The 112,492-nt window shown below is 56.3% G+C and carries 111 protein-coding genes, 1 pseudogene and 1 other annotated feature (1 of these 113 cut by a window edge); of the genes and pseudogenes, 45 read left to right on the top strand and 67 right to left on the bottom strand.

Features of this window, described 5'->3' with window-relative positions; all coding sequences use genetic code 11:
• The 3 genes from ACMWLG_RS10735 to ACMWLG_RS10725 all read right to left on the bottom strand — a co-directional run.
• Positions 1-258: the 5' end (the start) of a GlxA family transcriptional regulator gene (locus ACMWLG_RS10735; protein ID WP_045400383.1), read on the bottom strand. 681 nt of this gene lie to the left of the window's left edge; only the first 258 of its 939 coding nucleotides appear in the window; the start codon lies at positions 256-258; its stop codon lies beyond the left edge, outside the window.
• A 189-nt stretch (positions 259-447) separates the two neighbouring features.
• Positions 448-927 carry a hypothetical protein gene (locus ACMWLG_RS10730; protein ID WP_023309865.1) on the bottom strand — a complete coding sequence of 160 codons (480 nt, stop codon included), beginning with the start codon at positions 925-927 and terminating at the stop codon, positions 448-450.
• 1 nt (position 928) lies between these two features.
• Complete coding sequence (locus tag ACMWLG_RS10725) at positions 929-1,690, bottom strand: winged helix-turn-helix domain-containing protein (protein WP_045400386.1); 762 nt, start codon at positions 1,688-1,690, stop codon at positions 929-931.
• A 706-nt stretch (positions 1,691-2,396) separates the two neighbouring features.
• Between ACMWLG_RS10725 and ACMWLG_RS10720 the strand changes: the two genes are divergently transcribed.
• From ACMWLG_RS10720 to ACMWLG_RS10695, 6 genes are read left to right on the top strand one after another with little or no spacing between them, the layout of a single operon-like run.
• On the top strand, positions 2,397-2,999 hold the full coding sequence (locus ACMWLG_RS10720; RefSeq protein WP_023309863.1) for a helix-turn-helix transcriptional regulator: 603 nt from the start codon (positions 2,397-2,399) through the stop codon (positions 2,997-2,999).
• A 53-nt stretch (positions 3,000-3,052) separates the two neighbouring features.
• Entirely contained in the window at positions 3,053-3,637 is a 585-nt protein-coding gene (locus ACMWLG_RS10715; protein WP_023309862.1) for a fimbrial protein, read from the top strand.
• Positions 3,638-3,690: 53 nt separating this feature from the next.
• Positions 3,691-4,368: a molecular chaperone gene (locus tag ACMWLG_RS10710; protein WP_045400389.1), complete on the top strand. Its 678-nt coding sequence runs from the start codon at positions 3,691-3,693 to the stop codon at positions 4,366-4,368.
• Positions 4,369-4,391: 23 nt separating this feature from the next.
• Positions 4,392-6,917: a fimbria/pilus outer membrane usher protein gene (locus ACMWLG_RS10705; protein ID WP_045400392.1), complete on the top strand. Its 2,526-nt coding sequence runs from the start codon at positions 4,392-4,394 to the stop codon at positions 6,915-6,917.
• Entirely contained in the window at positions 6,908-7,426 is a 519-nt protein-coding gene (locus ACMWLG_RS10700; RefSeq protein WP_045400394.1) for a fimbrial protein, read from the top strand. Before ACMWLG_RS10705 ends, ACMWLG_RS10700 begins: the two co-directional genes overlap by 10 nt.
• Complete coding sequence (locus ACMWLG_RS10695) at positions 7,426-8,436, top strand: fimbrial protein (protein WP_045400485.1); 1,011 nt, start codon at positions 7,426-7,428, stop codon at positions 8,434-8,436. The genes ACMWLG_RS10700 and ACMWLG_RS10695 overlap by 1 nt, the downstream gene beginning before the upstream one ends.
• Positions 8,437-8,439: 3 nt before the next feature.
• On the opposite strand, the gene ACMWLG_RS10690 is transcribed toward ACMWLG_RS10695, so the two are convergent.
• The gene (locus ACMWLG_RS10690) at positions 8,440-8,964 is read right to left on the bottom strand and encodes a lipocalin family protein (RefSeq protein WP_045400397.1); all 525 of its coding nucleotides are present in this window, start codon (positions 8,962-8,964) and stop codon (positions 8,440-8,442) included.
• A gap of 117 nt (positions 8,965-9,081) precedes the next feature.
• Here ACMWLG_RS10690 and ACMWLG_RS10685 point away from each other — a divergent pair, with 117 nt between their 5' ends.
• The 5 genes from ACMWLG_RS10685 (at position 9,082) to ACMWLG_RS10665 (ending at position 13,604) form a co-directional block, all read left to right on the top strand.
• The gene (locus tag ACMWLG_RS10685) at positions 9,082-9,807 is read left to right on the top strand and encodes a MerR family transcriptional regulator (protein WP_029740778.1); all 726 of its coding nucleotides are present in this window, start codon (positions 9,082-9,084) and stop codon (positions 9,805-9,807) included.
• A gap of 99 nt (positions 9,808-9,906) precedes the next feature.
• The gene (uraH, locus tag ACMWLG_RS10680; RefSeq protein WP_045400400.1) at positions 9,907-10,317 is read left to right on the top strand and encodes a hydroxyisourate hydrolase; all 411 of its coding nucleotides are present in this window, start codon (positions 9,907-9,909) and stop codon (positions 10,315-10,317) included.
• 102 nt (positions 10,318-10,419) lie between these two features.
• On the top strand, positions 10,420-11,379 hold the full coding sequence (locus ACMWLG_RS10675; RefSeq protein WP_414762983.1) for a YbgA family protein: 960 nt from the start codon (positions 10,420-10,422) through the stop codon (positions 11,377-11,379).
• A 146-nt stretch (positions 11,380-11,525) separates the two neighbouring features.
• A complete protein-coding gene (locus ACMWLG_RS10670; RefSeq protein ID WP_045400404.1) occupies positions 11,526-12,614 on the top strand; it encodes an AAA family ATPase in 1,089 nt (362 codons plus the stop codon).
• Between the two features lie 186 nt (positions 12,615-12,800).
• The gene (locus ACMWLG_RS10665; RefSeq protein WP_023309853.1) at positions 12,801-13,604 is read left to right on the top strand and encodes a DUF4225 domain-containing protein; all 804 of its coding nucleotides are present in this window, start codon (positions 12,801-12,803) and stop codon (positions 13,602-13,604) included.
• Here the strand turns inward: ACMWLG_RS10665 and ACMWLG_RS10660 are convergent.
• From ACMWLG_RS10660 to ACMWLG_RS10640, 5 genes are all read right to left on the bottom strand, one after another.
• A complete protein-coding gene (locus ACMWLG_RS10660) occupies positions 13,582-13,911 on the bottom strand; it encodes a hypothetical protein (RefSeq protein ID WP_023309852.1) in 330 nt (109 codons plus the stop codon). The genes ACMWLG_RS10665 and ACMWLG_RS10660 overlap by 23 nt on opposite strands.
• A gap of 215 nt (positions 13,912-14,126) precedes the next feature.
• Positions 14,127-15,113 carry a GlxA family transcriptional regulator gene (locus ACMWLG_RS10655; RefSeq protein WP_045400407.1) on the bottom strand — a complete coding sequence of 329 codons (987 nt, stop codon included), beginning with the start codon at positions 15,111-15,113 and terminating at the stop codon, positions 14,127-14,129.
• A gap of 26 nt (positions 15,114-15,139) precedes the next feature.
• Complete coding sequence (locus ACMWLG_RS10650) at positions 15,140-15,919, bottom strand: MBL fold metallo-hydrolase (RefSeq protein WP_045400410.1); 780 nt, start codon at positions 15,917-15,919, stop codon at positions 15,140-15,142.
• A gap of 122 nt (positions 15,920-16,041) precedes the next feature.
• On the bottom strand, positions 16,042-16,842 hold the full coding sequence (nlpA, locus tag ACMWLG_RS10645) for a lipoprotein NlpA (RefSeq protein ID WP_023309849.1): 801 nt from the start codon (positions 16,840-16,842) through the stop codon (positions 16,042-16,044).
• Positions 16,843-16,989: 147 nt separating this feature from the next.
• The gene (locus tag ACMWLG_RS10640; protein ID WP_045400413.1) at positions 16,990-17,409 is read right to left on the bottom strand and encodes a GNAT family N-acetyltransferase; all 420 of its coding nucleotides are present in this window, start codon (positions 17,407-17,409) and stop codon (positions 16,990-16,992) included.
• A 142-nt stretch (positions 17,410-17,551) separates the two neighbouring features.
• Between ACMWLG_RS10640 and ACMWLG_RS10635 the strand changes: the two genes are divergently transcribed.
• Positions 17,552-17,848, top strand: a complete 297-nt coding sequence (locus tag ACMWLG_RS10635) for a YicS family protein (protein WP_023309843.1) — start codon at positions 17,552-17,554, stop codon at positions 17,846-17,848.
• 45 nt (positions 17,849-17,893) lie between these two features.
• Here the strand turns inward: ACMWLG_RS10635 and ACMWLG_RS10630 are convergent, their stop codons facing one another.
• Positions 17,894-18,844: a LacI family DNA-binding transcriptional regulator gene (locus ACMWLG_RS10630; protein ID WP_045354676.1), complete on the bottom strand. Its 951-nt coding sequence runs from the start codon at positions 18,842-18,844 to the stop codon at positions 17,894-17,896.
• 293 nt (positions 18,845-19,137) lie between these two features.
• Between ACMWLG_RS10630 and ACMWLG_RS10625 the strand changes: the two genes are divergently transcribed.
• The 6 genes and pseudogenes from ACMWLG_RS10625 (at position 19,138) to ACMWLG_RS10600 (ending at position 25,061) form a co-directional block, all read left to right on the top strand.
• Complete coding sequence (locus tag ACMWLG_RS10625; RefSeq protein ID WP_023309841.1) at positions 19,138-19,452, top strand: PTS sugar transporter subunit IIB; 315 nt, start codon at positions 19,138-19,140, stop codon at positions 19,450-19,452.
• Positions 19,453-19,463: 11 nt separating this feature from the next.
• Positions 19,464-20,789, top strand: coding sequence for a PTS sugar transporter subunit IIC (locus tag ACMWLG_RS10620; protein WP_023309840.1), 1,326 nt, complete (start codon positions 19,464-19,466; stop codon positions 20,787-20,789).
• A gap of 17 nt (positions 20,790-20,806) precedes the next feature.
• On the top strand, positions 20,807-22,183 hold the full coding sequence (locus ACMWLG_RS10615) for a glycoside hydrolase family 1 protein (protein ID WP_045400416.1): 1,377 nt from the start codon (positions 20,807-20,809) through the stop codon (positions 22,181-22,183).
• Between the two features lie 5 nt (positions 22,184-22,188).
• Positions 22,189-22,491: a PTS lactose/cellobiose transporter subunit IIA gene (locus tag ACMWLG_RS10610; protein WP_029741865.1), complete on the top strand. Its 303-nt coding sequence runs from the start codon at positions 22,189-22,191 to the stop codon at positions 22,489-22,491.
• Between the two features lie 136 nt (positions 22,492-22,627).
• A pseudogene (locus ACMWLG_RS10605) lies at positions 22,628-24,007 on the top strand (carbohydrate porin).
• 148 nt (positions 24,008-24,155) lie between these two features.
• On the top strand, positions 24,156-25,061 hold the full coding sequence (locus tag ACMWLG_RS10600; RefSeq protein WP_045400419.1) for a DMT family transporter: 906 nt from the start codon (positions 24,156-24,158) through the stop codon (positions 25,059-25,061).
• Positions 25,062-25,160: 99 nt separating this feature from the next.
• On the opposite strand, the gene nepI is transcribed toward ACMWLG_RS10600, so the two are convergent.
• The 9 genes from nepI to ivbL form a co-directional block, all read right to left on the bottom strand.
• The gene (gene nepI, locus ACMWLG_RS10595) at positions 25,161-26,351 is read right to left on the bottom strand and encodes a purine ribonucleoside efflux pump NepI (RefSeq protein WP_045620537.1); all 1,191 of its coding nucleotides are present in this window, start codon (positions 26,349-26,351) and stop codon (positions 25,161-25,163) included.
• Between the two features lie 102 nt (positions 26,352-26,453).
• Complete coding sequence (locus ACMWLG_RS10590) at positions 26,454-26,906, bottom strand: DUF1198 domain-containing protein (protein ID WP_023309835.1); 453 nt, start codon at positions 26,904-26,906, stop codon at positions 26,454-26,456.
• Positions 26,907-27,084: 178 nt separating this feature from the next.
• On the bottom strand, positions 27,085-28,476 hold the full coding sequence (gene uhpT / locus ACMWLG_RS10585) for a hexose-6-phosphate:phosphate antiporter (RefSeq protein WP_045400423.1): 1,392 nt from the start codon (positions 28,474-28,476) through the stop codon (positions 27,085-27,087).
• A 140-nt stretch (positions 28,477-28,616) separates the two neighbouring features.
• Positions 28,617-29,936: an MFS transporter gene (locus tag ACMWLG_RS10580; RefSeq protein WP_045400426.1), complete on the bottom strand. Its 1,320-nt coding sequence runs from the start codon at positions 29,934-29,936 to the stop codon at positions 28,617-28,619.
• Complete coding sequence (gene uhpB / locus ACMWLG_RS10575; RefSeq protein WP_045400429.1) at positions 29,929-31,434, bottom strand: signal transduction histidine-protein kinase/phosphatase UhpB; 1,506 nt, start codon at positions 31,432-31,434, stop codon at positions 29,929-29,931. Before uhpB ends, ACMWLG_RS10580 begins: the two co-directional genes overlap by 8 nt.
• On the bottom strand, positions 31,431-32,024 hold the full coding sequence (uhpA, locus tag ACMWLG_RS10570; protein ID WP_022646555.1) for a transcriptional regulator UhpA: 594 nt from the start codon (positions 32,022-32,024) through the stop codon (positions 31,431-31,433). Before uhpA ends, uhpB begins: the two co-directional genes overlap by 4 nt.
• 77 nt (positions 32,025-32,101) lie before the next feature.
• Positions 32,102-32,389 carry an acetolactate synthase small subunit gene (gene ilvN / locus ACMWLG_RS10565; protein ID WP_010426528.1) on the bottom strand — a complete coding sequence of 96 codons (288 nt, stop codon included), beginning with the start codon at positions 32,387-32,389 and terminating at the stop codon, positions 32,102-32,104.
• Positions 32,390-32,392: 3 nt separating this feature from the next.
• A complete protein-coding gene (ilvB, locus tag ACMWLG_RS10560) occupies positions 32,393-34,081 on the bottom strand; it encodes an acetolactate synthase large subunit (RefSeq protein WP_045354668.1) in 1,689 nt (562 codons plus the stop codon).
• A gap of 106 nt (positions 34,082-34,187) precedes the next feature.
• Entirely contained in the window at positions 34,188-34,286 is a 99-nt protein-coding gene (ivbL, locus tag ACMWLG_RS10555; protein ID WP_057979964.1) for an ilvB operon leader peptide IvbL, read from the bottom strand.
• A 521-nt stretch (positions 34,287-34,807) separates the two neighbouring features.
• Between ivbL and tisB the strand changes: the two genes are divergently transcribed.
• The 4 genes from tisB to emrD all read left to right on the top strand — a co-directional run bounded on the left by tisB (position 34,808) and on the right by emrD (position 37,664).
• Complete coding sequence (tisB, locus tag ACMWLG_RS10550) at positions 34,808-34,897, top strand: type I toxin-antitoxin system toxin TisB (RefSeq protein ID WP_023309830.1); 90 nt, start codon at positions 34,808-34,810, stop codon at positions 34,895-34,897.
• 64 nt (positions 34,898-34,961) lie between these two features.
• Positions 34,962-35,408: a GNAT family N-acetyltransferase gene (locus tag ACMWLG_RS10545; protein WP_045400431.1), complete on the top strand. Its 447-nt coding sequence runs from the start codon at positions 34,962-34,964 to the stop codon at positions 35,406-35,408.
• Positions 35,409-35,470: 62 nt separating this feature from the next.
• Entirely contained in the window at positions 35,471-36,304 is an 834-nt protein-coding gene (locus ACMWLG_RS10540; protein ID WP_023309828.1) for an EamA family transporter, read from the top strand.
• Positions 36,305-36,479: 175 nt separating this feature from the next.
• The gene (gene emrD, locus ACMWLG_RS10535) at positions 36,480-37,664 is read left to right on the top strand and encodes a multidrug efflux MFS transporter EmrD (RefSeq protein WP_045400435.1); all 1,185 of its coding nucleotides are present in this window, start codon (positions 36,480-36,482) and stop codon (positions 37,662-37,664) included.
• Here the strand turns inward: emrD and ACMWLG_RS10530 are convergent.
• Together ACMWLG_RS10530 and dsdC are read right to left on the bottom strand one after the other, a co-directional pair.
• Positions 37,567-38,655 (bottom strand): cellulase family glycosylhydrolase, encoded by a 1,089-nt coding sequence (locus ACMWLG_RS10530; RefSeq protein ID WP_023309826.1) that lies wholly within the window; start codon positions 38,653-38,655, stop codon positions 37,567-37,569. The genes emrD and ACMWLG_RS10530 overlap by 98 nt on opposite strands.
• Positions 38,656-38,739: 84 nt before the next feature.
• On the bottom strand, positions 38,740-39,666 hold the full coding sequence (gene dsdC, locus ACMWLG_RS10525; protein ID WP_045400437.1) for a DNA-binding transcriptional regulator DsdC: 927 nt from the start codon (positions 39,664-39,666) through the stop codon (positions 38,740-38,742).
• Positions 39,667-39,870: 204 nt separating this feature from the next.
• On the opposite strand from dsdC, the gene dsdX reads away from it, so the two are divergent.
• Positions 39,871-41,208: a D-serine transporter DsdX gene (dsdX, locus tag ACMWLG_RS10520; RefSeq protein WP_023309824.1), complete on the top strand. Its 1,338-nt coding sequence runs from the start codon at positions 39,871-39,873 to the stop codon at positions 41,206-41,208.
• A 17-nt stretch (positions 41,209-41,225) separates the two neighbouring features.
• Positions 41,226-42,512 (top strand): D-serine ammonia-lyase, encoded by a 1,287-nt coding sequence (dsdA, locus tag ACMWLG_RS10515; protein WP_045400438.1) that lies wholly within the window; start codon positions 41,226-41,228, stop codon positions 42,510-42,512.
• Positions 42,513-42,594: 82 nt separating this feature from the next.
• On the opposite strand, the gene ACMWLG_RS10510 is transcribed toward dsdA, so the two are convergent.
• The 4 genes from ACMWLG_RS10510 to ACMWLG_RS10495 all read right to left on the bottom strand — a co-directional run bounded on the left by ACMWLG_RS10510 (position 42,595) and on the right by ACMWLG_RS10495 (position 46,313).
• A complete protein-coding gene (locus ACMWLG_RS10510) occupies positions 42,595-42,942 on the bottom strand; it encodes a DUF202 domain-containing protein (protein ID WP_023309822.1) in 348 nt (115 codons plus the stop codon).
• A complete protein-coding gene (locus ACMWLG_RS10505) occupies positions 42,932-43,279 on the bottom strand; it encodes a YidH family protein (RefSeq protein WP_023309821.1) in 348 nt (115 codons plus the stop codon). Before ACMWLG_RS10505 ends, ACMWLG_RS10510 begins: the two co-directional genes overlap by 11 nt.
• A gap of 92 nt (positions 43,280-43,371) precedes the next feature.
• Entirely contained in the window at positions 43,372-44,694 is a 1,323-nt protein-coding gene (locus ACMWLG_RS10500) for a 6-phospho-alpha-glucosidase (RefSeq protein WP_045620539.1), read from the bottom strand.
• Positions 44,691-46,313, bottom strand: coding sequence for an alpha-glucoside-specific PTS transporter subunit IIBC (locus ACMWLG_RS10495; protein WP_045620540.1), 1,623 nt, complete (start codon positions 46,311-46,313; stop codon positions 44,691-44,693). The genes ACMWLG_RS10500 and ACMWLG_RS10495 overlap by 4 nt, the downstream gene beginning before the upstream one ends.
• Positions 46,314-46,534: 221 nt before the next feature.
• On the opposite strand from ACMWLG_RS10495, the gene ACMWLG_RS10490 reads away from it, so the two are divergent.
• A complete protein-coding gene (locus ACMWLG_RS10490; protein ID WP_045400444.1) occupies positions 46,535-47,281 on the top strand; it encodes a GntR family transcriptional regulator in 747 nt (248 codons plus the stop codon).
• Here the strand turns inward: ACMWLG_RS10490 and ACMWLG_RS10485 are convergent.
• The 3 genes from ACMWLG_RS10485 to ibpA form a co-directional block, all read right to left on the bottom strand.
• Positions 47,249-48,910, bottom strand: a complete 1,662-nt coding sequence (locus ACMWLG_RS10485) for a putative transporter (RefSeq protein WP_023309817.1) — start codon at positions 48,908-48,910, stop codon at positions 47,249-47,251. The genes ACMWLG_RS10490 and ACMWLG_RS10485 overlap by 33 nt on opposite strands.
• 165 nt (positions 48,911-49,075) lie before the next feature.
• On the bottom strand, positions 49,076-49,504 hold the full coding sequence (ibpB, locus tag ACMWLG_RS10480) for a small heat shock chaperone IbpB (RefSeq protein ID WP_023309816.1): 429 nt from the start codon (positions 49,502-49,504) through the stop codon (positions 49,076-49,078).
• Positions 49,505-49,640: 136 nt separating this feature from the next.
• Entirely contained in the window at positions 49,641-50,051 is a 411-nt protein-coding gene (gene ibpA / locus ACMWLG_RS10475) for a small heat shock chaperone IbpA (RefSeq protein ID WP_008500162.1), read from the bottom strand.
• Positions 50,045-50,116 (bottom strand) — a sequence feature (ROSE (Repression Of Heat Shock gene Expression) occurs in the 5'-region of heat shock genes and acts as an RNA thermometer to modulate expression.). (Overlaps the previous gene by 7 nt.)
• 248 nt (positions 50,117-50,364) lie before the next feature.
• Here ibpA and ACMWLG_RS10470 point away from each other — a divergent pair.
• The gene (locus tag ACMWLG_RS10470) at positions 50,365-50,697 is read left to right on the top strand and encodes a YceK/YidQ family lipoprotein (protein ID WP_024907391.1); all 333 of its coding nucleotides are present in this window, start codon (positions 50,365-50,367) and stop codon (positions 50,695-50,697) included.
• On the opposite strand, the gene ACMWLG_RS10465 is transcribed toward ACMWLG_RS10470, so the two are convergent.
• From ACMWLG_RS10465 to ACMWLG_RS10430, 8 genes are all read right to left on the bottom strand, one after another.
• Complete coding sequence (locus tag ACMWLG_RS10465; protein ID WP_047635108.1) at positions 50,694-51,923, bottom strand: DUF3748 domain-containing protein; 1,230 nt, start codon at positions 51,921-51,923, stop codon at positions 50,694-50,696. The genes ACMWLG_RS10470 and ACMWLG_RS10465 overlap by 4 nt on opposite strands.
• 51 nt (positions 51,924-51,974) lie before the next feature.
• On the bottom strand, positions 51,975-53,312 hold the full coding sequence (locus ACMWLG_RS10460) for an MFS transporter (RefSeq protein ID WP_080298643.1): 1,338 nt from the start codon (positions 53,310-53,312) through the stop codon (positions 51,975-51,977).
• A 78-nt stretch (positions 53,313-53,390) separates the two neighbouring features.
• Entirely contained in the window at positions 53,391-54,539 is a 1,149-nt protein-coding gene (dgoD, locus tag ACMWLG_RS10455; protein ID WP_045400449.1) for a galactonate dehydratase, read from the bottom strand.
• Entirely contained in the window at positions 54,536-55,153 is a 618-nt protein-coding gene (locus ACMWLG_RS10450) for a 2-dehydro-3-deoxy-6-phosphogalactonate aldolase (protein ID WP_045400451.1), read from the bottom strand. Before ACMWLG_RS10450 ends, dgoD begins: the two co-directional genes overlap by 4 nt.
• On the bottom strand, positions 55,137-56,015 hold the full coding sequence (locus ACMWLG_RS10445) for a 2-dehydro-3-deoxygalactonokinase (protein ID WP_045400453.1): 879 nt from the start codon (positions 56,013-56,015) through the stop codon (positions 55,137-55,139). The genes ACMWLG_RS10450 and ACMWLG_RS10445 overlap by 17 nt, the downstream gene beginning before the upstream one ends.
• Positions 56,012-56,701, bottom strand: coding sequence for a D-galactonate utilization transcriptional regulator DgoR (dgoR, locus tag ACMWLG_RS10440; RefSeq protein WP_003861109.1), 690 nt, complete (start codon positions 56,699-56,701; stop codon positions 56,012-56,014). Before dgoR ends, ACMWLG_RS10445 begins: the two co-directional genes overlap by 4 nt.
• Before the next feature lie 226 nt (positions 56,702-56,927).
• Positions 56,928-57,740, bottom strand: coding sequence for a sugar-phosphatase (gene yidA, locus ACMWLG_RS10435; RefSeq protein WP_023309809.1), 813 nt, complete (start codon positions 57,738-57,740; stop codon positions 56,928-56,930).
• A 115-nt stretch (positions 57,741-57,855) separates the two neighbouring features.
• A complete protein-coding gene (locus ACMWLG_RS10430) occupies positions 57,856-58,881 on the bottom strand; it encodes a zinc-dependent alcohol dehydrogenase family protein (RefSeq protein WP_045400455.1) in 1,026 nt (341 codons plus the stop codon).
• A 110-nt stretch (positions 58,882-58,991) separates the two neighbouring features.
• Here ACMWLG_RS10430 and ACMWLG_RS10425 point away from each other — a divergent pair, with 110 nt between their 5' ends.
• Entirely contained in the window at positions 58,992-59,927 is a 936-nt protein-coding gene (locus ACMWLG_RS10425) for a LysR family transcriptional regulator (RefSeq protein WP_045400457.1), read from the top strand.
• A gap of 9 nt (positions 59,928-59,936) precedes the next feature.
• Here ACMWLG_RS10425 and ACMWLG_RS10420 read toward each other — a convergent pair whose 3' ends face one another.
• The 6 genes from ACMWLG_RS10420 to dnaA all read right to left on the bottom strand — a co-directional run bounded on the left by ACMWLG_RS10420 (position 59,937) and on the right by dnaA (position 67,302).
• The gene (locus ACMWLG_RS10420) at positions 59,937-60,338 is read right to left on the bottom strand and encodes a hypothetical protein (protein ID WP_045400460.1); all 402 of its coding nucleotides are present in this window, start codon (positions 60,336-60,338) and stop codon (positions 59,937-59,939) included.
• Positions 60,339-60,340: 2 nt separating this feature from the next.
• The gene (locus tag ACMWLG_RS10415) at positions 60,341-61,045 is read right to left on the bottom strand and encodes a hypothetical protein (protein WP_045400462.1); all 705 of its coding nucleotides are present in this window, start codon (positions 61,043-61,045) and stop codon (positions 60,341-60,343) included.
• 244 nt (positions 61,046-61,289) lie between these two features.
• Positions 61,290-63,701 (bottom strand): DNA topoisomerase (ATP-hydrolyzing) subunit B, encoded by a 2,412-nt coding sequence (gyrB, locus tag ACMWLG_RS10410; RefSeq protein ID WP_045400464.1) that lies wholly within the window; start codon positions 63,699-63,701, stop codon positions 61,290-61,292.
• A 28-nt stretch (positions 63,702-63,729) separates the two neighbouring features.
• On the bottom strand, positions 63,730-64,803 hold the full coding sequence (gene recF, locus ACMWLG_RS10405) for a DNA replication/repair protein RecF (protein ID WP_023309805.1): 1,074 nt from the start codon (positions 64,801-64,803) through the stop codon (positions 63,730-63,732).
• Entirely contained in the window at positions 64,803-65,903 is a 1,101-nt protein-coding gene (gene dnaN / locus ACMWLG_RS10400; RefSeq protein WP_023309804.1) for a DNA polymerase III subunit beta, read from the bottom strand. Before dnaN ends, recF begins: the two co-directional genes overlap by 1 nt.
• Positions 65,904-65,907: 4 nt before the next feature.
• Positions 65,908-67,302, bottom strand: coding sequence for a chromosomal replication initiator protein DnaA (gene dnaA, locus ACMWLG_RS10395; RefSeq protein WP_010426558.1), 1,395 nt, complete (start codon positions 67,300-67,302; stop codon positions 65,908-65,910).
• Positions 67,303-67,901: 599 nt separating this feature from the next.
• Between dnaA and rpmH the strand changes: the two genes are divergently transcribed.
• From rpmH to ACMWLG_RS10350, 9 genes are all read left to right on the top strand, one after another.
• Entirely contained in the window at positions 67,902-68,042 is a 141-nt protein-coding gene (gene rpmH / locus ACMWLG_RS10390) for a 50S ribosomal protein L34 (protein ID WP_000831330.1), read from the top strand.
• A gap of 16 nt (positions 68,043-68,058) precedes the next feature.
• On the top strand, positions 68,059-68,418 hold the full coding sequence (rnpA, locus tag ACMWLG_RS10385) for a ribonuclease P protein component (RefSeq protein ID WP_032640303.1): 360 nt from the start codon (positions 68,059-68,061) through the stop codon (positions 68,416-68,418).
• Positions 68,382-68,639 (top strand): membrane protein insertion efficiency factor YidD, encoded by a 258-nt coding sequence (gene yidD / locus ACMWLG_RS10380; RefSeq protein ID WP_001307474.1) that lies wholly within the window; start codon positions 68,382-68,384, stop codon positions 68,637-68,639. The genes rnpA and yidD overlap by 37 nt, the downstream gene beginning before the upstream one ends.
• 2 nt (positions 68,640-68,641) lie before the next feature.
• Positions 68,642-70,285 carry a membrane protein insertase YidC gene (gene yidC, locus ACMWLG_RS10375; protein WP_045400466.1) on the top strand — a complete coding sequence of 548 codons (1,644 nt, stop codon included), beginning with the start codon at positions 68,642-68,644 and terminating at the stop codon, positions 70,283-70,285.
• Between the two features lie 72 nt (positions 70,286-70,357).
• Complete coding sequence (gene mnmE, locus ACMWLG_RS10370) at positions 70,358-71,722, top strand: tRNA uridine-5-carboxymethylaminomethyl(34) synthesis GTPase MnmE (RefSeq protein WP_021242672.1); 1,365 nt, start codon at positions 70,358-70,360, stop codon at positions 71,720-71,722.
• Between the two features lie 111 nt (positions 71,723-71,833).
• A complete protein-coding gene (locus ACMWLG_RS10365; RefSeq protein ID WP_414762982.1) occupies positions 71,834-72,979 on the top strand; it encodes an MFS transporter in 1,146 nt (381 codons plus the stop codon).
• Positions 72,975-73,949, top strand: coding sequence for an HTH-type transcriptional regulator YidZ (gene yidZ / locus ACMWLG_RS10360; RefSeq protein ID WP_414762986.1), 975 nt, complete (start codon positions 72,975-72,977; stop codon positions 73,947-73,949). The genes ACMWLG_RS10365 and yidZ overlap by 5 nt, the downstream gene beginning before the upstream one ends.
• A 122-nt stretch (positions 73,950-74,071) precedes the next feature.
• The gene (locus tag ACMWLG_RS10355) at positions 74,072-74,818 is read left to right on the top strand and encodes a 4'-phosphopantetheinyl transferase family protein (RefSeq protein ID WP_023309799.1); all 747 of its coding nucleotides are present in this window, start codon (positions 74,072-74,074) and stop codon (positions 74,816-74,818) included.
• 36 nt (positions 74,819-74,854) lie between these two features.
• Positions 74,855-75,421, top strand: a complete 567-nt coding sequence (locus ACMWLG_RS10350) for an NADPH-dependent FMN reductase (protein ID WP_023309798.1) — start codon at positions 74,855-74,857, stop codon at positions 75,419-75,421.
• A gap of 91 nt (positions 75,422-75,512) precedes the next feature.
• Here the strand turns inward: ACMWLG_RS10350 and adeP are convergent, their stop codons facing one another.
• Positions 75,513-76,850 (bottom strand): adenine permease AdeP, encoded by a 1,338-nt coding sequence (adeP, locus tag ACMWLG_RS10345; RefSeq protein WP_023309797.1) that lies wholly within the window; start codon positions 76,848-76,850, stop codon positions 75,513-75,515.
• A 164-nt stretch (positions 76,851-77,014) separates the two neighbouring features.
• On the opposite strand from adeP, the gene yieH reads away from it, so the two are divergent.
• Positions 77,015-77,680, top strand: coding sequence for a 6-phosphogluconate phosphatase (gene yieH / locus ACMWLG_RS10340; RefSeq protein ID WP_023309796.1), 666 nt, complete (start codon positions 77,015-77,017; stop codon positions 77,678-77,680).
• Positions 77,681-77,774: 94 nt separating this feature from the next.
• Here yieH and phoU read toward each other — a convergent pair whose 3' ends face one another.
• The 20 genes from phoU to asnC all read right to left on the bottom strand — a co-directional run bounded on the left by phoU (position 77,775) and on the right by asnC (position 97,758).
• Positions 77,775-78,500 carry a phosphate signaling complex protein PhoU gene (gene phoU / locus ACMWLG_RS10335; protein ID WP_008500182.1) on the bottom strand — a complete coding sequence of 242 codons (726 nt, stop codon included), beginning with the start codon at positions 78,498-78,500 and terminating at the stop codon, positions 77,775-77,777.
• Between the two features lie 26 nt (positions 78,501-78,526).
• The gene (pstB, locus tag ACMWLG_RS10330; RefSeq protein WP_010426574.1) at positions 78,527-79,300 is read right to left on the bottom strand and encodes a phosphate ABC transporter ATP-binding protein PstB; all 774 of its coding nucleotides are present in this window, start codon (positions 79,298-79,300) and stop codon (positions 78,527-78,529) included.
• Between the two features lie 47 nt (positions 79,301-79,347).
• Entirely contained in the window at positions 79,348-80,238 is an 891-nt protein-coding gene (gene pstA, locus ACMWLG_RS10325) for a phosphate ABC transporter permease PstA (protein ID WP_023309794.1), read from the bottom strand.
• Positions 80,238-81,197, bottom strand: coding sequence for a phosphate ABC transporter permease PstC (pstC, locus tag ACMWLG_RS10320; RefSeq protein ID WP_023309793.1), 960 nt, complete (start codon positions 81,195-81,197; stop codon positions 80,238-80,240). Before pstC ends, pstA begins: the two co-directional genes overlap by 1 nt.
• Before the next feature lie 128 nt (positions 81,198-81,325).
• Positions 81,326-82,366 (bottom strand): phosphate ABC transporter substrate-binding protein PstS, encoded by a 1,041-nt coding sequence (pstS, locus tag ACMWLG_RS10315; protein WP_008500186.1) that lies wholly within the window; start codon positions 82,364-82,366, stop codon positions 81,326-81,328.
• A 321-nt stretch (positions 82,367-82,687) separates the two neighbouring features.
• On the bottom strand, positions 82,688-84,517 hold the full coding sequence (glmS, locus tag ACMWLG_RS10310; RefSeq protein WP_023309792.1) for a glutamine--fructose-6-phosphate transaminase (isomerizing): 1,830 nt from the start codon (positions 84,515-84,517) through the stop codon (positions 82,688-82,690).
• Positions 84,518-84,755: 238 nt separating this feature from the next.
• Positions 84,756-86,126 (bottom strand): bifunctional UDP-N-acetylglucosamine diphosphorylase/glucosamine-1-phosphate N-acetyltransferase GlmU, encoded by a 1,371-nt coding sequence (gene glmU / locus ACMWLG_RS10305; RefSeq protein ID WP_045400470.1) that lies wholly within the window; start codon positions 86,124-86,126, stop codon positions 84,756-84,758.
• A gap of 138 nt (positions 86,127-86,264) precedes the next feature.
• Positions 86,265-86,684, bottom strand: a complete 420-nt coding sequence (locus ACMWLG_RS10300; protein WP_006177560.1) for a F0F1 ATP synthase subunit epsilon — start codon at positions 86,682-86,684, stop codon at positions 86,265-86,267.
• A 20-nt stretch (positions 86,685-86,704) separates the two neighbouring features.
• Entirely contained in the window at positions 86,705-88,087 is a 1,383-nt protein-coding gene (gene atpD / locus ACMWLG_RS10295; protein ID WP_003862362.1) for a F0F1 ATP synthase subunit beta, read from the bottom strand.
• Between the two features lie 31 nt (positions 88,088-88,118).
• Positions 88,119-88,982, bottom strand: a complete 864-nt coding sequence (atpG, locus tag ACMWLG_RS10290; protein WP_008500191.1) for a F0F1 ATP synthase subunit gamma — start codon at positions 88,980-88,982, stop codon at positions 88,119-88,121.
• 51 nt (positions 88,983-89,033) lie between these two features.
• Positions 89,034-90,575, bottom strand: a complete 1,542-nt coding sequence (atpA, locus tag ACMWLG_RS10285; protein WP_006808751.1) for a F0F1 ATP synthase subunit alpha — start codon at positions 90,573-90,575, stop codon at positions 89,034-89,036.
• A gap of 12 nt (positions 90,576-90,587) precedes the next feature.
• Positions 90,588-91,121, bottom strand: coding sequence for a F0F1 ATP synthase subunit delta (gene atpH, locus ACMWLG_RS10280; RefSeq protein WP_023309790.1), 534 nt, complete (start codon positions 91,119-91,121; stop codon positions 90,588-90,590).
• Positions 91,122-91,135: 14 nt separating this feature from the next.
• Positions 91,136-91,606, bottom strand: a complete 471-nt coding sequence (gene atpF / locus ACMWLG_RS10275; protein WP_014072436.1) for a F0F1 ATP synthase subunit B — start codon at positions 91,604-91,606, stop codon at positions 91,136-91,138.
• 48 nt (positions 91,607-91,654) lie between these two features.
• On the bottom strand, positions 91,655-91,894 hold the full coding sequence (gene atpE / locus ACMWLG_RS10270) for a F0F1 ATP synthase subunit C (protein WP_000429386.1): 240 nt from the start codon (positions 91,892-91,894) through the stop codon (positions 91,655-91,657).
• 49 nt (positions 91,895-91,943) lie between these two features.
• Positions 91,944-92,759 carry a F0F1 ATP synthase subunit A gene (gene atpB / locus ACMWLG_RS10265; RefSeq protein WP_023309789.1) on the bottom strand — a complete coding sequence of 272 codons (816 nt, stop codon included), beginning with the start codon at positions 92,757-92,759 and terminating at the stop codon, positions 91,944-91,946.
• Positions 92,760-92,767: 8 nt separating this feature from the next.
• The gene (gene atpI, locus ACMWLG_RS10260) at positions 92,768-93,148 is read right to left on the bottom strand and encodes a F0F1 ATP synthase subunit I (protein ID WP_008500194.1); all 381 of its coding nucleotides are present in this window, start codon (positions 93,146-93,148) and stop codon (positions 92,768-92,770) included.
• Positions 93,149-93,764: 616 nt separating this feature from the next.
• Positions 93,765-94,388 carry a 16S rRNA (guanine(527)-N(7))-methyltransferase RsmG gene (gene rsmG / locus ACMWLG_RS10255; RefSeq protein WP_023309787.1) on the bottom strand — a complete coding sequence of 208 codons (624 nt, stop codon included), beginning with the start codon at positions 94,386-94,388 and terminating at the stop codon, positions 93,765-93,767.
• 107 nt (positions 94,389-94,495) lie between these two features.
• The gene (gene mnmG / locus ACMWLG_RS10250) at positions 94,496-96,385 is read right to left on the bottom strand and encodes a tRNA uridine-5-carboxymethylaminomethyl(34) synthesis enzyme MnmG (protein WP_014072433.1); all 1,890 of its coding nucleotides are present in this window, start codon (positions 96,383-96,385) and stop codon (positions 94,496-94,498) included.
• A gap of 374 nt (positions 96,386-96,759) precedes the next feature.
• The gene (gene mioC / locus ACMWLG_RS10245; protein WP_023309786.1) at positions 96,760-97,209 is read right to left on the bottom strand and encodes an FMN-binding protein MioC; all 450 of its coding nucleotides are present in this window, start codon (positions 97,207-97,209) and stop codon (positions 96,760-96,762) included.
• A 90-nt stretch (positions 97,210-97,299) separates the two neighbouring features.
• On the bottom strand, positions 97,300-97,758 hold the full coding sequence (gene asnC / locus ACMWLG_RS10240) for a transcriptional regulator AsnC (RefSeq protein ID WP_023333916.1): 459 nt from the start codon (positions 97,756-97,758) through the stop codon (positions 97,300-97,302).
• 151 nt (positions 97,759-97,909) lie between these two features.
• Here asnC and asnA point away from each other — a divergent pair, with 151 nt between their 5' ends.
• The gene (gene asnA, locus ACMWLG_RS10235) at positions 97,910-98,902 is read left to right on the top strand and encodes an aspartate--ammonia ligase (RefSeq protein ID WP_045400471.1); all 993 of its coding nucleotides are present in this window, start codon (positions 97,910-97,912) and stop codon (positions 98,900-98,902) included.
• On the opposite strand, the gene viaA is transcribed toward asnA, so the two are convergent.
• Together viaA and ravA are read right to left on the bottom strand one after the other, a co-directional pair.
• A complete protein-coding gene (gene viaA, locus ACMWLG_RS10230) occupies positions 98,903-100,354 on the bottom strand; it encodes an ATPase RavA stimulator ViaA (RefSeq protein WP_045400472.1) in 1,452 nt (483 codons plus the stop codon).
• Positions 100,348-101,844, bottom strand: coding sequence for an ATPase RavA (gene ravA, locus ACMWLG_RS10225; RefSeq protein ID WP_029741900.1), 1,497 nt, complete (start codon positions 101,842-101,844; stop codon positions 100,348-100,350). The genes viaA and ravA overlap by 7 nt, the downstream gene beginning before the upstream one ends.
• A gap of 222 nt (positions 101,845-102,066) precedes the next feature.
• On the opposite strand from ravA, the gene kup reads away from it, so the two are divergent.
• From kup to rbsR, 7 genes are all read left to right on the top strand, one after another.
• Positions 102,067-103,935, top strand: coding sequence for a low affinity potassium transporter Kup (kup, locus tag ACMWLG_RS10220; RefSeq protein ID WP_023309781.1), 1,869 nt, complete (start codon positions 102,067-102,069; stop codon positions 103,933-103,935).
• A gap of 197 nt (positions 103,936-104,132) precedes the next feature.
• Entirely contained in the window at positions 104,133-104,552 is a 420-nt protein-coding gene (rbsD, locus tag ACMWLG_RS10215) for a D-ribose pyranase (protein ID WP_003862392.1), read from the top strand.
• Positions 104,553-104,559: 7 nt separating this feature from the next.
• Positions 104,560-106,065, top strand: a complete 1,506-nt coding sequence (rbsA, locus tag ACMWLG_RS10210; RefSeq protein ID WP_045400473.1) for a ribose ABC transporter ATP-binding protein RbsA — start codon at positions 104,560-104,562, stop codon at positions 106,063-106,065.
• A gap of 4 nt (positions 106,066-106,069) precedes the next feature.
• Positions 106,070-107,035 (top strand): ribose ABC transporter permease, encoded by a 966-nt coding sequence (gene rbsC / locus ACMWLG_RS10205; RefSeq protein ID WP_006808742.1) that lies wholly within the window; start codon positions 106,070-106,072, stop codon positions 107,033-107,035.
• A 27-nt stretch (positions 107,036-107,062) separates the two neighbouring features.
• Positions 107,063-107,953, top strand: coding sequence for a ribose ABC transporter substrate-binding protein RbsB (gene rbsB, locus ACMWLG_RS10200; protein WP_010426610.1), 891 nt, complete (start codon positions 107,063-107,065; stop codon positions 107,951-107,953).
• A 106-nt stretch (positions 107,954-108,059) separates the two neighbouring features.
• Positions 108,060-108,989, top strand: coding sequence for a ribokinase (gene rbsK, locus ACMWLG_RS10195; protein WP_032662107.1), 930 nt, complete (start codon positions 108,060-108,062; stop codon positions 108,987-108,989).
• 3 nt (positions 108,990-108,992) lie between these two features.
• Complete coding sequence (gene rbsR / locus ACMWLG_RS10190; protein ID WP_072162366.1) at positions 108,993-109,985, top strand: ribose operon transcriptional repressor RbsR; 993 nt, start codon at positions 108,993-108,995, stop codon at positions 109,983-109,985.
• Here rbsR and mdtD read toward each other — a convergent pair.
• Together mdtD and ACMWLG_RS10180 are read right to left on the bottom strand one after the other, a co-directional pair.
• Positions 109,951-111,384 carry a multidrug transporter subunit MdtD gene (gene mdtD / locus ACMWLG_RS10185; RefSeq protein ID WP_039263279.1) on the bottom strand — a complete coding sequence of 478 codons (1,434 nt, stop codon included), beginning with the start codon at positions 111,382-111,384 and terminating at the stop codon, positions 109,951-109,953. The two genes, rbsR and mdtD, sit on opposite strands and share 35 nt — an antisense overlap.
• Positions 111,381-112,088: a FadR/GntR family transcriptional regulator gene (locus ACMWLG_RS10180; RefSeq protein ID WP_045400474.1), complete on the bottom strand. Its 708-nt coding sequence runs from the start codon at positions 112,086-112,088 to the stop codon at positions 111,381-111,383. Before ACMWLG_RS10180 ends, mdtD begins: the two co-directional genes overlap by 4 nt.
• Positions 112,089-112,492: the final 404 nt, after the last annotated feature.

Here is a 112,492-nt window from a genome sequence, read left to right as displayed (position 1 = left end):
GTGCCCCTGGTGAATGTGCTCCAGGCCTCCACCAATTACCGCAATGTAGTCGAAGTCACCGGGCGGCGCATGGGCGGCCTCCGGCCGCAAGCTGAGCCCTGAGCTGCTCACTACCGGTAAGTCGGGATAAGTGCTTATCAGGCTGAGTTTAAAGCGTATTTTCTGGCTACGCTTCTGGACGCTGGATGCAATACGTAACGCCTCTATTAACCCTGAATATGCGAAAAGCGAGAAATGGGGCCACAGGAGTAAACCCATATGCAGGGATTTATTCCGTGCAGGCGTCATTCTGACGCTATCATCAATTATATTTTTCATTAACTTGCCGAAGAATAATTACATTATCGCAACATTATTGTTGCTGTTATATTTTCCTAAGATAGGTCCTGGCTGTTAAATCAAGCATAAATGATGCCCGCAAAAACTTAAAAACATTTCTCCCTGTCGCTATCCGTTTTTTGACGTGTGGCACACATAGGTCGGCAGCGTCCCCAGAATAAATAAATAATTCTCATTCTGCTGTTTCTTAATACGCATATAAATATTCTTATTCGGATAGATAAAAAATAAAGGCTCGTACTTCTCCAGCCAGCTGTCGCTGATGTTGTCGTCCGGAAATTTCATATTGCGTATGGACGTCAGATTATAGACGCTGTCTTTGCGCTCAATCTGAAAGAAAACTTTGCGATTCAGGGTCTTCGTGGGATCGCTTTTCAACCGGCCATTCATGCTGAGTATTCCGCTGTTACCCTCCACGGTGTAATTCAGCCACAGAGAGAGCGTCTCATCACGGTGATGCTGAATAAAGTTCGCCTGACAGGAAAAGGGCTGGATGTAATGGCGATGCCAGAGGTAATACGCCGCCACGACAGCCCCCATCAGCAGGCACAGGCAGAGCGCAACAAGCGTTTGACGGTAGCGAACCATACTAGCGATCCTCTATAAAATAATCGGACATACAGCGGTTGGGTTCCGTCATCGGCCTGTCACAGCGAATGACCGACGCGCGAGGCAGCAGGATGTATCCGCTGACGTACACCCAGGGATAGTTCGCGCACTGGTCCTTAAACGGGGCGGCATAGGCCAGGGCTTTATCCCGGTCGCGCTGCGTTTCAATATCGCGAGAAAAATAGAGCTGGCATTCGCCCATCTTCATCGCGAAGCGGTACCCGTCGACGAAATAGCTGTCATGCAGCAGGTTATGGCTGATAACGCTCACGCCAGCCAGCATCAGCAATAGCACCAGCGTGCCCGGCAGCCAGAAGCGGCGCATCGAGTCGGTCGGGGCGACGGTCTCTTCGCAGACATCCGGAGCAGCACGTTCTTCCTCATCAGCCTGCGGCTGCGTCTCTTTAACGGTGATTTGCGTATCGCTTGCGAGCGTCAGTCCAATCCGCGGGATAGTGACAATCGGATCGGTTTCAAACCCCACTTTCTTCAACCCCTTACGCAGAATAGAAATATTCTGGTAGTAGGTATTAGGCGAAACCAGCATCCCCCGGCGCTGCCAGACAATATCCATGCACTCCTGTTGAGTCACAATACTTCCGACTCTTTCTATTAATAACAACAAACAGCGCCCCGCCGGGGAATTTAATACCACCACCCGGTCAGGATTGTTGAGATCGCGTAATGTGCTGGCCGCTGGATGAAACTCTACCAGGCCATTAATAATGTAATGCTTATGCATAGAATGGGGTAAATACCTCCGGTCAACGCCTGTTGCTCCAGTAGATTCCCTTCACGGTTAACATGCGTATCCCTCGCCTGTGTAAGGATTAATGTGACGGATAAATGCGCAACTGTATATCCTGGCGCCTGGCGAAAATTCTTATTTTTCCTTTCTCTTTATCTGACGGGTCTAAAGTTTTCTTAACCGCTATTTAAAGCCGTCTTGACACTGACAAAACTCGACAAATCCGCCCGTTGAACGGTTTAGCCATCATTGTCTGAATTATTCAGCACCCTTAATTTGTTTTTTTAACAAAAAGGAGAGAGGACGGGCGTTCCCGGCGGGTTTCGAAATTATGCCCCATTCGAAACCTGTCGTCTTAATTAACAATTTCGGCACGGAACTGTTAGTCACCGTCAGTAACAACCCGCGTCGCATGACGTCCCCAGACTATTTCCTTACAAAACATTTATTAAAGCTAACTTTTCAATAAAAACTATCGGTATGATTATTTACAGGCAGATAAGCAAAAGCCGGTTCAGCGAGGAGAAATTGACGCTACACCTAAACCGTACTTAAAACAAATTAAGATTAATTCAGGTTACCTCTTTTACGCCCTGAGTATAGTGGGCTCACACCGTGCAATGCTTAATTGCTTCGAAAATACAGACATCGTTCTGCCAGACAGACGAGTCTCATTACAATTATAAATCGAGGGAATGACATGGCGAATAAGCTCAACAACACACGTCATTTAAATATCGCGCTATTGGGTGGAGATCACTTTGCGCGCCAGGGGATCGCCGCATTATTAAAAAATATTGTCCCGGCTATGCAGATTACGGCATCGATCGATAATTACGCGGAGATCGAAACGATACTCGCGGCCGCACCGGTAGACGTGATTTTTTTATCCGGCATGGAGAAATATCACGCCGGATATGACTGCCTGAAATATATCAGGAAGATGAAAGTCCTTTATCCCGACGTACTTATTTGCATGTATTCCGCACCGGCAAATTCCTGGCTGTGGATACGCGGTGAAATAGACGCCTATCTCTCGCTGCAGGACCCGCTTTATCACTGGCGAGCCAGCGTATTAAAAATGGTCGATAGCCGTTATCGCCCAATAAAAAAACCCACGGCGTTATCGCTGACGCCGGGTGAATGGAGGGTATTGAAGGAACTGCGAAAGGGTCTGGATATGCGTTACATCGCCGAAACAGAGCAGCTTTCTTACCGTCGTGTCAGCGCGTTAAAAAGCTCAGCGATAAGAAAACTCGGGCTCAGGAACAAGACAGATTTGCTGGTCTTTTTAACCAGTTAGACCTGCTGCTTTCAGAGCAAATCTCGACATAACACCATAATGGAATCAGGACAATGAAAGCTCAATTCAATAATAAAACGCTGCTCGCGATCGCTATCGCGGCATTACTGCCAGCGGGCACGGCCCTGGCTGCCGGCACCAGCGGCGGCACGGTGAACTTTAGCGGCAAAGTGGTGACTTCCGCCTGCGCCATCAGCGCAGGAAGCGCCAACATTGACGTGGATATGGGTGAAGTGCGTACCGCAACGCTGGCGACCGCCGGCAGCGAAGCCAGCACGGCAAAAGCGTTTGCCATCACCCTGGAAGATTGCGAAATCGCCGATACCTCAGCCTCTACGGATGAGAACCCGATTGCCGCCACAACCGTGGCCGTCACCTTCACCGGCACGCCGGACACTTCCGATGTTAATAGCTTGTCCGTCGGGGCAAACGGCAGCGCCAACTCTGCGCAAAACGTGGCTATTCGCCTTTATGACGAGCAGGGCAACGTGGTGAAGCTGGGTGAACCCGCTTCGGCCATCCCTCTGCGTAAGGGTGCCAACACCCTGAACTTCAGCGCGAAATATTACTCGCCGAAGGGCGGCGCCACCGCGGGTGATGCCAGCGCCGTCGCAACCTACACAGTGACCTATTCGTAATCTTCAGACCCGGTCTGCGAGCCGGGCCTGTCTTATCTTTCAGGAGTAACACTATGCGCGTAAACACATGGATTTGCCTGGCGGGCGCGTTATGTTCCTCCGCCGTCTATGCCGGCGGCGTGGGGCTGGGCGCAACGCGATTGGTCTACTCCAGCGCCACCAGCCAGGCCATGATGCAGGTGAGAAACACCCATCCCGACGCCACGTTCCTCATCCAGTCGTTGATGGAGAATGAGAAAGGCGAACGTACCAACGACTTCGCGATCACGCCGCCGCTGTACGTCATGAAACCGGCCAGCGAAAGCGCGGTGAAAATCATGTTTACCGGTAAGGCCCTGCCAGAGGATCGGGAGACGCTCTACTGGATGACGGTCAAAGCCATCCCCCAGCAGGCTAAAAGCGGCACCGGGAATACGCTGCAATTTGCATCGGCTAACCGCATCAAGGTCTTTTATCGCCCGGAGGGACTCAGTGAGACCCCGGGAGAGGCGTGGAAAAAACTGGCCGGTGCCTACCGTGCCGGAAAAGTGACACTCAGTAACCCAACGCCGTACTACCTCACCACCATCAACGTGAAAATTGACGGTATGCCGGTGCAGCCGGTGATGGTGCCCCCGAAAGGCAGCGTGACGCTGGCTGAACGCTTCAGCCACGCGAGCAGCATGAGCTATCAAACCATTAACGATTACGGGGCATGGACCCCCGCCACGCGCGCGTCGTTATCCCAATAATAAAAACAGTAAGGCGTGACCACGTGAAAATAAAAATCCTGTGCGCCACGGTGATCTCCCTGGTGATTCGGCAAGCCGTGGCTGCTGAAAGCGAGCTGCAATTTAATCCCGCGTTCCTCAACGGCGAGAGCGCAAACAGCGCCGATCTCGCCTGGGTCAACGCCGGGAGCGCGTTGCCGCCGGGTGATTACAATCTCAACGTGTATATCAATACGAATTATGCGTTCACGGGTAACGTCACGTTCCGCCTTGCTGAAGACAGCACGGGTGAAGCGCTGCCCTGCCTCACGCCTGAACAATTCGCCGCGCTGGGCATCGATAGCCATCAGGCGAAGGGCGGCGGCCTGCCGCTGGCGCAGCGCTGCATCTTCTTAACGAAGGCGTTTGCGGATACGCAGTTTGACCTGGACCAGAAGACGCTCACCCTGAGCTTCACCGTACCGCAGAGTGCGATGCGAAATTTGCCGCGCGGGTACGTCAGCCCGGAAAGCTGGGAGGCGGGCATTCCTGCCGCGTGGCTGAATTACGTGGTCAATGGCTCGAACAATGAGTATCGCGGCGAGACGCGCACGCGGGAGCAGCAGCTGTTTGCGAGCCTCAACAGCGGCGTCAACCTGGGCGCGTGGCGGCTACGTGATTTCACCACGTGGACCAAAGACAGCAATGAGCTTACCCACGTGCAGACCTGGCTGCAGCGCGATATTCACGCCCTGCGCGCGCAGGTGTATGCCGGGGAAACGTACACCTCGGCGCAGGTGTTCGACTCCGTGGGCCTGCGCGGTATCGCCCTGAAAACCGATGATAACATGCTGCCCGCAAGCCTCAGCGGCTATGCGCCTGAAGTCCGGGGCATCGCGCGCAGCAACGCCACGGTCACGGTTCGCCAGAACGGCAACATCATCTATCAAACCTCCGTCCCGCCGGGGGCGTTTGTACTGAAAGATCTCTACCCGACCTCCTCGGGCGGCGATCTGGCGGTCACCATTCAGGAGAACGACGGCAGCAAAACGCAATACACGCTTCCCTTTGCCAGCGTGCCGAACCTGGTGCGTAACGGACAGGTGAAATATGCCCTCGGCGCCGGGAAATACCGTCCGACGGGCAATCAGGATTCGCCCTCTTTCGCGCAGGGTGAACTGTTCTACGGCTGGCGATACGGCCTGACGTTTTACGGCGGGGCGCAGTTTGCCGATAGCTATAACGGCCTAGCCCTCGGGTTTGGGCAAAACCTCGGCCGCTTTGGCGCCTACTCCATCGACCTGACCCACGCCCGCAGCCAGCTGGCGGACGATCGGCACTATACCGGTGATTCGGTGCGCCTGCGCTACAGCAAGCTGCTGAACGACATTGGCACGCGGGTTAACTTCTTCTCGCTGCGCTACTCCACGAAAGGGTTTTATACCCTCAGCGACACCACGTACAAAGGCATGTCGGGCGGATCGCCAAAGCAGACGGTGGAAGACGATGGCACCATCACCACCCAATACGACACCGTGTACAACCTGCGCATGTCGCGTAAGGCAAAAAACCAGCTGCTGCTGTCGCAGCCGATGGGACAATACGGCTCGCTGTCACTGTCGTGGGATCAGCAGACCTACTGGAACACGTCAAATACCACGCAAAGCCTGCAGTTTGCGTGGAACGCCACGTTTCGCAACGTGTCGCTTGGCGTCAGCGTCCAGCGAAGCTCGAGCCTGTATGACGACAAGAAAGATAACATCCTGTCGATGTCGATTTCGGTCCCGCTGGGCAACCCGACGCTGTCGACCCGTGCGCGCTTTACCACATCCCATGCGGACTCCACCGGTACAACCGCCAGCACGGGCGTGAGCGGCTACCTGCCGGGCGAGGAGAATCTGTTCTATAGCGTCAACCAGCGCTACAGCGCGCAGCAGCACTACGGCGGCGATGCCACCCTGCAGTACGAAGGCGCGTGGGGAGACTACAACCTGGGCTACAGCTACGCCAGCGACTCCCGCAACCTCAGCTACGGCATCAGCGGCGGCGCGGTAGTGCATGAAGATGGCCTGACGCTGAGCCAGCCGCTCGGGAACACCAACATTCTGGTGAAAGCCCCGGGAGCCAGCAACGTCGCCGTGCTTAACCATAAGGGCATCAAAACGGACGGCCGTGGCTACGCGGTGATCCCGTACGCCACGCCGTACCGCGTTAACCAGGTCGCGCTGGACGTGACGACCGCTGGCAACGACGTGGAGCTGGAAAACGCCATCGCCAACAAAACGCCTACCGATGGCGCCCTGGTTCGCGCCACCTTCGCTACGCACCAGGGGGCAAAAGCGATGTTTATCGTGCGTCACGGCAACGACGTACTCCCCTTCGGCACGCTGGTCTCGCTCGATGATGACAAAGCCAGCGGCATCGTCGGCGATGGCGGCAGCCTGTATCTCTCCGGTTTGTCAGAGAAGGGCACGCTGAACGCCGTGTGGGGTCGCGGCAGCCGCCAGCGCTGCGCCATTACCTATGCCTTAAACAAGCAGAACTATAGCGCCCGCACCGGTCTTTATTCTCAGGAGGTGGTATGTCAGTAACGCTTCGGATCGGCTGCATTGCGCTGCTGCTGGTTTTCACGCTCCCCGTTCGCGGCTACGACGTGCTGGTCTCCGTCACCGGCAATTTGGTCGGCAACACCTGCGTGGTAGCGCAGGACTCGGGGGAGCAGAACGTGCCGCTGGGCACTATTGGTATTAAACAGTTCAGCCGTGCCGGGGCCGTCAGCAACATCAAAACGCCCTTCACGCTCAGGCTTGAAGCGTGCGGGCCAACCTTTGCTGGCGTAAAAATTCGCTTCAGCGGAACGCCGGATGATGCCAACCCGCAGCTGCTGAAAATTGCCGACGGTGGCGCTACCGGCGTGGCGGTGCAGATCCTCGATAAAGAAAGCGTACTCATTCCCCTGAATACAAAAACCACCGCGTACGGAACGGCGGGGGATGACAGCGTACAGATGACCTTCTACGCGCAGCTGGTTGCCACCGCTACGCCGGTGAGCGCCGGTGATGTGTCAGCCCTCGCCACCTGGACAACGGAGTATCTATGATGCGTTTAGCGTTTCTTCTCGGCGGATTACTTTTCTGCGCCAGCGTGCAGGCTCTGGACTGGAAATCGGACATTACGCTCTCCCCTCAGCCGATGACCTACAGCGGGCCAGCGGACTCCGTGGTGCCGGGCAGCATTATCGGCTCAACCTGGAGCGCCACCGCCAGCGTGCAGCAGGTGTTCTGGTGTGGGCTAATTTTTACCTGCAGCAAAGGCACGCTGCAGCCCAGCAGCAGCGCCATCTCAAGCGGAGCGACGATCACCGTCGACGGCGCGAACTACACCATTTTTGAGACCGGCGTACCGGGCGTGGGGTATATCATCGGGCTGAAGGATTTTAAGAGTACGCAATATATCCCCCTGCAAACCGGTATCACGCAAAGCTACCCGGCAGAGGGCACCAGTGGGTTTGCCCAGGATCTGGGATGGTCGGCAAAGGTCACCTTTATTAAAACCGGTGCCGCCCTTAAATCCGGCGTCTATAACATCCCGACCATCAACGCCGCGGTGCTCACCGCCTATAACAACGAGACGAAAACGGCGCAGGTGATTATCAGCCCGACCACCATCACTGTGACCGCCAGCGGGTGTACGGTCGGCAGCAAAAACGCCAGCGTGGCGCTGGGCACCATCGATATGCGTACCCTGCCCACGGTGGGAAGCACGTCGCCATCGGGAACGTTTACCGTCGGCCTGACCTGCGACGCGAACGTGGCGGTTCACGCGGTGATGACCGATCAGACCACGCCGTCGAACACCTCGTCGGTGGTGACCCTGACCGGAGACTCCACGGCGTCCGGCGTTGGGGTGCAGTTTTTCTACAACGGCAGCGGGCCGCTGACGATGGGGCCGGACAGCTCGGCCGCGGGCACGACCGGCCAGTTCTTTATCCAGAGCACCACGGCGGCGCAGACGCTCACGTTACCGTTCCAGGCGCAGTACATCAGAACCGGCGAACTGGTCCCCGGCTCGGCCAACGCGCTGGCCAGCATTACGTTTTCCTACCAGTAGGGGCTACTGCTTCACCCACACCAGCTGGTCAACCCGGAAGCCCAGACTGCGCGCGGTGTTCAGGTAATCCTGCTTCACCGCATCCGGAATGGTTGGCGTGCGCGACAGGATCCATAGGTAATCGCGGTTCGGGCCGCTGACCAGGGCGTACTGGTACTTATCGTCCAGCCTGATCACGTTATAGCCGCCGTAGAACGGGCCGAAGAAGGACACCTTAAGCGCGGCGGTGGTTGGCTCGCCGGTGAAGTACGCTTTGCCTTCGCTCTCGTTCCACTTGTTCTTCACCGGATCGTAGCCCCGGTTGAGCACGCTGATGCCGCCGTCGCTGCGCTTGCCATAGGTGGCGGTAACCTGCTCCAGCCCGCGTTCAAAGCGGCTTTCCAGACGGGCGACCTCGTACCATTTGCCAAGATAGCGGCTGGCGTCAAAACCGGAAATCGGCTGCACGCCCTTCGGCGGCGTGGGGGATTTACAGGCGACCAGCGTCAGCGCAATGGCAACACCGGTCACAACAGGCCATAGCTTCATGAGAATTCCTTTCATTTGCAAGGTTGGACGTTAAGTGTAGTGCACCGTTTCGGCGCTTCATCCCCTTCGGGAAAATTCGTAGTATATTGAGAGTATTCCTCCACTCTGGACACGGACATGGCTTACTCCATCGGCGAATTCGCCAGACTCAGCGGCATCACCGCCACCACCCTGCGGGCGTGGCAGCGTCGCTATGGTTTACTCAAGCCACAGCGCACGGAAGGCGGCCACCGCCAGTACAGCGACGAGGACGTCCAGCAGGCGCTAAAAATTCTCGACTGGGTCAAAAAAGGCGTCCCGATCGGCCAGGTCAAACCTCTGCTGGAGCGCCCGACGCCGGGTCGGACCAACAACTGGCAAACCCTGCAGCAGAACATGCTGCAACGCCTGCAGGACGGCAAGGTCGAGTCCCTGCGCCAGATGATTTACGACGCCGGACGCGAATACCCCAGGCCGGAGCTGGTCGCGAACGTGCTGCGCCCGCTGCGCAGCCAGGTCTCGGCCAACGTCGCCGCCGCCATGACCCTGCGTGCGATCCTCGACGGCATCATCATCGCCTACACCTCGTTTTGCCTCGAAGGCGATAAAAAAGCGCCGGGCGATAACATTCTGCTCAGCGGCTGGCACCTGAACGACCCGTGCGAGATCTGGCTCGAAGCCTTAACGCGCACGGGACAGGGCCACCGAATCGACATCCTGCCGGTTCCGCCTGACGCGCTGGCACCGGAAATTTTCCCGGAGCGCAAATGGCTTCTGGTCACCAGCGGCAAACTCACCGCCGGGCGGAAAAAACAGGTGGAGCAGTGGCAGCAGCAGGTATCGCTTGAAGTGATTATCCTCTGATAATTTTCTCCTGCGGGAATCTTCACGAAAAGTTGAATATTTTCCCACGTCGCAGATGCTAACGTTTTCCTGTAACGAATAACTCCACAGGAAAACACCATGAAAAAAACTGCCCCTCTGCTGATCCTGGCCTCGATGGCCTTTGCCCCTGCTGCCTTTAGCGCCCCTGCCGGCACGCTTAGCGTCCACATTCTCGACCAGCAAACCGGGATGCCGCCATCGGACGTGACCGTTACGCTGGAGAAACAGCAGCAGAACAAATGGACCCCGATTGCCAACGGCAAAACCGACCACGACGGCCGCATCAAATCGCTCTATCCGCAGGATCAGGACATGCAGCCTGGCGTGTATAAAGTGACCTTCAAAACCGCAGAGTACTTCCACGGCAAAAAGCTGGACTCCTTCTTCCCGGAGATCCCGGTGCTGTTTACCGTGACCCGCACCAACGAGAAGCTGCACATCCCGCTTCTGCTGAGCCAGTACGGTTACTCGACCTACAAGGGTAGTTAAGACGCGTTGATTTTAAAGGAATAAAAAAAATAGTTCCGCTAATACTTGGACAAATTAGTCATGCTGTGTAAGTTTTAATTATATGAACGGGAGGACTACACCATGACAACGAAACCTGTGCTCGGTATTAGCGGATGTTTGACCGGATCCGCCGTTCGCTTTGACGGCGGACACAAGCGTATGGGCTTCGTCATGGATGAGCTGGCCCATTGGGTGAATTTCAGGCCCGTCTGCCCGGAAATGGCTATCGGTCTGCCGACGCCTCGCCCGGCCATACGCCTGACGCTGACGGACAGCGGCGAAACGCAGCTCCGTTTCAGCAAGCCGCCTCATGATGACCTCACGCAGAAAATGGCCGAGTTTACGGCGGACTATCTGCCAAAAATCGGCGATCTGTCGGGATTTATCGTCTGTGCAAAATCCCCAAGCTGCGGCCTGGAACGCGTGCGGCTGTACGATGAAAACGGCAACCGGGGCCGCAAGGAGGGCGTCGGGCTGTTCACCGCCGCCCTTCTTGAAACCTACCCGTGGCTGCCCGTCGAGGAAGACGGTCGGCTGCACGACCCGGTGCTGCGGGAAAACTTTATCGAGCGGGTATTTGCCCTGCACGAGCTAAACACGCTGCGCGATAAAGGTCTCACGCGACGTGGGCTGCTGGATTTCCACAGCCGCTATAAATTGCAGCTGCTGGCGCACCATCAGGCGGGCTACCGCGAAATCGGCCCGTTCGTTGCCTCGCTGCACGAGTGGGAAGACCTGGACGCCTTCTTCGTGGCGTACCGGGAAAAGCTGATGACCATCCTGAAAAAACCCGCCTCGCGGAAGAATCACACCAACGTGCTGATGCATATCCAGGGGTATTTCCGTAACCAGCTGAACACCCGCCAGCGCGGCGAGCTGCGCGACGTGATCCTGCACTATCGCAACGGACAGTTGCCTATTCTCGCCCCGATCACGCTGCTGAAGCACTACCTGGCCGAATACCCCGACCGGTATCTGATGACGCAAAACTACTTTGATCCCTATCCTGATGATTTGGGTCTGCGTCTGGCAGTCAAGTGATCATAAAAATGCGAAGGCCCCATTGACCCATAGAGGCCCAAAGCAGTACCCCGTTTAGACGACATCCTCACTGTCGTCTCTTTTTTTGCATTTAACCTCAAAGACTGTGATTATATACAGGCTTATTCTGCGAAAGGGGCCTGCCTGTGATCAACACCCTGCACATTCAAAACTACCGCTCCATCCGCGACATGTCGCTGGAGCTGGAGCAGCTCAACATCGTCTTCGGGCCGAACGGCACCGGGAAATCCAATATTTACAAGGCGATACACCTGATGCACAGCGCCGCCCAGGGGCAGTTTTCCCAGGCGCTGGCGAACGAGGGCGGCATTCTGAAGGTGTTCTGGGCAGGCAAAACCCGCAGCGACCCGCTGCGGCGGATGAATCTGGCCGTGGAAACAGAGTCCTACGAATACGAGCTGCAGGTCGGGTTTGTGGAGAAGCTGCCCTATCCCTCGCAGTTTCAGCTCGATCCGGTGATCAAAGAGGAGTCCATCTGGCTGAGCGGCCAGCACCGTCGGCCTTCGTCACAGCTGATGAAGCGTAAGAACCAGGCGGTGTTTCTCAACAACGTGCATCACGAGAAAGTGACCCACAGCGGCACGCTGTACGAGAACGAATCGGTGTTCGGACAGCTCGGCGAACCGCATCTTTATCCGGAAGTGTCGCAGATGCGTGAGTCCCTGCGTAACTGGCGCTTTTATCATGAGTTTTCTGTATCAATTGGCTCGGCGATGCGCGCCCCGCAGGTCGGCTTCCGCTCCCCGGTGCTGGCCAGCGACGGCGCCAACCTGGCGGCCGCGTTTCAGACCATCGTCGAGATCGGCGACGAGCTGCTGCTGATGCGCATCCTTGACCAGGCCTTCCCCGGCTGCGTGTTTTACAGCGACAACACCGGCGGACGTTTTCGCATGATGATGCAGCGCGAGGGGCTGAGCAGGCCGCTGGAACCGGCGGAGTTCTCCGACGGCACTCTGCGCTTTCTGTGCCTGGCGGTAGCGCTGTTAAGCCCGCGCCCACCGGCGTTTATCGCGTTGAACGAACCGGAAAACAGCCTGCACCCGCAGATGCTGCCCGCCCTGGCGAGCTTAATCGCCGAGGCCAGCCGCTACTCGCAGATCTGGCTCACCAGCCACTCGCCGGAGCTGGCGCAGTTGATTGAGAAGCAGAGGTCGTTCTCGCTGTATCAGCTGTCGATGGTGGAGGGGGAGACAAGGGTGGAGAGGCTGGGGTAGTTCTTTATATCTCACTTTCCCTGCCTTCAATGACTATTCTTTCGGTAGCCACCAACGACGAAAATGATTTTCGCCGGGATATGCCTTTGGCGCTTGCTGGCTCGCGATACATGCCCCAATTTATTGTTGCCAGTTTCTGCTGGAAGGATAATCTGTAAATATTGGTTATCAGATGAGAAAATTTAAATGGATATTGCACTTTTCCCTGGTCAAAACGCCCGAGCATGGGCTGAAACAATGATAAATCTTGAAGCCCGGAAGCTTATCAATACTGCGAATATTGTCGGAGGGCAACATCTCAGCGACGGACTCGCACGGATTAAGTTTATGGATGATATTCGGCAGTTTGTGATGCAACAATTTAGCGCTACCCGGGCGGCCAGAAGTCATGAGGAGTGCATGGAATGCCTGAAAAACATCCGGACAGAGAACGAAAGTCTTCTTGATCAAAGCAGAATGCTTCGCTCACGTACAGCTCAGCTTTTTGCTCAAATTGAACTGGTTAAAGAAAATAACAAAGTCGTCGGTTATGTTATCTCGTCGATTAAGGTGGTGCTTTCAGGATTACAGATTGTTGCAGGTGTAGGTGCAATGATGACAATGAACCCAGTGGGTGCGCTTGCAGGAGCGATTCTGGTTATGGATGGTGCAAATGCCATTTCAAAAGAAATTAACAGAACGCTTCAACATCAACCAAATTCCGAAGGAATGCTGGCAGATGGCGTCATGGATATCGCTCAGTTTATGGGATTTAAACGTGAATCAGCACTGGGAGTATTTAACAGCGTAAGCCTGGCCGCAAGCGTCTATACGGTATTTGGCGCCATCCGAAAACCCGAATCATGGCGTCTGTTTCGCTATCTCCCGCTGGATTTCTACCGCAAGGTCGACGGAATGAATCGCGCAGCGCTCACTATGAAAATTGTCGGCTGGGGTGTGTCTGCAAAAGTCTCGTTTGATTTAATTTCTAATGCGTCTGGCCAGAACTAATGTATTTCTTTCTGTAGCGCCAGGCTTTGTAGGTAATGACCGGGGGTTGAAAAAACCAGACAATCACCAACACGATGAAAAGAGAAATGCCTCCGGAAACAATATTGTAATGCTCAGCGAAAAAAAGAAGCGCCAGAAAAATCAAAGCCACAACCGCAGTAAGAAACAGAACCATGATAAATCGCTTACCTAACTCAAGTACTACCTCGAGCAAGGATGAACCATAACGGCTAATGTTCCGGTTCAGATACGCTAATTCTTTTACGGTGAAACCTGATTCTAGTAACTGCGTTTCAATATTGTTCATGCCACTACCTTTTCTCTGGAAAGTAACGTGGAATATCTTAACCGGAAGAGAGGCGTCTTGTAACCATTCTGATGCATCAGCATTAAACAGCAAAAATCAGGATCACGCTAAAAAGACACTGGCGGCTAAAGTAAAAAAACAAAAGATTACGGGATTTAAGACGCGCTCGTCAGGGACGTTTGTAACCTCAACAAATAGATGCCGCCTACGGCTTTTCACTCCAGCGCAACAGAATTATCATTTTCTGAAGACGGCTGAATGCGAAACGTCTTTCGCCACTCCGCCGGGCTCACCCCAAAACGCGCCTTAAACTGCTGTCGCCAGGTGACGGCGGAATTAAATCCTACCAGCTCGGCCACGCGCTCAATCGGCATATTTCCGGCTTCAAGCAGGAGCTGGCTGCGCCGTAGGCGTTCGGCGGTAAGCCAGTCGGCAACGCTCATCCCCGTGGCTTTAATAAAATGGCGGGTCAGGGTGCGGCGGCTCATCGAAACCACCTCTGCCAGCGAGTCCAGGCTATGCGGTTCGGTGATGTGCTGCTGCAGGTAATCGATCAGGCAGTTAATGCGTGCGTCACGGGTATCATTCGGAACCGGCTGGGCGATGAACTGCGCCTGACCGCCCTCGCGGTGGGGCGGTACAATCATCCGGCGGGCAATCTGGTTGGCAACCACGCTGCCAAAGCGCTGGCGAATGATATACAGGCAGCAGTCCAGCGCAGCCGCCGTTCCAGCAGAGGTGATGATATTGCCGTCATCCACGTAAAGGGCATTAATATCCAGCTGAACGTACGGGAAAAGCGACTGGAACTGATGCTCGAACTCCCAGTGGGTGGCCGCACGTTTGCCGTCGAGGAGCCCCGCCCAGGCCAGCACAAACGACCCCAGACACAGCCCGACGATTTCCGCGCCGTTGTCTCTCGCCTGCACCAGGCTGTCGAGCAGCGTCTGGGGCGGTCGTTCAAGGACGTGCTGCCAGTAGGGAACGACAACAATATCGGCCTGGCCAATGGCAGTGTAATCCTGCGTGGCGTTGAGGGCAAATCCGTCTTTTGAGGTGAGAAAACCCGGCGTTTCGGCGCAGATCGTCACGTTAAAGCGCTTTTCGCCGGAGACCGAATCGCCAAACAGAATGCAGGGAACGGAGTAGTGGAACGGGCTGAACCCGTCTACCGCGACAATCGCGACGTTGATTAGCGACATCTGTCTCTCCTTTCCCTTTAACGCACTCAGAATATAACGGTTTCGCCATCCTTGGGAATGCTCACCGCGTCACTCACCTGATTGGCTTCAACGTACTCACGCAGCGCGCTGCGGGTCAACAGGCAGTGGTTAATCGCCTCCATATGGATCGCCACAATGTTTGCCTGCGGCAGCAGGAAATGAACGTTGAGCACATCCTCCTGCCCCATAATAATGGGCCCAAAACCAATGACGTGGGCATAGCCCGCGTTCAGCACCACCACGTCCGGCTGGTGCTTTTGCAGGTCGGCCGCCACTTCGTCACGCCAGATGGTATCCCCGGCAAGATAAAGCGTCTTCTCATCGGGATGACGCAGCACCACGCCGCAGGCCTCACCCAGCCGCTCCGCCAGCTCCGGCACGGCGTAAGCGCGATCGGTGCCGTGCTGCCCGCCGTGGGTTTTCGTAATCTGAATATCGCCGAAGAAGGTCGCGTCGGTCATGACCGTCAGGTTGCTGAATCCCTGGCTTCGCAGCAGCGCGGCGTCACGATCGTTTTGCACGTAGATCGGTTTGTCTTTGGCGATCAGCTCCGCCGCGGCGCGATCCCAGTGATCGTCATGGGTATGGGTGACGATCACCGCGTCAGCATCCAGCAGCGTGTTGACGTCAACGGGGAGTTCGACAGTCGGGTTACGGCGTTCGGCATACGCCGTACCGGGAAAGCCCGGATAAGCCCCCTTCGGGGCCAGCATCGGGTCGATTAAAAGACGTTTTCCGGCGTAGGTAATCAGCTGGGTGGCGTTGCGAATATGGGTAATGTTCATGGGCTATCCTCCGGTTGGTGTGATAAGGAGGATAGCCAGCCGTCACAATTGACGCTGTGGGTTAAAGGGCGATTACCGATGGAATCGGGCCAAGTTAAGCAACCCGTTTTCCGTCAGATCGTTTACCAGCCCGGCACCGCCCCGCCGTTAAAGATCGTCTCCGCCGCTTTCGCTACCTCAGGCGATTGATACGACTGGATAAATTCCTTCACGTTCTCCGCGTCTTTGTTGTCTTCGCGCGTCACCACAATGTTCACGTACGGCGAGTTTTTATCCTCAATAAAGACGCTGTCATGCACCGGCGACAGCCCTGTTTGCTGAATATAGGTAGTGCTGATGATGGCGACATCCACTTTCGGGTCGTCCAGCACGCGCGGCAGCTGTGCCCCTTCCAGCTCCATAATTTTCAGCTGTTTAGGGTTGGCGGTAATATCCAGCGCCGTCGGCAGCAGCCCGGTGTCCGGCTTCAGGGTAATGAGCTTCTCCTTTTGCAGCAGCAACAGCGCGCGGCCAAGGTTGGTCGGGTCGTTTGGAATGGCAATGGTCGCCCCGTCCTTCAGGTCAGAGACGGATTTGATTTTGCGGGAATAGCCGGCCATCGGAAAAACAAAGGTGTTCGCCACGGCCACCAGCTTGTAGTTATGCGCCTTGTTATCCTCAGCGAGGAACGGGCGATGCTGGAAGACGTTAGCATCCAGTTCCCCTTGGTTGGTGGCATCGTTAGGCAACAGCGAGCCGCTGAAGCCCACCAGCTCCACGTCCAGGCCATATTTCTCTTTTGCCACCTTTTTGGCAACTTCCGCTACGTCCTGTTCAGCGCCGTTGATGACGCCCACTTTAATGTGTTTGGCATCGCTGCCACTTTGATCGCACCCTGCCAGCAGCAGGCCAGCAAGTACCAGAGCACCCAATCGACGTTTCACAAGACAGTTCCTTTTGCTAAATGTTGTAGTGACTATATCGACAACGAGGCGGTGAAATAAAAACCGAAAAAGAATCAATAAGAAGGATAAGTTATATGCGGGTATTGCCGGGTGGCGCTGCGCTTACCCGGCCAACAGATTCCGAGCTTAAAGCGCTTTCGCCAGGTAATGTCGCTGCATGCCCGGGTACGGATAATCCTGCAAAGACATCTGCAACTGGTACCCCTGTTTTTCATAGAACGGACGCGCCTGGAAGCTGGCGGTATCGACCAGCGCGTGTTTGCAGCCTTTGCGTCTGGCTTCCTCTTCGGCCGCTTTGATAAGCTGACTGCCCACGCCGGATCCGCGCACGGCATCGCTCACCCAGAGAAAGTCGATATTCAGCCAGTCGCCTTTACGCACCCCAATTAGCCCGCCGAGCATGACGCCTTTATCATCCCGCACGTAAACGCCAATATCCCCGCTGAAGGTGGATAGATCCAGAAACTGCGCATTGTAGGCTCTCAGGCCCGTGAGTAACTCTTCTTTTTCCTGCGCCGTAACCGCACGAGTAATGCTCAGCTGCATATTTTTATCTCCTTGTTATCTGTGCCGCTTCACTATCTCACACAGATCTCCTGGAGAAAATTCATACTTTCGGCTGGCGTCGCTACACTGAATGTAACGATATATTTCATGGGAAGCATGTGACTTCTAAAAGGGGGTTGTGATGAAAGCTGCGCACCTGGTCTGCCTGCTGGTTTGTCTGCTCTTCGCCGCGTTTGTCCATGCTCAGGAAAAGGATGACCCCGCGAAAGAGGCGCAAATAAAGCAGCAGGTCCTTAAAGATATTAAGAAAACCTGTACGCCACAGAAAAAGCAGAGCGATAAAGCCTGGCAGGAGATGATTTTGTCGTCCGAGGCCAATCAGCTGCTGATCAAAAATGCCATCACCGCCGTTAAGCGCGACAACCTGGATGCCTACTGGGGGGCGATTGGCCAAGTGGATTGTATGGAAGATTATTGAGTTCCCGCCGGGTGGCGCTGCGCTTACCCGGCCTGGAAAACATTTTTAACGCTTCCGCATGTCCGGAATAATCAAATCCCCGCGCAGAACATAGGACCCGAGCATCTGCGTTTTCTCCGTCAGCCAGCTCACAATCCGCGCCGCCATCGCGTCCATGGAATATTCAATCGCCGGGATCACCGGAATACCCGGCAGGTGCAGCGATCCGGCCAGGCTGAAGACCATGATGTCGTCCGGCACCGATTTGTTAAACGCCTGCAGCTGCGGGATCACCCGCTGGGCTTCCTGCTCATCCGCCACCAGCAGCGCGTTGAAGTTCAGAGTACTGGCGTTATTAAGCAGCTCCTGTAGCGCAACGGACGAGGAGGTCGCGTCCATAAAGACCAGGCTGCGATTAAAGGGCAGGAAATTTTTCTCCAGCGCGTGCTTGTAGCCGAGCAGCACCTGATCGGCAAAACCGCTGCCGTGCGGATGGATCAGCGCAATCTGGCGACGCCCCTGGCTGGTGAGGTAGTTACAGGCGGTCTCGGCGGCAAAGGCATGATCGAACTGGATGCTGTTGGAATTATCAGTCTCCATACAGTCCACCAGAATGACGTTGTCCATATCCACGTCCAGCGGGAAACGGGCGCCAATCACCAGGATGTCATCGCAAAGCCCGCAGGAGAGTTCTTCAAGGGCGTGCATCACTTCCGCTTTGCTGTGCGCGAAGCGCAGCAGGAGATGTTTTTGATGCTGGCTGAGCTGTTTTTCCAGCGCGTAGAGATAACCGGTGGTCTGGTTAATGTTTTCCTGCGCGCAAATCACCCCGATACAGCCCGTCGACTGGCTCAGCAGCGACTGGGCAATCACGTTAGGCCGGTAATTCAGCTCATCCACCGCTTTTAATACGGCCTGACGGCTGGCTTCCTTAACGCCACGCGACCCGCTCAACACTCGCGATACCGTGGCTTTAGACACCCCGGCAAGACGTGATACATCATTGATTGTCGACATCTCTTTCCCCTGGCAGGCTTACCTCGCGCCTGCAAATTCCATGACCGCTTCGGCTCACATTATAGCCAGAACGGAGTATATCCGTTTCCGTTTTCCATGGAAACCGATTTTCCGTTTCCACTCAAAATGATGTCAAAACAGCCAAATTATGTGATGCACATCCGGTTAATTAGCCTCATAAGTAAGGGATATTGATGGGTATCACACTTCTGTCTTTTATGAATGGAAACCGGTTTCCGTATAATGTCCAATCATCCTCGCAATAACTTTTTACATTTAGAGGATGGTTGTCGATGTTCAAAATTATGCTGTGCTGCTCTGCCGGGATGTCCACCAGCCTGCTGGTCAGCAAAATGATCGATGTCGCGAAAGAACGTGGTTTGCCGGTGAAGATTGATGCGTACGGTGTTTCCGAATTTGATACGCAGTTTCCACAATACCAGGTTGTCCTTCTCGGACCGCAAGTGAAATACATGTTACAGACACTCTCAGACAAGGCGGCTACGAAAGGCATTCCGGTGCAGCCCATCGATATGATGGACTACGGTATGCAGCGTGGCGATAAAGTACTGGACTATGCTCTGTCGCTCATCGAAGCGGCACACTAAAAGGTGTTCACATGAGTTCGTTATATCAATCCATGGTCGCGGTGATTGAGCAGTCAATTACCCCGCTGGCCGCGAAGCTGGGTCAGCAAAAGTATGTGATTGCCATCCGCGACGGCTTTACCGCCGCGCTGCCGTTTATGATCATCGGCTCGTTTATGCTGGTGTTCATCTTCCCGCCGTTCTCGGCGGATACCACTAACAGCTTCGCCCGCGGCTGGCTGGATTTCTCCCAGACCTATCGCGAGCAGCTGATGCTGCCGTTTAACCTCAGCATGGGCGTGATGACCTTCTTCATCTCGGTGGGGATTGGCGCGAGCCTGGGGCGTCAGTTCAACCTCGACCCGGTGATGTCCGGCCTGCTGGCCTTTATGGCCTTCCTGCTGGTCGCCGCGCCGTATGCCGACGGCAAGATCTCGACCCAGTATCTCTCCGGCCAGGGCATCTTCACCGCGCTGATCACCGCCATTTACGCCACCCGCGTCTACGCGTGGCTGAAGCAGAACAACGTGACCATTCGCCTGCCGAAGGAAGTCCCAACCGGTGTGGCGCGCTCGTTTGAGATCCTGATCCCGGTGATGGTGGTGATCGGTACGCTGCACCCGCTGAACCTGTTCATCGAAGCGCAGACCGGAATGATCATCCCGCAGGCGATCATGCATCTGCTGGAGCCGCTGGTGTCCGCGTCTGACTCCCTGCCCGCGATTCTGCTCTCCGTACTGCTGTGCCAGATCTTCTGGTTCGCCGGTATTCACGGCTCGCTGATCGTCACCGGCATCATGAACCCGTTCTGGATGGCGAACCTCTCCGCAAACCAGGCGGCGCTGGCGGCCGGCGCGGCGCTGCCGCACGTTTATCTTCAGGGCTTCTGGGATCACTACCTGCTGATTGGCGGCGTAGGCTCCACCCTGCCGCTGGCGTTCCTGCTGCTGCGCAGCCGCGTTACCCACCTTCGCACCATCGGCAAAATGGGCGTGGTGCCGAGCTTCTTCAACATCAACGAACCGATCCTGTTCGGCGCGCCGATCATCATGAACCCGATGCTGTTTATCCCGTTCGTGTTCGTTCCGCTGGTTAACGCCTGCCTGGCGTACGCGGCCACCAAACTCGGCTGGCTGGCGCAGGTTGTGTCGTTAACCCCGTGGACCACCCCTGCACCGATTGGCGCCTCATGGGCGGCAAACTGGGCGCTGAGCCCGGTGGTGATGTGCCTGGTCTGTATGGTGATGTCCGCGCTGATGTACCTGCCGTTCCTGCGCGCCTATGAGCGTACGCTCATCAAAAATGAAGAGCAGAAGGCCCAGGCAACCGTCGGCGCCGCCGAGACCGCCAGCAATTAAGTCAAAGAGGAAGAGTCATGAAATACGCATTTCCCGATAACTTCTGGTGGGGCAGCGCAAGCTCCGCTCTCCAGACCGAAGGGGCAAGAGAGGGCGAAACCACATGGGATTACTGGTTTGCCCGCGAGCCGAACCGTTTTCACAACGGCGTGGGGCCGCAGCAGACCTCCACGTTCTATCAGCACTGGAAAACGGACATTCAGCTGTTAAAGCAGCTGAACCACAACAGCTTTCGCACCTCGATTAGCTGGGCGCGCCTGATCCCCGACGGTATCGGTGAAGTGAACCCGGAAGCGGTCGATTTTTACAATCAGGTCATTGATGAGCTGAATGAACAGGGCATCACGCCGTTTATGACCCTGTTCCATTTCGACATGCCGATGGCGATGCAGGAGATCGGCGGCTGGGAAAACCGCGACGTGGTGGACGCCTACGCCCGCTATGCGCAGATTTGCTTTGAGCTGTTCGGCGATCGCGTGCTGCACTGGTTTACCTTCAACGAGCCGATCGTGCCGGTGGAAGGCGGTTATCTGTACGACTTCCACTACCCCAACGTGGTGGATTTTCGTCGGGCGGCAACCGTGGCGTATCACACCGTGCTGGCCCATGCGAAAGCGGTGCAGGCCTACCGCGCCGGGCATTACGCGGGGGAGATTGGCATCGTGCTGAACCTGACGCCGTCGTACCCGCGCTCGCAGAACCCGGCGGACGTGAAGGCGGCGCACATCGCGGACCTGATGTTTAACCGCAGCTTCCTTGACCCGGTCCTGCGAGGGGAATACCCGGCGGACCTGGTCGCGCTGCTGAAATCCTGCGATCAATTACCCGCCTGTAAACCGGAAGACGGTTTCCTGATTGCGGAAGGGAAAATCGACCTGCTTGGCGTGAACTACTATCAGCCGCGTCGCGTGAAGTGTCGCGACAGCGCGGTGAACCCGCAGGCGCCGTTTATGCCGGAGTGGTTCTTTGATAGCTACGAGATGCCGGGCCGCAAGATGAACCCGTACCGCGGCTGGGAAATCTACGAGCCGGGTATTTACGATATTCTGGTCAACCTGCGCGACAATTACGGCAACCCTCGCTGCTTTATTTCTGAAAACGGCATGGGCGTCGAAAACGAGCAGCGCTTTATTGAAAACGGCCAGATTAACGATCAATACCGCATCGAGTTTATTTCCGAACATTTAGCCTGGCTGCATAAGGGTATTAGCGAAGGGTGCAATTGTCTTGGCTATCATATGTGGACGTTTATTGATAACTGGTCGTGGTGCAACGCGTATAAAAATCGCTACGGATTTATCCAGCTCGATTTAGAGACGCAGAAACGCACCATTAAGAAAAGCGGAGAGTGGTTTGCCGCCACCGCGTTAAATAATAGTTTTGATAAAGAGTAATGATGATGATCGCATTAGAAGAAGCCGTAATGGAAATTATCGTCAATGCCGGACAGTCCCGCAGCCTGTGCTTTGAAGCACTGCACGCGGCGCGCCAGGGCAACATTGACGAGGCCAAAAGCCTGCTGCGCGAAGCCGACGGCTACGCGCGCCAGGCGCACAAGATGCAGACCAAACTGATCGAGCAGGATGCGGGCGAAGGCCGCCAGCCGATGACGTTAATTATGGTGCACGCGCAGGATCATTTAATGAATTCCTTATTAGCGCGTGAATTATCCGAAGAAATTATTCATTTATATCAGAGATAGTCTATGGCGAAATAATTACTGTAATACCTCTGTACCCTAAATAGAGATCCACTTGTTCTGATGATAGCGACATACTCTGTCAGATCGGAGCGGGATGGTTATTGTCTGAATAAAATTAAACTATATTGAGATAACCATGAATACGATTAAAAAACTTCCATTAACCATGGCGGTTATCGCCGCGCTTTGCCCAATTTCCGTGCTCGCGCAGGAATTCACCTAGGAGCAAATCGACGCCATTGTGGCAAAAGCGGTGGATAAAGCCCTCGCCGAACGTCAGGCTAAAATGGATGCGGCGGTCGCGAAAAAAGCGGACGTGGTGACCGAGCCGCAAAGCGCGGCGCAATCTCCGGATATGGCGATCCCGTTCGGGATTAAATTTACCGGCTATGCTCGCTACGGCGCGCACTTCCAGGCCGCCGATCAGAAATACGTCGCGGTGGACGGCTCGTACAACGGCGCGTCGGCCATTGGTCGTCTGGGCAACGAAGGCAACGGCGGGGAATTCCAGCTCTCCAAGGCCTTTAAGGGTGAAAACGGCGCCATCTGGGACGTTAACGTGATGATCGACCACTGGGGCGACGAAGTTAACCTGAAAAAAGCCTACGCGGGGGTGACCAACATTATGGCCTCCAACCCGAACGCCTATTTCTGGGCCGGTCGTGACTTCCACCAGCGTCCACAGCAGGGCATCAACGATTACTTCTGGATGAACCACGACGGCCAGGGCGCCGGGGTGAAGAACTTCGACATCGGCGGCGTGCAGTTCGACGTGGCCGCCGTCGCGGCGGTGGAATCCTGTAGCCCGGAAGTGATGGAAGATGAAGCCAACCCGTCGCGCATCACCTGTACCGGCGGTTCCGGCACGGGTGACAAAGGCAACTACGCCGCGACCTCAAAAATCCACGGCATGAAGCTCGGCCCGATCGACATGGAGCTGTACGCTAACTACGGCTTTGACTCCAAAGCGGTGGAGAGCGACGAGCGTCTGAACGCGTGGCAGGGCGGCGTGGTGCTTAGCCACACCAACGACAGCGGCGTGAATAAGGTGATCGCCCGCTACTCCGATAACGCGGACAACAGCGTGTTCAACAAAACCGAGGATCTGACCACGGTCTACGCCAGCTTCGAAGGGCTGTACAAATTCACCCAGGCCACGCAGGTGGAGTACATCCTCGCCTTCCACGACTACGACAACAGCCGCGATAAGACCGACAACCGCAAGAACTACAACGCCATCGTGCGTCCGATGCACTGGTGGAACGACGTTCACTCCACCTGGCTGGAAGCAGGCTGGCAGCACGTTGACTACGACAACGGCGGCGACAACAAGGGCTGGAAGCTGACCCTGTCGCAGAATATGTCTATCGCCATGGGGCCGGAGTTCCGCCCGATGCTGCGCTTCTATGTGACCGGCGGCAAAGTGGATAACGAACGCACCGCGCGCGTGAACAACACCAAAGACGAAACGCTCGACGACTTCAACGTCGGCGCGATGTGGGAGGCGTGGTTCTAAGCAAGGTAGAAGCAAAACGGCAACGAGAGTTGCCGTTTTTAGTGTTTGCTCCCTCTCTCCCTGGAAGAGGGCCGGGGTGAGGGCATCAGGCCACACACAACCATGCTATGCTGTTGACCGAATTAACGACAACATCGCAGGGGAGAACATGGGTTCCACACGTAAAGGGATGCTAAACGTCCTGATCGCCGCCGTTTTATGGGGCAGTTCCGGCGTTTGCGCGCAGTACATCATGGAGAAAAGCCACATTTCTTCGCCATACCTGACCATGGTTCGCCTGCTGTTTACCGGCGTGATCCTCCTGACGCTTTCTTTCGTTCACGGCGACAAGATTTTCTCGGTGATCAAACATCGCAAAGACGCCCTCAGCCTGCTGTTTTTCTCGCTGGTCGGCGCGCTCACCGTGCAGCTCACCTTCCTGCTGACGATTGAAAAATCCAACGCCGCGACCGCTACCGTTCTGCAGTTTCTGTCACCAACCATTATCGTGGCGTGGTTCGCGCTGGCGCGGAAAAAGCGCCCTGGCGTGTTTGTTTTATCCGCGATTGTGACCTCGCTTGTCGGGACGTTCCTGCTGGTCACCCACGGCGACCCGACCTCGCTCTCCATCTCGCCTGCCGCGTTGTTCTTCGGTATCGCCTCGGCGTTTGCCGCGGCGTTTTACACCACCTATCCGTCAACGCTGATCGCCCGCTACGGCACATTGCCAATTGTCGGCTGGAGTATGTTGATTGCCGGATTGATATTGACGCCGTTCTACGCCGGGCGCGGGACGACCTTTGTGATTGACGGCAGCCTGCTGCTGGCGTTTTTCTATCTGGTGGTGATTGGTACGGCGCTGACGTTCAGCCTGTATCTGAAAGGCGCACAGACGATCGGCGGGCCGAAGGCAAGCATTCTGAGCTGTGCCGAGCCGCTGAGCAGCGCGTTGCTGTCGGTGATTTTACTGGGCGTGGCGTTCACCCTGCCGGACTGGCTGGGGACGCTATTGATCGTGTCGTCGGTGGTGTTGATTTCAATGGATTCGAGAAGACGGGTTCAGACATCGGCGTAGCCTGATGTCCCCTCACCCCAGCCCTCTCCCCAAAGGGGCGAGGGTGAAAAGACAGCACCGAGCAGTCCCCTCTCCCTGATGGGGAGAGGGAGAAAAGCACTACTTCGCCTTAACCTTCCCCGCCACCAGCAGCGCGGTCAGCAGCATCAGCGTACCGGAAATCACCAGCGGTGAGGTCAGCCCCAGATGGTCGAGCGCCACGCCGCCAATGGCCGCGCCGCAGGTGTTCGCCAGCTGGATCACCGCCACCTGAATCGACCCGGCTTTTTCAGCCTGATCGGCAAGCGAGCGGGTGATCCACGTCGACCAGCCCACCGGCACCAGCGCAAAGGCAAAGCCCCAAATAATCGCGATGGCAGACGCCACCCACTTATCGCTGCCCCACAGCACCAGCACCGCCGCACTCGCCGCCAGCACCAGCGGCGCGCCCGCCAGCGCCACCTTCAGGGAGCGTTTCAGGAACTGAGACGACAGCGAGGTGCCGACAAAGCTGGCGATACCGAAGCTCAGCAGCACCAGCGTCAGGCCGTCCACGTCAAAGCCCGCCATGGTCATAAACACCGGGCGGATGTAGGTAAAGAAGGCAAACTGCCCGGCAAAGGACATAAAGATGGCGGTCATCCCCGCCAGCACGCCGGGGCGCTTCAGCAGCGCGAACATGTTCTGTTTGTGGTGCGCCGCTTCGCCCAGCAGGGACGGTAGCGCTTTCCACACCCAAATGATGCAGAGCAGGCCCATCACCGCCGCCGCGTTGAAGACGTTACGCCAGCCGATAATCCCGCCGAGGAAGCTGCCGAGCGGCGCGGCAATCACCAGCGCGATAGAGACCGCACCGAAGATAACGGAAAGTGCTTTTGGCACCGTCCGCGCGGGCACCAGGCGCATGGTGAGCGAGGCCGACATCGCCCAGAAGCCGCCTAACCCCAGCCCCAAACAGGCGCGCCCCAGCAGCAGCAGGGTGAAGCTTTCAGCAAAGGAGACCAGCAGGCAAGAGAGCGTCAGCAGCACGCTGAACAGAATGACCACCTTGCGGCGGTCGATGGTGCCAATCACCTGGGTGATAAACAGGCTGGCGAACATCGCCACAAACGCGGTGACGGTAACGGACTGCCCCGCCACGCCTTCGGAAATGCCCAGATCCTGCGCCATCGGCGTCAGCAGGCTCACCGGCAGAAACTCAACGGTAATCAGGCAGGCGACGCAGAATGCCACGGCGAAAACGGCCGACCAGTTGGGGCGTGAAACCTCGTTGGTCTGCGGTCTGGTCGTGGGCTGGATATGTTCTGTCATGGCGTCACCTGAAGATAAAAACGTGCGGAAAAGTCGCGCAGTTTATCATCAAAAGTGTGACGAATTTAACGTTTAGACAACTTTTGTGATTTTTAGAGGGGATCAGTGCAGGTAAAACACGCCCTCTTCCGGCAGGAAGAGCTGGTTATAGCGCAGCTGGAAGGCGTTAAGCTCCTGCGGATCGGGCTCCATCTCGCGCATAAAGCCAAGCGCCAGACGAATTTGCGCATCGGTAATCGGCGCGGCCAGGCGGGCTTTACGCAGCAGGCGGTGCCACGTGTGCAGATTCTCTTCACTGCCGTCGACAATGCAGACCTGCCATATCAGTAGCACCTGCGCGGCGTTTTGCAGATGCGCTTCGTCCGGGCGCTCAAGGTAGCGGATAAACTCATTGCCCGGCATTTTGCCGAACTGATCGATCATCGACTCAACCGGCATCGGGGTGATCCCCAGACGCTCGCTTAAACGTTTGATGGCGCGGCGGGAATCTGAGGTCAGGACGCGAAATCCCACCACAAAAACCACGGCAAGCGTTGCCAGCATTATCCAGACCATGCGTTCTCCTATGAATAGCCGCTCATCATAGCGGGAAACGCAGCGCCTCGACAGCGGGTGGCACCATAATAGTGAACGGAAAAGATGTTGAAGAATTGGGAGAGGAGGAGTTAACGCCGTCGGGGTCAATATAAAAAAGCCCGGCATCACACACCGGGCAAAGAAGTTACCTGCACACTCAGGCTGTTTTTAATTTCTGCGCGCGATTTTCACGGCGAATTTTACGTTCTTCCAGCACCGCCACCATCGCCATCAGGATGATACAGCCGATGGCCGCCGCATCCAGCGCCGCGAAGGTGCCCGCCCAGCCGGTGAGGCCGAAAATCGGCGTGCCGTCGGCGATCATCCCCAGGCCCAGCTTGGCGAAGCTGTCGCCGATCAGGTAGGCGAAGGTGCCTTTAATCCCATCGGCGGCGCCGATCGCTTTTTTCGGGACGAAGCCGACTGCCGCCACGCCGATCAGCAGCTGTGGACCAAACACCAGGAAGCCGAGCGCGAACAGGGACGCCAGGTAAACGTACTGGTTGCTGGCGTGCTGGTAGACGCCGAGCGTGGCGATAATCAGCGCCAGCGCGACGCAGGCCACCAGCGCGCGACGGCCGTTGGCAAGATCCGAAAGCCAGCCCCACAGCAGCGTGCCGACCAGGGCGCCCACTTCGAACAGAGTGAAGCCCTGAATCGCCACTTCTTTAGAGAGCTTCAGCTCCTGGAAGGCATACACGGTCGACCACTGGTCGATGCCGATACGCACCACGTACAGGAAGATGTTCGAGAAGCACAGCAGCCAGATCACTTTGTTTTTCAGCACGTACTCAACAAAGATCTGCCATTTGGACATCTCGTTTTCTTCGGTCTCTTTGTCCTCTTCGCTGATCTCCTCACCGAACAGCTCTTCGGCTTTGCCGAGGCCGTAAGATTCCGGGGAGTCGCTGCCGTAGCGCAGGCCGATAAAGCCGACAATCAGGGCGATAATCGACGGGAAGATAAACATGCCGATCACGTGGCCGTCGAACAGATAGTTTGCGCCGAACAGCGCCACGCCAGCCGCACCCGCCCCGCCGAGGTTGTGGGAGATGTTCCACATGCCGAGGTAGGAACCACGCTTGCGGCGCGGGGTCCATTTGGTGATGGTGGAGTAGCTACACGACCCGCCGGTGCTCTGGAAGAAACCGCTCAGGGCGTAGAAGGCGATCATCATGAACAGGCTGACGGAGCCCGCGCCCATGCTGGCGCTGAAGCCGAGCATACAGATGGCGGAGAGGATCAGCATAAACGGCAGGAACTGCTTGGTGTTTTTGCCGTCCGCGTAGTAGGAAACGACGGTTTTACCCACGCCGTAGGTGATGGAGAAACCCAGGCCAATCATCCCCAGCTGCGTCATGCTCAGCCCGTAGGTTGAGATCATGTCGTTCTGCGCGATGTTAAAGTTTTTGCGGATCAGGTACATGGTCAGGTAGCCGATGAAGACCACCAGATAGGATTGCATGAACGGTTTGAACCACATCTTGCGCCGCACGTCGAGCGGCAGATCCAGGGTCGGCTTGCGCACCTGGTTGAGGAAGGCCAGCATGGTTTGCTCCTGAGCTGATTTTTACCTGCGAATGGCAGGCATTGTAAAAATCAGCCAGGAGAGATGCCTGAGACAGCGTCCAGGTAAAACCGGGAAAATTTCTTAGTTTTACGCCACTCAGGCCAGAAAGGTGAGGCACATCACGCTTCGCCCATCTCGCGCGGGGCCTGCGCGTGCAGGAAGGGCAGCAGCAGCAGCGCGGAGATCCCCGCCGCGATGGCGATCACCGCGAAGAAACCGCTCCAGTGCCAGACGTCGATCACCCGCGCCAGCGGCCAGCCGGAGAGCGATGCGCCGAGGTAGGCAAACAGACCGACAAAGCCCGTCGCCGCGCCTGCCGCCTCTTTGTGGGAACACTCCGCTGCCGCCATGCCGATCAGCATCTGCGGGCCAAAGACGAAGAAGCCGGTGGTGAAGAAGCACGCCGCCTGCATCACGTAGCTGGCGAACGGCATCAGCCACAGCGAACCGACGGAGAGCAAAATCCCGGCGGCGAAAATCAGGTTCATCGGGCCACGGTTGCCGTTGAACAGCTTGTCCGAGCCCCAGCCCGCCACCAGCGCGCCGATAAACCCGCCCAGCTCGAACATCGTCACCGCCGAGTTGGCGGTCACCAGATCCACGCCGAGCATCTCGGACATGTACAGGTTGCCCCAGTCGTTGATCGCCGCGCGCACCACGTAGACCAGCACGTAACAGAGCGACAGCAGCCAGATGTACGGGTTTTTCAGCACGTATTTGGTGAGGATCTCCCTGCGGGTCAGCCCCGCGCCCTCCTGCTGCTGGGCAATCTCCATCTCGTCGTGCCGCCAGTCGCCCACCGCAGGCAGGCCGACGGTTTGCGGCCGGTCGCGCAGGCGCCAGCAGAGAAACAGTCCGGCGACAATCGCGAGGCCACCGGCAATCATCATCCCCGCGCGCCAGCCGTAGTGCAGCGCCGCCGCACCTACCACCATCGGGATCAGCGCCCCGCCGACGTTATGCGCGGTGTTCCAGATTGCCCACCAGCCGCCGCGCTCGTTGCGCGAATACCAGGCGGTGAGCAGGCGGGCGCAGACCGGCGCGCCCCAGCCCTGGAAAAAGGCGTTCAGCGCCCACAGCAGGGCGAAGGCCCACAGCGAGGTGGAGAAGCCAAACAGAATGTTGACCACGCCGGTGGCGATCAGCCCAATGCCCATAAAATAGCGCGCGTTGGAGCGGTCGCTGACGATGCCGGAGAAGAACTTCGACAGGCCGTAGGTGATGTAAAACAGCGTCGCCAGCAGGCCGATATCGGTGCGCGTCATCACGCCGCTGGCGAGGATTTCCGGCGCGGCGGCGTTGAAGCTTTTGCGGGTGAAGTAGAACAGCGCGTAGCCGAGCCAGATGGCCATCAGGATATGGCGACGCCAGTAGCGGTAGCGGGCGTCGATTTCCGCTTTATTGCCAATCGGCGCGGCGCTGGCAGGGGTTTTAAACATGGTAACTCCGTAGCGGCAGGCTGACGCTGACGCGCGTCCCGTGGGTGCAGGAGAGGTTCAGCGTGCCGCCCAGCGCCTTGACGCGCTCCCGCATGCCCGCCAGGCCAAAACCCTGCTGGCCGGAGCCCGGCGGCAGGCCGCAGCCGTCGTCTTCAATTATCAGCTTCAGGCTGTCGTCCTGCTGCCAGCCCTGAATCGTGACCGCGCTGGCGCTGGCGTGCTTGACGATGTTGTTCAGCCCTTCCTGACAGACGCGGAACAGCGTCACGCGCTGGCCTTCGCTGAGCGTAGATTCGTTAATGCGCCAGTCGAGATGGCTCACTATTCCGCGGCTTTCCAGCTCCATCTCGCGCATCAGGGAGCGTACCGCCTGCTCCAGCGTCAGGTCATCAAGCTGGCGCGGACGCAGCCGTCCCAGCAGGCGGCGAACGGAGTCATAGACCCCCAGCGAAAGCTGTTCGATATGGGCCCCGCCCTGCTTCACCCCGGCGTTTTCCGCTGCCAGACGCTGGACGATGCCCGCCTGAGTGCGAATGGCGGTGATGGTCTGGCCGATATCGTCGTGCAGCTCGCGGGCGACCTCCTGCCGCACGCTCTCTTCGGTTTCCAGCAGACGCTCCGCCAGACGGCGGTTGCGCGCCAGCTCGGTTTGCAGGGACTGGTTCAGCTCGCGCAGGCGCTGAATGCCCGCTCCCAGCAGCAGCCCGGTCAGGCTTTGAGCCAGCAGGGAAAGCAGTAAATCAACAGGATGATCGTGCCAGGTCTGGCTGGCGATCAGTGCGATGGCGTTCATCAGCGTGGCGATCAGCGCCCCCTGCCAGCCGTAGTGCCAGGCCAGGGCGATAATCGGCAGCGCCAGGCAGAACGGCGTGAAGCGTGAAAGCTCGGCGGGCAGGCCAAGCTGGAGCCACAGGCTCACCACAAACAGCAGCAGATACCAGATGAGGTGCCGGGCGCGCCAGTTCACCGGCTGGGAAACCAGCGCCGGGCCGAGCGGCTGCCAGACGGTGCTGGTGAGATAGTGCCAGATCACGAGGCAGGTTGGCGCCAGCGTCAGGCCGCCGGTGAGGGTCAGCAGCAAGGCATTGAGCATCTCCTTCTCGCCGACCCACGGAAGCGACTGCAGCAGCGCGGCGGCAATCAGCGCCGCCCCCTGACGCAGCAGCGTGCGCCAGTCGCGCTGGTGGCGGTAGCGGGAGATGAGGGCAACCGGGAGAAGCGTGAGCAGGCTTCCGGTCATCAATAAGGGCAGGTGCGCGAGGGCAACTTCCTGCGCCAGCCAGACCAGCATCAGCCACTCAGCGCCGAGCAAAACCGGCCAGTAGGCGCGCGGACACTGGAGCATTAAGCCCAGACGCAGGCCGAAGGGGAACAGCAGCACCGCCAGCTCGGGGCGTTCCACCAGGTGCAGGCTGATGCTCCACAGGCAAAACCAGGCGGCGGAGAAGATAAAAAAGCTGGCGACGACGGCGATCAGCCGTGAAAAAGCGGAACTCATTGCCAGCTGTCAAACATGCGGCGCGCCAGCTCGACGTCGTTGCTGACGTTGAGTTTTTCCATCAGGTTGGCGCGGTGAACGTGTACGGTTTTCGGGGACAGATCCAGCTCGGCGGCAATCTCTTTTACCGACATGCCCTGCGCGAGTTTTTCCGCAACCTGGCGCTCGCGTCTGGTGAGCGGATCCTGGCGTCCGGCCGCCAGCTTGATGGCGATATCCGGCGTCAGGTAGCAGCCGCCGGTGGAGACGGTGCGCACGGCGGCAATCAGCTCGTCCGGGCTGCAGCGCTTGGAGAGAAAGCCGCGCGCGCCCGCGTTGAGCGCCTGCTCGACCAGCGCCGGGCTGTCGTGTACCGACAGCATGATCGTCGCCATCCCTTTCGGCAGCTGGCTTAACAGCTCCAGCCCGGAGAGATCCGGCATCGAGATGTCGCAAATACAGACCTGCACCCCGCGCCCCGGCAGGCCCGCCAGCGCTTCACGACCGGAGCCAAACTCGGCCACGACCTGAAAATCCGGTTCGAGGTTCAGAAGCTGGGCAAATCCGGAGCGGACGATAAGGTGATCGTCGATGAGAGCGATGGTGGTCATGGCGCATTCCTGGCGGGCGGATAAAAAAACGCGCCTACCTTAACGATAAGCGCGCGGGTGTTCAAGCAATGAGCTATTTATTCGAAGAACACCGCAATTTTGTTAAACATGGTGGGATCGGACTGGTTGCGAGCCACTTTGGTGACGTCTTCCAGCTTGTCGATCTGCGCCATCATCTGCTCAAGACGCTGGTCGTCGTTGACCAGTAGCCAGATGCGGCTGTGCTCGCTGCCCTGAATCGGCAGACAGAGAATGCCTTCCACGTTAAACGCACGGCGGGCAAAAAGCCCGCAGACGTGGGTCATGACGCCAGGGTGGTTGCGGACGGTGAGTTCCAGAATGACGTTATCATGTTGTTTCTGCATGGCTTATTCTCCCACCATCTCAGTATTTGCCGCTCCCGGCGGCACCATCGGATACACTTTTTGTTCAGGGTCGATACGCACGTGGATCAGCGCCGGGCCGGGGCGAGAAATCGCGTCCTGCAGCGCCGCGTGGGCATCCTCTTCGGCGTTCAGATCGCAGGTGTGCAGGCCGAAACCGGCGGCAATCTGCATAAAGTTAATCATCCCCGGATAGGTCGCGGCAAACACGCCCTGCTTGTAGAACAGGCTCTGCTGCTGGTGCACCAGCCCCAGCGCCTCGTTGTTCATCAGGATGATTTTTACGTCTAACTGGTTTTCGGCTGCGGTCGCCATCTCCTGAATGTTCATCATCAGGCTGCCGTCGCCGGAGAAGCAGATGACCTTGCGGTCCGGATTCGCCAGCGCCGCACCCACTGCTGCAGGCAGACCGAAGCCCATGGTTCCCAGACCGCCGGAGGTCAGCCACTGGCGAGGACGGTTCAGCGGATAGGCCTGCGCGGTCCACATCTGGTGCTGTCCCACGTCGGTGGTGATAATCGCGCTGTCGTCCACGCAGGCGGCAACGGCGTTGATAAGACCGTAGTGGCTCAGCGGATCGCCTTCGGTTGGGATGGCGCCCGGGAACTCGCGCTGCAGATCGGCCACCAGCTTACGCCAGTCGGCGCGCTCGGCTGCGTCCGTCTGCGGGATCAGCTGCGCCAGCACCTCGGCCACGTCGCCCTGAATCGCCACGTGCGGCTGCTTGATTTTACCCAGCTCGGCGCGGTCGATATCCACGTGAATGATTTTGGCGTTCGGACAGAACTGCTCGGTTTTGCCAATCGCCCGGTCATCAAAACGTGCGCCCATAACAATCAGCAAATCCGCCTCTTGCAGGATGTAGTTGGTGCTGCGCGCGCCGTGCATGCCCAGCATGCCGAGAGAGAGCGGGTGCGCTTTAGGCAGCATGCCCAGCGCCATCAGGGTCATGGTGGTCGGCAGGTTGGCTTTTTCCGCAAACTGGCGGATTTCATCCGCAGCGTTGATGGCCCCACCGCCCAGATAGAGCACCGGGCGTTTGGCGGCGTTAATCATAGCGGCGGCGTCGCGCACGCTCTCAGCGCTGAATTCCGGCGCGGGGGCACGCTCGCCCGGCTCCGGCAGGACGTCTATCTCGATCTCTGCGGTCTGGACATCCTTAGGAATGTCTATCCACACCGGGCCCGGGCGGCCGGACTGCGCAATGCGGAACGCATCGCTAATAACCTGAGGAAGCTCGCTGATGTCGCGAACTAAATAGTTATGTTTGGTGATGGGGATAGAGATGCCGTAGGTGTCCACTTCCTGGAACGCATCGGTGCCGATCATTGAGGACGGTACCTGGCCGGTAATGCAGATCAGCGGAATGGAGTCGAGACGCGCGTCGGCGATGGCGGTGACCAGGTTGGTTGCGCCCGGGCCGCTGCAGGCCATACAGACCGCCGGTTTGCCCTGCGTACGCGCCATGCCCTGAGCAATAAAGCCTGCCCCCTGCTCGTGGCGCGCCAGCACGTGGCGGATCTGCGTGCTTTGGCTTAACGCATCGTACAGCGGCAGCACCGTGCCACCCGGGATGCCCGCAACCGTGGTGATGCCCTGCCGTTCCAGCAGATGAACGATCAGCTGCGCGCCAGTAAAACGCGTCTTGGTGGATGTTGTGCCCGAACTTGCCATGCTCCAGTCCTTTTCTTCTGGGCCGACGTTCCGGGGAGGGTCCTAAACGAAAAACCCCGCCCGGTTTGCGCCGGCGGGGTTTTGGATTCGTGTGTTGATCCAGTCCCTACGGCGCATTGCCGACGACCACCACCACACGCACGACGACCACTGCGGCTGGTTGCGCAGTTTTTAGTAGGGTCGAAGTGAAGATGGATGAAGTCATTGGGGACCTATGTTTGGAATCATTGATGGAATTTATACAAACACAGGTTTTCGGGCGTGACAATGGAAATATTTTCATCTGCGCAAAAATGCGTCAGGGATCACGTTTCGTTTGTTGAGGGTTGAAAACAAAAAACCCCGCCGGAGCGAGGTTTTTATCAGGGTTTTGCGGTTGGTCGCCGCAGAACACACTGTGTTACGTCAACGCAAAAAGTATACGCGATCGAAGACGAACGCGCAATTCCGGCACGGATTTTGACGCTTTTGAGTATGGATCGCCTTCCTGATTTTGTCCAAAAAACACTGTTCATGCATACAGTATTTATCTATACTGAGGGTGTTCGCAGTGAGCGAGGGGGCCGCAGTTTTACCGGCGCAAAGAAGTCCTGGCTGAAACGGGTGGTGCCGTCAGTGCCTTAACCCCTGAAGTGAGCACACTGTGTTACGTCAATCCAGGTGCTGGCAACAGGCGGCGGAAAGGTACGCCAGCATCGTGCTCCTTTTAACCAAAAGGAGACGCGTATGAGCGTAGTGGATATGGTGATACTTATCCTCAAACTCATTGTTGCTGTACTGCAACTACTTGATGCTGTCCTGAAATTCCTTCGGTAATTCAGGTTCAAGTCGCACCTGAGAGGGGCGGGCAACCGCCCCTCTTTAATAACGAGGGAATGCTATGTCGCGTCTGTTAATTGAGCCCGTCACGCCAGATGAGCCGGGGTATATCGCCCTGAAGGCTGAAAGTATCGCACTGAATTTCAACATGCTGCGCAGGCTGGAAGATAACTGGCAGCGTGGTGAGAACCGCTTTAACGCGCCGGGTGAAAAGCTGCTGGGCGCGTTTCTCAACGGCAGGCTGGTCGGCGTGTGCGGCCTCAACCGCGATCCGTTCAGTCAGCAGCCGCGCGCCGGACGTATTCGCCATCTTTACGTCAGCGATAAGTGCCGCGGGCTGGGCATTGGCAAACAGCTTTTAACCGTGGTGATGGCCGATGCCAGCATCTGGTTTGATTTCCTGAATACCCATGCGCCGGAGAGCGCGTACGGCTTCTATCGCCAGGCGGGTTTTACGCTGGTCTCGGACGAGCCGCGGGTGACGCACCGCCTTTTTTGTGCCGTGTAGCCGGCTGGCAGCATCAGGGTGTGAATGTTACAGTTGAGTGACAATTCACCACCCGATACGCTATGACCATCACCGTTTTTTGCATTTTGCTCTTCGCCGCGCTGCTGCATGCCAGCTGGAACGCCATCGTTAAGGCCGGAACGGACAAGCTCTATTCCGCCATAAGCGTCAGCGGATCCGCCACGGTTATCGCTCTGGTCTTACTGCCGTTTTCCCCACAGCCATCTGCTGCAAGCTGGCCGTTTTTGATCGTCTCCTGCGCCTTACAGGTTGTGTACACCGTGCTGGTAGCGAAAACCTATCAGGTCTCCGATATGAGCCAGACCTATCCGCTGATGCGCGGCACCGCCCCGCTGCTGGTGGCGCTGATCGGCGTGCTGGCGCTCGGCGATCGTCTCTCGTGGCTAGCCTGGTCCGGTATCGGAGTAATTTGCCTGTCGATTCTGGCGATGGCGATGCATGGCCGCATACGGTCACGCAAAGGGATCGGGCTGGCGCTGCTGAACGCCTGCTTTATTGCCGGGTATACGCTGGTGGATGGCACCGGCGTGCGTCTGTCGAACACCGCGCTGGGCTATACGCTGTGGACCTTCTTTATGAACGGCTTCTGCCTGTTGAGTTGGGCAATGGTGGCGCGTCGGCGCGAGGCGTCCAGCTACCTGCGCCTGCACTGGAAAAAGGGGCTGCTCGGCGGGGTGGGAACCATGGGATCTTACGGTCTGGCGCTTTGGGCAATGACGCAGGCGCCGCTGGCGGTGGTCGCGGCGCTGCGTGAAACCTCCATACTCTTTGGGGCACTGATCGCGTTTGTCCTTTTAAAAGAGAAGGTTGCGGGCCTGCGCATCGCGGCGGCGCTGGGTATTGCCGGCGGCGCCATTCTGCTGCGCATGGCGTAAATCACTGGCAACATTAGTTGCCGATCTTGTTTACAAATCCTGCCTTTCCCGGTTTTTTCATTCACCACGACAATGCTTAAATTGTCATCTCTCTGTGGTAGATTCCTCGCGCATTTATGGGAATGTGCAGTCACTTATTCTTCATTTTTCTCTTTTAGCAAAAGTATTCAGCGACATGAAAAAACAAAGGAACGTTAACTTATTGTTGATGCTGGTGTTACTGGTGGCCGTCGGTCAGATGGCGCAAACCATCTACATTCCGGCGATTGCCGACATGGCAAAGGAATTGAACGTCCGCGAGGGCGCGGTGCAGAGCGTGATGGCAGCCTACCTGCTGACCTATGGCGTTTCGCAGCTCTTTTACGGCCCGCTGTCTGACCGCGTCGGGCGTCGCCCGGTGATCCTGGTGGGCATGAGCATTTTCATGGTGGCGACGGTGATTGCCATTACCACGCACAGCCTGACCGTATTGATTGCAGCCAGCGCCCTGCAGGGCGTCGGGACCGGCGTCGGTGGGGTGATGGCGCGAACCTTACCGCGCGATATGTATCAGGGCACCCAGCTCCGTCATGCCAACAGCTTGTTGAATATGGGAATTCTGGTCAGCCCGCTTCTCGCCCCGCTGATTGGCGGCCTGCTGGACACAATGTGGTCCTGGCGCGCCTGCTACGCCTTCCTGCTGGTGCTGTGCGTCATTGTCACCTTCAGCATGGCGCGCTGGATGCCGGAAACGCGCCCGCAGGATGCGCCGCGCACGAAGCTCATCACCAGCTATAAAACGCTGTTCGGCAACGGGTCGTTTACCTGCTACCTGCTGATGCTGATCGGTGGCCTGGCGGGCATTGCGGTGTTTGAAGCCTGTTCCGGCGTGCTGCTGGGCGCGGGTCTGGGCCTGAGCAGCATGGTGGTGAGCATTCTGTTTATTCTGCCAATCCCGGCGGCGTTCTTCGGCGCGTGGTTTGCCGGACGCCCGAACAAACGCTTCTCCACCCTGATGTGGCAGTCGGTGATCAGCTGCCTGCTGGCGGGTCTGATGATGTGGATACCGGGGCTATTTAGCGTGATGACGGTCTGGACGCTGCTCATCCCGGCAGCGCTGTTCTTCTTCGGCGCGGGGATGCTGTTCCCGCTGGCGACCAGCGGCGCGATGGAGCCGTTCCCGTTCCTCGCAGGCACGGCTGGCGCGCTGGTGGGCGGTTTGCAGAATATCGGCTCCGGCGCGCTGGCCTGGCTCTCGGCGATGATGCCGCAGACCGGGCAGGCTAGTTTGGGCCTGCTGATGACGCTGATGGGGCTGCTGATTTTACTGTGCTGGCTGCCGCTGGCGTCGCGTGTTCCGCATCACGAGCAGCCGGTTTAACCGCATGATGGCCCGGCTTCTCGCCGGGCTTTTCACAGACGGGCGCAATCATCGCCTGCAACAACGGCTCCGGCGCGGGCCGCCAGGCCCCCTCTTCCCCATCGTAAAACTGGAAATCCGCGTTCAGCGCATACGGGATTTTCGCCTTTTGCAGCTCGCAGGCCATAAAGGTGGAGAACGCCATTTGCGAAGCGGTTGGCGTGAGGTGGTTTGACTCTCCCACGCCCCAGCCCCCGACCCAGCTAACGTGCCCGGTTTTTTGCTGCCAGCGCAGCGCGGTATTGATGCGATTATGGATAGCCGCTTTCTCCGCCGCCGTGCCGGACGTCCACGGGTATTTACCGCTATTTTTCAGCGGCCCCCACGGGAAAATATGCCACTCCGCCAGCAGGTAGTTTTGACTGTGCGCGGGCAGCTTCAGGCTGGATAAATCCTCCGGCGCGGCGCGCAGGCGTGGCGCAACAAAGATCATGCGCTGCGGGTCCATGTCGTGGATCGCTTTAATGGTTTTTTCATACACGCGGTTTAGCGACGCGAGGTTGTGGTTAAGCTTGTCGGCCGGCTCATAGATGAGATCAAAACCCAGCAGCGGATAGCTCTGACCGAAATAGTGCGCCACGGCAATCCACCAGTTGATCGTCTCTTTCTCGTTATCGGCTTTCGGGTCGTTTTTATATTCATCAGCCTGATAAGCGATAATCGGGATCACGCCATACTGCTCGCAGGCTTCTACCAGCTTGCGCAGGTGAATTAGCCGCGCTTCCGTCGGCTCATCGGCGACGCGAATGCGCACGTGGGTAATGCCTTTTGCACGAAAATCGCGTACCACCAGCGGGTCGAATTCGCGTATGCCGCGCTCGGTGCGCGCCCAGTCCACATCCATCCCGACGCCCAGCTGCTGCGCATAACGGGCAGCCGTCAGCGGCGGCTCAGCGGCAATCGCCCAGCCGGAAGAGATCAGTAATGCACAGGCAATAAAAGGCTTTAACACGGTTTACCCTGGATAAATCGAAAGCATTACCTGTATTTAGCACGCTTTTTCACATTTCGTGTAGAGCGAAAGCGTAATAATTCTTCAACCTGCCAGTTCTCTCAGCCAGCCGATAAAGGCGTCTATTTTCGGCCACTGACGACCGGAAAGCGTCGAGACATAGTAGTGCTGATGGCATTTCAGGGTCTTGTCACCAAACGGGGCGATCAGCTCGCCCCGTTCGAGCCTCTTCTGCACCAGCCGCTTTCTGCCCATCGCGACGCCGACGTGGTTGATGGCCGCAATAATCGCCAAATCCGAACGATCGAAACCGATAACCGACGATAGCGGCATATTCACCGCAAAGTGCTGCGCCCAGCTCAGCCACTCATCCGTCCCGGAATCATTACTCCAGGCCTGACGGTCGTGCAGCAGCGTGCAGTGGCTGAGGTTATCGGGGTTTTTCAGCAGTTCATGCTCGCGGGCATACTGCGGTGAGCAGACGGGCAAAATCTCCTCGTCCATCAGGAAGTGATGAGAGAGATGGTTTGGCGGCGTATCGTCGAAATAGAGCGCAAGATCGACGCCCGTTCGCTGCATATTGACGTAATCATTGCCGGTCAGGATGGTGAGTGAAATCGACGGATAGCGGCGGGTAAAGTCCCCCAGCATGGGCACCAGCCAGCACTGGGCGATCGACGGCCGGGAGTAGACCGTCAGCGTGCCGGACAGCGCCTGGTTTTTGATATCCAGGATCTCCTGATTCAGGGTATCGAGGGATGATTTCAGCGTCCAGTAAACGCGCTTTCCCTCCTGCGTCAGCTCAACTTTACGGTGCGAGCGGACAAACAGCTGAATGCCCAGCTCCTCTTCCAGCAGGTTGATGCGGTGGCTCACCGCGCTGGGGCTGAGCGACAGCTCCTCCGCCGCCAAGGCGAAGGACTCATGCCGGGCGGCCACTTCAAAGGTATACATTTTCGACAGCTGCCAGCCGTTTAACAGGCGGTTTCTGGCTTCATTCGCATCGGTCATCACAATTCTCACGTGGGTTTTCTGCGCTCAGCATACCGCTCAAGGGTGAATTTATGTGAACCTAATACGAATTAAGTGCGCTTTTTAGAGCGCAGTCACTCAGTTGATCCAATCTGGCTCACCTGAACGCCAATTTATATCGTTTGTCAGCCCACGCCGTTTTTTCGTCCAATACCCACAGATGACATAAGGGTGAGGTGAGATATGGGATCTCAGGTCTGGGTTGTGGCAACGCTGCTGGTCAGCATTGTGTTGATTGTTTTAACCATCGTAAAACTGAAGTTTCACCCGTTCCTCGCGCTGCTGCTGGCGAGCTTTTTCGTCGGCGCGATGATGGGGATGAGCCCGCTGGATATGGTGAACGCCATCGAGAGCGGAATTGGCGGTACGCTGGGCTTCCTGGCGGCGGTGATTGGTCTGGGCACCATTCTCGGCAAGATGATGGAAGTCTCCGGCGCGGCAGAGCGCATCGGGATCGCACTGCAGCGCTGCCGCTGGCTGTCGGCGGACGTGATTATGGTGCTGGTAGGCCTTATCTGCGGCATTACGCTGTTTGTGGAAGTGGGCGTTGTACTGCTGATCCCGCTGGCGTTTTCCATCGCCAAAAAGACCAACACGTCGCTGCTCAAGCTGGCCATTCCGCTCTGTACCGCGCTGATGGCGGTGCATTGCGTAGTGCCGCCGCATCCGGCCGCGCTGTTTGTGACCAATAAATTAGGCGCGGACGTCGGAACGGTCATTGTCTACGGTTTGATGGTGGGCCTGATGGCCTCGCTGGTCGGCGGCCCGCTGTTCCTGAAACTGCTCGGCAATCGTCTGCCGTTTAAACCGGTTCCGGCGGAATTTTCAGACCTGAAGGTGCGGGAAGAGCACACCCTGCCGTCGCTGGGCGCCACGCTGTTCACGGTGCTGCTGCCGATTGCCCTGATGCTGGTGAAAACCATCGCCGAGCTGAATATGGCGAAAGAAGGCACGCTGTATACGCTGCTGGAGTTTATCGGCAACCCGATCACCGCGATGTTTATCGCCGTGTTTGTCGCCTACTACCTGCTGGGGATACGCCAGCATATGGGCATGGGCACGATGCTGACGCATACCGAGCACGGCTTCGGCTCTATCGCCAACATTTTGCTGATTATCGGCGCGGGCGGCGCGTTTAACGCCATCCTGAAAACCAGCGGACTGGCGGACTCGCTGGCGCATATTCTCTCGAACCTGCACATGCACCCTATCCTGCTCGCCTGGCTGGTGGCGCTGGTGCTGCATGCCGCCGTCGGCTCCGCGACGGTGGCGATGATGGGCGCCACGGCGATAGTCGCGCCGATGCTGCCGCTCTACCCGAACGTGAGCCCGGAGATCATCACCATTGCCATCGGTTCCGGTGCCATTGGCTGCACGATCGTGACCGATTCCCTCTTCTGGCTGGTGAAGCAATACTGCGGCGCGACCCTGAATGAGACCTTCAAATACTATACGACGGCGACGTTTATCGCCTCGGTGCTTGCACTTGGCGGCACATTCCTGCTTTCCTTCATTATCTGAGCGCGAAGAGACGTATTATGGAAAACGCAACTATCACTACTTTAACCGCACAGTTTCCTCTGGTTGAGGATCTGATTGCTCTGAAAGAAACCACCTGGCTTAACCCGCGCACCACGACGCTTGCAGAAGGGTTGCCGTACGTCGGGCTGACCAAAGCCTACGTGGACGACGCGCACGCGCGCCTCAACCGCTTCGCGCCGTACCTGGCGAAAGCCTTCCCGGAAACGGCGGCAACGGGCGGGATTATCGAATCCGAACTGGTTGCCATCCCGGCGATGCAAAAGCGGCTGGAGAAAGAATCTGCGAAGTCTATTCCCGGCACGCTGCTGCTGAAAAAAGACAGCCATCTGCCGATCTCCGGCTCGATCAAAGCGCGCGGCGGCATCTATGAGGTGCTGACCCATGCGGAAAAACTGGCGCTGGAAGCCGGGTTGCTGAGCGTTGAAAACGACTACAGCGTTCTGCTGGAACCGCGCTTTAAGGACTTCTTCAGCCAGTACAGCATTGCGGTAGGCTCAACCGGCAACCTTGGGATGTCCATCGGCATTATGAGCGCCCGCATCGGCTTTAAGGTGACGGTGCATATGTCTGCCGACGCCCGCGAATGGAAGAAAGCCAAACTGCGCAGCCACGGCGTCATCGTCGTGGAATATGAGCAGGATTACGGCGTGGCGGTGGAGCAGGGACGAAAAGCGGCGGAAAGCGATCCGAACTGTTTCTTCATTGACGATGAAAACTCCCGCACCCTTTTCCTGGGCTACGCCGTTGCAGGCGAGCGGCTAAAGGCGCAGTTTGCCGAACAGGGCCGCGTGGTGGATGCCGATCATCCCCTGTACGTCTACCTGCCGTGCGGCGTTGGCGGCGGCCCTGGCGGCGTGGCGTTTGGCCTGAAGCTGGCCTTTGGCGATAACGTCCACTGCTTCTTCGCGGAGCCAACGCACTCCCCGTGCATGCTGCTCGGCGTCTACACCGGCCTGCACGATGAGATCGCGGTGCAGGATCTGGGCATTGATAACGTGACGGCGGCGGACGGTCTGGCGGTAGGGCGCGCCTCCGGCTTCGTGGGCCGCGCGATGGAGCGCCTGCTCGACGGGTTCTATACGCTCTCCGATCAGAGCATGTACGACATGCTCGGCTGGCTGGCGCAGGAGGAGGGCATTCGCCTGGAGCCGTCGGCGCTGGCGGGGATGGCCGGTCCAGTGCGCGTTCATTCGCATACCAACGTTACCCACCTGGTGTGGGCGACCGGCGGCGGGATGGTGCCGGAAGACGAGATGGCGAAGTATCTGGCGAAAGGGAAGTAATTATGCCGGGTGGCGGCTGCGCCTTACCCGGCCTACGGTTCGCGGCAGTTGCAGGCCCGGTAAAGCGTAGCCGCCACCGGGCTTACAGGCTCAAAATTTGCTGAATATGAGTTACCGCAAACAGCAGCGACAGCGAGAGAACAGCGAGCGCGATCAGGAACTTATCCCGCACCGCCTTCGGCTGTACAAAATCGTTCTGCGCCACGTCCATCAGGTTACGGCTGCGGGTATAGCGCCATAAAATAATGGCCACCAGCGCCAGCACAATAATGGAAATCCAGAATGGCACCCCTGTGCGGTGCCAGTTGTGCTTGATCGCCAGGGCAATCAGCGCGCCATACCCCAGCAGCGTGCGCAGCCAGGCGAGCGACGTCCGCTCCGGCTGCAGGCCGGGGTCCGCTTCGCGCCGCGCTTTGCGGCTATCCGCCATAGAACACCAGCACCATCACCACGCCCGCCACCGTCAGCAGAATCGTGCTGATAATCAGCAGCCCGCGCGTATAGGGCAGATCCTGCTTCAGACGCATCGCCTTCTCATTGCGCAGCCAGCGCAGGTAGCCGTAAATCGCCAGCACGCCCGCAAACAGGCACAGCAGCAGCGCCAGCACTTCGCGAATCAGCGGCGTGGCGAAATCGGGCGCGAGCTGATCGAGACCCACCCCTGCGGCAAGAAAGCCCAGCGCGGTGCGGATCCACGCTAAAAAAGTGCGTTCATTAGCCAGAGAGAAGCGGTAGTCCGGCGCTTCGCCGAGGCGGGAAATTTTCATGAGGGTTCCTTGTCGTGCTCCAGGCAGGCTTCAGCATAGCGTAAATCGACAAGGACAAGGAGACCGGCATCGGGCGATGCCGGTCAGGACGATTAGTGCAGCTCTGGCCAGTAGTCCTTATTGGCCGCGATCAGGTCATCCAGAATCGCTTTCGCGACGGACGCGCTCGGCACGGTTTTCGACAGGGTGATCGCCTGCCAGAGTTTCTGGTACGAGCGCTGCTCCCAGGCATCCACCACCAGTTTTTCCACCGCCACCTGCTGGCTCATCAGCCCTTTCTGGAAGTGCGGAATATCGCCCACCGTGAGCGGCTCCGGCCCGTTATGGCCTACCAGGCACGGGATCTCCACCATCGCGTCGGCATCAAAGTTATGGATGGCCCCGTTGTTAGGCACAATCAGTAGCATCCGCTCCTGGGTGTTGAAGGCAATCGCCGTCGCCAGATCGACGATGTACGACGCATGTTCGTCGATTTCCAGCTCACCGGCGGCGGAGTGACCGGCTTCAATAATTGCCCGACAGGCGCTGAACACGTGCTTTTCACGGTGATCCATGACCTCATTGGCGCGGGTGCGTTCCGGATTGGAGTGCGCGACCACGTAGTCCGGGAACAGATAATACTTCAGGTAGGTGTTCGGCATGGTATCCGGGTCAAGCGCCTGTACGTCTCTGGCTTTGGCAAAGGTATCGTTCCAGCTCGCTTCGGTATGCGCATCTTCCGAAGGCGGCACATAGCCGTTTTTCGCCACGTATTCGCGCAGTTTCGGCATCAGATCGTTGCCGTTGAGATCTTCAATCGACGTCCACCAGCCGAAGTGGTTCAGACCGTAGTAGCGCACGCGCATCTCTTTGCGGTTTTTCAGGCCGACAATCTGCGCCATGCGCCCTTCAATGCCGATCGGCATATCGCAGATGTTGAGGATTTTGGCGTTCGGACGCAGGCGACGCGTGGCTTCCGCGACAATCGCCGCCGGGTTGGAGTAGTTCAGCATCCACGCGTTCGGGGAGTACTGCTGCATATAATCCACCAGCTCCAGCACGCCGCCGATCGAGCGCATGCCGTAGGAGATGCCGCCCGGTCCGCAGGTTTCCTGGCCCAGCACGCCGTGGCGCAGCGGGATTTTTTCATCTTTTTCGCGCATCGGGTATTTGCCCACGCGGATATGCGCCATCACGAAATCCACATCGCTAAACGCCGCTTTAGGGTCGGTGGTGTAGCTGAATTCGATCTCCGGCGCCTGCTCCCTGAGGATGATTTTGCACGCTTCGGCGATGGTTTCCTGACGTGCGCCGTCGTTGTCATAGAACTTCAGCGCGCGCAGCGGGAAACGGTCACGGTTGGCTAACAGCATCAGGACGATACCAGGCGTAAAGGTGCTGCCGCCGCCTGCAATGACAACTGAGAATTTTTTCATGATATAGCCTCTGTCAGGGTGGTTTGTTCATTTGTTAAAGGAGTTTTCATCAACGATTCCAGCTGGTCGCGCACCTGAGGAACGTGCAGGCCGACAATCACCTGAATGCCGTTGCCGCGTCGCACCACGCCGTGGGCGCCGAGGGCTTTGAAGACGTCATCGTTTTGGGTTTTCGCCATATCCACCAGCGCAATGCGCAAGCGGGTGGCGCAGTTGTTGATGCTTTCGATGTTGGCCGCGCCGCCGAGCGCCTGCAGGAATCCGGCGGCCTGCCCGACCTGCTGGCTGGCCGCGGCCGGGACGGTGGTTTGCCCGCTCGCCGCCTTATAGTCGGCCTTGCTGTAGAGTTTGATTTCGCTCTCTTCCCGGCCCGGCGTTTTCAGGTTCAGACGTTCGATCAGCGTTTTGAAGACCGCGAAGTAGATGCCGGTGAAGCAGACGCCGATGCCGATCTGGGTGAATACCGTCGAGGCGTGGTTATGAAACATTGGGATCCAGTTTTGCGGCAGGAACTGGTCCAGCAGGCCGCCGCCCATGTTCCCGACCACGCCAAAGGCGTACATCACCGTTGCCATAGTCGCCGCCAGCACCGCATGGACGGCAAACAGCAGCGGCGAGATAAACAGGAAGGTGAACTCGAGCGGTTCCGTGATGCCCACCAGCACGGCGGTGAGCGTGGCCGGCACCAGCAGCCCCGCCACCTTGACGCGGTTTTCCGGCGACGCGGTGTACCAGATCGCCAGCGCAATCCCGACCGAGCCAAACACTTTAGAGTTGCCGTGCAGCGCGAACCCGCCTTCCGGGAAGAGGGTTTTCAGCGGCAGGGTGCTCTGACTGAACTCCTGCAGGTGCTGTGCCCAGTAGACCTGAATCCCGCCTTCCACCGCCGCCGGGCCGAAGATGAACGGACCGTAGACGAAGTGGTGCAATCCGGTTGGGATCAGAATGCGTTCCAGGAAGGTATACACCCACACGCCCAGCGCACCGGCGGAGCGCAGAAACGCCTGCAGGGACTCAATGCCCATCTGTACTTTTGGCCAGCCCAGCAGCGTCAGCCAGGCGCAGGGGATCATGACGAAGAACGCGAGGATAACGACAAACGAGCTGCCCTGGAAAATCCCCAGAAAGACCGGCAGCGGCTTGTCGAAGTAGCGGTTGTGGATGGCGGTGACGATACCTGAGATCACAATGGCGCCGATGATGCTGGTATCGAGCGTTTTGATGCCGGCAATCATCGCCAGCCCGCTACCCGCCGTCGGCTCGGCGGAGAAGTCGACGCCGAAGAAGTGGCCCCAGGTCATCCCCATCGCGTTAATGAAGTAGTTCCAGGTCAGAAAGCTAATCAGCACCGCCAGACAGGCTCGGCCCTGCGCCTGCTTCGCTAGGCCAATCGGTAAGCCAACGGCAAAAATCAGCGGCATATTGCGAAACACCGCCCAGCCGCCCTCTTCAATGATGTGAACAATCTGCGCGAAAAGATGATCGGGGGCCGTTAAGGCTTCGCCGACAAACAGCGGGTTGCGAAGCATGATGGCGATTCCCACCACGATCCCGGCGAACGGAAACAGCAACACCGGGGTAAACATGGCACCGCCAAAACGTTGTATTTGACTGAGCATTTTTAAATCCTCATGAAACAACCTGTAGGGGTAGAGGCCTTTATGATTTTTTGCTGGCCTGAGGTGAGCATAAGAACTTACTGATGCGCGAACATGGCGTGCCGCTGCGATTCGTGATCGCATTCATGGTTTTATTTTGACCAATCAGGTCTACTTTTTGGCGTAAATATGGACATGTCAGGACACAATCCACGCCCTGATAAGGGCAGAGAGGTCTACTGGTGATCTACAAATCTATCGCCGACAGATTGCGGCTGCGGCTGAATTCGTCGGACTACAACATCGGCAGCCCGCTGCCCGGCGAAAAGGCGCTGGCGCAGGAGTTCGGCGTGGCGCGAATGACCATCCGCAAGGCGCTCGATCTGCTGGTGAGCTGGGGGCTGGTTGAGCGGCGGCACGGCAGCGGAACCTTTGTCTCGCGCAAAGACGTTCACCACGAAACCACCAACCTGACCGGGCTGGTGGAGGTGCTGCGGCAGCAGGGAAAAGATGTGCAGAGTAAGGTCTTACAGTTTGAAGTGATGCCCGCCCCGCCCGCTATCGCCAGCCAGCTGCGGATTCAGGTGGATGAGCGGATCTACTTTTCCCGGCGGGTGCGCTACGTGGACGGGAAGCCGCTGATGCTGGAGGACAGCTTTATGCCGGTGAAGCTGTTCCGCAATCTGTCGCTGGCACATCTTGAGGGGTCTAAGTTTGATTATATCGAGAAGGAGTGCGGGATCACCATCAGCGGCAACTACGAGAGCCTGACGCCGGTGCTGGCAGATAAAACGCTGGCCGGTTATATGAACCTGCCGGAACAGACGCCGCTGCTGCGAATTACGTCTCTCTCCTACAGCGACAGCGGCGAGTTCCTTAATTATTCCGTGATGTTCAGAAATACCAGTGATTACCAGGTGGACTACCATCTGCGGCGCATCCACCCGGACGACCTACTAGCCCATTCCCCAGAACAGCACCGCCAGTAGCTGCGGGGTGATGATGCGCAGGAACATCACCAGCGGATAGACGGTGGCATAGGAGAGCGCAGCCGCACCGCTGGTGGCGTGCAGGTTGTTGGCAAAAGCCAGCGCGGGTGGATCGGTCATGGAGCCCGCCAGCATCCCGCACAGCGTCAGGTAGTTCATTTTGGCGAACATCCGCGCCAGTATTCCCACCGTCAGCAGCGGGATCGCCGTGATAAAGATACCGTAGCCTACCCAGCTCATCCCTTCGCCCTTGACCAGGGTATCGACAAAATCCCCGCCGGACTTCAGCCCGACCACCGCCAGGAACAGCACGATGCCCAGCTCGCGCAGCGCCAGGTTGGCGCTCGGTGGCATAAACCAGTAGAGCTTCCCGATACAGCCGATACGCCCGAGGATCAGCGCCATAATCAGCGGTCCACCCGCCAGGCCCAGCTTGAGCGCCACCGGGAAGCCCGGCACGTACACAGGAATAGAACCGAGCAGCACGCCGAGCCCGATACCGATAAACACCGGCAGCATCTGCACCTGCTGCAGCTTTTGCTGGGCGTTACCCACCATATCCGCCACGGCGTCGATGGACGACGGGCGCCCGACCAGGTTGAGGATATCCCCGAACTGCAGGCTGGCCTCCGGGCTGGCGACCAGTTCAACACCCGCACGGTTAAGGCGAGAGATCACCACGTCATAGCGCTCTTTTACCTGCAGATCGCGTATTTTCTTGCCAAGAACGTGTTCGTTAGTCACCACAACGCGTTCCACGCGCATATCGGTGCCGCGGGTTGAGAGCGAGGTATCCACTTCCTGGCCAATCACCAGCCGCGCGTTGTTTAAATCTCCGGGCTGGCCGACCAGGTGCAGCAGATCGCCCTGCTGAATGACGGTGCCGGGGGCAGGCACCATCAGCATATCGTCACGCTTGAGGCGGGAGCAGATGATATTGGCGCTGTTCAGAATCGGCACGTCCTGAATCGCCATATTGTTCAGGTTGGGGTTATCGACCCGAATGTTGATGGTTTTAATTGGCATATGGCCGTTGGTGAGCGTGGTTTCATGGTCCTTCGCCTCTTTGTCGACGTTAATGCGAAACAGGACGCGCACCAGCCACATGGAAAGCAGAATGCCGCAAATCCCAAACGGATAGGCCATGGCGTAGCTCATCCCCATCTGGTCGACAATGCCGGGTTCAATACCCAAATCGCGCAGGATTTGCTGCCCGGCACCGAGCGCAGGCGTGTTGGTAACCGCCCCGGAGAAAATGCCCAGCACCACGGGGAGCGGGATATCGAAGATTTTGTGCAGAATTGCGGTGACCAGCCCGCCCATCACCACAATGCCGAGGGCAAACAGGTTGAGCCGTAAACCGGAAACCCGAAGTGAGGCGAAAAAGCCCGGTCCCACCTGAATACCGATGGTATAAACGAAGAGGATCAGGCCGAACTCCTGGGTAAAGTGGAGCATTTCGGCGCTGAGGACCAGCCCGAGCTTGTCGGCGAAGTGCCCGACAAAAATGCCGCCAAACAGTACCCCGCCTATCCCAAACCCGACGCCGCGGATTTTGATATTACCTATCCACAGGCCAACAACAGCGACCAGGGCCAACACGCTGACGGTTAACGCGATATCACTCATGACCCACTCCCTTAGCATAACCTTAGTTATGCTAAGGATTCTCTCAGAGCCGGGGGCGGTTGTATGGGTGATGGCGCACAAAAAAGCCCTGCCGGGGCAGGGCTTTATCTTTTCACCCTCTCCCACAGGGAGAGGGCCAGGGTGAGGGCATCAGCCCGCACAGTGCTAACTGTTCAACGCCGGCCGCTCGCTAATGGCGATACGCTGCGGCGCGATGGCTTCCGGCACGTTGCGGATCAGGTCGATATGCAGCAGACCGTTGGTAAACGTTGCGCCGGACACTTCCATATGGTCTGCCAGGGTAAAGCTCAGGCTAAACGGCTGATTAACCAACCCCTGATGCAGCCATTTGGTCTCGGTCTCTTGTTTTTCCGGCGACCCCTTCACGGTCAGGCGAGTGCCTTCAAGCTGGATGTCCAGATCGTCCTGGCGGAAACCGGCCAGCGCAAGGGTAATGCGATAGTGGTTATCGTCGCTTTTTTCGATGTTGTACGGCGGAAACGTCTGTTGCTCGGTGGTGCTTTGCAGGGCGTTAGCAAGTTTGTCAAAACCAATCCACTGACGCAGCAGGGGGGATAAATCATAGTTACGCATACTAAATCTCCTTCTGAGAAGCGAGTTCGGCACAGTGTAATTTTGTGCACAGTTATTCCTGCAAATCCTGATGGATTCGCATATGCTCCCGTTACGGCAAGCAAGTTCGGGTGGGCCGCTCACGCGACCCGCGTAATTAGTTAATTTCGATACGGCGCGGTTTTTTCTCTTCCGGAATCACACGTTCCAGTTCGATAAACAGCAGACCGTTAACCAGGTTCGCGCCTTTAACGTGAATGTTCTCGGCTAACTGGAATTTGCGTTCAAAGTTGCGCTCGGCGATGCCCTGATAGAGGTAGGTACGTTCTTTCTGCTCGGCCGTATGGGAACCTTTCACCACCAGCAGGTTGTCCTGCGCGGTGATCTCCAGTTCGTTTTCTGCAAAACCGGCGACGGCAATGGCGATGCGGTAGTGGTTTTCGTCAACCAGCTCAACATTGTATGGAGGGTAGCCGTTGCTCTGGCTTTGGTTATTTTCTAAATGGTTAAACAGGCGGTCAAAACCAATTGCAGAACGGTATAGCGGAGAAAGATCGAAGTTACGCATAAATAAAACTCCTGAAATCAGCGAGAAATTGTAGCCTTCCACCATGGACAGGCCTTTGCGCCCCCGAACACCCATCAGGCGAGTTCGTTATCGGGCCACATTCTTAAAATGGGTCTGCAATCGGGCTTTTCAAGAACGACAGCTGCACTTTTTTTTGCACTTTCCTGCATCTCGCTTAGACTGGGACAACAGCACAAAGGGTTAAATTGCGATGGCTGCCACAGTGCGGGGTTATAGGGCTATCCATTTTGGATAAGGCTCGCTATAACCCTGAGTTGCAGGTCTATGCAGTGCCATTAACGATGACTGAGTGATGATGAAAAATGTTCTGATAAAGCTGACGACGTTCAGCGGGGTAGTTTTACTTTGCGGGTGTTCGAGCGTGATGTCTCACACCGGCGGTAAAGAAGGAACATATCCGGGGACGCGCGCCAGCGCGGCGATGATCTCCGATGACGATACAAACTGGGGCACCAAATCCCTGGTTATCCTGGATATGCCGTTTACGGCCGTGGCGGATACGCTTCTGCTGCCGTGGGATATGTTTCGTAAGGACAACTCCGTACGCTCGCGTGTAGAGAAAAGCGAGCAGGAAAATCTGGCGACAAACGCCGTCATCCCGCCCGCTGAAATGCCTCCACGCTAGTACTGCGCGGTTTCCGTCACCCAAAGCTGACGGAAACCGGCTGTCTCCTCCATCCACGCAATAACGCGCCCGTCAGGGGAAAACACGACCGCATCAGCAGACGGCGGGTTGCCGTGATCGGACGTCAAAAACGTCACCTCTCCGGTCTGTGCGTCGCAGCAGGCGATCCGATTTTCGAGCACAAACCCCAGACGATCGCCCGCAGGATGCCAGTTAAATGCTGACTGAATATCGCTCCCGGTACGCGTCAACTGGCGCGGCTCGCCTCCCTCAGGAGAGATCAGCCACAGCTGCACAATGCCGTTATCATCCCGCATCAGAAACGCAATCTGTGTCCCCTGCGGGTTGCAGCGAACCCAGTGACGCGGCACGTTCACCAGGCCCGGGTACGCCCTCTGATGCGTGAAGGTCAAACGACGCTGCTTCACACCCGCAGGCGGCGCTGGCAGGGTCTCCGTCGTGCCCTGTAGCGGCGCATCGCCCGCATGCTTCCAGCCCTGCTCGTCTTCCGGCAGATTTACGATAAACAGTTCCGGGACTTTTTCACCCTGCTCAGACAGGGTGTCGCCGATGAACGCCAGCCTGTCGTTGCCCACCCAGCCCTCTTCGTAGGCGCGGTTAATCTCGTCGCTGCCCGGCTGCGGGTTGGGCGTCGTGCGGCTGACCAGCACGCTCCAGAATGTACCTGAATATTCGCGCGGATGGTTCCCGCGCGGGTTCACCGGGCCGTAAGGCGCAGCCACGCCGACGTTGCGTAAATCAAGTTTAGGATCGCGTTCGTGCAGAACATGGTCGTTATAGGTAAAGCTGACGAGCTGCCCGTTTGGGCTGAAGACATGGACGTGGCTGCCGCCGCGCAGCGCGCCTGCGGTGTAAGGCGCTGTGATATCCATCGCGTCCAGGTTGCTCACATGACCGTTTTGCGCAACCACTCCCTGACGATGATGAAAATCGTAGTGCCAGTCTGCATCCGGGTTTTTCGGGCCGTGGATAAAGACATATTTCTCTTCTGCAGGATGAACGGTCACCACGCCGACATGCGCGCCGTCAGTCGCGCGATAAACCACCTCTACCTCACCCGTCGCGACATTGACCCGCTCGATGGTTTCACCGGTGAACGACGCACCGGACGGGCGCACGTCGTAGACCAGCCACTGGCTGTCCGGCGTCCAGGTATTGATGTTGGTCAGCTGGTGGTTGCGGGAAGCGAAGGTGATTTGTTTCATGAGGATACCCTGATGCACGGTGAATGCATCAGGGTAAAACATCCGCAGAGATTAGCCTACTCGTTTCACGTCGCCCACCAGCAGGATGTAGGAGAGTGCCCCGATCAGCGCCACGGCAGAAATATAGACCAGCGCCGGGCCGAAGCCGTAGTCCTGCGCCAGGTAGCCGATGACCAGCGGTACGGTGATCCCGCCCAGCCCGCCGACAAAGTTGAACACGCCGCCGGTCAGGCCAATCAGCCGCATCGGCGCAAGGGACGACACCAGCGACCAGGTGATAGAGGCGAAACCGTTACCGAAGAACGCCACCGCCATCAGGGTCATAATCCACACCGGATCGTTGGTGTAGTTGGCACCCATGATGCAGGTTGAGATCAGCAAGCCGCAGATGATCGGCGTTTTACGCGCCACGCCCAGCGAGTAGCCTTTTTTCACCAGCTTATCGGCCAGCCAGCCGGAGAGCAGCACGCCGAAGAATGCTGCGAGAAACGGCACGGTGGTCATAAAGCCCGCCTGCAGCGCCGCGATCCCCTTCTCCTGGGTCAGGTAGTTCGGGAACCAGGTGAGGAAGAACCACAGCGTGGAGGTCACCGCGAACTGGCCCAGATAAACACCCACCAGCTTACGATGGAAGACCAGCTTCCAGTCCGCTTTGGTCAGCGGCTGGCGCGCCTCTTTTTTCACCGGCGCATCGCCGTCCACCAGGCCACCGCCGTCGCGGATGTAGTCCAGCTCGGCTTTGGTGATGCTTTTGGTCAGACGCGGCGGCTGGTAAACCTTGAACCAGATCAGCGACCAGATAATGCCAATCCCACCCGTGACGATGAATACCCAGTGCCAGCTCAGCAGCTCCTGGATCCAGATCAGCAGCGGCGTCAGGAACGCCAGGCCGACAAACTGCCCGGAGGTGTAAAAGCCAACGGCGGACGCGCGCTCGTGTTCCGGGAACCAGCTAGTCACCATACGGTTGTTGGTCGGAAACGCGGGCGCTTCGAACACCCCGGTGATGGCGCGCAGGCCAATCAGCGACATCAGCCCGGTCGCGAAGCCCTGGAACAGGGTCGCCACTGACCAGCCGAAAATGGCAATGAAATAGGTCAGACGTGAACCCACGCGGTCAAGGAACCAGCCGCCCGGGATCTGACATAAAGTATACAGCCAGGCAAACGCCGAAAAGACGTAGCCCATTTCCGCTTTGGTGATGCCAAACTCTTCCTGGATATGGGCCGATGCCACGGCAAGGTTGGCGCGGTCTACATAGCAAATGACCACGGTAATAAAGATCATAATCAGCGTCAGGTAGCGGCGACGCCCGGTTTTTGTAGCGGTAACTGGAATATCCATCGCAATCTGTCTCCAGATTTTGGGCATAGCGAAGCCGCTCACCATGCCCTGTAATTTACAGAGGGTTATATTTTTGTATGTATGATTTTTGCCCGGAGGCTTATCGGGTCTACGGGATGGCGATTACCATTCCGCTACGCTGCCGTCCTCATGACGCCACAGCGGGTTACGCCAGTCTGGCGCATTTTTACTCAGCTCAATGACTTTGGCTTCGTCAATTTCTACGCCAAGGCCCGGCTTCGTTAACGGTTTAAAGAAACCGCCTTCCATGCAGAAGTCTTCTTTATTTTTCACAAAATCGAGCAGTTCCGCGCCCTTGTTATAGTGAATCCCCATGCTCTGTTCCTGGAACACCGCATTCCGGGAGACAAAGTCGACGTGCAAACAGGCAGCCAGCGCGATCGGGCCTAGCGGGCAGTGCGGTGCCAATGCCACATCGTAAGCCTCTGCCATCCCGGCAATTTTGTAGCATTCAGTTATGCCGCCCGCGTGAGAGAGGTCCGGCTGCAGGATGGCAATGCCGCCCGCTTCAAGCACGCGTTTGAACTCGAAGCGCGAGAACATACGTTCGCCCGCCGCGATGGGAATATGGGTCTGTTCAGCCAGTTTCGGGTAGTACTCGGCCTGCTCGGCCAGCACCGGCTCTTCAATAAACAGCGGACGATACGGCTCCAGCTCTTTGATCAGAACTTTGGCCATCGGCGCGCTGACGCGGCCGTGGAAATCCAGGCCAAACTCAATCTCGTTGCCGAAGGCTTCACGGATTTGCGCCACGGTGTTCACCGCCCGGTCTACCGCGCGCGAGTTGTCGATAATGCCCATCTCTTCGCAGCCGTTGAGCTTGAAAGTGTCGAAGCCGATGTTGCGCAGCTGCGTGATGCCATCAATCACTTCCGCAGGACGGTCACCGCCGACCCAGCTGTAGGCTTTGATTTTGTCGCGCACCAGGCCGCCCATCAATTGCCAGACCGGCGCGTTCAGCACTTTGCCTTTGATATCCCACAGCGCCTGGTCGATGCCGGCGATGGCGCTCATCAGGATCGGCCCCCCGCGGTAGAAGCCCGCGCGGTACATCATCTGCCAAAGGTCGTTAATGCGCGCCGGATCCTGACCAATCAGGTATTCACCCAGCTCGTGCACCGCCGCTTCTACGGTACGCGCCCGCCCTTCAATCACCGGTTCGCCCCAGCCCACAACCCCTTCATCGGTTTCGATTTTCAGGAACATCCAGCGCGGGGGTAAACGGTACGTGGTGAGTTTGGTTATTTTCATTTCACTGCCTCTCGATACGCTTTCACAAATGCTGCCGCCTGCTGTGCGGTACGCTCCACGGACTGTCCGGCACGATAAAGATCGCTGCCCAGCCCCGCGCCCACACAGCCAGCGCTCATCCACTGGCCCAGGTTTTCTGGCGTTACGCCGCCTACGGCAAAGATCGGCACGCTGGCGGGCAATACCGCTTTCAGCGCTTTGATGTAGTCCGGACCAAAAGCCGATGACGGGAAAATTTTGAGCGACTGTGCGCCTGCTTCGAGAGCAGTAAAGGCCTCCGTGGCGGTGGCGCAGCCCGGGCAGACGGTCATGCCGTAACCTACCGCGCGGCGGATCACCTCTGGCTGAATGTTGGGCGTGACGATAAGCCTGCAGCCCATTTCCGCCAGCCGATCCACCTGCTCAGGCTGTAACACGGTGCCTGCGCCAATCAGCGCCTTATCACCAAAGGCCTTCACCACGGCCGGAATGCTTTTTTCCCACTCCGGAGAGTTAAGCGGGATTTCCACCACGTCGAACCCGGCGTCAATAACCGCGCCGACGTGGGCTAACGCCTCATCGGGCGTGATGCCGCGCAAAATCGCGATAAGGGGAAGATCAGTTTGCCACTGCATGAGCGATGCTCCTTATTCCTGCCTGAAATGCCGTGTCGCCGGATATCGTTAAAACATCACGCCCCACGGCGCGAAACGCCTGCTCGTAGCGCGACGTCAGCGATGCGCCTGCGACAATGGTGATGGCCTGCTCGTGCGCGATGAAATCACGCATGCTGGCAACCTCAGCGCCAATCAGCAGGCCGGAAAGAAACTCGCTGACCTGCTCGCGCGGGAGATTTCCCAGCACGTGCGAGGCGCGAACCTCAAAAAGGTGCGGCAAGACATCAGGAGAAGCGATCCCACGTTCAAGCCCGGCAGCAAACGCCTCTGCCGAGGCTTCCTGCTCAGGTAAACCGGCCCCAACCAGCGAATGGTTGAGCAGCAAATAGTGCAGCTCGCCGGTCATCACGGTGCGAAAGTCGTGGATTTGCTCAGCGTCAGCCTGGACCCACTTGCAGTGCGTTCCGGGCATGACGTAGACAGAAGAAGGAGAAAGCGCGCGCGCGCCAAGCAGCTGCGTCTCTTCGCCGCGCATCACGTTGTGGTTGTCGTCGCGAGAAACGCACAAGCCGGGAATAATCCAGATATTGTCGCCAACGGACGTTAACTGCTCGCCAATCGCGGAGAAATGGGCGGGAACCGGCAGATAAGGCGCAACTTTCCAGCCTACATTGCTGCCTACCATACCCGCCATCACTACCGGCGTGGCGCTGTCGCGCCAGCGTTGTGTGACCTCTGCTAACACCGCCTCGGGGGATTTACCATTCAGGCGCGTCACGCCTGCTTCTGATTGCCTGCTTTCCAGGCACTGCTCGCCCTGATACAGCCAGGCGCGCAGATTGGTCGATCCCCAGTCAATTGCGATGTAGCGAGATGTCATGTGATTTCCTTCAGCCTTCGTGTCGAGCTGGCAATCATGGTAAGTGCCGCCTGCTCTGCCGCATCGCCGTCCTGATGCCTTATCGCATCGAACAGCGCTTTATGTTCCTGGAGCGTTTTCGGCATGTTGGCCTCATCGCCCATCCAGGTACGTTCAAATACTGCTCGCTGTAGCGAGCTGATCGCTACGCTAAGCTGCTGTAATACCGGGTTATGCACCGACTGCAGCACCGCCTCGTGGTAGCGAATATCTGCCTCGTTAAACGCCTCCCGGTTCTGGTTATTGGCGATCATGTCGTTTAAAGCCGACTCGATCTGGGCCAAATCGCCGGAAGTTGCGCGTTCCGCCGCCCAGCGGGCGATGGCCGGTTCAACCAGGTTTCGGACTTCGCTCATCGCGCCGATAAGCCGCGGGTCGTAGTCGTTTTCCAGCACCCACTGCAGCACGTCGGTATCGAGGTAGTTCCACTGGTTACGCGGGGCAACAAACGCGCCGCGATAGCGCTTCATTTCAATCAGCCGCTTCGCCATCAGCGAGCGGAATACTTCCCGGATGATGTTGCGCGAGGTTTCAAACTCCTCACACAGTTCGGCCTCTGCCGGCAGCGGCGAACCGGGAACGTATTTGCCACCCACAATCTGGGTGCCCAGCGTGATGACGATGCGATCGGTTTTATTGAGTGTCATGGAGAGTCCTTGTGCTCTGTATGTCCATCACTACTTTACCGCGACCGCTGAATTTCACCTCACTTTTGCAGTACAAACGTGAGGGAGTTCGTCTTTGTCATGGCCGTAATGTAGTACAATCATTTAATGTTGTACTACAATCAAGATCACAAAAAGAACAATTCAATAAATTCAGCGCAAAAAAAAGCCCCGGTTGATAACCGAGGCTGATGATTAAAAATAAGCGTTACTGCAGCACAAACTTCTCGATCGCGTAAGCAACGCCGTCTTCCAGGTTGGATTTTGTCACGAAGTTGGCCACTTCTTTCACGGATGGAATGGCGTTATCCATCGCCACGCCCATACCGGCGAATTCGATCATCGCGATGTCATTTTCCTGGTCGCCCAGCGCCATGATCTCTTCCTGTTTAATGCCCAGCGCATCGGCCAGTGATTTGACACCGGTGCCTTTATTGACGCGTTTATCGAGGATTTCGAGGAAGTACGGCGCACTTTTCAGCACGGTGTACTTCTCTTTTACCTCCGCCGGAATGCGCGCAATCGCTTTATCCAGGATCTCCGGCTCGTCGATCATCATTACTTTCAGGAACTGCGTCGCCGGGTCCATTTTCTCCGCTTCACAGAACACCAGCGGAATGGTCGCAACGTAGGATTCATGTACCGTGTAGTAGCTGATATCGCGGTTGGCGGTATAGAGCGTATTGCGATCGAGCGCGTGGAAGTGGGAACCCACTTCACGGGACAGTTTTTCCAGGAACAGATAGTCATCGTAGCTCAGCGCGGTTTGCGCAACCGTACTGCCGTCAGCGGCTTTCTGCACCAGCGCGCCGTTATAGGTGATGCAGTAGTCGCCCGGCTGATTCATGTGCAGCTCTTTCAGATAGCTGTGTACGCCCGCATACGGACGCCCCGTGGTCAGGACCACATTCACGCCCTTTGCGCGCGCCGCGGCGATCGCGTTTTTAACGGCTGGAGAAATGGTGTGGTCTGGCAGCAGCAGCGTGCCGTCCATGTCAATTGCAATGAGTTTGATAGCCATGAGTTCCCCGGAATAAATGAGTGCTGCCTCATGCTAACGCGATTAAGCACACAAAAATAGAGCTATATTGCGCAACAGGAATGCCCCTTTTACGCTGATTCCGGGGAACGAAGGCTTACTCGCGGGTGAGAACTATTTTACCGAACGCGCCGCGATCGAGGTGTTCAAACGCCTGTTCAAGCTCGTTAAAACGGTAGCGATGCTCTATCACCGGCTTCAGCCCCGTGACGTCAACTGCGCGGACAAAATCTTCCAGCGCCCGGCGGTGCCCCACGCCAATCCCCTGAATGACGGGTGATTTCAGCAGCAGTTCGCCAGCAGAGAGCGTAATCTCCGTCCCGGCCAGCACGCCAATGACGGAGATACGTCCGTGAACGGCAACGGCGCGCAGGGAATGCTTCAGGTTCTCTCCGCCTACGGTTTCAATAATATGGTCGATGCCGCGATCCTGCGTGATCGCCAGCGTATTTTCCGCCCAGTCGCCTTTCAGACGGTTGATGCCCTGGCTGGCTCCCAGCTTTTTGGCCAGCGCCAGCTTTTCATCACTCCCCGAGGTGACAAAAACCTCAGCCCCGTGCGCTTTTGCGATTTGCAGGGCGAATATCGCCACGCCGCCCGTGCCCTGCACCAGCACCGATTGCCCGGCGCGCAGCTGGCCGCGTTCCACCAGCGCAAACCAGGCGGTAAGCCCTGCGCAAGGTAAGGTGCTGGCCTCGGCGTCATCCAGGGTCTCCGGGGAGGCCACCAGCGCATCTTCCTTCACAATCACATACTCGGCCAGCATGCCTTGGAAATAGCCGCCGGACGTTTTATAGGGCAGATTGCGCGCGTCCGCCTGCGGCTTACCGTCGATCCACTCCGGGAAGAAGGTTGAGATGACGCGCGCGCCGGGCTGGAAGCGCGTGACGCCTTCACCAATGCTGTCCACCACGCCCGCCATGTCAGATGCCGGGGTAAACGGGAAGGAAAGCGGGATCGGCATTGTGCCTTCAACAACCATTTTATCGCGATAGTTAAGCGCAACGGCATTTACGCGCACGCGCACTTCACCCGGACCTGGCTGTGGAACGGGTGCCTGAGTCAGCTTGAGGTTCTCGCGCCCGAGGGCATCCATGGACCAGCGTTGCATTGTCTCTGTCATTTTATTTCTCCTGCCATCAGATGAGCTTTAGTCCTGACAGTCTACCGTTGACTAAAGGTCGCCAGTGGCGATAAGTTTTCTCTTTATTGACGCCATAAAAGATACAATCCATGACCGATACGCTGAAGGATATTCCTGTTTTTGTGGCCGCCGTTGAGGCGGGAAGTTTTGCGCAGGCCGCTATTCGTCTGCATTTGTCACGCTCGGCGGTCGGAAAAAGCATCGCTCGCCTTGAACAACGGCTGGGGGTACGTCTTTTTCAGCGCACCACCCGCAGCCAGAGTCTGACCGATAACGGCGCCCTTTTTTATGAACGCTGCCTGCGCGCGCTGGAGGAGATTCGGAGTGCGGAATCGCTGCTTGAGACGGGGAAACAGCAGGTCAGCGGTCGCCTGCGCATTTCCATGCCGGTGCTGTTTGGTCGCCAGTGTGTCGCCCCGCTGCTGATAGCGCTGGCTCAGGAACATCCCGGGCTTGAGCTGGAAATGTCATTCAGCGACCGCGTAGTGGATCTGGTCGAGGAAGGGTTTGATATGGCGGTGCGTAACGGCACGCTTCAGGACAGCAGCGTGCTGGTCGCCAGAAAGCTGGGAGAACACCGCATGGTGCTGTGCGCCGCGCCGGAGTATCTGCTGAAGAAAGGCCAGCCACAAAGCGTTAATGATTTATCCCTGCATACGGCCATTAACTATTTGAGCGCAGGCAGAGTGTTGTCCTGGCAGCTGATGGATAACGAAGGAAAGTCGCACACCTTTACGCCCCGATCGTCGCTCAATATGGATGATTTGCAGGCGATCTGCGACGCTGCGCTGGCCGGACACGGCATTGCATGGCTGCCCTGCTGGATGGTCGTCAAAGATATTCACCAGGGTAAACTCGTCCCGCTCTTAAAGCAGGCACCGGATGTGCATTTCAACGTTCATGCCGTGTGGCAGCAGACGCCGCATCTGCCGCTGAGGGTAAGAATAGCGATAGATACTCTGGCGAGCCGTTTACCGTCCGTGATGTCGCTGGATATGCCTGCTCCCACAACAAAGCCGCGCTAAAAGCACAGGTTAACGATCTGATTCATACAGGCAAACCTGCTTACCAGGCGAAAATCTGCTTATAACAGTGAAGTACACATCCCGGCTACGTTCTGACGTCCACAACTCCCCGGCGGGAGCTTTTCTCGCAAAGGAATAGCCACGCGAAACAAGGTATTGTTTAAGTGCAGCGGTATCAGATACCCCGCTAAAGCACACGCCAGCGGTTTCCGGCTGTCCATTTGCAGCAGAGTGGCTGAAGGTATAATCCGGTGAAAGGCGTGGTACCTGCTTAATCGATTCTGGGGTGTAAAGATGATAGCGAACCCTATCTGATTCACGGTATGTCATCTCAGGCTCATACGGCAAAAGGAGGTATATGACCGTGACAATCACGATGGTCAGCCCTGAGAATATGGCTAACTTTTTCATGCTCAACGTCGTCCTGAGTGGGTAAAGAAGGAATGATATGTGCCGTTATCGTTAAGAATACGAACAATGTCTGAACTGAAGTTATCAAACGGCGTTACCCACTTCATAAAGCGGGGAAGCGAGCCTTTATAGGGTTCATGCCGGATATTTAGGTCATCAGGGTCGGGAAACATCAGTGGAAGAAAACCCCGGTTCTTGAAATTACCGATCGGTCCGTAATGATCCCAGCGGCGTAGTGCGCTTTCACGGCTGACAGGCCTCAACTGAGCCCGGTAATCCGAAGGAATCAGCGCCCTGTAAAAACCGAGCAGATCCGACACCAGGTCTTCTCCGCTGAACCCGCTATCGGTGTACCAGCTGAAAAAAGCGCGAGACTGGTAATTTTCAAAATTTCTCGCGGTATCCATCATCATGGCCAGGGCAATGCTGTTAATTTCTGACATCGAGCGCCCACGTTTTATTTCCCAGCGAACAAACTTACCCGTTCCGGCAAGTCCTTTCCCGATATTCATTCTCTGATTGTATGCAATCGTGTAATAAGGTCTGCCACTGGCTTCGCCGCTGCTGAAATCAGCCAGAAGCAGGGAAATATCTTCGCCCCTGGCATGCCCCAGGTCAATCCAACCGAGGACCTCACTGTAGATGAGGCCACTGCGGGTCGTTACCTGCCATTCATCGGCCCCGATAATATCGCTCCTGCTGCTCATTCGGTGTATTCCTTTTTCCGTAACGATTTCAACTCTAACAGACCACCATACTCTTCGTCAGGGTATGTTCGGGATATATTCTCCTGGTAGAGGGTTATGCCAATGAGATCGACTTTGTTCTATTGATACACCAATTTAAGCAAAAAAAGAGAGGGACATCGTGCCCCTCTCTTTTTGTTCTTAACCGACTGCATTCTTTATGAGATGTCATTTCATTTGAAATGAGACCCCACAATAACAACCGTTAAATATCGATATTTGCCGCTTTCAGGGCGTTCTCTTCGATGAAGGCACGACGTGGTTCAACCGCATCGCCCATCAGGGTCGTGAACAGCTGGTCTGCAGCAATCGCATCTTTAACGGTGACGCGCAGCATGCGGCGGCTTTCCGGATCCATGGTAGTTTCCCACAGCTGCTCCGGGTTCATTTCACCCAGACCTTTATAACGCTGGATCGCAAGACCACGACGAGACTCTTTCACCAGCCAGTCCAGCGCCTGCTCGAAGCTGGTTACCGGCTGACGACGTTCGCCACGTTCGATGAACGCATCGTCTTCGATCAGGCCGCGCAGCGTCTCGCCGAGCGTACAGATACGACGGTATTCCGGACCGGTCACAAACTCATGTTCCAGCGGGTAGTCGGTGTCAACGCCGTGGGTACGCACGCGAATAATAGGCTCGAACTGCTTATCGGCGTTCTGCTGGATATCGCATTTCCACATGCTGCCGTGCTGCTCTTTCTCGTTGAGATCGGTCACCAGGGCGTTCACCCAGCGGGTTACGGTCTGCTCGTCGCTCAGATCGGCTTCGGTCAGGGTTGGCTGATAAACCAGCTCCTTCAGCAGCGTTTTCGGATAGCGGCGTTCCATACGCGTGATCATTTTCTGCGTCGCGTTGAACTCGGACACCAGACGCTCCAGCGGCTCGCCGGCCAGTGCAGGGGCGTGCGAGTTCGCATGCAGGGTTGCGCCATCAAGGGCGATTGCGATTTGGTACTGATCCATCGCTTCGTCGTCTTTAATGTACTGTTCCTGCTTGCCTTTCTTCACCTTGTACAGCGGCGGCTGTGCAATGTAGACGTGGCCACGCTCAACGATTTCAGGCATCTGACGATAGAAGAAGGTCAACAGCAGCGTACGAATGTGCGAGCCGTCGACGTCCGCATCGGTCATGATGATGATGCTGTGGTAGCGCAGTTTGTCCGGGTTGTACTCATCACGGCCGATGCCGCAGCCCAGCGCGGTAATGAGCGTCGCCACTTCCTGAGAAGAGAGCATCTTGTCGAAGCGCGCCTTCTCAACGTTGAGGATTTTACCCTTCAGCGGCAGGATAGCCTGGTTCTTACGGTTACGGCCCTGCTTCGCAGAACCGCCCGCGGAGTCCCCTTCCACGAGGTACAGTTCGGACAGCGCCGGGTCGCGTTCCTGGCAGTCAGCCAGTTTGCCCGGCAGGCCTGCTAAGTCCAGCGCGCCTTTACGACGGGTCATTTCACGGGCTTTACGCGCCGCTTCACGGGCACGCGCCGCATCGATAATTTTACCCACCACGATTTTCGCGTCGGACGGGTTTTCCAGCAGGTATTCGCTCAGCAGTTCGTTCATCTGCTGTTCAACCGCCGATTTCACCTCGGAAGAGACCAGCTTGTCTTTGGTCTGTGAGGAGAACTTCGGATCCGGCACCTTCACGGAGACAACGGCAATCAGGCCTTCACGGGCGTCATCACCGGTAGCGCTGACTTTCGCTTTCTTGCTGTAGCCTTCTTTGTCCATGTAGGCGTTTAGGGTACGGGTCATCGCCGCACGGAAGCCTGCAAGGTGCGTACCGCCGTCACGCTGTGGAATGTTGTTGGTGAAGCAGTAAATATTTTCCTGGAAACCGTCGTTCCACTGCAGCGCCACTTCCACGCCGATACCGTCTTTTTCGGTGGAGAAATAGAAGATATTCGGGTGAATAGGCGTTTTGTTCTTGTTCAGATACTCAACGAACGCCTTGATACCGCCTTCGTAGTGGAAGTGGTCTTCTTTGCCGTCACGCTTGTCGCGCAGGCGAATAGAGACGCCGGAGTTCAGGAACGACAGTTCACGCAGGCGTTTCGCCAGGATGTCGTACTCGAATTCGGTGACGTTGGTGAAGGTTTCGAGGCTCGGCCAGAAACGCACCATGGTACCGGTTTTGTCGGTATCGCCAGTAACGGCCAGCGGTGCCTGCGGCACGCCGTGCGTATAGAGCTGACGGTGGATCTTGCCTTCGCGCTGGATAACCAGCTCCAGCTTCTGCGACAGGGCGTTAACCACGGAGACGCCTACGCCGTGCAGGCCGCCGGAAACTTTATAGGAGTTATCGTCGAACTTACCGCCTGCGTGCAGCACGGTCATGATCACTTCCGCGGCAGAGACGCCCTCTTCCGGGTGAATACCGGTTGGGATGCCACGACCATCATCGGTGACGGAGACGGAGTTATCCGCATGGATGGTGACCACGATGTCTTTACAGTGACCCGCGAGCGCTTCGTCGATAGCGTTATCTACCACCTCGAATACCATGTGGTGCAGACCGGTGCCGTCATCCGTGTCGCCGATATACATACCCGGGCGCTTACGCACCGCATCCAGCCCTTTCAGGACTTTGATACTGGAGGAGTCATAAGAATTCGACATCAACGTTTCTCGCTCATTTCAACTTGGGTTAATCCGTTATTTTACCCTTTTCCACGGTAAACATCTTCGAATTTTCGTCCGACATGTCTATAACGTGTTCAGCGCTAATGGCGCTGACGAAAACCTGCGACTGCGTGGCTTTTAAGCGGCTGGCAAGCAGCCCGCGCCGCGCGTCATCAAGTTCCGAGGCAAAATCATCTATCAGGTACAGGCAGCGTCTTCCGCTCTCGCGGGTGAGAAACTCTCCCTGTGCCAGGCGCAGCGCACACATCAGGAGCTTGAGCTGCCCGCGCGACAGCGTGTCTTCCACCGGTGCACCGTCGGCACGAATGCGGAAATCCGCCTTGTGCGGGCCGTGCGCGGTGTAGGTCAACATGCGGTCGCGCTCGAAGCTTCTCTCTAACACCTCGGCATAATCCGTCTCTTTCTCCCAGCCGCGCTGGAAGGAGAAGGTGAGAGAGAATTCAGGTAAAAACTGTTTGCAGGTGTCGGCCATATCTTCGGCGATACCTGCGCTGTATTCGGCACGCCAGTTGCTGATTTGTTCCGCGAGAGGGATTAACTCCATGTCCCACGGACGCAGCTGGGCGTAACGGGTAACCTGGCGCAGTGCAGCGTTACGCTGCTTGAGCAGACGCTTCAGGTTGCTCCAGGCGTTAAAGAAACCGGCTTCGTTGTGAAAGCATCCCCAGTCGAGGAATGCTCTTCTGTATTTGGGGCCGCCGTTGAGTAAAGTAAACCCCTCCGGCGTAATCAGCTGCATTGGCATCAGCAGCGCCAGCTCCGCCACTTTATGGCCGTCGGTGCCGTCGATGCGCACCTTGCTGTCGCCCTGCTTGTCTTTGGTCAGGCCGATGGCGGTTTCCCGCTCCGCCCCCTGCAAACGCCCGTGCAGGACAAAGGATTCCTGCTCGTGGCGAATGACGCGACCAATCTGCAAACTGCGAAACGCCCGACCGTGGCCGAGCGTATAGATGGCCTCAAGCACGCTGGTTTTGCCGCTGCCGTTTGCGCCAACCAGGAAGTTAAAGCCAGGGGATAAAGCGAGATCCGCGCTTTCGATATTGCGAAAGTCGCGGATCAACAGACGGGTGAGCGACATTACAGTCTCATTGGCATGACAACATAAGCAGCCGACTGTGATGCGGCATCTTCAATCTGTACGCTTGAAACGGAGTCGGTCAGCAGAATGCGCACGTTCTCGCACTTCAGCGCATTCAGCACATCCAGCACGTAGCTGACGTTAAAGCCGATTTCCATCTCGGTTCCGGCGTAGGTGACGTCCAGAATTTCTTCTGCCTCTTCCTGCTCCGGGTTGTTAGCGGTGATTTTGATCTGGTTTTCACTCACGTACAGGCGCACGCCGCGGAATTTCTCGTTTGAGAGAATGGCCGCACGGGCAAAGGCCTGCTTGAGGCTGTCGCAGCCTGCTTCCAGCGTTTTGTCCGGATTCTTCGGCAATACGCGGCGATAATCAGGGAAACGACCGTCAACCAGCTTCGAAGTGAAGACAAAATCGCCCACGTGTGCGCGGATATTGTTGCTGCCGATCTGCACGCGCAGCGGCGTGTCGCCGCCGTCGAGCATACGCATCAGCTCAATCACCCCTTTACGCGGCACGATCACCGAATGGTTTGGCAGCGCGTCGCCAATCGGCATAGAACAGACCGCCAGACGGTGGCCGTCGGTGGCTACGGTACGCAGCTCTTCACCTTCGGTTTCGAACAGCATGCCGTTTAAGTAGTAACGGACGTCCTGATGCGCCATGGAGAACTGCGTGGCTTCAATCAGACGCTTCATCGTCGCCTGCGGCAGGGTGAATTCAACTTCGCTCTGCCAGTCGTCCAGGTTCGGGAAGTCCGCAGCAGGCAGCGTGGAGAGCGAGAAACGGCTGCGGCCAGAGCGCACCAGCATACGGTCGCCTTCCAGCTGCACGGCGATTTCAGCGCCTTCCGGCAGCCCGCGGCAGATATCAAAGAATTTACGTGCCGGAACCGTGGTCGCGCCCGCGTCGTGCGGCTGCGTCAGCGTAACGCGCGCGATCATTTCCATTTCCAGATCTGTACCGGTCAGCGACAGCGTACCGTCCGCGACCTGAAGCAGCAGGTTTCCGAGAATAGGCAGCGTTGGGCGGCCACCTAATGGGCCACTCACCTGTTGCAGCGGTTTTAATAAATGTTCACGTTCAACGGTAAATTTCATAGCGTCACGATGATAATGTTCTGATTAGATTGGAAAAATCTTCTTTTATGTCGTGGCTTTCTTCGCGTAACTGCTCAATCTTGCGACAAGCGTGCAGCACGGTCGTATGGTCACGGCCACCAAACGCATCCCCGATTTCCGGCAGACTGTGGTTGGTTAACTCCTTAGCCAGCGCCATCGCCATCTGACGCGGACGCGCCACCGAGCGGGAACGACGTTTAGACAGTAAATCTGCCACTTTGATCTTGTAGTACTCAGCCACCGTCTTTTGAATATTGTCGATAGTGACCAGTTTTTCCTGCAATGCCAGCAAATCTCGCAGCGCTTCACGCACAAAATCGATGGTGATCGCACGACCGGTGAAGTTGGCATTGGCGATAACGCGGTTCAGCGCCCCTTCCAGCTCACGCACGTTGGAGCGCAGACGCTTGGCAATGAAGAACGCCACTTCGCCCGGCAGGCGAATGTCGTTTTCATCGGCTTTCTTCATCAGGATCGCGACGCGGGTTTCCAGCTCCGGTGGCTCGATCGCCACCGTCAGGCCCCAGCCGAAGCGGGATTTCAGACGATCTTCAACGCCGTTGATCTCTTTTGGGTAACGATCCGAGGTCAAAATGATCTGCTGATTGCCTTCCAGCAGGGCATTAAAGGTGTGGAAAAACTCTTCCTGCGATCGTTCTTTATTGGCAAAGAACTGGATGTCATCGATGAGCAGCGCGTCAACAGAACGATAGTAGCGTTTAAACTCTTCGATCGCATTGTTTTGCAGGGCTTTTACCATGTCCTGAACGAAGCGTTCGGAGTGCATATACACCACTTTGGCATTGGGCTTGCGCGCCATAATGCCGTTACCCACCGCATGCAGCAAGTGCGTTTTACCCAGACCCGTACCGCCATAAAGGAACAGCGGGTTGTAGGCCCCACCAGGGTTATCAGCAACCTGACGAGCCGCCGCGCGCGCCAGCTGGTTCGACTTACCTTCAACGAAGTTATCGAACGTGTGTTTCACGTTAACGTTAGAGCGGTAGGTTGGCTCAGCCGGTGCGGGGACATTATCCCAGCCCTGACGAGCGGGTGCGACGCGAGGGGCCGGAGCAGGCGCGGCCTGAGCAGGTGCTGCTACGTTCACGGTTTCACGAACGGTTTGGGTAACCGGCTTTGTACCCACTTCAAAGCGCAGCTGCGGGGCATCAGACCCGCAGAAATCGTTCAGCAGTCCATTGATGTTATTAAGGTACTTGTCCCTTACCCAATCGAGCACAAAACGGTTTGGCGCATACAAAGCCAGCGTGTTATCGCTCAGTTCCGCCTGCAACGGGCGGATCCACATACTGAATTCTGTGGCTGGTAACTCATCCTGCAATCGGGCAAGACACTGCTGCCAAAGCGAAAGTGACACGGCGGACTCCACTCGAACAATAAAAGAAAACTATTGAATATTCATGATTGTTGGCGCACATCGACATGACCCTGTGTAAAGGGGGACGTGCGAATTGCTATCTGCAATTTATCCTGACCAGGATCCTGGGATCCCGATCGGGACCGCGGATCATAGCCTAAACTGAGCCAGAGATCTTCTGTTTCTCACAGATTCTTCCCGATTTATCCACAGGAAGATCCGGAACCGGATAAGTGTAAACGATCCTGGCGCCAGTGCCCCACGATTTAGTCCGCATATTGGAAAAATTAATGAGCACAGACAATTTATTGCTTAAATGATCTAACGAAGATCCGGGACGATCCTTGCGCTTTGTTGGCGAGGCCGTATAATCCTCGACCCGGCGCGTGATGCTCATCTTCCTGCGTCGTCCGTTGCTCATTTTCCACGCGAAAACGTGCGGAAATACGCGGGAAATAAGGAAAGAGAATTGACTCCGGAGTGTACAATTATTACAATCCGGCCTCTTTAATCACCCACGCTGAGGCGTTAGTCGTTCGAAACTCGTTCGGGTATACGCAAAAGTCAGTGAATTTATTCAAGTTTAGGTAGAAATCGCCATGAAACGCACTTTTCAACCGTCTGTACTGAAGCGCAACCGTTCTCACGGCTTCCGTGCTCGTATGGCTACTAAAAATGGTCGTCAGGTTCTGGCACGTCGTCGTGCTAAAGGCCGCGCTCGTCTGACCGTTTCCAAGTAATAAAGCTAACCCCTGAGTGGTTAAGCTAGCATTTCCCAGGGAGTTACGTTTGTTAACTCCCGCTCATTTCACTTTCGTCTTCCAGCAGCCACTACGGGCTGGCACGCCGCAAATCACCATCCTCGGCCGCCAAAATTCGCTGGGGCATCCCCGCATCGGTCTCACAGTCGCCAAGAAAAATGTTAAGCGTGCGCATGAACGCAATCGGATTAAACGTCTGACGCGTGAAAGCTTCCGTTTACGTCAGCACGAACTGCCTTCAATGGATTTCGTGGTGGTGGCGAAGAAAGGGGTTGCCGACCTCGATAACCGTGCTCTCTCGGAAGCGTTGGAAAAATTATGGCGCCGCCACTGTCGCCTGGCTCACGGGTCCTGATAGCCCTCATTCGGGTCTATCAACGCCTGATTAGTCCGCTACTCGGGCCGCACTGCCGTTTCACACCAACATGCTCAAGCTACGGAATTGAGGCATTGCGCAGGTTTGGAGTGATAAAAGGCAGTTGGTTGACGGTGAAACGCGTATTAAAATGCCACCCTTTACACCCCGGTGGAGACGACCCCGTCCCTCCAGGACCCTTTGATACCAGAGAACACTAACGATGGATTCGCAACGCAATCTTCTTATCATCGCTTTGTTGTTCGTGTCTTTCATGATCTGGCAGGCATGGGAGCAGGATAAAAATCCTCAACCCCAGCAGCAGACCACGCAGACTACGACCACCGCAGCGGGTAGCGCCGCCGACCAGGGCGTACCGGCCAGTGGCCAGGGGAAACAGATTACGGTTAAGACCGATGTGCTTGAGCTGACAATCAACACCCGTGGTGGTGATGTTGAGCAGGCGCTGCTGTTGACCTACCCGAAAGAGCTGAAGTCTAACGAACCGTTCCAGTTACTGGAAACCACGCCTGAGTTTATCTACCAGGCGCAGAGCGGCCTGACCGGTCGTGATGGCCCGGATAACCCGGCTAACGGTGCGCGTCCACTGTATACCGTCGAGAGCGACACCTTTGTGCTGGCTGATGGTCAGAACGAACTCGCGATCCCGATGACGTATACCGACGCCGCAGGCAACACCTTCACTAAAACCTTCACCCTGAAGCGCGGTGAATATGCGGTGAACGTGGGCTACAGCGTACAGAACGCCAGTGCGAAACCGCTGGAACTGTCTACCTTTGGCCAGCTGAAGCAGTCCATCAATCTGCCGTCTCACCGTGACACCGGAAGCAGCAACTTTGCGCTGCATACCTTCCGTGGCGCGGCGTACTCCACGCCAGACGCGAAGTATGAGAAATACAAATTCGACACCATTGCCGATAACGAAAACCTGAACGTTAGTTCCAAAGGCGGTTGGGTTGCGATGCTGCAACAGTATTTCGCTACGGCCTGGATCCCAAACAACGACGGTACGAATAACTTCTATACCGCGAACCTGGGCAACGGTCTTGCAGCCATCGGCTACAAATCTCAGCCGGTTCTGGTTCAGCCGGGTCAAACCGGTAAGATGGCAAGCACCCTGTGGGTCGGCCCGGAAATTCAGGACAAAATGGCCGCTGTTGCGCCGCACCTGGATCTGACCGTTGATTACGGTTGGTTGTGGTTCATCTCTCAGCCGCTGTTTAAGCTGCTGAAGTTCATCCACAGCTTCCTGGGTAACTGGGGCTTCTCCATCATCGTTATTACCTTCATCGTTCGTGGCATCATGTACCCGCTGACTAAAGCGCAGTACACCTCCATGGCGAAGATGCGTATGCTGCAGCCGAAGATTCAGGCTATGCGTGAGCGTCTGGGGGATGACAAACAGCGTCAGAGCCAGGAAATGATGGCCCTGTACAAAGCAGAGAAAGTAAACCCACTGGGTGGTTGCTTCCCGCTGCTGATTCAGATGCCAATCTTCCTTGCGCTGTACTACATGCTGATGGGTTCCGTTGAGCTGCGCCACGCGCCGTTCGCACTGTGGATCCATGACCTGTCCGCACAGGACCCGTACTACATCCTGCCGATCCTGATGGGCGTGACGATGTTCTTCATCCAGAAGATGTCGCCGACCACCGTGACCGACCCGATGCAGCAGAAGATTATGACCTTTATGCCGGTCATCTTCACCGTGTTCTTCCTGTGGTTCCCGTCAGGTCTGGTGCTGTACTATATCGTCAGCAACCTGGTGACCATCATCCAGCAGCAGCTGATTTACCGTGGTCTGGAAAAACGTGGCCTGCATAGCCGCGAAAAGAAAAAGTCCTGATTCGGTAAGTTAACGCTAAAATAAGGGCGGTCGATTGACCGCCTTTTTTATTTGTATTGAACGAGACCAACCATGAGCCATAACGACACTATCGTCGCCCAGGCAACCCCACCGGGACGCGGTGGTGTAGGCATTCTGCGTATCTCCGGCCTGAAGGCGCGCGAGGTGGCCGAAGCGGTGCTGGGTAAACTGCCAAAGCCGCGCTACGCTGATTACCTGCCGTTTAAAGATACCGACGGCACGCCGCTGGACCAGGGCATTGCGCTGTGGTTCCCCGGCCCGAACTCTTTCACCGGCGAAGACGTGCTGGAGCTGCAGGGCCACGGCGGCCCGGTTATCCTCGACCTGCTGTTAAAACGTATCCTGACCCTGCCTGGCCTGCGCATTGCGAAGCCGGGCGAGTTCTCCGAGCGTGCCTTCCTCAACGACAAGCTCGACCTGGCGCAGGCAGAAGCGATTGCAGACCTGATCGACGCCAGTTCTGAACAGGCGGCCCGCTCCGCCCTGAACTCGCTGCAGGGGGCATTCTCCGCCCGCGTAAATCACCTTGTGGAAGCACTTACTCACCTCAGGATCTACGTGGAAGCGGCTATCGACTTCCCGGATGAGGAGATCGACTTCCTCTCTGACGGTAAAATCGAAGCGCAGCTCAACCAGGTGATGGCCGATCTCGACGCCGTTCGCGCCGAAGCGCGCCAGGGCAGCCTGCTGCGCGAAGGGATGAAGGTGGTGATTGCCGGACGCCCTAACGCCGGGAAATCAAGCCTGCTGAACGCCCTGGCGGGCCGTGAAGCGGCAATCGTAACCGACATTGCCGGCACCACTCGCGACGTGCTGCGCGAGCACATCCACATCGACGGCATGCCGCTGCACATCATCGACACCGCCGGCCTGCGCGATGCCAGCGACGAGGTTGAGCGCATCGGTATCGAACGTGCCTGGCAGGAGATCGAGCAGGCCGACCGCGTGCTGTTTATGGTGGACGGCACCACGACCGACGCCGTTGACCCGGCTGAGATCTGGCCAGACTTTATCGCCCGTCTGCCGGCTAAACTGCCCATCACCGTGGTGCGTAACAAAGCGGACGTCACCGGCGAAACGCTGGGCATCAGCGATGTGAATGGTCACTCACTGATTCGCCTGTCGGCGCGTACCGGTGAAGGCGTTGACGACCTGCGTAACCATCTCAAGCAGAGCATGGGCTTTGATACCAGCATGGAAGGCGGCTTCCTGGCGCGTCGTCGTCACCTGCAGGCGCTGGAAGAGGCGGCAAACCACCTTGTTCAGGGTAAAGCGCAGCTGATCGGCGCGTGGGCGGGTGAACTGCTGGCGGAAGAGCTGCGTCTGGCGCAGCAGAATCTGAGCGAGATCACCGGGGAGTTTACGTCGGACGATCTGCTGGGACGGATTTTCTCGAGCTTCTGTATCGGTAAGTAAGGCCCGATCGCTGATGGTGATTTCCTCCAGGGAAATCACCATTGTCCAAATGGCAACTCGCCTAATCCCTTTTCACCCCCTATCCTGCATGCCTGCATCTATGGGGGGTTTATGGCGCGTTTTCTGTTTTGTAGTTTCGCTTTAGTTCTGCTTTATCCGTCCGGCATTGATATGTATCTGGTGGGATTGCCGCACATCGCCCGCGATCTGGGCGCCAGCGAAGCGCAGCTGCACATCGCGTTTTCGGCCTACCTCGCGGGGATGGCGTCGTCTATGGTCTTTGCCGGGAAGATCGCGGATAAGGCAGGCCGTCAACCCGTCGCGATAAGCGGCGCCATCATTTTTGCCCTGGCCTCTCTTCTCTGCTCACAGGCGCAAAGCAGCACCTTGTTCCTGGCCGGACGGTTTATCCAGGGCATTGGCGCCGGTGGCTGCTACGTCGTCGCGTTTGCCATTTTGCGCGATACCTTAAGCGCCCAGCGTCGCGCTAAGGTGCTTTCGATGCTGAACGGTATTACCTGCATTATCCCGGTGCTGGCCCCGGTCGTGGGATATCTGATCATGCTGAAATTCCCGTGGCAGAGCCTGTTCTGGACCATGGCGGCGATGGGCGCGCTGGTGTTTATCCTGTCTATCGCCGTGCTGAAAGAGACCCACCCGGGCTCGCAGAATACCGGTCATACCGCAACCATTCACCCAGCCGAGAAGCTGCTTAACCGCTTTTTCCTCAGTCGTCTGACCGTGACCACGTTAAGCGTGGCGGTGATCCTGACCTATGTAAACGTTTCCCCGGTTTTACTGATGGAAACCATGGGCTTCGATCGGGGTGAGTATTCAACGGTGATGGCATTAACCGCCATGGTCAGTATGGCGGTCTCGTTCTCTACCCCGTTTGCGCTAAATGTTTTTAGCCAGCGTGCGTTGATGCTGACCTCACAGGTTTTATTCCTCACGGCTGGCGCGATCCTGGCAACCACCAGCTCGCATGCGGTGATGCTGGCGGGTATTACCCTTATTTGTGCCGGGTTCTCGGTTGGCTTTGGCGTGGCGATGAGCCAGGCGCTTGGCCCCTTCTCGCTGCGGGCAGGCGTGGCAAGCTCGGTGCTGGGAATTGCGCAGGTCTGCGGCTCGTCGCTGTGGATTTGGCTGGCGGCGGTCATCGGGCTTAACGCGCTGAATATGCTGATCGGGGTTCTGATTGGCTGTAGCATACTGTGCATCACCTTACTTATGGTCATCCAGCCCGCGGCGCATTAGGAAGAAGCCCATCAGCAGTCTCGATCTTAACCTGTTGCTGTGCCTGCAGCTTTTGCTGCAGGAGCGCAGCGTCACCAAAGCGGCGAAGCGGATGAACGTGACGCCGTCTGCGGTGAGTAAATCGCTGGCCAAGCTGCGTGACTGGTTTGACGACCCGCTGTTTGTCAAAACGCCGTTGGGGCTGCTGCCGACCCCGCTGACGGTAAGCCTCGAGCAGGATTTGGCTGACTGGATGCAAATCGGCAACCAGATCCTCGATAAATTCCACCATGATTCCCCGGGCGGGCTAACGTTCGTGCTGGCCGCCGAAACGCCGTTGATGCTGATCCGCTTTAACGCCCTGCTGGAGCAGGTGAACCAGCGCTATCCGCAGGCTACGGTGAAGATGCGTCACTGGGATTATGACTCGCTGGACGCCATTACGCGTGGAGAGGTGGATCTGGGATTCACCGGACGCGAAACGCACCCGCGATCGCGTGAATTGCTGAAGCTAATGCCGTGGTTCATCGACTATGAGATCCTGTTCAGCGACCGTCCGTGCGTGTATCTGCGTGAGGATCACCCCGCGCTACAGGACGAATGGAATCTTGAGACCTTCCTGCGCTACCCGCACATCAGCATCTTCTGGGAACGCAGCGACACCTGGGCACTGGACGAAGTGCTAAAGGAGATGGGTCGGGAGAGAAACATTGCCATGAGCGTGCCGGGCTTTGAGCAGTCGATGTTTATGGCAGCGCAGCCCGGTCACAACTATATCGCCACGGCTCCGCACTACTGCCATCACTACAATCAACTCCACCAGCGGAAGCTGATCGCGCTGCCCATTCCCATTGACGAAGCGCAGGCTGAAAAGCTTACCGTTCCCTTCACGCTGATCTGGCATAAACGGAACAGCCATAATCCGAAAATCCTCTGGCTGCGGGAAACCATCAAGGCGCTGTACGGTGCCAGCGATCCAATTTTTGCCTAAGAAAATGTAAAGTTCGGTCCTGAGGCTTCTCTTACTCCCATTTACTGATTAAAACAGGAGTCAAGTTAAGCGATAATCATGTAACCGTTTAACCGATTACGACCATTATCAAGGAGCGAAAAATGGCTACGCACTTTGCAAGAGGGATACTTACGGAAGGACGTCTCGTATCGGCAAGAATTTCTTCAGCCTGTCACAGTGAAGCTCTCACTCTCCCGGAACACCGCAGAACGCGGTTTTTAGCGTCCAGAGCGCTTCTCGCAGAACTGCTGTTTATGCTGTACGGCACCAGCGAGCTGCCGGACATCATTACCCAACCCGAAGGCCGCCCGGTCTTTGCCGACCCGGATCTCCCTCGTTTTTCGATTGCCTACGCGGGCAATATCATTGGCGTCGCGCTGACCACCGAAGGGGATTGTGGGCTGGATATGGAACTTCAGCGCGCGACGCGCAGCTTCCATGGCGGTAATGCGCATGAAGACTATCCGCTCTCCAGCAATGAGAAGCTGTGGGTACGCAACCAGAACGATCCTGTCGAAGCCCGAGCCCAGCTCATTACCCTGCGCCAGAGCATTCGCAAGCTCTGTGGATGCGCCTCAGACGACGCCAGCATGCTGCAACTGCTTCCAGGCTCCGGACGTCTGCGCGCCACTCAGGCCACGCTGGTAGAGGCGCTCAGCGACGCAGAGGATGTGCTCATTTGGTCCATTGCGGTTACCCCCGCCATCGAACGCATGAAAATCTGGGAATTTGACAGCCAACAGGGATGGCGTAGCCTTCCTGATGTGCCCGAGCGCGCCAACGAGCCCGCCGCACGCCTGATGCGTTTAACCAGTTTACCGGCAGAAAAAGCATTCACCCTTAGCTGATCCGATCAGGGTCATCATGATGAAACAGGAGTAATCATGTCTGATACGTTGAAAGTAGTTACGTTACTGGGAAGCCTGCGCAAAGGTTCATTTAACGGGATGGTTGCCCGCACGCTGCCACAGCTGGCACCGGCAGGAATGGAAATTAGCGCCCTGCCGTCTATTGGCGATATTCCGCTGTATGACGCTGACGTACAGCAGGAAGAGGGTTTTCCGCAGAGCGTTGAGGCGCTGGCAGAGCAGATCCGCCAGGCTGACGGCGTGGTCATCGTCACGCCGGAGTATAACTATTCGGTTCCGGGTGGTCTGAAGAATGCCATCGACTGGCTGTCCCGTTTACCTGAGCAGCCGCTGGCAGGTAAGCCGGTGCTGATCCAGACCAGCTCAATGGGCGCGATTGGCGGCGCGCGCTGCCAGTATCATCTGCGCCAGATCCTGGTATTCCTGGATGCGATGGTCATGAACAAGCCGGAATTTATGGGTGGTGTGATTCAGAACAAGGTCGACCCGCAAACGGGTGAAGTGGTGGATCAGAGCACGCGCGATCATCTGTCTGGCCAGCTGACGGCGTTTGGGGATTATATTAAGCGGGTGAAGGCGTAAGCTTATTGCGGCCTGATGCCCTCACCCCAGCCCTCTCCCACGGGAGAGGGTGCAAACACTAAAGCCCTTTTCTTCGAAAAGGGCTTGCTGTTTATTTGGCATCAATAAACACAATCTTCAGCACAAACAGCAGCGCCACAACGATGACGCACGGGCTGAGGTCGCGGAAGCGGCCGGTACCGATCTTCATTACGCAGTAAGAGATAAAGCCCAGCGCGATACCTTCGGTAATCGAGAAGCTGAACGGCATCATCACGGCGGTAATAAACGCCGGCACCGCTTCGGTTAAATCATCCCACTTCACGCGAGACAGGCTGGAGGTCATCAGCACCCCCACATAGATCAGCGCGCCGGCTGCCGCATACGGTGGAACCATACCCGCCAGCGGAGAGAGGAAGATCACCAGCAGGAACAGAATACCCACGACCACCGCCGTCAGGCCGGTACGGCCTCCCACGGACACGCCGGAAGACGATTCAATGTACGCGGTAACGGACGAGGTTCCGATAAAAGCACCGGTCACAGAGGAGACGCTGTCCACAAACAGCGCCTGCTTCATGCGCGGGAATTTGCCTTTTTCATCCGCCAGGCCCGCTTTGTCGGTCACGCCAATCAGCGTGCCGGAGGAGTCAAACAGGTTGACCAGCATGAAGGAGAAAATCACGCCCGCCAGGCCCAGGTTCAGGGAACCCGCCAGATCGACATGACCAATCACGGTAGAGACGCTCGGTGGCGCGGAGACAATACCGTTATAGTGAACGTCGCCCAGCATCCAGCCCAGCAGGGTGGTGACCACGATGGAGACCAGCACCGCCGCGTGAATATTGCGGGAAGCCAGGATCGCGATGATAAAGAAGCCCAGCACGCCCAGCAGCACGTTATGAGAGGTCAGGTGACCGATGCTCACCAGCGTATCCGGGTTCGCCACGATAACGCCGGCGTTTTTCAGCCCCATCATCCCGATGAACAGACCGATACCGCTGGTGATGCCCACGCGCAGACTCACGGGAATGTTTGCAATCATCCAGTAACGCACGCGGAAAATGGTCAGCAGCAGCAGGCCAACCGCGCCCCAGAAGATGGCGCCCATGCCAACCTGCCACGGCAGCCCCATCGCCTGAACAACCACGAATGCGAAGAACGCATTCAGGCCCATCGCCGGTGCCAGCGCAACCGGCAGGTTAGCGAACACACCCATCAGAATGCTGCCAAGGGCCGCAATCAGGCAGGTGGTTACAAAGACGGCGCTGGTATCCATGCCAGCAACGCCCAGAATTTGAGGGTTCACAAAAACGATATAGACCATCGTCAGGAAGGTGGTGAAACCAGCGATCACTTCGGTGCGTGCCGTTGTGCCGTGCTCGCGCAGTTTAAAAACGCGCTCAAGCAGACCCTGACCAGACGTCTGGGTAGTGTGTTGTTGACTCATCATCAATTCCGAACAAGGAGGGAAAATTCGTCGCTATCCTATACCAAAATGCGACAATAGTGGCGGTTACGTGATACTTTTTTCATTGATTTTGCTTATACGGCAACGATTGCGTCCCGGCGAACTGCCGTACGTAAACGTTAAACTTGTTAAAAGGGAAAGGCATGTCCGGAATTGAAGCGGTATTTTTCGACTGCGACGGTACGCTGGTCGACAGTGAGGTCATTTGTTCCCGCGCGTATGTCACTATGTTCAAGGAATTTGGCATTACGCTGGAGCTCGAAGAGGTGTTTAAACGCTTTAAGGGCGTGAAGCTCTACGAGATCATCGACATCATTAACCGGGAACACGGTGTGGATCTGGCGAAAGCCGATCTGGAACCGGTGTACCGCGCCGAGGTCGCACGCCTGTTTGATTCGGAGCTGGAGGTCATTCCGGGCGCAAACGCGCTGCTGGATGCGATGACGGTGCCTGTCTGCGTCGTCTCTAACGGCCCGGTCAGCAAAATGCAGCATTCGCTGGGCAAGCTTGAGATGTTGCACCATTTCCCGGAAAAACTGTTCAGCGGCTACGATATCCAGCGCTGGAAGCCAGACCCGGCGCTGATGTTTCATGCGGCAAAAGCAATGAACGTCAACGTAGAGAACTGCATTCTGGTGGATGACTCGTCTGCGGGCGCGCAGTCAGGGATTGATGCGGGGATGGAGGTGTTTTACTTCTGCGCCGACCCGCACAACAAGCCGATCGATCATCCGAACGTGACGACCTTTACCGATCTGGCGCAGTTGCCAGCGCTGTGGAAGGCACGCGGGTGGAATATTACTCGCTGAGTTTTCCCCCTCATCCCGACCCTCTCCCCAGGGGAGAGGGAGAAAACCGAATTGTCCTCTCTCCCTGTGGGAGAGGGTTAGGGTGAGGGTAAAATCACTCTTTCGGATCTTTACCCGCCAGCAGTTTGTCCAGCTCGTCGCCGCCCACGTGACGGAAGTCCTGACCTTTCACGAAGTAGAAGATGTATTCGCAAATATTCTGGCAGCGGTCGCCGATACGCTCAATAGAGCGCGCGCAGAACAGGGCGGTCAGTACGCTTGGGATCGTACGGGAATCTTCCATCATGTAGGTCATCAGCTGACGCACGATGCCTTCATACTCCTGGTCGACCTTCTTGTCTTCACGGTAGATACGCACCGCTTCGTCCAGATCCATACGCGCAAAGGCATCCAGCACGTCGTGCAGCATCTGCACGGTGTGGCGGCCCAGCGACTCCAGGCTCACCAGCAGGGGCTGGTGCTGCTGAGAGAATTTCTCCAGCGCGGTGCGGCAGATTTTATCCGCAACGTCACCAATACGCTCCAGCTCGGCGATGGTCTTGATGATTGCCATCACCAGACGCAGATCGCTCGCCGTCGGCTGGCGTTTCGCGATAATGCGCACGCAGGCCTCGTCGATAGCGACTTCCATCATGTTGACGTTTTTGTCGCCTTCAATGACGCGCTTCGCCAGCTCGCTGTCCTGATTGTGCATTGCAGTAATCGCATCAGAAAGCTGCTGCTCGACCATGCCGCCCATGGTCATTACCTGGGTGCGAATGCTTTCCAGCTCTGCGTTGAACTGGCCGGAAATGTGTTTATTAAGATTGAGGTTGTCCATGGTTTCTCCACATGCACTAAGGCAAATCAACCGTAGCGGCCAGTAATATAATCTTCGGTTTGTTTCTTCGCGGGCCTGGTGAACAGCGCGTCCGTATCGCTGAACTCAATCAACTCGCCCAGGTACATAAACGCCGTGTGATCGGAACAACGTGCAGCCTGCTGCATGTTATGGGTCACGATAACCACGGTGTAATCCTGCTTCAGCTCGGTGATCAGCTCTTCAATACGGCCGGTTGAGATCGGGTCCAGCGCTGAACACGGCTCATCCAGCAGCAACACTTCCGGGCGAATAGCAATACCGCGCGCAATGCACAGACGCTGCTGCTGACCGCCGGAGAGAGAGTAACCGCTCTGGTGCAACTTATCTTTGGTTTCGTTCCATAATGCGGCCTTGGTCAAAGCCCACTGCACGCGCTCGTCCATATCGGCACGGGAGAGTTTTTCAAACAGACGCACGCCAAACGCGATGTTGTCGTAAATTGACATCGGGAAAGGCGTTGGTTTCTGGAACACCATCCCCACTTTGGCGCGCAGCAGGGCGATATCCTGAGCCTGGGTCAGAATGTTTTCACCGTCCAGGATGATTTCACCTTCAGCGCGCTGCTCCGGATAGAGCGAATACATTTTGTTAAAGGTACGTAGCAGCGTGGATTTTCCGCAGCCGGACGGACCGATAAATGCCGTGACCTGGTTCTTCGCGATATCCAGGTTGATGTTCTTCAGGGCATGGAATTTGCCGTAGTAGAAGTTCAAATCACGAACCTGAATCTTACCCGGGGCAGTATCAACCATACTCATTGACTCATTTCCTCATTCGGCGCCGCGAGCTGCCGCGCCGTAAAAAATTAACCGTGTTTCTTCTTCGCGAAAATGACGCGCGCCAGAATGTTCAGCAACAGTACGCAAAGGGTAATGATCAGCACCCCGGCCCAGGCCAGCTGCTGCCATTCCGCGAATGGGCTCATCGCAAATTTAAAGATCGTCACCGGCAGGTTGGCGATCGGCTGCATCATGTCCGTGCTCCAGAACTGGTTGGAGAGAGACGTAAACAGCAGCGGCGCCGTTTCACCCGCAATACGCGCTACCGCCAGCAGGATACCGGTCATGATCCCGGAGACGGACGCCTTCAGCGTAATCGCAGAGATCATCTTCCATTTCGGCGTACCCAGCGCATAAGCCGCTTCTCGCAGGCTGTCCGGCACCAGTTTCAGCATGTTCTCGGTGGTACGAATAACAATCGGCACCTGCAGCAGCGCCAGGGCAATCACACCCGCCCAGCCCGAGAAGTGTTCCATCTGCGCCACCACCACGGTGTAAACAAACAGACCCACGACGATAGAAGGTGCAGACAGCAGAATGTCGTTGATGAAGCGAATGACTTCGGCCAGCCAGGATTTACGACCGTATTCTGCCAGGTAGATGCCCGCCATAATGCCCAGCGGCGTGCCGAAGACCGTCGCCCAGAGGATCAGCAAGCCGCTGCCCGCCAGGGCATTCGCCAGGCCACCACCCGCCGTGTTCGGCGGCGGCGTCATTTCGGTGAACAGCGACAGTGACATCCCGTCAATCCCGCGAACGACCGTCGAGAAGAGGATCCAGACCAGCCAGAACAGGCCGAATGCCATCGTCGCCATAGAGAGCGACAGGGCAATACGGTTTTTCATGCGGCGTCTGGCCTGCATTTTGCGGCGAGATTCCGCCAGTTCAGCGGTTGCTTGCATTTCGAGAGTTGCCATTAGCGTGCTCCCTCATTTTTAGCGAGGCGCATAATCATCAGCTTGGAAATCGCCAGAACAATGAAGGTGATAACGAACAGAATCAGACCCAGCTCCATCAGCGCCGCCACGTGCAGCCCCGATTCCGCTTCCGCAAATTCATTCGCCAGCGCCGAGGTAATACTGTTACCCGGCATGTAGAGCGACGCGCTGTCGAGCTGGTAGGTGTTACCGATGATAAAGGTGACCGCCATGGTTTCACCCAGCGCACGACCTAAACCCAGCATCACGCCCCCGATCACCCCGTTTTTGGTGAACGGAAGGACAATGCGCCAGATAACTTCCCAGGTGGTGCAGCCGATGCCGTAGGCCGACTCTTTCATCATCACCGGCGTTTGTTCGAAGACATCGCGCATGACCGCCGCAATGTAAGGAATAATCATGATGGCGAGGATCACACCTGCCGCCAGAATGCCAATACCGAAAGCCGGGCCAGAGAACAGGGCCCCCACAAACGGAATAGCGGAAAGCACGTTACCGACCGGTTCCTGGAAATACGTTGCGAACAGCGGAGCAAAGATGAACAGACCCCACATGCCGTAAACGATACTTGGAATAGCCGCCAGCAGTTCGATGGCAATACCCAGCGGGCGTCGCAGCCAGCCCGGCGCCAGCTCCGTCAGGAACAGGGCAATACCAAAGCTCACCGGAACCGCAATCAGCAGGGCGATGAACGAGGTCACCAGCGTGCCGTAAATCGGCACCAGGGCACCGTAGATGTCGTTCGGCGCGTCCCACTCTTTGGTCCACAGGAAGGAAAAACCGAATTTCTGGATGCTCGGCCATGAGGAGAAAATCAGAGACACGATAATGCCGCCCAGCAGCAATAGCACAATCAGCGCAGCCAGTTTCACCAGCGCGCTGAAAATCATGTCACCTTTTTTACCCGGAGGGTTAAATGCAGGCTTGGTTGCAGCCATAAATTACTCTTCTGTTTGAGACGTTTTTACGAATATGCCCGGTGGCGCTAACGCTTACCGGGCCTACAGCTTAAACCGTAGGGCGGGTAAGCGCAGCGCCACCCGCCATCTTCGTTAAATATATCCTGTTAGTACAGCGCTTTACCGCTGCTGTCTTTCACGTTGGTTTTCCATGCAGCGCGAATCTGCTCAACCACGTTGTCCGGCAGGGTGGCGTAATCCAGAGCGTTAGCCTGTTTGCCGCCGTTTTTGTACGCCCAGTCGAAGAACTTCAGCACTTCGGCGCCCTGCTCAGGTTTCTTCTGCTCTTTGTGAACCAGGATGAAGGTGGTAGAGGTGATTGGCCACGCACCTTCGCCTTTCTGGTTAGTCAGATCCTGCGCGAAGGATTTGCTCCAGTCAGCGCCTTTCGCGGCGTTAGCAAAGTTCTCTTCGGTTGGGCTAACCGGTTTGCCGTCGGCTGAAACCAGTTTGGTGTAGGACAGATTGTTCTGCTTGGCGTACGCATACTCTACGTAACCAATTGAGCCAGGCAGACGCTGTACGAACGCGGCGATACCGTCGTTACCTTTACCGCCCAGACCGGTTGGCCAGTTAACGGTAGAGCCGGAGCCGACTTTAGATTTCCACTCTTCGTTCACTTTTGCCAGGTAGCTGGTGAACACGAAAGAGGTACCGGAACCATCCGCGCGGCGAACCACGGCGATGTTCTGAGAAGGCAGCTTCAGGCCTGGGTTGAGTTTAGCGATCGCTTCGTCATCCCATTTTTTGATTTTGCCCAGGTAGATGTCACCCAGCGTTTTGCCGTCCAGCACCAGCTCACCCGACTTCACGCCCGGCAGGTTGATGGCCAGGACCACGCCACCGATCACGGTAGGGAACTGGAACAGGCCTTCCTGAGCCAGTTTGTCATCAGACAGCGGAGCGTCTGATGCGCCGAAATCAACCGTGTTCGCGGTAATTTGTTTAACGCCACCGGAGGAGCCGATACCCTGATAGTTAACCTTGTTACCGGTTTCTTTCTGGTAGGTATCCGCCCATTTGGCATACACCGGCGCAGGGAAGGTTGCACCAGCGCCAGTCAGGCTTGCTTCTGCAAATACAGAGAACGCGCTCAGAGATAAGGTCGCGGCGACAACAGTTGCGACAGTGGTACGCATAACTTTCATAATGTCTCCTGCAAGATTTTCGTAAATCGTTGTTTAGTGGCTACGATGAGCAAAATAGGACAAACAGGTGACAGATAAATGTACGAATTATGACAGTTTTATGACAACGTAAATTTCACTTAAAAATAAGCAAAAGAAAGCTTATTTTTCATCGCGTTAGACGCTTTTATGACAAGGCGTTTTCAGAAATATTTTCTTTATGTGACACTGAAAAAAGTAGCTGAAGATGACAAATTGTCATTATTAAAAACGAGAAAGGATTGATGAAAAACAAGCCGGGCAGGATAAAAAAGCTCCACCCGAAGGTGGAGCCTGAAGGGATTATTCTACGGTAACCGATTTCGCCAGGTTACGCGGCTGGTCAACGTCGGTACCTTTGATCAGCGCAACGTGATAGGCCAACAGCTGCAGCGGAACGGTGTAGAAGATTGGTGCAATCACCTCTTCCACATGCGGCATCTCGATGATATGCATGTTGTCGTTGCTGACAAAACCGGCATCTTTGTCGGCGAAGACGTACAGAACACCGCCGCGGGCGCGCACTTCTTCGATGTTAGACTTCAGTTTTTCCAGCAGTTCGTTGTTTGGTGCCACAACGATGACCGGCATATCCGCGTCAATCAGCGCCAGCGGGCCGTGCTTCAGCTCGCCAGCCGCATAGGCTTCAGCGTGAATGTAGGAGATCTCTTTCAGCTTCAGCGCGCCTTCCAGCGCAATCGGATACTGATCGCCACGACCCAGGAACAGGGCGTGATGTTTGTCGGAGAAATCTTCCGCCAGCGCTTCAATGCGTTTGTCCTGAGACAGCATCTGCTCAATACGGCTCGGCAGCGCCTGCAGGCCGTGAACGATGTCGTGCTCAACGGACGCATCTTCACCTTTCAGACGCGCCAGCTTCGCCACCAGCATCAGCAGAACGGTCAGCTGAGTGGTAAACGCTTTGGTAGAGGCCACACCGATTTCGGTGCCCGCTTTGGTCATCAGCGCCAGATCGGACTCACGCACCAGCGATGAGCCAGGAACGTTACAGATGGCCAGAGAGCCCAGGTAACCCAGCTCTTTAGAGAGACGCAGCGCGGCCAGCGTATCCGCCGTTTCGCCGGACTGGGAAAGGGTGATCATCAGGCTGTTACGACGCACCGCGGATTTGCGATAGCGGAATTCAGACGCGATTTCCACATCGCACGGCACGCCCGCCAGGGATTCAAACCAGTAGCGAGAAACCATGCCGGAGTTGTAGGAGGTGCCGCAGGCCACGATCTGAATATGCTCGACCTTGCCGAGCAGTTCGTTCGCGTTTGCGCCCAGCTCGCTCAGATCCACTTCACCGTGGCTGATGCGCCCGGTCAGCGTGTTTTTGATGGCGTTTGGCTGCTCGTAAATCTCTTTCTGCATGTAGTGACGGTAAGCGCCTTTGTCGCCCGCGTCGTACTGCAGGTTAGATTCGATCTCCTGGCGTTTTACCTGCTCGCCTTTGGTATCGAATACGGTCACGCTGCGACGGGTCACTTCCGCGATATCCCCCTCTTCCAGGAAGATAAAGCGACGGGTAACCGGCAGGAGCGCCAGCTGGTCAGAAGCGATGAAGTTTTCGCCCATGCCCAGACCGATAACCATCGGGCTACCGGAACGCGCTGCCAGCAATGTGGACGGATCGCGGGAATCCATGATCACCGTACCGTACGCACCGCGCAGCTGAGGGATAGCACGCAGCACCGCATCACGCAGCGTGCCGCCCTGCTCCAGCTCCCAGTGCACCAGGTGAGCAATCACTTCGGTGTCAGTTTCAGAGACGAAGGTGTAGCCGCGCGCTTTCAGTTCTTCGCGCAGCGGTTCGTGGTTTTCGATAATGCCGTTGTGCACGACCACGATGTGTTCAGACACATGCGGGTGCGCGTTACCTTCAGACGGTTCTCCGTGCGTCGCCCAGCGGGTGTGCGCAATACCGGTACCACCGTGCAGCGGATGTTCTTCCGCGGCCTGGGCCAGCATCTGCACTTTACCGAGACGACGCAGACGGGTCATATGACCTTCTGCATCGACGACAGCCAGACCGGCTGAGTCGTAACCACGGTATTCCAGACGACGTAAACCTTCGAGAAGGATTTCAGCAATATCACGCTGCGCAACTGCGCCAACAATTCCACACATAATTTTAGATTCCGAATTTAGGCATTATGCCTGCGTTGTCGCTGACCTGTATTTGCCCTTTCCGGGCGCCCCGAGCCTTGTAGAGAGTGGGGTTATTTTTATGGGTACTGCTTATGGGGGGAGGATTATATTATCCCCTCACCCCGGCCCTCTCCCCAAAGGGGCGAGGGAGAAAAACACCGCACCGAACGATCCCCTCTTCCCTATGGGGAGAGGGTTAGGGTGAGGGGTAAATCCGTTACTTCTTCTTCACCGGGCGTTTCCAGCCCTGCTTGCTGACCTGCGGAACGCGGCTTAACACCAGCTCGTTCTCGGCCACATCGCGCGTAACGGTTGTTCCCGCGGCAATGGTCACCCCGTTACCCACGGTAACAGGCGCCACCAGCTGCGTATCGGAGCCAACAAACACGTCGTCACCGATGATGGTTTTAAACTTATTCGCGCCGTCATAGTTACAGGTAATAGTCCCTGCACCAATATTCACGTTATTGCCAATTTCCGCGTCGCCCAGATAGGTCAGATGACCGGCTTTCGAGCCTTTACCCAGACGCGCTTTTTTCATTTCCACGAAGTTACCCACGTGAGCGCCTTCCAGCAGCTCAGCGCCCGGGCGCAGACGCGCAAACGGGCCGATGGTGCATGCCGCGTCCAGACGGGCATCTTCCACCACGCTGTACGGGCTAATTTCGCAGTCGTCACCGATGACGCTGTTTTTAATCACGCAGCCGGCGCCAATTTTGACGCGATTGCCCAGCGTGACGTGACCTTCGAGGATAACGTTCGTATCAATTTCAACGTCACGCCCGTGAGATAACGAACCACGCAGATCGAAACGCGCCGGATCGCGCAGCATCACGCCCGCCAGCAGCAGTTTTTCGGCCTGCTCGGACTGATAAATACGCTCAAGACGGGAAAGCTGCAGGCGGTTGTTCACGCCGTCCGTTTCGCTGATGCGCGCCGGATGAACGGCGGCAATTTCACGCCCTTCGTGGTACGCCATCGCAATGATGTCGGTGATGTAGTATTCACCCTGCGCGTTGTTGTTGTCGAGTCTGGACAGCCAGCGCTTCATATCCGCGCCGTTGGCAATCAGGATACCGGTGTTTATCTCCTGAATCTGGCGCTGTTCGTCGCTGGCATCTTTGTGCTCAACAATACCCGTGACGTTGCCGTTTTCACGGGTGATGCGACCATAACCGCTTGGATCGTCCAGCACGACGGTCAACAAACCGATGCCGCCCTGCGGTTTGGCTTCACGCAGGCGAGTCAGGGTTTCAACGGAGATCAGCGGGACATCGCCGTAGAGCATCAAAATGTCTTCGTCATCCGCAAAGAAAGGCGCAGCCTGCTGCATCGCATGGCCTGTGCCCAGCTGTTCGGCCTGAAGCACCCAGTTGAGCTTGTCATCGCTCAGCGTCTTTTTAAGCAGATCGCCGCCGTGGCCGTAGACCAGGTGGACCTGACTGGCACCCAGTTCGTTCGCTGCATCAATGACATGCTGCACCATTGGCTTTCCTGCAAGCGTGTGGAGCACCTTAGGCAGATCGGAATACATGCGGGTCCCTTTGCCAGCGGCAAGGATCACCACGCTCATCGCACTGTTTGACATACGCATCCTGACGGTAGTTTGAGTGTGAAGTAAAAACGTTTGATGCTTAAAATTCTACATCTTTTTCATCATGAATTAAGGCCGAAAAAAAAAGCCAGCCTGGTATCCAGACTGGCTTTTGTGCTTTTCAAGCCGGTGTTACATCGCTTTTTTGGTCAACTCGATAACGCGCAGTTTCGCGATCGCTTTGGCCAGCTCCGCAGACGCCTGAGCGTAATCCACGTCACCATGAGAGCTGCTAATGTGCTCTTCAGCCTTACGCTTCGATTCCAGGGCTCGCGCTTCGTCGAGATCCTGTCCACGGATAGCGGTATCGGCCAGAACGGTCACACTGCCAGGCTGCACTTCAAGAATGCCGCCGGACAGATAGATAAACTCTTCGTGACCGAACTGTTTAACGATGCGGATCATACCAGGCTTAATGGCGGTGAGCAGCGGTGCGTGACCCGGGAAAATACCCAGTTCACCTTCACTACCCGTTACCTGGATTTTCTCGACCAGACCAGAGAACATTTGTTGCTCTGCGCTGACGACGTCCAGGTGGTAAGTCATTGCCATATCACCCTCCGATTAAGGCGTTAAAGTTTTTTGGCTTTTTCCACGGCTTCTTCGATGGAACCAACCATGTAGAACGCCTGCTCTGGCAGGTGGTCGTATTCGCCTTCCATAATGCCTTTAAAGCCACGGATGGTGTCTTTCAGGGAAACGTATTTACCCGGAGAACCGGTGAATACTTCCGCAACGAAGAACGGCTGGGACAGGAAGCGCTGGATCTTACGCGCACGTGCTACCACCAGTTTGTCTTCTTCAGACAGTTCATCCATACCCAGGATGGCGATGATGTCTTTCAGTTCCTGGTAACGCTGCAGCAGGGACTGTACGCCACGCGCGGTGTCGTAGTGTTCCTGACCCACAACCAGTGGATCCAGCTGACGGCTGGTGGAGTCCAGCGGGTCAACGGCCGGGTAGATACCCAGAGACGCGATCTGACGGCTCAGTACCACGGTTGCATCTAAGTGCGCAAAGGTGGTTGCTGGAGATGGGTCAGTCAAGTCATCCGCAGGTACGTATACCGCCTGAACGGAGGTGATAGAACCGGTTTTGGTAGAGGTGATACGTTCCTGAAGAACACCCATCTCTTCCGCCAGCGTAGGCTGATAACCTACCGCTGAAGGCATACGACCCAGCAGTGCAGATACTTCCGTACCGGCCAGGGTGTAACGATAGATGTTATCAACGAACAGCAGAACGTCACGGCCTTCATCACGGAACTTCTCAGCCATCGTCAGACCGGTCAGCGCAACGCGCAGACGGTTTCCTGGTGGCTCGTTCATCTGGCCGTAAACCAGGGATACTTTGTCCAGAACGTTGGAGTCGGTCATTTCGTGGTAGAAGTCGTTACCCTCACGAGTACGTTCACCTACGCCCGCAAACACGGAGTAACCGGAGTGCTCGATCGCGATGTTACGGATCAGCTCCATCATGTTTACGGTTTTACCAACACCCGCACCACCGAACAGACCGACTTTACCGCCCTTCGCGAACGGACACATCAGGTCGATAACTTTGATACCGGTTTCCAGCAGTTCCTGAGAGCTGGACAGCTCTTCGTAGGAAGGTGCTGCGCGGTGGATAGCCCAACGCTCTTCTTCACCGATGTCGCCTTTCATGTCGATTGGCTGACCCAATACGTTCATGATACGACCCAGTGTTGCTTTACCTACCGGGACTTCGATCGGGTGCTCAAGGTCTTTGACTTCCAGACCACGACGCAGACCGTCGGAAGAACCCATCGCGATGGTACGCACGATACCGCCGCCGAGCTGCTGCTGAACTTCCAGCACCAGGCTCTCGTTACCATTCTGTACCTCAAGCGCGTCGTACACGCGTGGTACGGCGTCCTGAGGGAACTCGACGTCCACCACGGCGCCGATTACCTGGACAATCTTTCCAGTAGCCATCTTGAATCCTCTACGTAATTCGTAAACCTGGTTAAACCGCGGCGGCCCCCGAGACGATCTCGGTGAGTTCCTGAGTAATGCTGGCCTGACGAGCTTTGTTGTAAACCAACTGCAGCTCTTTAATCAGGCTGCCGCCATTATCGGTCGCGGCTTTCATCGCCACCATTCGTGCGGCCTGCTCGCTGGCCAGGTTTTCTACAACGCCCTGATAAACCTGAGATTCAACGTAACGACGCAGCAGGGTATCCAGCAGCGGTTTCGGATCGGGTTCATACAGGTAATCCCAGGCTTTTTGCTTCAGCTCGTCATCTTCTGATGCCGGTAACGGCAGCATCTGAGTGAGCGTTGGAACCTGAGACATGGTGTTAATGAATTTGTTGCTGACAACGTACAGTCTGTCCAGACGGCCTTCATCATAGGCCTGCAACATCACTTTAACCGGGCCGATCAGTTCGGACAGGGACGGGTTATCACCCATACCGGTCACCTGAGCGACAATGTTGCCACCAACGGAGTTAAAGAAAGAGACGCCTTTAGAGCCGATCATTGCGATATCGCACTGAACGCCTTTTTCAGACCATGCTTTCATATCCGCCAGCAGTTTTTTGAACAGGTTAATGTTCAAGCCGCCACACAGACCACGGTCGGTCGACACCACCAGGTAGCCCACGCGCTTAACGTCGCGTTCTTCCAGGTAAGGGTGCTTATATTCCAGATTACCGTTTGCAAGGTGACCAATCACTTTGCGCATGGTTTCTGCATAAGGACGGCTGGCCGCCATGCGATCCTGCGATTTACGCATTTTGGAAGCGGCGACCATCTCCATCGCTTTAGTGATCTTTTGCGTGTTCTGGACGCTTGCGATCTTACTACGTATCTCTTTTGCGCCGGCCATGAGCTTCTCCTCAATGCCAGGCGGCTTGTCCTGAGACAAGCCGCCGGACGATTACCAGGATTGGGTTGCTTTGAAGGAATCGAGGATAGCTTTCAGCTTGCCTTCGATTTCGTCGTTATAGCCACCGGTCTGGTTGATCTCTTGCATCAGCGGAGCGTGATCACGGTCGACGTAAGCCAGCAGAGCGGCTTCGAAGCTACCGATTTTCGCCAGTTCCACATCTTCGAGGTAACCGCGTTCAGCCGCGAACAGTACCAGGCCCTGCTGAGCAACAGACATTGGTGCGTACTGTTTCTGCTTCAGCAGCTCGGTCACTTTCTGACCGTGGCTCAGCTGTTTACGGGTTGCTTCGTCCAGATCGGATGCGAACTGAGAGAACGCAGCCAGTTCACGATACTGTGCCAGCGCGGTACGGATACCACCGGACAGTTTCTTGATGATCTTGGTCTGAGCAGCACCACCAACACGGGATACGGAGATACCCGGGTTAACCGCCGGACGAATACCGGAGTTAAACAGGTTGGTTTCCAGGAAGATCTGACCATCGGTAATGGAGATTACGTTGGTCGGAACGAACGCAGAAACGTCACCCGCCTGGGTTTCAATGATCGGCAGAGCGGTCAGAGAGCCCGTTTTACCCTTCACTTCACCTTTGGTGAAGTTCTCGACGTATTCCGCGTTAACGCGGGAAGCACGCTCCAGCAGACGAGAGTGGAGGTAGAATACGTCGCCAGGGAACGCTTCACGTCCAGGTGGACGACGGAGCAGCAGGGAAACCTGACGATAAGCAACAGCCTGTTTAGACAGGTCATCGTATACGATCAGCGCATCTTCACCGCGGTCACGGAAGTATTCGCCCATTGCGCAACCGGCGTATGGTGCCAGGTATTGCAGTGCAGCAGATTCAGACGCGGTTGCTACCACAACGATGGTGTTAGACAGTGCGCCGTGCTCTTCCAGTTTACGAACCACGTTAGAAATGGTGGACGCTTTCTGGCCAATAGCCACGTACACACATTTGATGCCGGAGTCACGCTGGTTGATGATGGCGTCGATAGCCATCGCGGTTTTACCGGTCTGACGGTCACCGATGATCAGTTCACGCTGACCACGACCGATTGGGATCATGGCATCAACGGACTTATAACCTGTCTGAACAGGCTGATCTACGGACTGACGGTCGATAACGCCTGGTGCGATAACTTCGATTGGGGAGAAGCCATCGTGCTCAACCGGACCTTTACCGTCGATTGGCGCACCCAGGGTGTTAACAACGCGACCCAGCAGGCCACGGCCAACCGGCACTTCCAGAATACGGCCAGTACACTTAACCTTCATGCCTTCGGCGAGGTCAGCGTATGGACCCATCACAACTGCACCTACGGAGTCGCGCTCCAGGTTCAGTGCGATAGCGTAACGGTTACCCGGCAGGGAAATCATCTCACCCTGCATACAATCGGCCAGGCCGTGGATGCGGATAACACCGTCACTTACAGAAACAATAGTACCTTCGTTGTGAGCTTCACTCACAACACTGAACTGAGCAATGCGCTGCTTGATCAGTTCGCTGATTTCGGTGGAATTCAGTTGCATGCTCCAGTCCCCTTAAGACTGCAAGACGTCTGCAAGGCGTTCAAGACGGCCGCGTACGCTGCCATCAATGACCATATCACCCGAACGGATGATTACGCCTGCCATTACAGACTTATCGATTTTGCAATTCAGCTTAACTTTGCGTGACAGACGTTTTTCCATCGCGGCGGTGATTTTCGCAAGCTGTTCATTACTCAGTTCAGTCGCAGAAGTCACTTCGACTTCAGCGGTTGCTTCACTAAGGGCACGTAAGTGCTCAAACTGCTCGAGAACATCCGGGAGCACACGGAGACGACCATTTTCTGCCATCACCTTAATCAGGTTCTGGCCGTTGGCATCCAGTTGCTCTCCGCACACGGCGATAAACGACGCGGCGAGAGTTTCAGGTGCTAACGCACCGGAAAGCAACTCAGCCATTTGTTCGTTTTTCGTCACCTCAGCGGCAAACGCCAGCATATCCTGCCAGCGATCGACATTTTGGTGTTCGACAGCAAAGTCAAAAGCTGCTTTGGCGTAGGGGCGAGCTACCGTAACAAATTCAGACATCAGCCCCTCCCTCCTTACAGTTCAGCGACAAGTTTGTCCACGATGTCGCTGTTAGCAGCTTCATCCACGGAACGTTCGATGATCTTCTCGGCGCCAGCAACAGCCAGAATCGCAACCTGCTTACGCAGTTCTTCACGAGCACGTTTACGCTCAGCATCAATTTCTGCCTGAGCCTGTGTCACGATCTTAGTACGTTCCTGTTCTGCTTCAGCTTTGGCTTCGTCCAGGATCTGAGAACGGCGTTTGTTAGCCTGTTCAATGATTACCTGAGCTTCAGCTTTCGCTTTTTTCAGCTGGTCTGTCGCGTTGGCCTGTGCAAGGTCCAAATCTTTCTTAGCGCGTTCTGCAGAAGCCAGACCGTCAGCAATTTCTTTCTGACGTTTTTCGATGGCAGCCATTAAAGGCGGCCATACATACTTCATGCAGAACCAGACAAAGAGAATAAACGCGATGGCCTGGCCGAGGATTGTTGCGTTCATGTTCACAGCACAATACCTCTTTAATTTCTGTGGCTTAGGGTTTTAAAACTACTACTACGCGACAGCAAACATCACGTACAGACCCAGACCTACAGCGATCATTGGGATAGCATCCACCAGACCCATAACGATAAAGAACTGAGTACGCAGCAGAGGAATCAGATCAGGTTGACGCGCTGCGCCTTCCAGGAATTTGCCCCCGAGGATGCCGATACCGATCGCAGCACCGATAGCCGCCAGACCCATCATCACAGCGGCAGCCATGTACAGCAGATCCATATTCAGGTTTTCCATGACAGTCTCCAGTTTGTTTCAATTAAAACGTAGTAGTGTTGGTAAAAAATCAGTGCTCTTCAGACGCCATCGACAGATAGACGATCGTCAGAACCATGAAGATAAAGGCTTGCAGCGTAATGATCAGGATGTGGAAAATGGCCCATGGCACATTCAGAATCCACTGTGACCACCACGGCAGAAGACCCGCGATCAGAATGAAAATCAGCTCACCCGCATACATGTTGCCAAACAGTCGCAGACCCAGTGAAACAGGTTTGGACAGCAGGCTAACGCCTTCCAGGATCAGGTTGACCGGAATAAACGCCCAGTGGTTGAACGGCTGCAAGGTAAGCTCTTTCACAAAGCCGCTTACGCCTTTCATTTTGATGCTGTAGAAAAGAATCAGGATAAACACGCCCAGCGCCATCGACAGGGTGATGTTCACGTCCGCAGACGGTACAACACGCAGCGCAGGCAGGCCGAAGATATGCTCGCCGATAAACGGCAGCAGATCGATTGGCAGCAGGTCCATCAGGTTCATCAGGAAGACCCAAACGAACACGGTCAGGGCCAGCGGAGCAATCAGCTTGCTCTTACCATGGTACATGTCTTTGACGCTGCCATGGACGAAGCCGATGATCATTTCGATGAAGGTCTGGAATTTCCCTGGTACACCGCTGGTCGCTCGTTTAGCAACACCGCGGAACATGGCCAGGAACAGAAGACCCAAAACCACCGAGAAGAACATGGAGTCGATGTTGATCGTCCAGAAGGTGGCCGGGGGGTTATGTGGATCCACCAGCGAGAATGTACGCAGGTCCAGCTGAAGGTTATTCAGATGGTGACCTATGTAATCCTGCGGCGTCATATTTTCTGAAGCCATGATGCCTTTTACCCTTTGTTATTGATTACAGCTGGAGCCAGAACTTGTACCACCAGCACCAAAACCCACGTTGCTATCAGCGGCATGAAGACCACTTTCAAAACCGCCAGCGCCATCACCAGTAGAGCAAAGGTCAGCAACACCTTACACACTTCGCCGAGGGCGAAGGACCAGGCCACGCGGCCTTTGGCGGGTGTATGCGCCTGATGACGCCAGGCAAAAATCATAAACAACACGTTTGGCAGCACAACCGCCAAACCCCCGCACACGGCGGAGATGCCCCAGAAGGGGTCTTTGAGGCTAAACAGCAGTCCACTTGCTATCACAGCCAGAAACTGAATGAACAGAAGCTTACGAGCAACGTTTCTACTCAAGAGCGACACAGACATCACGTTTTTACTCCTGCTCCCTTCGAGGTATGCCGCGTGTCGTATAAAACGTCCTTTAAGGCTCAGAGTCAAGCATCAAAAAGCGGTCAAATTATACGGTGCGCACCCGTGATTTCAAACATTAAGTAGCGAAAAGGTGAATAAATGTTTAAATATTTTTCCCCACCGCTATTTTTTAACTTTCGCTGAAAGCGTCAACCTTCGACCAAAACTGCAAACAGCGCGAAAACGTTGGCGATAAAGCGTGCACGAGATCACAAAACACACATTTGCGATAAGGTTGTATTTATCAAAGGCGCAAATCGCATAAATTTATCTTTATGAAATTAAAAGCAAAACGTCGTAACTATTTTCAAAACAGCCCAGTACACAATAAAAACGTTTTATTGACATTCTTAATAAACAATTAACATTGCGTTCTGGTTACTGCCTCCCACTTTTAGCAGACTTATATTTTCACAGATGACTATCTTCTCGGTGAATAAAAGTGGCCAGGTTAACCTGAAGAAAAACCTTAGTGAAAAAGAGGTTAAAAGCTCACCGGTAAATCCCCGGTAGTTGTGCTGTTTTTTAACATGCGAAGAACAGCACAAATTCCACATTTTTTATTAATTTTTTAAAAATTGTTTGGCTTAATTATCACCAGATGACGCTCCCCATCGAGCTGAGGAATGTGTAATTTCTCGATGGATTCAACAGCAAAACCGTCCGGGAGCTGTTCAATCTCATCGCCTGGCAACTGCCCTTTCAGCGCATAAAAGCGGCCATTCTCTGCCGGCAAGTGCTTACACCAGCTCACCATATCATTGAGCGAAGCAAACGCGCGGCTGATAACACCGTCAAACGGCGGCTCTGCCGGGAACTCCTCTACCCTGCTCTGCACGGGCGTGATGTTTTCAAGCTTCAGCTCATGCTGTACCTGACGTAAAAAGCGCACGCGCTTGCCAAGGCTGTCCAGCAGCGTGAAGTGGCTCTCAGGGCGAACAATCGACAGCGGAACGCCCGGTAAACCAGGTCCCGTACCCACGTCGATAAAACGCTCACCTTTCAGCCACGGGGCAACCACGATGCTATCGAGTATATGGCGTACCAGCATCTCGTTGGGGTCACGTACTGAAGTCAGGTTGTACGCTTTGTTCCATTTGTTCAGCATATCGACATAGGCCACCAGCTGATTTTTCTGGTGATCGGTGAGCGAAATACCTGCCTGATCCAGCAGACGAGAGAGTTTGTTGAGCACGGTGAATACCTGTTGGAAAACTTAGGTGGCGGGTGGCGCTTCGCTTACCCGCCCTACGGGTTCATCAGGCCCGGTAAGCGCAGCGCCACCGGGCAATGTTCTGGGCATTACGCGCTGCGGCGCAGCATGCCCTGCTTTTTCAGCCAGACCAGCAGGATCGAAATCGCTGCAGGCGTGACGCCGGAGATACGGGATGCCTGGCCGATCGATACCGGTTTGTGATCGTTCAGCTTGGCGATCACTTCGTTGGAAAGGCCCGTCACCTGGCGGTAGTCCAGCATTTCCGGCAGCAGCGTGTTTTCGTTACGCTGCTGTTTTTCGATCTCATCCTGCTGACGCGCGATGTAACCTTCGTACTTCACCTGGATCTCAACCTGCTCTGCCGCTTCAGCGTCTTCCAGCCCCGGCGCGAAGGCGGTCAGTTTGACCAGGTTCTCGTAGGTGACTTCAGGACGGCGCAGCAGATCTTCCCCGCTGGCTTCACGCGACAGCGGCGCGGTTAAGTGAGCGTTCACTTCGGCGGCGGTTTCCGCCTGCGGATTCACCCAGGTGGTTTTCAGGCGCTGACGTTCCTGTTCAATGCGCTCCAGCTTTTCGTTGAAGCGCGCCCAGCGTTCGTCATCGACCAGACCCAGCTCGCGGCCCATTTCGGTCAGACGCAGGTCGGCGTTATCTTCACGCAGCATCAGGCGATATTCAGCGCGAGAGGTAAACATACGGTACGGCTCTTTGGTACCCAGCGTGCAGAGATCGTCAACCAGCACGCCCAGATACGCCTGAGAACGGCCTGGTGCCCAGCCCTCTTTCTCAGCAGAGAAGCGCGCGGCGTTCAGACCGGCAAGCAGGCCCTGTGCAGCCGCTTCTTCGTAGCCGGTAGTGCCGTTAATCTGCCCCGCGAAGAACAGACCGTGGATGAATTTGCTTTCCAGGGTAGGCTTCAGGTCGCGTGGATCGAAGAAATCGTACTCAATAGCGTAGCCGGGGCGAACAATTTTCGCATTCTCCATCCCCTGCATTGAGCGAACAATTTGCATCTGTACATCGAACGGCAGACTGGTGGAGATGCCGTTCGGATAAATTTCATTTGAGGTCAGCCCTTCCGGCTCCAGGAAGATCTGGTGCTGGTTACGATCGGCGAAGCGCATCACTTTGTCTTCGATCGACGGACAGTAGCGTGGGCCGATCCCTTCGATCACGCCGGCATACATGGGGCTGCGATCGAGGTTATTGCGGATCACGTCATGGGTTTTCTCGTTGGTATGCGTGATGTAGCACGGTACCTGCTGCGGATGCTGAGCCGCATTGCCCATGAACGAGAACACCGGCATCGGATTATCACCGTGCTGTTGCGCCAGCACGCTGAAATCAATGGTGCGCGCATCAATACGCGGCGGCGTACCGGTTTTCAGGCGGCTGACGCGCAGCGGCAGTTCACGCAGACGGCGAGACAGGGGAATAGACGGCGGATCGCCGGCACGGCCACCGCTGTAGTTATCCAGACCGATATGAATTTTACCGTCCAGGAATGTGCCCACGGTCAGCACCACGGCTTTCGCACGGAATTTGAGACCCATCTGGGTCACGGCACCTACGACGCGATCGTTCTCAACGATAAGATCTTCAACCGCCTGCTGGAAGATCATCAGGTTCGGCTGGTTCTCCAGGGCGGTACGCACAGCCTGACGGTAAAGTACGCGGTCTGCCTGAGCTCGGGTCGCACGCACGGCGGGACCTTTACTCGCGTTTAGTATCCTAAACTGGATGCCAGCATGATCGATCGCTTTCGCCATCAGGCCGCCAAGTGCATCCACTTCTTTTACCAGGTGTCCTTTCCCAATGCCGCCAATCGCCGGATTACAGGACATTTGTCCCAGCGTGTCGATATTGTGTGTCAAAAGCAGGGTCTGCTGACCCATACGCGCTGCGGCCATTGCGGCCTCAGTGCCTGCATGACCCCCGCCAATGATGATGACGTCAAAAGGATCCTGATAAAACATGGTGGTCTGCCTCGCGTAAAGCGGTATGAAAATGGATTGAAGCCCGGGCCGTGGATTCTACTCAACTTTAGTCTTTCGAGAAAGCATTGGGATCCTGGGCTATTAAAAAGAAGATCTTTTTATTTAGAGATCTGTTCTATTGTGATCTCTTATTAGGATCGCGAACCTGTGTGGATAAGTCCGATCTCATAAAGAAGATCATGCAGTTAGAAAGGATCGTTTGCTGTGAATGATCGGTGATCCTGGACAGTATAAGCTGGGATCAGATCGCGACTTTATACACAGGTCAAAAACGATACAACAGTTGTTCTTTGGATAACTACGGGTTAATACGAGCTTTTAACCAGAGTTATCCACATCTGTTCGCGCGATCTTTAATCGTTTTTGAGTAAATTTTTCCATTCCGCGAGCCAGATCTCGGCTGGATCCTCCGGAATGTCATGATCGAGGATGTTGATCTTGAGCGTTTCACCCAGCTGTTTTGCTCCACAAGAGGTTACAGCGGCTTCAACTTTCTCTATTGCCCCGCAAAAGGTGTCATATTCACGACTGCCGATCCCCACCGCGCCAAAACGGACGTTTGACAGGTCGGGCTGCTGTTCCAGCAGTTCGTCATATAAAGGTTGCAGGTTATCCGGCAGATCGCCCGCGCCGTGCGTGGAGGTGATCAGCAGCCAGACCCCGTCAGTCGGGAGATCTTCAAGCAACGGACCGTGCAGGGTTTCCGTGGAAAAGCCCGCATCTTCCAGCTTTTCAGCCAGGTGTTCCGCTACGTATTCCGCACCACCAAGGGTGCTGCCGCTGATAAGGGTAATGTCCGCCATTGATCGCTCGCCCAGATAAAGAGACGGCCATTGTACGCTGTGAACGAGCTGGGATCTACCTGTGGAAAATGTGGGAATGAATTTGCCCGATCACGGGCGGATGGTACGCATGATCGGGTTTTGCAGGGAGATCAGCGTCTCGGTGGACTGAATTTCATCGATTGTTTGGATCTTGTTGATAAGTACCTGCTGGAGGGCGTCGATGGATCGGCACATGACTTTAATAAAGATGCTGTAATGCCCGGTGGTGTAATACGCCTCGGTGACTTCATCCAGCGCGTTCAGCTTCGCCAGGGCGGAAGGGTAATCTTTGGCGCTTTTAAGAATGATGCCGATGAAGCAGCAGACGTCGTAACCCAGATGCTTAGGACTGACGTCAATGCGTGCGCCGGTAATGATCCCCGCCTGCTTCATTTTCTCTACGCGGACGTGAATGGTTCCCGGGCTGACGCCAAACTGTTTTGCCAGCTCGGCGTAGGCGGTACGGGCATTGGCCATTAACGCCTCCAGAATGCCGCGGTCGAGATTGTCGATCTGATAATTTTCCATAGCTTTTTCTTATGAGGATTAATGAATCACCCTATTCTAGCGTTTAATTTTATCGAATCAAAAGTGAAGGTGGCTTTTTGTTGATGAGTTATTGAATCTGATGCCATTTCTGTTGCTTAATCAATATCAACAGGACGCAGGAGTATAAATAATGAAAACCGCTTACATCGCAAAACAACGCCAGATCAGTTTCGTAAAATCCCATTTTTCCCGCCAGCTGGAAGAGAAGCTTGGCCTTATTGAAGTTCAGGCGCCGATTCTTAGCCGCGTGGGTGACGGGACGCAGGATAACCTCTCTGGATGCGAAAAAGCGGTACAGGTAAAAGTGAAAACGCTGCCAGACGCTCAGTTCGAAGTGGTTCATTCCCTGGCGAAGTGGAAGCGTCAAACCCTGGGACAACACGACTTCAGCGCGGGCGAAGGGCTCTACACGCATATGAAAGCCCTTCGTCCCGACGAAGACCGCCTTTCTCCGATTCATTCCGTTTACGTTGACCAGTGGGACTGGGAGCGCGTAATGGGGGATGGTGAACGCCATGTCGGTACGCTGAAATCCACCGTTGAGGCGATCTACGCCGGGATCAAAGCAACCGAAGCGGCCGTGAGCAAAGAGTTTGGTCTGGCACCGTTCCTGCCGGATACGATCCACTTTGTCCACAGCCAGGAGCTGCTGAGCCGCTTCCCGGATCTCGATGCTAAAGGTCGCGAGCGTGCGATCGCTAAAGAATTAGGTGCAGTATTCCTGATCGGTATCGGCGGCAAACTGTCTGATGGCAAACGCCACGACGTTCGCGCACCGGATTATGATGACTGGAGTACGGCGGGTGAGGGCGAATTTGCCGGGCTGAACGGCGATATTCTGGTGTGGAACCCGGTACTGGAAGACGCATTCGAGATTTCATCTATGGGGATCCGCGTGGATGCCGACGCGCTGAAGCGCCAGCTGGCGGTCACCGGTGATGAAGATCGTCTCAAACTCGAGTGGCACCAGGCGCTGCTGCGCGGTGAAATGCCTCAGACGATCGGCGGCGGTATCGGCCAGTCCCGTCTGACCATGCTGCTGCTGCAGTTACCCCATATCGGTCAGGTTCAGTGTGGCGTCTGGCCGCAGCAGGTACGTGAAATCGTCGGTTCTCTTCTGTAATTAACGCTGCCAGCGTCTGAGCAGGCGGCTACGCAACCCGGTATCAAAGCGCCAGATATGATCGAAGATGCGCATGATGCCGGGTTTTCCATGAGCGGACATCGCCACCGCATGAAAACGGTGCTGGTGCACCCGCTGTAATTCCTTCACCTTATTCACCACGTCATCCGGCAGCCGCTGGGCAATAAAATCGGAAATCACCACCGCGTCAGCGTCGTACCAGTCGCCGCCCTGCATACGCTCCACAATACTGCGGAAGCAGCTGGCCAGATCCGTGCCGCCGCGAAAGCGCTGGCTCAGAAAGCGGATTGCCTGCTCGATCCCCTGCTGGTTCGTCAGCTCATAGCCCACCACCTCGCTGGAGAAGAGCATGATGAAGCAGCGACGGCGATCGGCCAGCGCCACGCGCATCAGTGCCAGACAGAACGCCTTCGCGCACTGCTCGTTAAACCCGCCCATCGAACCGGACGTATCCACGCAAACAATGAATGGCCCGCGCGGCTGTTCATCAAAATCCTGATGGACGACCGGCCGTTGGCTGACTTTCTCGCGCCAGGCTTCACCGTGCAGTCGGTAGGTGAGAAGCTGTTTTTCAACCAGCCGACGATAAAACTCATACTCCAGCTCGGTCATCCCCAGCGTGCTTAGCTCGGTCGGCAGCAGGCGTAAGATGTCGTCGCTCTGCTGGAGCCCGTCGACCTGCTCAGGCACGGTAGCCGGTTCGCGCACCAGGGTGCGGAAGGTTTCCATCGGGGCATCTTTCTTTGGGACCGATTTTGCCTCCCTTGAGCGCCCCAGCTGTTCTGCAAGCTTCATCAGCTCGGGCTGCTGCGTTAGAAAGTCGCCGTACTTCACGATCAGCTGGTAGTCACCGCGCTTCAGCTGCCCGGCGCTCATGTCCCACAGACGTCCGGCGGCGTTTTCATTTTCTACCAGCACCTCTTCAAGCTGGCCGCTCAGCGTCATACGTTCCTGAACTTCGCTGAGCAGCTGTTCACGCTCTTCATCCAGCAGCTGCTGGTTCAGCGTTGTGGCCTGAACCACCAGGCTGAGGCGCCAGCGCTGTAAGAAGAGGGTATGCAGTGCGGGTGTAAAGGTGGCGTTATCCGTGACCAGCGCCCGGGCCTGGCTGGCAAACGGAGAGTGGACGTTATCGAGCAACGTCAGGGTTTGCGGGAGCTGGACGATAAACTGCGACGTGGAGAGCCGCTGGCACTGCTGATAGCAGGCCACCTCTTCCGTTAACTCAGGCGGAACTTCGGTCTCCCTGAACCGCTGACGCAAATTTTCCCGCCAGCGAGGCAGATCGTCCGTCATCGCCTTTTTTAGCTTCGGAAATTTTTCAAAAAACGCCGCCAGCTGCGGCGACGCCAGAAGGGTAATGACCACTTCTTCGATCAACCCCTCCTCGCTGACGGCCAGCATGACGTTAAGCGTATCGAGCGTTAGCATTGACGCGCCTGTTTGATCTGCGCGCTGACGTCCTGCAGGCTGGCTTCGATGCGACCTAACCAGTCGCTATGAATAAAGAGGCATTTTTGCTGCTCGCTAAAGCGGGTGTGCTGCTGATGCCATTCGGTATCCAGCGCTTCCAGCTGCTGCTTGATCTCTTCCGGCACGCTATCCGAAGCGGTTCCCGGCAGCGCAAGACGCGATCCCTGGAGGCTGACGTCACGGATCACCAGGTGCTGGCTACTGTCCACTTCCATATTCAGCGGCTGCGCGAAACCAATGCCGTTGAGTTTTCCTCGGATCTCTCCGCCCTTATCCAGCCACTGCGCCAGCGCCTCGCGCTCAATCGTAATGTGCACCACCTGCATATCATGCAGTTTAAGCGGTTGCTGGAGCAGCAGCGTTAGCGTTGTGCCGGTCAGATCCGCGGGAAGCTCGTAGTGCGGTTTGCGGGCGAACATACCCCCAAGGCGATTCACTTTCAGCGCGGTTTTATCACTTTGCTGCTGCTGGAGCTGGATGCGCCGCTGGGCAATCGCTCCCAGCTGGTTGAGCATTGCCTGCTGTCCCCAGGCGTGTCCGGTCATCAAAACGTCAAGCTGCTGCTGCATCAGATTCATGCCTTCTGCATCGTGCCAGAGGCAGTCTTTCAGCAGGATCAGATCGATTGGCGCGACGGCATCACGCCCGCTGAACAGGGCGCTCGCCTGCAGCAGGCGGATCGCTTTTTTCCACCGGCGATCGGAGACATAGGGCGCTGAAGGGATGAGATCAAGCTGCTGGCGCAGCAGATAGATCAGCTCGAAGACGGCGTCAGGCAGTTTGATTTTGCCGATATCCTGCTGCCACTGGTGATACTCCTCATCCGTCACCTGCAGCGAAGCGGATACCGGGTTTTCACTTTCATCCTGCTGGCTGACCAGCATGGAGCGGAAGTTGGACTTATCCTGCACTTTGTCCAGCCACAGACGGATAAGCATACGGTCATACAGCGCTTCCAGACTGCTGTCGGCTTCAGGCAGTTCGTTAGAGGCGGCCACCAGCAGGCGCATCGGGATTTTCTCTTCACTGGCACCGTTACGGAATCGACGTTCGTTTATCGCCGTGAGGAGGGTGTTAAGAATAGCCGGCCCCGCTTTCCAGATCTCATCGAGAAAAACAATCTCAGCCTCCGGAAGATACCCTTCTGTCAGGCGCTGATAGCGCCCCTCATCTTTCAATGCCTGAATGGAGAGCGGACCAAAAACTTCTTCTGGGGTGGAAAACCGGGTCATGAGATATTCGAAGGCGCGGGCGTTCTGAAAAGCAAATTTTAGCCTGCGGGCAATCAGGCTTTTGGCAATGCCCGGCGGTCCCAGCAAAAACACGCTCTCACCGCTCAGCGCCGCCAGTAAGCAGAGGCGGATGGCGTGGCTACGCTCGAAAAGGCCTTTCTCCAGCGCGCTGCTGAGGCGGGAAATTCTTTCTGCTAATAAATGTGAGTGAGCCATAATAGTTTTGCATCCTTTCGCCGTCGTGGCGGCCAATTGAAGCGAGTATAGACGTTTCAGTCAGGGCTGGTAATAGACTGAAGTGCGGCGCAATTTTCTTTGAGCTACATTAATGCGGTTGCATTTAGGGGTACGATTTTGCAATGAATCGTGCATACTGTGCGCTTTTTGTGGGCCAAGGGACCGGGAACACATTTGTTATTTAAACGAAAAGACTAGTCTATGAGCACTGATAATAAGCAATCATTACCCGCAATAACGCTTGCGGCGATCGGGGTTGTCTACGGTGATATCGGCACCAGCCCGCTTTATACGCTTCGTGAATGTCTGTCCGGCCAGTTTGGTTTTGGTGTTGAACGCGATGCCGTGTTTGGCTTCCTGTCCCTCATTTTCTGGCTGCTGATCCTGGTGGTTTCCGTTAAATATCTCTCCTTCGTTATGCGTGCTGATAACGCAGGTGAAGGTGGGATCCTGACCCTGATGTCTCTTGCCGGACGTAATACCTCGGCCAGGATGACCTCTGTACTGGTCATTATCGGCCTGATTGGCGGCAGTTTCTTCTACGGGGAAGTGGTGATAACGCCGGCTATCTCGGTGCTGTCGGCGATTGAGGGGCTGGAGATTATCGCTCCGCAGCTTGATTCATGGGTGGTTCCGCTGGCCATTATTGTCCTGACGCTGCTGTTCATGATCCAGAAGCACGGTACAGGGCTGGTGGGCAAACTGTTCGCGCCGATTATGCTGGCCTGGTTCCTGATCCTGGCGGCGCTTGGTTTACGCAGCATTATCGCGAATCCGGAAGTGCTGCATGCGCTGAACCCTTACTGGGCGGTGCATTTCTTCCTCGAATACAAAGTGGTTTCCTTCGTGGCGCTGGGGGCGGTTGTGCTCTCCATCACCGGTGTGGAAGCGCTGTATGCTGACATGGGCCACTTCGGGAAACTGCCTATCCGCGTGGCATGGTTTATTGTGGTACTGCCGTCGCTGGTGCTGAACTACTTCGGTCAGGGCGCGCTGTTGCTTAAAAACCCGGAAGCGATCAAGAACCCGTTCTTCCTGCTGGCGCCTGACTGGGCGTTGGTGCCGATGCTTATCCTGGCGACGCTGGCGACCGTCATTGCCTCCCAGGCGGTGATTTCCGGAGTGTTTTCTCTGACGCGCCAGGCCGTGCGTCTGGGATATCTCTCGCCAATGCGCATCATCCATACCTCAGAGATGGAGTCGGGCCAAATCTACATCCCGTTCGTTAACTGGCTCCTCTATTTCGCTGTTGTTATTGTTATCGTCAGCTTCGAGCACTCCAGTAACCTGGCTGCAGCGTACGGTATTGCGGTAACCGGTACGATGGTGCTGACATCGCTGCTCTCCACCACGGTAGCGTACCGAAACTGGCACTGGAATAAATTCCTCGTGGCGATGATTCTGGTGGGCTTCCTGTGCATTGACGTGCCGCTGTTCTCCGCGAACCTCGACAAGATTGTCTCCGGCGGCTGGCTGCCGCTGACGCTGGGTCTGGTGATGTTCATCGTCATGACCACCTGGAAAAGCGAGCGTTTCCGCCTGCTGCGCCGCATGCACGAGCACGGCAATTCTCTTGAGGCGATGATCGCTTCTCTGGAGAAATCCCCGCCGGTCCGCGTGCCGGGCACGGCGGTGTATATGTCTCGTGCTCTGAACGTCATCCCGTTCGCGCTGATGCATAATCTCAAGCACAACAAAGTGTTGCACGAGCGCGTGATCCTGCTGACGCTGCGCACCGAAGATGCGCCTTACGTTCACAACGTGCGTCGCGTGCAGATTGAGCAACTGTCTCCGACCTTCTGGCGCGTGGTGGCAAGCTACGGCTGGCGCGAAACGCCAAACGTGGAAGAGGTGTTCCACCGCTGCGGCCTGGAAGGGCTGAGCTGCCGGATGATGGAGACGTCGTTCTTTATGTCGCACGAGTCGCTGATCATCGGCAAGCGACCGTGGTATCTGCGTCTGCGCGGAAAGCTGTACCTCATCCTGCAGCGTAACGCCCTGCGCGCGCCTGACCAGTTTGAGATCCCGCCTAACCGCGTGATTGAGCTGGGAACGCAGGTCGAGATCTAATCCCTTCTGAAAATGCCGGGTGGCGCTTCGCTTACCCGGCCTACCAAACCCCTCGCCAACCCACAATAATTGTCTCTGCATTTCACTTAGCGAAACGTTTCGACGTCGATCACAAATCTGTTACGTCATGATGGTTTTCTGAACATTCTTGAGATTAAACTGACGTCAGCGAAACGTTTCGCTAGTGGAGCAAGAAAATGAAGAAAGGCACGGTACTCAACTCAGAAATCTCATCGGTTATTTCCCGTCTTGGGCATACCGATACGCTGGTGGTTTGCGATGCAGGCTTACCGGTTCCGCGCAGCACAACCCGTATCGATATGGCGTTAACGCAGGGTGTACCCTCGTTTATGCAGGTACTGGAAGTCGTGACGGCGGAGATGCAGGTTGAGGCAGCCATTCTCGCGGCGGAAATCAAACAACATAATCCGCAACTCCACGAAACGTTGCTCAGCCATATTGAGCAACTGCAACAACACCAGGGAAACACCATAGAAATTCGTTACACGACGCACGAACAGTTCAAACAACAAACCGCAGACAGTCAGGCGGTGATTCGCAGCGGGGAGTGTTCCCCGTATGCGAATATCATTCTCTGTGCTGGCGTCACCTTCTGAGGCCATCATGGACGCATTACTGCAACTCAAAGGGATCGATAAGTCGTTCCCGGGCGTAAAAGCCCTCTCCGGCGCGGCGCTGAACGTCTACCCCGGGCGCGTGATGGCGCTGGTGGGCGAAAACGGTGCCGGCAAATCCACCATGATGAAAGTGCTGACCGGTATCTATCAACGCGATGCCGGTTCACTCGTCTGGCTGGGGAAAGAGACCACCTTCAATGGCCCAAAATCCTCTCAGGAAGCGGGCATCGGTATTATTCACCAGGAGCTGAACCTGATCCCGCAGCTCACCATTGCTGAAAACATCTTCCTCGGCCGCGAGTTTGTTAACCGGTTCGGCAAAATCGACTGGAAAACCATGTACGCCGAAGCGGACAAGCTGCTGGCGAAGCTGAACCTGCGCTTTAAGAGCGACCGCCTGGTCGGCGATCTCTCTATTGGCGATCAGCAGATGGTGGAAATTGCCAAGGTGCTGAGCTTTGAGTCGAAGGTCATCATTATGGATGAACCCACCGACGCTCTGACCGACACCGAAACCGAATCCCTGTTCCGCGTGATCCGCGAGCTGAAGTCGCAGGGGCGCGGGATTGTCTATATCTCTCACCGCATGAAAGAGATCTTCGAAATCTGCGATGACGTCACCGTCTTCCGCGACGGGCAGTTTATTGCCGAGCGCGAAGTCGCCACGCTGACCGAAGATACGCTCATCGAAATGATGGTGGGACGCAAGCTCGAAGATCAGTATCCGCATCTGGATAAAGCGCCGGGTGAGATCCGCCTGAAGGTGGACAACCTCTGCGGCCCTGGCGTGAACGACGTGACCTTTACCCTGCGCCAGGGCGAGATCCTGGGCGTGGCTGGCCTGATGGGTGCCGGGCGTACCGAGCTGGTGAAAGTGTTGTACGGCGCACTGCCGCGCACCAGCGGTTATGTCACCCTAGACGGTCATGAAGTGGTCACCCGCTCTCCGCAGGATGGCCTGGCGAACGGCATCGTCTATATCTCTGAAGACCGCAAACGCGACGGCCTGGTGCTGGGGATGTCGGTTAAAGAGAACATGTCCCTGACCGCGCTGCGCTATTTCAGCCATAGCGGCGGTAGCCTGAAGCATAAAGATGAGCAGCAGGCGGTGAGCGATTTTATCCGCCTCTTTAACGTCAAAACCCCGTCGATGGAGCAGGCGATTGGCCTGTTGTCCGGCGGTAATCAGCAAAAAGTGGCGATTGCGCGCGGGCTGATGACGCGCCCGAAAGTGTTGATCCTCGACGAGCCAACCCGCGGCGTGGACGTGGGCGCGAAGAAAGAGATCTATCAGCTGATTAACCAGTTCAAGGCCGACGGTCTGAGCATCATTCTGGTCTCTTCCGAGATGCCAGAAGTATTAGGCATGAGCGATCGCATTATCGTCATGCATGAAGGGCATCTCGGCGGTGAATTCACTCGCGAGCAGGCCACCCAGGAAGTTCTGATGGCTGCCGCTGTGGGCAAGCTTAATCGCGTGAATCAGGAGTAAGAAGATGACTACCCAGGCTGTTTCTGGTCGCCGCTATTTCACAAAGGCATGGCTGATGGAACAAAAATCGCTGATTGCCCTGCTGGTGCTGATCGCGATTGTATCGACCATGAGCCCGAACTTTTTCACCGTTAATAACCTGTTCAACATTCTGCAGCAAACATCGGTGAACGCCATTATGGCGGTCGGCATGACGCTGGTGATTTTGACCTCAGGTATCGATCTGTCCGTCGGTTCCCTGCTGGCGCTCACCGGCGCGATCGCCGCTTCGATTGTCGGCATTGAAGTCAACGCGCTGGTGGCCGTGGCCGCGGCCCTGGCGGCAGGCGCGGCGATTGGTGCCGTAACCGGCGTGATTGTAGCAAAAGGCCGCGTTCAGGCGTTTATCGCTACGCTGGTGATGATGCTGCTGCTGCGCGGTGTGACCATGGTGTACACCAACGGCAGCCCGGTCAATACCGGCTTTACCGATAACGCCGATCTGTTTGGCTGGTTCGGTATTGGTCGCCCGCTGGGTGTTCCGACCCCGGTCTGGATCATGGCTATCGTCTTCCTGGCGGCGTGGTACATGCTGCACCACACCCGTCTGGGTCGTTATATCTACGCGCTGGGCGGTAACGAAGCGGCAACGCGCCTGTCCGGTATCAGCGTTAATAAAGTCAAAATTATCGTTTACTCCCTGTGCGGTCTGCTGGCATCGCTGGCAGGTATCATCGAAGTGGCGCGCCTCTCCTCCGCGCAGCCAACGGCAGGGACGGGTTATGAGCTGGATGCTATCGCGGCAGTGGTTCTGGGCGGTACGAGTCTTGCGGGCGGTAAAGGTCGCATTGTTGGGACATTGATCGGCGCACTGATTCTCGGTTTCCTGAATAATGGTTTGAATTTGTTAGGTGTTTCCTCCTATTACCAGATGATCGTTAAGGCAGTGGTGATTTTGCTGGCGGTACTGGTAGACAACAAAAAACAGTAACTGACGACACTACAGGACATCTTAGATATGAACATGAAAAAACTGGCTACCCTGGTTTCTGCTGTCGCGCTGAGCGCAACCGTAAGTGCTAACGCCATGGCGAAAGACACCATCGCGCTGGTTGTCTCTACCCTGAACAACCCGTTCTTCGTCTCCCTGAAGGACGGTGCGCAGAAAGAAGCGGACAAACTTGGCTACAACCTAGTGGTGCTGGATTCACAGAACAACCCGGCGAAAGAGCTGGCTAACGTTCAGGACTTAACCGTTCGCGGCACCAAAATTCTGCTGATCAACCCAACCGATTCTGATGCCGTCGGTAACGCCGTTAAAATGGCAAACCAGGCGAAAATTCCGGTGATCACTCTGGACCGCCAGGCAACGAAAGGCGAAGTTGTTAGCCACATTGCGTCTGATAACGTGCTGGGCGGTAAAATCGCCGGTGATTACATCGCGAAGAAAGCCGGCGAAGGCGCGAAAGTTATCGAACTGCAGGGGATTGCCGGTACGTCTGCAGCCCGCGAGCGTGGTGAAGGCTTCCAGCAGGCAGTGGCTGCACACAAATTCAACGTGCTGGCCAGCCAGCCGGCAGACTTCGACCGCACTAAAGGTCTGAACGTTATGCAGAACCTGCTGACCGCGCATCCTGACGTGCAGGCCGTGTTCGCACAGAACGACGAAATGGCGCTCGGCGCGCTGCGTGCCCTGCAGACCGCAGGTAAATCTGATGTGATGGTTGTCGGATTTGACGGCACGCCGGATGGTGAAAAAGCAGTAAACGATGGCAAACTGGCTGCGACCATCGCTCAGCTGCCTGAGCAGATTGGCGCCACTGGCGTTGAAACTGCCGACAAAGTGCTGAAGGGCGAAAAAGTTCAGGCCAAATACCCAGTTGACCTGAAGCTGGTCATCAAGCAGTAAAAGGCGAATCAGGCAGTCGCTGGCTGCCTGAGGGACACCAATAAAGAAAAGTGTGGCATACGCCGCCGGGTAACACCGGTGGCGCTCTCAGATGGACAACCCAACCATGAAAACCGCAGGCAACCTCGTCGTCCTTGGCAGTATCAATGCCGATCACATTCTTAACCTTGAATCGTTCCCTGCACCGGGCGAAACCGTCACGGGTAACCAGTATCAGGTGGCATTTGGCGGTAAAGGCGCCAACCAGGCCGTCGCTGCCGGACGTAGCGGGGCGAATATTGCGTTTATCGCCTGCACGGGTGATGACGATACCGGTGAGCGAGTACGCAAACAGCTGGCGAGCGACAACATTGATATCGCACCGGTCAGCGTGGTTGCAGGGGAATCAACCGGCGTGGCGCTGATTTTCGTCAATGCTGAAGGTGAGAATGTCATCGGTATTCATGCGGGTGCTAACGCTGCGCTGACGACGGAGCGCGTAGAAGCGCAACGTGCCATCATCGCCGGAGCGGAAGCCCTGCTCATGCAGCTGGAGTCACCGGTTGAAAGCGTGCTGGCCGCCGCGAAAATTGCGCATGAAAATCATACCACTGTCGTACTTAACCCGGCCCCAGCCCGTGTATTATCAGACGAGCTGCTGGCGCTGGTGGATATCATTACGCCGAACGAAACCGAAGCCGAAAAGCTGACGGGCATTCGCGTAGAAAATGATGACGATGCCGCGCGAGCCGCGCGTGCACTGCATGATAAGGGCATCGGCACCGTGATTATCACCCTTGGTAGCCGTGGAGTGTGGGCAAGCGTCAATGGCGAAGGCCGTCGCGTGCCGGGCTTTAAGGTCAAAGCGATTGATACCATCGCAGCGGGAGATACCTTTAACGGTGCACTTGTCACCGCGCTGCTGGAAGGCAAGAGAATGGATGACGCTATTCGCTTCGCACACGCTGCTGCCGCGATTGCGGTGACGCGTAAAGGCGCCCAGCCTTCCGTTCCGTGGCGTAAAGAGATCGATGAATTCTTAAGTCAGCAGGGGTAACGCTTGGCCACAATGAAAGATGTCGCCCGCATGGCGGGCGTTTCTACCTCGACGGTCTCCCACGTTATAAACAACGATCGCTTCGTCAGCGAGGCGATTCGGGAGAAAGTTGAAGCTGCGGTAAAAGAACTCAACTATGCGCCGTCTGCGCTGGCGCGCAGCCTTAAGCTCAACCAGACGCGCACCATCGGTATGCTGATCACCGCCAGTACCAACCCCTTTTATTCAGAACTGGTTCGCGGCGTGGAGCGCAGCTGCTTCGAGCGTGGCTACAGCCTGGTGCTGTGCAATACCGAGGGCGACGAGCAGCGCATGAATCGTAACCTGGAAACGCTGATGCAAAAACGCGTCGACGGACTATTGCTGCTCTGCACCGAAACGCACCAGCCCTCGAAAGAGATCATCCAGCGCTATCCTTCGATTCCCACCGTGATGATGGACTGGGCGCCGTTCGACGGAACCAGCGATCTCATTCAGGATAACTCCCTGCTGGGCGGTGATATGGCGACTCAGCACCTGATTGATAAAGGACACACTCGCATTGCCTGTATTACGGGGCCGCTGGATAAAACTCCGGCGCGTTTGCGTCTGGAAGGGTATCTCTCCGCCATGGAACGAGCGGGGCTTGCCATTCCTGATGGCTATCGAATCACCGGTGATTTTGAATTTAACGGCGGTTTCGAGGCGATGCAGAAACTGCTGGCGCTAAAGCCGCGTCCGCAGGCGGTGTTTATTGGTAACGACGCGATGGCGTTTGGTGCCTACCAGGCGTTGTATCAGGCGGGGCTACGCGTGCCTGATGATATGGCGGTCATTGGCTATGACGATATCGAACTGGCCAGCTACATGACGCCGCCGTTGACCACGATCCATCAGCCAAAAGATGAACTGGGCGAGCTGGCCATCGATGTGTTGATTCACCGTATGGCGCAGCCCACGCTGCAACAGCAACGCCTGCAGCTTACTCCTGTTCTGATGGAACGCGGTTCGGTTTAGCTTTCTCTTTGTGACGCTCTTTAATCAGGTTTCGGCCATCTTTCGGTTTTAACAGCATAAAGACCAGCGCCGATACCACGGTAAGTGCGCCCATGGTGATAAAGGTATAGTGGAACTGCTCAACGGTATTTGCGCTGTCAAAACCTTCATAAAACCGCAGCACCGCTGCACTCACGGCAACCCCTAAACTGATCGACAGCTGTTGCGTTACCGCCAGCACGCTGTTGCCGCTGCTGGCGTTCTCGTCAGTCAGGTCGGCGAGGGTGATGGTGTTCATCGACGTGAACTGCGTCGACATCGCCATGCCCAACACAAACAGCGGCAGGATCAGCATCCAGACGGGTAACGCGGCGGATTGCAGCGAGAACTGCGCAATCATCAGACCGATAAAGACCGTCACGCCAACCAGCGTCTTACGATAGCCAAACCAGCGCAGCACCTGTGTCACGGTTGATTTTGCCAGAATTGAGCCCATTGCCGTGGGCGCCATCATGCAGCCAGCAATCAGGGCCGGGTAGCCGAAACCCACCTGCAGCATCAATGGCATGAGGAACGGTACGCAACCCGTCCCCAGACGAGACGCAATGTTTCCTGCAATCCCAACGGAAAACGTTCGGGTGTTAAAGAGCCCCAGGGAAATTAACGGCGTCGGGTGACGGCGCGCGTGACGTATATAAAGAAGGAATAACAGAATACCGCAGAGGATAACGGAGAGCGCTAACCACGTCGCGACGATCTTCTCGCCAAACAGCTCCATTCCGCTGGAGAATAACACCAGGCTCAGGCCAAACAGGAAAAAGCCTCCCATGTCGAAGCTGCGCCTTGGCGTGGTGAAGTTCGGCATATATTTGCGGGCATACAGCAGCCCCGCAACGCCAATTGGAATATTAATCAGGAAGATCCAGTGCCAGCTTGCCCAGGTGACAAATACGCCACCGAGTACCGGGCCAAGAATCGGGCCGACCAGGCCCGGCATGGTGACGAAGTTGAGCACGGGAAGCAGTTCGCTCCTGGGGTAGGCTCGCAGCAAGGCAAGACGCGCCACCGGCATCATCATCGCGCCGCCAATGCCCTGCAATACGCGGAAGATAACCAGCTCCGTTAAGGATGAGGAGAGCGCACAGGCCAGTGAACCGAGCGTAAAGAGCGTTACGGCCAGCATGAAAACTCTGCGGGTGCCAAAGCGGTCGGCCAGCCAGCCGCTGACCGGAATTAACATTGCGACCGTCAGGGTGTAGCTGATGATGGCGGACTGCATCGCCAGCGGGGAGCGGTTAAGGCTTTGCGCAATAGCGGGAAGCGCTGTGTTGAGGATGGTGGCATCCAGTGCCTGCATAAAAAACGCCATGGCTGCAATCCACGGCAATCCGGCCATGCTGCGCGCTTTTTTCGTTGTCATTTATTTACCTGCTGGTGGGTTGGCGCGGCCAGCAGTGCCTGGCACGCACTCAGGGCTCGCTGCCCGTCGCTTTCCTGGATGGCATCTACTATCGCCTGGTGCAAATCCAGTTTTACCACTTCGTTTTGTGTAATAGAGGTAAAGTAGGTGTGATACACCGAATGAAATAAAGAGGCAAAAGAGGTGAGAAACGGATTGGCGCTCATCATATAGATGTGTTCATGCCAGGCCATATCAACCTCAACCCAGCGTTCGCGGTTGAAGTGCTTTTTCAGGAACACCATCTCTTCCATCAGCGCGTTAAGCTGTGCTTTCTGCTCTGAAGTTCCTAGCGTGGCGGCAAGCAGACATGCCTGAGGTTCAAGGCTGCTGCGCATCACCAGAAAGTGATCGACGACCTGGTGAAAGTTATCTTCCGTCATCCACCAGGAGAGCAGCTCCTGATCGAGAAAATTCCAGTTACTCTGTGGCATCACGCGTGTGCCAATGCGAGGGCGTGGAAGCACCATGCCTTTTGCCGTCAGGGTTTTCACCGCTTCGCGAACGGCGGTACGGCTCACCCCAAACTGCTCACCCAGCTCCATCTCACCCGGCAGGATGCTGCCCGGGGCATATTTACCCGCTAAAATCCGCTGAGCCAGCTTTTCTGCCAGCACGTACGACAGGTTTTTTTGGGCGGCCAGCTGTTGTGCGCTTAATGGCATCGCTTTTATTCCTTAAAGATTCATGCTGATAATTATGCCACCTCGAATGTGATTGTGGTTGCAGATACATCAAATAGAACAATTTGTAGCTTGATTTCACCGCTACTGGTGAAAAAAAACACGGATAGAAACTTTTTTTAAATTTCCTCTTGTCACGCCGGAATAACTCCCTATAATGCGCCTCCACTGACACGGAACAACGGCACACACGCCGCCGGGTCAGCAGAGAAAAGCGAAAATAAACGCTTGACTCTGAAGCGGGAAAGCGTAATATGCACACCCCGCGCCGCAGCGAAAACGAAGCGGCACTGCTCTTTAACAATTTATCAGACAATCTGTGTGGGCACTCAAAGTGACATGGATTCTTAATGTCTTCGGACAATAAATGAATACCAAGTCTCTGA

Origin of the sequence: Enterobacter sp. 01-M-02-SI-ECC (assembly GCF_047530595.1) — a bacterium.
Taxonomy (GTDB): Bacteria; Pseudomonadota; Gammaproteobacteria; order Enterobacterales; family Enterobacteriaceae; genus Enterobacter; species Enterobacter cloacae_M.
This window is presented reverse-complemented; position numbering and strand designations above follow the sequence as displayed.

What these genes read in the sequence shown, in the direction of transcription:
- atpD (WP_003862362.1), bottom strand. Translation starts at nt 88,087, where the DNA reads ATGGCTACTGGAAAGATTGTCCAGGTAATCGGCGCCGTGGTGGACGTC.
- ACMWLG_RS10665 (WP_023309853.1), top strand. Translation starts at nt 12,801, where the DNA reads ATGGATATTGCACTTTTCCCTGGTCAAAACGCCCGAGCATGGGCTGAA.
- gyrB (WP_045400464.1), bottom strand. Translation starts at nt 63,701, where the DNA reads ATGTCGAATTCTTATGACTCCTCCAGTATCAAAGTCCTGAAAGGGCTG.
- ibpA (WP_008500162.1), bottom strand. Translation starts at nt 50,051, where the DNA reads ATGCGTAACTTCGATCTTTCTCCGCTATACCGTTCTGCAATTGGTTTT.
- ACMWLG_RS10660 (WP_023309852.1), bottom strand. Translation starts at nt 13,911, where the DNA reads ATGAACAATATTGAAACGCAGTTACTAGAATCAGGTTTCACCGTAAAA.
- ACMWLG_RS10685 (WP_029740778.1), top strand. Translation starts at nt 9,082, where the DNA reads ATGGCTTACTCCATCGGCGAATTCGCCAGACTCAGCGGCATCACCGCC.
- tisB (WP_023309830.1), top strand. Translation starts at nt 34,808, where the DNA reads ATGAGCGTAGTGGATATGGTGATACTTATCCTCAAACTCATTGTTGCT.
- dgoR (WP_003861109.1), bottom strand. Translation starts at nt 56,701, where the DNA reads ATGACACTCAATAAAACCGATCGCATCGTCATCACGCTGGGCACCCAG.
- ACMWLG_RS10495 (WP_045620540.1), bottom strand. Translation starts at nt 46,313, where the DNA reads ATGCTCAGTCAAATACAACGTTTTGGCGGTGCCATGTTTACCCCGGTG.
- ACMWLG_RS10420 (WP_045400460.1), bottom strand. Translation starts at nt 60,338, where the DNA reads ATGAAAAAGTTAGCCATATTCTCAGGGCTGACCATCGTGATTGTCACG.
- ACMWLG_RS10450 (WP_045400451.1), bottom strand. Translation starts at nt 55,153, where the DNA reads ATGCAGTGGCAAACTGATCTTCCCCTTATCGCGATTTTGCGCGGCATC.
- ilvN (WP_010426528.1), bottom strand. Translation starts at nt 32,389, where the DNA reads ATGCAGAAACAACATGATAACGTCATTCTGGAACTCACCGTCCGCAAC.
- ACMWLG_RS10300 (WP_006177560.1), bottom strand. Translation starts at nt 86,684, where the DNA reads ATGGCAATGACTTACCACCTGGACGTCGTCAGCGCAGAGCAACAAATG.
- uraH (WP_045400400.1), top strand. Translation starts at nt 9,907, where the DNA reads ATGAAAAAAACTGCCCCTCTGCTGATCCTGGCCTCGATGGCCTTTGCC.
- ACMWLG_RS10710 (WP_045400389.1), top strand. Translation starts at nt 3,691, where the DNA reads ATGCGCGTAAACACATGGATTTGCCTGGCGGGCGCGTTATGTTCCTCC.
- rpmH (WP_000831330.1), top strand. Translation starts at nt 67,902, where the DNA reads ATGAAACGCACTTTTCAACCGTCTGTACTGAAGCGCAACCGTTCTCAC.
- ACMWLG_RS10470 (WP_024907391.1), top strand. Translation starts at nt 50,365, where the DNA reads ATGATGAAAAATGTTCTGATAAAGCTGACGACGTTCAGCGGGGTAGTT.
- yidC (WP_045400466.1), top strand. Translation starts at nt 68,642, where the DNA reads ATGGATTCGCAACGCAATCTTCTTATCATCGCTTTGTTGTTCGTGTCT.
- ACMWLG_RS10590 (WP_023309835.1), bottom strand. Translation starts at nt 26,906, where the DNA reads ATGGTCTGGATAATGCTGGCAACGCTTGCCGTGGTTTTTGTGGTGGGA.
- rbsK (WP_032662107.1), top strand. Translation starts at nt 108,060, where the DNA reads ATGAAAACCGCAGGCAACCTCGTCGTCCTTGGCAGTATCAATGCCGAT.
- uhpB (WP_045400429.1), bottom strand. Translation starts at nt 31,434, where the DNA reads ATGAGTTCCGCTTTTTCACGGCTGATCGCCGTCGTCGCCAGCTTTTTT.
- uhpA (WP_022646555.1), bottom strand. Translation starts at nt 32,024, where the DNA reads ATGACCACCATCGCTCTCATCGACGATCACCTTATCGTCCGCTCCGGA.
- dgoD (WP_045400449.1), bottom strand. Translation starts at nt 54,539, where the DNA reads ATGAAAATAACCAAACTCACCACGTACCGTTTACCCCCGCGCTGGATG.
- pstC (WP_023309793.1), bottom strand. Translation starts at nt 81,197, where the DNA reads ATGGCTGCAACCAAGCCTGCATTTAACCCTCCGGGTAAAAAAGGTGAC.
- ACMWLG_RS10730 (WP_023309865.1), bottom strand. Translation starts at nt 927, where the DNA reads ATGGTTCGCTACCGTCAAACGCTTGTTGCGCTCTGCCTGTGCCTGCTG.
- ACMWLG_RS10600 (WP_045400419.1), top strand. Translation starts at nt 24,156, where the DNA reads ATGGGTTCCACACGTAAAGGGATGCTAAACGTCCTGATCGCCGCCGTT.
- atpG (WP_008500191.1), bottom strand. Translation starts at nt 88,982, where the DNA reads ATGGCCGGCGCAAAAGAGATACGTAGTAAGATCGCAAGCGTCCAGAAC.
- ACMWLG_RS10425 (WP_045400457.1), top strand. Translation starts at nt 58,992, where the DNA reads ATGACCGATACGCTGAAGGATATTCCTGTTTTTGTGGCCGCCGTTGAG.
- dsdA (WP_045400438.1), top strand. Translation starts at nt 41,226, where the DNA reads ATGGAAAACGCAACTATCACTACTTTAACCGCACAGTTTCCTCTGGTT.
- ACMWLG_RS10640 (WP_045400413.1), bottom strand. Translation starts at nt 17,409, where the DNA reads ATGCAGCTGAGCATTACTCGTGCGGTTACGGCGCAGGAAAAAGAAGAG.
- yidD (WP_001307474.1), top strand. Translation starts at nt 68,382, where the DNA reads ATGGCGCCGCCACTGTCGCCTGGCTCACGGGTCCTGATAGCCCTCATT.
- ACMWLG_RS10625 (WP_023309841.1), top strand. Translation starts at nt 19,138, where the DNA reads ATGTTCAAAATTATGCTGTGCTGCTCTGCCGGGATGTCCACCAGCCTG.
- ACMWLG_RS10415 (WP_045400462.1), bottom strand. Translation starts at nt 61,045, where the DNA reads ATGAGCAGCAGGAGCGATATTATCGGGGCCGATGAATGGCAGGTAACG.
- ACMWLG_RS10365 (WP_414762982.1), top strand. Translation starts at nt 71,834, where the DNA reads ATGGCGCGTTTTCTGTTTTGTAGTTTCGCTTTAGTTCTGCTTTATCCG.
- yidA (WP_023309809.1), bottom strand. Translation starts at nt 57,740, where the DNA reads ATGGCTATCAAACTCATTGCAATTGACATGGACGGCACGCTGCTGCTG.
- ACMWLG_RS10445 (WP_045400453.1), bottom strand. Translation starts at nt 56,015, where the DNA reads ATGACATCTCGCTACATCGCAATTGACTGGGGATCGACCAATCTGCGC.
- mnmE (WP_021242672.1), top strand. Translation starts at nt 70,358, where the DNA reads ATGAGCCATAACGACACTATCGTCGCCCAGGCAACCCCACCGGGACGC.
- ibpB (WP_023309816.1), bottom strand. Translation starts at nt 49,504, where the DNA reads ATGCGTAACTATGATTTATCCCCCCTGCTGCGTCAGTGGATTGGTTTT.
- ACMWLG_RS10630 (WP_045354676.1), bottom strand. Translation starts at nt 18,844, where the DNA reads ATGTCGACAATCAATGATGTATCACGTCTTGCCGGGGTGTCTAAAGCC.
- rbsD (WP_003862392.1), top strand. Translation starts at nt 104,133, where the DNA reads ATGAAGAAAGGCACGGTACTCAACTCAGAAATCTCATCGGTTATTTCC.
- glmU (WP_045400470.1), bottom strand. Translation starts at nt 86,126, where the DNA reads ATGTCAAACAGTGCGATGAGCGTGGTGATCCTTGCCGCTGGCAAAGGG.
- ACMWLG_RS10180 (WP_045400474.1), bottom strand. Translation starts at nt 112,088, where the DNA reads ATGCCATTAAGCGCACAACAGCTGGCCGCCCAAAAAAACCTGTCGTAC.
- emrD (WP_045400435.1), top strand. Translation starts at nt 36,480, where the DNA reads ATGAAAAAACAAAGGAACGTTAACTTATTGTTGATGCTGGTGTTACTG.
- kup (WP_023309781.1), top strand. Translation starts at nt 102,067, where the DNA reads ATGAGCACTGATAATAAGCAATCATTACCCGCAATAACGCTTGCGGCG.
- ACMWLG_RS10460 (WP_080298643.1), bottom strand. Translation starts at nt 53,312, where the DNA reads ATGGTGAGCGGCTTCGCTATGCCCAAAATCTGGAGACAGATTGCGATG.
- ACMWLG_RS10500 (WP_045620539.1), bottom strand. Translation starts at nt 44,694, where the DNA reads ATGAAAAAATTCTCAGTTGTCATTGCAGGCGGCGGCAGCACCTTTACG.
- dsdX (WP_023309824.1), top strand. Translation starts at nt 39,871, where the DNA reads ATGGGATCTCAGGTCTGGGTTGTGGCAACGCTGCTGGTCAGCATTGTG.
- ravA (WP_029741900.1), bottom strand. Translation starts at nt 101,844, where the DNA reads ATGGCTCACTCACATTTATTAGCAGAAAGAATTTCCCGCCTCAGCAGC.
- ACMWLG_RS10650 (WP_045400410.1), bottom strand. Translation starts at nt 15,919, where the DNA reads ATGAACATTACCCATATTCGCAACGCCACCCAGCTGATTACCTACGCC.
- ACMWLG_RS10690 (WP_045400397.1), bottom strand. Translation starts at nt 8,964, where the DNA reads ATGAAGCTATGGCCTGTTGTGACCGGTGTTGCCATTGCGCTGACGCTG.
- phoU (WP_008500182.1), bottom strand. Translation starts at nt 78,500, where the DNA reads ATGGACAACCTCAATCTTAATAAACACATTTCCGGCCAGTTCAACGCA.
- ACMWLG_RS10620 (WP_023309840.1), top strand. Translation starts at nt 19,464, where the DNA reads ATGAGTTCGTTATATCAATCCATGGTCGCGGTGATTGAGCAGTCAATT.
- ACMWLG_RS10700 (WP_045400394.1), top strand. Translation starts at nt 6,908, where the DNA reads ATGTCAGTAACGCTTCGGATCGGCTGCATTGCGCTGCTGCTGGTTTTC.
- atpE (WP_000429386.1), bottom strand. Translation starts at nt 91,894, where the DNA reads ATGGAAAACCTGAATATGGATCTGCTGTACATGGCTGCCGCTGTGATG.
- nepI (WP_045620537.1), bottom strand. Translation starts at nt 26,351, where the DNA reads ATGACAGAACATATCCAGCCCACGACCAGACCGCAGACCAACGAGGTT.
- asnC (WP_023333916.1), bottom strand. Translation starts at nt 97,758, where the DNA reads ATGGAAAATTATCAGATCGACAATCTCGACCGCGGCATTCTGGAGGCG.
- recF (WP_023309805.1), bottom strand. Translation starts at nt 64,803, where the DNA reads ATGTCGCTCACCCGTCTGTTGATCCGCGACTTTCGCAATATCGAAAGC.
- ACMWLG_RS10580 (WP_045400426.1), bottom strand. Translation starts at nt 29,936, where the DNA reads ATGTTTAAAACCCCTGCCAGCGCCGCGCCGATTGGCAATAAAGCGGAA.
- ACMWLG_RS10540 (WP_023309828.1), top strand. Translation starts at nt 35,471, where the DNA reads ATGACCATCACCGTTTTTTGCATTTTGCTCTTCGCCGCGCTGCTGCAT.
- mioC (WP_023309786.1), bottom strand. Translation starts at nt 97,209, where the DNA reads ATGGCGGACATTACCCTTATCAGCGGCAGCACCCTTGGTGGTGCGGAA.
- mdtD (WP_039263279.1), bottom strand. Translation starts at nt 111,384, where the DNA reads ATGACAACGAAAAAAGCGCGCAGCATGGCCGGATTGCCGTGGATTGCA.
- pstB (WP_010426574.1), bottom strand. Translation starts at nt 79,300, where the DNA reads ATGAGTATGGTTGATACTGCCCCGGGTAAGATTCAGGTTCGTGATTTG.
- pstS (WP_008500186.1), bottom strand. Translation starts at nt 82,366, where the DNA reads ATGAAAGTTATGCGTACCACTGTCGCAACTGTTGTCGCCGCGACCTTA.
- rbsB (WP_010426610.1), top strand. Translation starts at nt 107,063, where the DNA reads ATGAACATGAAAAAACTGGCTACCCTGGTTTCTGCTGTCGCGCTGAGC.
- ACMWLG_RS10350 (WP_023309798.1), top strand. Translation starts at nt 74,855, where the DNA reads ATGTCTGATACGTTGAAAGTAGTTACGTTACTGGGAAGCCTGCGCAAA.
- ACMWLG_RS10545 (WP_045400431.1), top strand. Translation starts at nt 34,962, where the DNA reads ATGTCGCGTCTGTTAATTGAGCCCGTCACGCCAGATGAGCCGGGGTAT.
- ilvB (WP_045354668.1), bottom strand. Translation starts at nt 34,081, where the DNA reads ATGGCAAGTTCGGGCACAACATCCACCAAGACGCGTTTTACTGGCGCG.
- ACMWLG_RS10355 (WP_023309799.1), top strand. Translation starts at nt 74,072, where the DNA reads ATGGCTACGCACTTTGCAAGAGGGATACTTACGGAAGGACGTCTCGTA.
- ACMWLG_RS10635 (WP_023309843.1), top strand. Translation starts at nt 17,552, where the DNA reads ATGAAAGCTGCGCACCTGGTCTGCCTGCTGGTTTGTCTGCTCTTCGCC.
- ACMWLG_RS10485 (WP_023309817.1), bottom strand. Translation starts at nt 48,910, where the DNA reads ATGAGTGATATCGCGTTAACCGTCAGCGTGTTGGCCCTGGTCGCTGTT.
- pstA (WP_023309794.1), bottom strand. Translation starts at nt 80,238, where the DNA reads ATGGCAACTCTCGAAATGCAAGCAACCGCTGAACTGGCGGAATCTCGC.
- ACMWLG_RS10695 (WP_045400485.1), top strand. Translation starts at nt 7,426, where the DNA reads ATGCGTTTAGCGTTTCTTCTCGGCGGATTACTTTTCTGCGCCAGCGTG.
- ACMWLG_RS10675 (WP_414762983.1), top strand. Translation starts at nt 10,420, where the DNA reads ATGACAACGAAACCTGTGCTCGGTATTAGCGGATGTTTGACCGGATCC.
- dnaN (WP_023309804.1), bottom strand. Translation starts at nt 65,903, where the DNA reads ATGAAATTTACCGTTGAACGTGAACATTTATTAAAACCGCTGCAACAG.
- uhpT (WP_045400423.1), bottom strand. Translation starts at nt 28,476, where the DNA reads ATGCTGGCCTTCCTCAACCAGGTGCGCAAGCCGACCCTGGATCTGCCG.
- atpB (WP_023309789.1), bottom strand. Translation starts at nt 92,759, where the DNA reads ATGGCTTCAGAAAATATGACGCCGCAGGATTACATAGGTCACCATCTG.
- asnA (WP_045400471.1), top strand. Translation starts at nt 97,910, where the DNA reads ATGAAAACCGCTTACATCGCAAAACAACGCCAGATCAGTTTCGTAAAA.
- yieH (WP_023309796.1), top strand. Translation starts at nt 77,015, where the DNA reads ATGTCCGGAATTGAAGCGGTATTTTTCGACTGCGACGGTACGCTGGTC.
- ACMWLG_RS10720 (WP_023309863.1), top strand. Translation starts at nt 2,397, where the DNA reads ATGGCGAATAAGCTCAACAACACACGTCATTTAAATATCGCGCTATTG.
- atpI (WP_008500194.1), bottom strand. Translation starts at nt 93,148, where the DNA reads ATGTCTGTGTCGCTCTTGAGTAGAAACGTTGCTCGTAAGCTTCTGTTC.
- mnmG (WP_014072433.1), bottom strand. Translation starts at nt 96,385, where the DNA reads ATGTTTTATCAGGATCCTTTTGACGTCATCATCATTGGCGGGGGTCAT.
- ACMWLG_RS10615 (WP_045400416.1), top strand. Translation starts at nt 20,807, where the DNA reads ATGAAATACGCATTTCCCGATAACTTCTGGTGGGGCAGCGCAAGCTCC.
- rbsA (WP_045400473.1), top strand. Translation starts at nt 104,560, where the DNA reads ATGGACGCATTACTGCAACTCAAAGGGATCGATAAGTCGTTCCCGGGC.
- ACMWLG_RS10725 (WP_045400386.1), bottom strand. Translation starts at nt 1,690, where the DNA reads ATGCATAAGCATTACATTATTAATGGCCTGGTAGAGTTTCATCCAGCG.
- ACMWLG_RS10465 (WP_047635108.1), bottom strand. Translation starts at nt 51,923, where the DNA reads ATGAAACAAATCACCTTCGCTTCCCGCAACCACCAGCTGACCAACATC.
- ACMWLG_RS10715 (WP_023309862.1), top strand. Translation starts at nt 3,053, where the DNA reads ATGAAAGCTCAATTCAATAATAAAACGCTGCTCGCGATCGCTATCGCG.
- atpA (WP_006808751.1), bottom strand. Translation starts at nt 90,575, where the DNA reads ATGCAACTGAATTCCACCGAAATCAGCGAACTGATCAAGCAGCGCATT.
- ACMWLG_RS10610 (WP_029741865.1), top strand. Translation starts at nt 22,189, where the DNA reads ATGATCGCATTAGAAGAAGCCGTAATGGAAATTATCGTCAATGCCGGA.
- atpH (WP_023309790.1), bottom strand. Translation starts at nt 91,121, where the DNA reads ATGTCTGAATTTGTTACGGTAGCTCGCCCCTACGCCAAAGCAGCTTTT.
- ACMWLG_RS10430 (WP_045400455.1), bottom strand. Translation starts at nt 58,881, where the DNA reads ATGACAGAGACAATGCAACGCTGGTCCATGGATGCCCTCGGGCGCGAG.
- adeP (WP_023309797.1), bottom strand. Translation starts at nt 76,850, where the DNA reads ATGAGTCAACAACACACTACCCAGACGTCTGGTCAGGGTCTGCTTGAG.
- dsdC (WP_045400437.1), bottom strand. Translation starts at nt 39,666, where the DNA reads ATGACCGATGCGAATGAAGCCAGAAACCGCCTGTTAAACGGCTGGCAG.
- rbsC (WP_006808742.1), top strand. Translation starts at nt 106,070, where the DNA reads ATGACTACCCAGGCTGTTTCTGGTCGCCGCTATTTCACAAAGGCATGG.
- ACMWLG_RS10510 (WP_023309822.1), bottom strand. Translation starts at nt 42,942, where the DNA reads ATGGCGGATAGCCGCAAAGCGCGGCGCGAAGCGGACCCCGGCCTGCAG.
- ACMWLG_RS10655 (WP_045400407.1), bottom strand. Translation starts at nt 15,113, where the DNA reads ATGTCGCTAATCAACGTCGCGATTGTCGCGGTAGACGGGTTCAGCCCG.
- viaA (WP_045400472.1), bottom strand. Translation starts at nt 100,354, where the DNA reads ATGCTAACGCTCGATACGCTTAACGTCATGCTGGCCGTCAGCGAGGAG.
- ivbL (WP_057979964.1), bottom strand. Translation starts at nt 34,286, where the DNA reads ATGACTTCATCCATCTTCACTTCGACCCTACTAAAAACTGCGCAACCA.
- ACMWLG_RS10505 (WP_023309821.1), bottom strand. Translation starts at nt 43,279, where the DNA reads ATGAAAATTTCCCGCCTCGGCGAAGCGCCGGACTACCGCTTCTCTCTG.
- glmS (WP_023309792.1), bottom strand. Translation starts at nt 84,517, where the DNA reads ATGTGTGGAATTGTTGGCGCAGTTGCGCAGCGTGATATTGCTGAAATC.